The organism is Ruegeria sp. AD2(2025), assembly GCF_056542385.1.
In genome coordinates this window covers 673,258-785,958 of the sequence record NZ_JBQFZS010000001.1, presented here as the reverse complement: position 1 = coordinate 785,958, position 112,701 = coordinate 673,258, and the positions used below count along the sequence as shown (strand labels likewise).

Genomic DNA, 112,701 nt, shown 5'->3' with positions numbered 1-112,701 from the left:
ACCGGTCTGATTGCGCGCCGGGTCTTTCAGCGCCTCAAGCGCCATCCGATGCTGTTCATACTCGGCCACCAAAGGCGCAATGTCGAACCCCTCCATCCCCGGAGACAAAGCATAGGCGGGCCGGGTCAGCCCCCCCGCCCGCTCGAACGCCTCAAGCCGCGCGCGCTCGTCCTGCTCGATGGCCTTGTCGACCAGTTTGACGCCCAGTTCATCAAGGGCGGCATTGATCTGAGGGAATTTTCTGGGTTTCACGGGCGGGCTCCACATTCCGGTTTGCCCGTTCCTTACCTTCGCTTGTGCCGCCTCTGCAAGAACCGCAACGTCAAACCCTTGGCAAAAAGGAAATTTCCGTATTCACTGATATGAATTGAACGGCGAGGCGCATCATGCAGCAGGAATTCACACTGGGGATTGAAGAAGAGTACCTGTTGGTTGACCGAGACAGCCTTCAACCTGCGCACGCGCCCGACGCCCTGATCGCTGCCTGTCAGGCCGATTTCGAGGGTCAGGTCAGCCCGGAATTCCTGCAATGCCAGATCGAGGTCGGGACCCGCCCGCACACCAGTATCCAGTCCGCACGCGAAGACCTGAAACGCCTGCGGTCCGGCGTGTCGAAACGGGCGGCCGACTATAACCTGACGCCCATCGCGGTCTCGTGCCACCCGTTCGCCAACTGGAAGGATCAGCACCACACCCGGAAAGAACGGTATGACGCCCTGCACCACGCGTTGGGCGGCGTGGCCCGTCGGATGCTGATCTGTGGGATGCACGTGCATGTCGGGGTTGAGGAACCAGCCCTACGCTCTGATTTGATGCCGCAGCTGGCGTATTTCCTGCCGCATCTTCTGGCACTGTCGACCTCCTCCCCCTACTGGAATGGCGAGGATACGGGCTTGTCGTCCTATCGTCTGACGGTGTTTGATAACCTGCCCCGCACCGGGCTGCCTCCGGTCTTTAGCAGTTGGGGCGAATATGAACGTACGACCGGCGTGCTGGTCGAACTGGGCGTGATCGAGGATACCTCGAAAATCTGGTGGGACCTGCGCCCGTCGCACCGCTTTCCCACGCTTGAAACACGGATCATGGATGTGCAGCCCCGGCTGGAACATGCGCTGTCGCTGGCTGCACTGGTGCAGGCGCTGACGCGGATGTTGTGCCGCCTGAAAGACCGCAACCTGCGCTGGCGGCAATACGACAAGTTCCTGATCGGCGAGAACCGCTGGCGGGCGCTGCGATACGGCGTGGGCGAAGGGCTGATTGATTTCGGCGACCGCTCGATCAAACCGATGCCCGAACTGATCGGAGAGCTCATGGGGCTGTTGGCCGAGGATACCGAGGCGCTGGGAACCATGGCCGAACTTGCCCATCTGCGCCAGATTGCCGAAACCGGAACTTCAGCCACCCGTCAGCGCCGCGCCCATGCCGAGGCGACCGCGCGTGGCGAAAACCCGGGCATGGCGGTTGTCAAACACCTGATCGAAGAATTCCACGCCGATCTATAGCGGTCAGACTGCGGCGAGAATCTCTTTGATCTTGTCGGCGACCGGTTCGTACAGGTCGCGGTCTTTCCAATAGCCGTTGTGAGATAACGGGTTCCACGAGGTAAAGATCTTGCCCGCATTGATGGGCTTGTCCCGAAGTGCCCGGTCCTGCACCAGTTGCGCATAGCTTGGGGCGCTTTTGCCCAGCGGGAACCCCAGAACATCGTGGCGGTCATAATAATTGTACCACCACGTCCGAAAGCGCAGCGCAGGCGGCAGTTCCCGGTTCGGGGCCATGATGGGGAAAATCTCATTCTCGGGATAGGCGAACAGAAAAATCGGGATGTTGCAGCCAAAGGTGACGATGCCTGCGACGGTCTTCATGTTCTCGACATTGGTCTGATGCACCGGCGCGCCGCCCTGCCGCAGATGCCGTTGCATATCATAGATATAGTTCGACATGATGTGCCCGCCCAACGAATGCGCAAGGATCAGAACCGGGCCATCCGACCCGACTTGATGCCTGACGACGCCCATGACGTTTTCGATCTTTTGGTGAATGGCATCGTAAATCTTGTCATTGTCATCCGGCGTGGGCCGATAAGATGCGGCATCCGACAGGTTGCACACCACAAACTCGCGCAGCTTGTCATAGCCCAGACTGCGGTTGATCTTTTTCAGATAGTCCTTCTGCCGCCCCTGCAGCACCTGCGCCCAGACAACCTCGTGCCAGATGACGTCGCTCATATCCGCGCCAACGCGGCGCGCCACCCTTTGCTTCAGCCCCTTGGAAAATGTCGGCGTTGTCGAGGCGGGCTGGCCCTGCGGCCTGTATTGGCTGCCCATTCCGTGAATCGCAACTACGGCCAGTTTATGTGTCGCCATTGGGATGCTCCGTGAAATCTGCTGGTAAAATACCGTCATCATACCGCAGCCGCCAAAATCCCCCAAATGGTGGCACAGCGTTTGCCGTCGCTGAAAAATTTCTGTAAGGATTGGGGAATAAAGAAACGATCGTTCAATTCTACTGGAACAGGGGCCAGACACCATGGATTTCGCGCTGACCGAGGAACAGACAGCCATCTTCGACATGGCCTACGCTTTTGGCCAGGACCACATCGCCCCCTTTGCGCGCCAGTGGGAAGCCGACGGCACCATCCCCAAAGACCTTTGGCCCAAGATCGGAGAGCTTGGTTTTGGCGGCCTCTACGTCTCGGAAGACGGCGGCGGGTCAGGCCTGAGCCGTCTGGACGCAACACTTGTGTTCGAGGCCCTGTCGATGGCCTGCCCCTCGGTCGCGGCCTTCCTGTCGATCCACAATATGTGCGCCAAGATGCTGGACAGCTTCGCCAGCGATGATCTGAAATCGCGGATCATGCCGGATATCCTCAGCCTCCAGACCGTCCTCAGCTATTGCCTGACGGAACCCGGTTCAGGCTCGGACGCCGCCGCGCTGAAAACCCGGGCCGAGCGGACCAACGAAGGCTATACCCTGAACGGCTCCAAGGCCTTCATTTCGGGTGGCGGCTATTCGGATGCCTATGTCTGCATGGTCCGCACTGGCGAAGCTGGTCCCCGGGGGATTTCGACGGTCTATGTCGAGGATGGCACCCCCGGCCTCAGCTTTGGCGCGCTGGAACAGAAGATGGGCTGGAAAAGCCAGCCCACCGCACAGGTTCAGTTCGACGATTGCAAAATTCCCGCAGGCAATCTGGTCGGCACCGAGGGCGACGGCTTCAAATACGCGATGATGGGGCTGGACGGCGGGCGTCTGAACATCGCCTCATGCTCGCTGGGGGCGGCGCAGAACGGGCTGGATATGACCTTGCAATATATGTCCGAACGTAAGGCCTTTGGTCAGTCCATCGACCAGTTTCAGGCCTTGCAGTTCCGCCTCGCGGATATGGAGATCGAATTGCAAGCCGCCCGTACCTTCCTGCGGCAGGCGGCATGGAAACTGGATCAGGGCGCACCCGATGCCACCAAATTCTGCGCCATGGCCAAGAAATTCGTGACCGAGACGGGATCGAAAGTGGTCGATCAGTGCCTGCAACTGCACGGCGGCTATGGCTATCTGGCCGATTACGGCATCGAAAAGCTTGTGCGCGATCTGCGGGTGCACCAAATTCTCGAAGGCACCAACGAGATCATGCGCGTCATCGTCGCGCGCCAGATGCTCGCAAACCGCTGAGGGCTGAATGGCTGACATCGACATCCGAACCGCCGGGCGCGCCGGGCGCATCACCCTGACCCGTCCCAAAGCCCTGAATGCGCTGAGCTATGAGATGTGCATGGCCATCGATACCGCCCTGCGCAACTGGCGCGAGGATGATGCGGTTGATCTAATCATTTTTGACGCCCAAGGCGACAAGGCCTTCTGCGCCGGCGGTGACATCGCGGAGTTATACGCCACTGGCACCAGTGGCGATTTCGACTATGGCCGGACATTTTGGCGGGACGAATACCGCCTGAACGCTCTGATCTTCGAATACCCCAAACCTGTGATCAGCTTGCTGCAGGGTTTCACCATGGGCGGTGGTGTGGGCATAGGCTGCCATGGCAGTCACCGGGTCGTTGGCGAAAGCTCCAGAATCTCGATGCCCGAATGCTCGATCGGCCTCATCCCGGATGTGGGCGGATCGCTGATGCTCGCGCAGGCCCCCGGACGCCTGGGGGAATACCTGGGTACAACCGGCCATCGCATGGGCCCAGCAGACGCGATCTACGCGGGCTTTGCCGATCATTTCATTCCACAGGAACGTTGGCCCGAACTCGTTGAACTCCTCGAGGCCTCGGGGCGCGCGGATGTTATTACGGATCACACCGAAACGCCGCCGAAAGGCGATCTGTCCGATCTGCAACCGCAGATCGACGCGCTGTTTGCCGGTGCGACATTGACTGCCATCCTGAACAACCTACGCAACCGAGACCAAGAATTTTCGACGAAAATTCTCGACGGCCTGCAGCGGAATGCGCCGATCTCGATGGCTTGCACGATAAAAATGCTGCACCGCCTGCGCGGGCCAAACCTGACCCTGCGCACGGCGCTCGACATGGAGTATCGCTTTACCTATCGCGCGATGGAACACGGGGATTTTCTGGAAGGCATCCGTGCCCTGATCATCGACAAGGATCGCAATCCGAAGTGGCAATTTGCCGACATGGACGTGCCTGCGACCGCCGTTTCAAAAATGCTGCAACCGCTTGGGGTGGATGCGTTGAGTTTTGCAGAGGAGTAAGGGATGAAAATCGGATTCATTGGACTGGGCAACATGGGTGCCCCGATGGCTGCCAATCTGGTCAAGGCAGGGCATGATGTCATCGGCTTCGACCGTGCCGATATCGCGGTCGAAGATGTTGCAATGGCCTCTGCCGCCACCGAGGCCGCGGCCAACGCGGATGCCGTCATCACCATGCTGCCCAACGGCCAGATCCTGCGCGCGGTGGCGGACGAGGTCATCCCGGCCATGCAACCCGGCGCCGTGTTCATCGACTGTTCGACGGTTGACGTGGACAGCGCCCGCGCCGTGGCACAGCAAGCGCTCGACGCCGGGCTTCTGGCGGTCGATGCGCCGGTCTCGGGCGGGATCGGCGGGGCTGCTGCGGGAACGCTGACTTTCATGGCCGGGGGCTCTGACGCCGCTTTTGCAAAAGCCGCGCCTCTGTTCGACATCATGGGCCAGAAAGCCGTACATTGCGGCGAGGCAGGTGCCGGTCAGGCTGCCAAGATCTGCAATAACATGATCCTGGGCGTCACCATGATTGCCACCTGCGAGGCGTTTGCGCTGGCCGACAAGCTGGGCCTCGACCGGCAAAAGATGTTCGACGTGGTCAGCACGTCTTCGGGCTATAGCTGGACGATGAACGCCTACTGCCCTGCCCCCGGGGTCGGGCCGCAAAGCCCAGCCGATAACGGCTATCAGCCCGGTTTCGCGGCCGAACTAATGCTGAAAGACCTGCGCCTCAGCCAGCAGGCCGCAGAAAGCGCCGATGCGGACACGCCGATGGGACAGATTGCCACCGCGCTCTACGAGCAGTTCGTCGAAGGCGAGGACGGGATGGGCCGCGACTTTTCCGCGATGCTGCCCCGGTTTGAAAAGCGCGGGCGGGGTTAGCCGCGGCGAAAACTCGCACAGGGCTCGTAAACAGGGTGACGTGCCCCTATCTGATTGCCTAAGACTGCACCAGTTGATGCCGCCGGAGACCGCTGGAATGAAAACCCTGATCCATCTGACCGCAATTGCGCTGCTGGCGCTCAGCCCTGTTTCGGCTCTGGCCGGAAACGGCAAGGGCAAAGGTAAGGGCAAGAGCGATTTCAAGGTCCAGCGGGTTGCTCCTCAGACGGGTGTTGTGGTCGGCAATGCGGGTCATTGCCCGCCGGGGCTGGCCAAAAAGGCGATCCCGTGCGTGCCTCCGGGTCAGGCGAAAAAGCTCTATCGTATGGGCGACCGGATCGACCGGGACTATCTGTGGATCAACGATCCCTATCGCTATGGCCTGAGGCGCGGTGGCTACTATGTGCGTGCCGGGGACTATGTCTATTCGATTGACCCCGAGACGCACAAAGTTCTGAACCTGATCGGTGCTGTCGCTGACATTCTCTACTGACTTGGCTTACTCCGCGGCGACGCGCCCGGACTTCAGCATCGGCTTCAGGTATTGCCCGGTATGGCTGCGCTCGCACGTAGCCACATCCTCAGGCGTACCTGCCGCCACGATCTGACCACCGCCGTCACCGCCCTCGGGGCCGATATCGATAATCCAGTCCGCGGTCTTGACCACATCCAGATTGTGTTCGATCACCACGACCGTATTGCCCTGATCTACCAATTCATGCAGCACTTCCAGCAGCTTACGCACGTCTTCGAAATGCAGCCCTGTCGTAGGCTCATCAAGGATATAGAGCGTCCGCCCCGTAGATCGCTTGCTCAACTCCTTTGACAGCTTGACCCGTTGCGCCTCGCCGCCGGACAGCGTGGTCGCCTGCTGGCCGACCTTGATGTAACCCAGCCCAACACGGGCCAGCGCATCCATCTTGTCGCGGATCGAGGGGACGGCCTTAAAAAACTCCTGCGCATCTTCCACTGTCATATCAAGCACATCCGCGATAGACTTGCCCTTGAACTTGATCTCCAACGTCTCGCGGTTGTACCGCGCACCCTTGCAGGTTTCACAAGTCACGTAGACATCGGGCAGAAAGTGCATCTCGATCTTGATGACACCATCGCCCTGACAGGCCTCGCACCGCCCGCCCTTCACGTTGAAACTGAACCGCCCGGGCTTGTAGCCGCGCGCCTTGGCCTCGGGCAGACCAGCGAACCAGTCGCGGATCGGGGTGAAGGCCCCGGTGTAAGTCGCTGGATTCGAACGCGGAGTCCGCCCGATGGGGCGCTGGTCGATGTCGATCACCTTGTCCAGATGTTCGAGCCCCTTTATCGTCTCACAGGGCGCAGGCGTCTGTCGCGCACCGTTCAGGCGCATCGAGGCGGTCTTGAACAGCGTCTCAATCGTCAACGTGGATTTGCCACCACCCGACACGCCGGTGACGCAGACGAACTTGCCCAGCGGGAATTCAGCCGTCACGTTTCTGAGGTTATTGCCAGTCGCCTTGACCACCGTCACCTTTTGCTTTTTCCCCTTACGCCGCTCGGACGGCACTATAATCTCGCGCGTGCCCGACAGGTACTGACCCGTGATCGAGGCCGCATCCCCCGCGATCTGGTCCGGTGTGCCGTGACTGACCACCTGCCCGCCATGCACGCCCGCGCCCGGGCCGATATCGAACACATAATCCGCCTCTCGAATAGCCTCTTCGTCATGTTCGACAACGATGACGGTATTGCCCTGATCGCGCAGGTTCTTGAGCGTGCCCAGCAGCCGGTCATTATCACGCTGGTGCAAGCCGATCGACGGCTCATCCAAAACGTACAAAACCCCGGTCAGGCCCGAGCCGATCTGACTGGCCAGCCGGATACGCTGGCTTTCGCCGCCGGACAAAGTGCCACTTGAGCGTGACAGCGTAAGGTACTCCAAACCCACATTATTCAGGAATCCAAGTCGTTCACGGATTTCCTTGAGAATGGCCCGCGCGATCTCGTTCTTCTGCACGCTCAGATGGTTCGGCGCATCCTCGACCCAGGCCAGCGCCTCGCGGATCGACATTTGGACCACCTGCCCCACATGCAGTCCGGCGATCTTGACGGCCAAAGCTTCGGCGCGCAGCCGGTAGCCGGTGCAGGTGCCACAGGGGCGATTGTTCTGATAGCGCTCGAACTCTTCCCGAATCCAGGCGCTGTCGGTCTCGCGATAGCGGCGCTCCATATTTGGGATCACGCCCTCGAAACTGCGGGTGACTTGATAGACCCGGCCCCCTTCGTCATAGCGGAACTGGATTTCCTCGTCGCCCGAGCCGCGCAGAAACACCTGCTGCACCTTCTTGGGCAGGTCCTTCCACGGCGTGTTCTTGTCGAACTCATAATGGCGCGCGATGGCTTCGATGGTCTGCAGGAAATATGGCGACTTCCCTTTGCGCCAAGGGGCCAGCGCGCCGTCATACAGTTTCAGCGTTTGATCCGGCACCACCAGCCGTTCGTCAAAGAACAGCTCAACCCCCAACCCGTCGCAATCCGGGCAGGCCCCGAAGGGTGCGTTGAACGAGAACAGGCGCGGTTCGATCTCGGGGATGGTGAAACCACTGACTGGACAGGCAAAATTCTCGCTGAACGTGATGCGTTCGGGGTCGCCTTCCTTTGGTGCGGTTTCAAGAATAGCGATGCCATCGGCCAGATCCAGAGCGGTACGCAGACTGTCGGCCAGCCGCGTCTCCATACCTTCGCGGACGACCAGGCGGTCGACCACCACGTCGATGTCATGACGGAACTTCTTGTCCAGCGTCGGCGGCTCGTCCAGTTCGTAGAATTCGCCATCCACCTTGACGCGTTGGAAGCCCTGCTTGCGGAGTTCCAGAAACTCTTTCTTATATTCGCCCTTCCGGTCGCGCACGATGGGGGCCAGCAGATAGCCGCGCGTGCCCTCGTCCATCGTCATGATCCGGTCAACCATGTCCTGCACCTGCTGCGCCTCGATCGGCAGTCCGGTCGCGGGGCTATAGGGCGTTCCGGCGCGGGCGAAGAGCAGACGCAGATAGTCGTAAATCTCGGTCACGGTCCCCACGGTCGAGCGGGGATTCTTCGACGTGGTTTTCTGTTCGATAGAAATCGCCGGGCTCAGACCGCTGATGTGATCCACATCCGGCTTTTCCATCATATCCAGGAACTGCCGCGCATAGGCCGACAGGCTCTCGACATAGCGCCGCTGCCCCTCGGCATAGATCGTGTCAAACGCCAGCGAGGATTTGCCCGAACCGGACAGGCCGGTGATCACCACCAGTTGATCCCGCGGGATGTCGACATCGATACTCTTGAGGTTATGCTCGCGCGCGCCGCGCACCTCGATATTCTTCAGCTCAGCCATTCTGGCCCCCAACACACACGTCCCCTAGACATAGGCGAGCGGCGCTGAGTCTCCAACCAAAAAATGAGAACAAAGTATGAACGAGCTGAATTTCGACGGACCCCGCCCTAACCCGCCGATTTGCGCGCCAATGCCCACGCGCAAATCGGAAATGCCGGATCATTGTTCAGATCGTCGGTCCGGGGGTCATAGACCGGAGGCCAATCCGGTTCGAGGTTCCGCAGCGCGGCCTGCCGGTTGCCCCATTGTTCGGCCCGGATATGCGCCGGATCGAATCCGCATTCGGTCAGCAGGTTCTCGAGCCCACGGGCAGACCAGCGCGAACAATCATGCGGGGCCGCGTGGAACGGGATGAAGAACGGCACCGCCAGCCAGAAATAGCCACCCGGGCGCAGCATCTCTTGCACGTTCAGGGTCGCCTCGAACGGACGGTCGAGGTGTTCCCAGACCTGATTGGCAAGCACCAGATCGAATTGCCGGACCCTTCCCTGTTCGTCCAGCAAAGGCCCGCTGCAGATGTCATGCTGGTTGAGCCCGACCTGCTGATAGCTGCGAAACCCGAACTGATTGCCCCACGAGCCGGAAATCTCGACCACATCCAGCGCCGACGGACCGAGGTCACGGATCCACTGGCGGCTGCGTCGGGCCATGATTACTCGGTTCAGACTGGTCATGCGGAGCCCTCCGGCTGCGTTTCGGGCAATAGATCACGACGGCAACCGGCTGTCGTCAGAAAACGCGCCAGACCAATGTCTGCATATCCGATCTGAGCGGAAAAATGGCGCGGTTGACGGGGCTCGAACCCGCGACCCCCGGCGTGACAGGCCGGTACTCTAACCAACTGAGCTACAACCGCGCATTTAGGGTCTCTGTCCGATCCGTTTGCCCGGATCAAAGGCTGGCAGCGATGGCGCGGTTGACGGGGCTCGAACCCGCGACCCCCGGCGTGACAGGCCGGTACTCTAACCAACTGAGCTACAACCGCCCACTGCCCGTTCATTGCTGAACGTTGGGGTGTATTATGGCCCCGGTCGGGCAGCGTCAAGCGGCGTTTTCAAGTATTTTTGTCCGATACCGTTTTTTTCGCAAAGCACAGCGTTTCCGCCTGCCCCCTTGGATCAGGAAAACGCCGACGGCCACCTGCAAAACCTGCGGTTTCATCTTGCGAACAGGCCAAAGCCGATGTATCAGCCGCAGCTATGGGTGATTAGCTCAGTGGTAGAGCGTTTCGTTCACATCGAAAATGTCAGCGGTTCAAATCCGTTATCACCCACCATTCCTTCTTCAACATCAGCACCTTATGGAGCGTTCGCCGGGTATTTTTCTGGCAAGCCTCAGGCAGTCAACCGCCGACATAAACACCTGTTCTGGGTCGATAAAATATCTTCTGGTCATGAAGTCGGCCCAAAAGATCGTGCATCTTGTGCAGGAAATCTTCGCGTGCGGCTTTATCCTCGTTGGACTCCTGAGCCGGTTCACTCGATTTCGATGCGATTGCCTGGCGCATTGCCTTCTCAATCAGGTCCATATCTTCAACGGAAAGCTCAAACAGATCGTTATACTGGGGCACTCCGATTTCTCCTTCCGCGGTGCAGGAATTTAGCGTGCCTGAACTTCGTCTGCTTTTCCACTATTAACCTCCCCGATCAGCGTTCGGGCTTCGCGGCATAGAGCCAGCCTAGGGAAACCTGGGGATTTTCGTCTGTTTCTCAACGCTTGCCAGGAATCTGCTTGACTGACTATGCTGATATTGCGCATGGGGCGGGATGTGACATGGCGGATCTGAAACGGGAAATCGGTCTTGTCGGCCTGACCTTCATCTCGGTCGGCGGCATCATCGGGTCTGGATGGCTGTTTGGGCCGCTGCTGGCCGTGCAACACGCCGGGCCAGCGGCGATCTTGTCCTGGATCATCGGTGCCGTGGCCATGTTCATTCTGGCGATTACCTTTGCCGAGATCTCGGCCATGCTGCCCATCCCCGGTGGCATCGCGCGGGTGCCGCAGTTTTCGCACGGCAATATCGTGTCAATGGCAATGGGATGGACCGCCTGGATCGGCTATAACACCACCGCCCCGATTGAGGTCGAGGCGATGCTGAAATACCTCGCCCCCTATGCACCCTGGCTGCATTCGGCCGAAACCGGCGACCTGACCGGAGCCGGTATCTCGGTCGCGCTTCTGTTCATGCTGCTGTTTGTGGCCGTAAACGCGCTTGGCGTCAGGTTCTTTGCGCAGGTGAACGCAGTTCTGACGTGGGCCAAGATCGCCGTACCCGTCATCCTGTCCGTCCTGCTGATCGCCACGCGCTTTGATGCGCAGAATTTCACGGCCCCCGACGGGTTTGCCCCCTATGGTCTCAAGGGAATCATGGCTGCCGTTTCGACCGGAGGCGTCATCTTCTCGTTCATCGGCTTCCGGCATGTGGTCGACATGGCCGGTGAGGTGCGCAACCCCAAGTTCGCCATTCCCGCCGCCCTTGTTCTGTCCATCGCGCTGTGTGCTCTGATCTATCTTGGGCTACAGATCGCCTTTATCGGCGCGCTTGATCCTGCGATGATCCGCGACGGCTGGACCAGCCTGAGCTTTGGCGGTCAGGGGCCGCTGGACGGGATCATCATGTCGGTCGGAATACTGTGGTTTCTCAGCCTGCTGAATGTGGGTTCGGTCATCGGCCCCTTTGGCAACGGACTGGTCGCAACAGGCTCGAACGCGCGGATCGCGCTGGCCCTGTCACAGAACGGCTTTCTGCCCACGCGCCTGCAGCTTTTGTCCAGGTTCGGCGTGCCCCTGTGGGCGCTGGCGCTGAATTTTCTGATCGGCATCCTGTTCCTGCTGACCGTGCCATTTACCACCGTCATCGCCCTGAACGGCGCGGCAATCGTCTTGTCCTTCGCCGTCGGCCCCATCGCCGTGGTCTGCCTGCGCGAGCTGCTGCCCGATCACCCAAGATCAATCCGCCTGCCAGCTGTGAAACTTGTGGGCGCCACGGCCTTCGCCATCTCGACGCTCATTGTCTACTGGAGCGGCTGGGACACCGTCTGGCGGCTGGGTATCGCCCTGATCGTAGGCCTGGTCCTGCTGCTGATCCGGTTTCACAACCGGCTTGAAGACATGGACGCGACCGAGGCGTTGTGGCTGGTGCCCTATTTCGGAGGGCTCGGGCTGATCTCGTATATGGGGCAGTTCGGAGACGGCGCGCAGAAGCAGATCCCGTTTGGCTGGGACATTCTGATTTGCGCGGTGTTCTCGGTTGTAATCTTCGCGCTCGCGGTCCGGTCTTCGCTATCGGACGAGAAGTTTAGGGACTATATCGCCGAAGAAGAATTGCTTGGCCCTGCAGAGCCTGTGATCGGCCTCTGAACAAAAAAGGCGGGGTCAGTGCCCCGCCTTTTTAATTTATATTCCTGACCTTAATGCGCAGTCGCGGACGGACCCGAGCCTTCGGCCACCTTGGCCGCTGCCGCAGCGGCTTCCTCGGCGGCTTCGTCCCATTCGATCGGTTCGGGCTTGTCCGTCAGCGCGTGTTCCAGCACTTCCGAGACATGCTTGACCGCGATGATCTTCAACCCCTCTTTGACGTTGTCGGGGATGTCGGCCAGATCTTTTTCGTTCTCTTCCGGGATCAGAACGGTCTTGATCCCGCCCCGCAGCGCCGCCAGCAGTTTTTCCTTTAGACCACCAATCGGCATCGCGTTGCCGCGCAACGAAACCTCGCCCGTCATGGCGATGTCCTTGCGCACCGGAATGCCGGTCAGCACGGACACAATCGAAGTCACCATTGCCAGACCGGCCGACGGGCCATCCTTGGGCGTCGCGCCATCGGGCACGTGAACGTGGATGTCGATCTTGTCGAACTGCGGCGGTTTCACCCCGATCTGAGGCGAGATCGAGCGCACATAAGACGAGGCCGCATCGATGGATTCTTTCATCACATCGCCCAGCTTACCTGTGGTCTTCATCCGTCCCTTACCGGGCAGCTTCAGAGCCTCGATATGCAGCAGATCACCGCCGACAGAGGTCCAGGCCAGACCGGTCACCACGCCCACTTGATCGTCCTGTTCGGCCAGGCCATAGCGGAACTTGGGCACGCCGAGGAAATCATCCAGATTGTCGGGTGTCACCGTGATGGCTTCGGCCTCTTTCTTGATGATCTTGGTTAGCGATTTCCGCGCGACCTTGGCGATTTCACGCTCAAGGTTCCGCACACCAGCCTCGCGGGTATAGGTACGGATGATCGATTGCAGCGCCTCATCGGTCAGTTCGAACTCCTTGTCTTTCAGACCGTGGTTCTTGACCTGCTTGCTGATCAGGTGCTGTTTGGCGATCTCGGCTTTTTCCTCTTCGGTGTAACCGGCCAGCGGAATGATCTCCATCCGATCCAGCAGAGGCCCGGGCATGTTGTAGCTGTTCGACGTGGTCAGGAACATCACGTTGGACAGGTCATATTCGACCTCCAAGTAGTGGTCCATGAACGTGCTGTTCTGTTCCGGGTCCAGCACTTCCAGCATCGCCGAGGCCGGATCGCCACGGAAATCCTGCCCCATCTTGTCGATTTCATCCAACAAGATCAGCGGGTTCGTAGTTTTGGCCTTTTTCAACGCCTGAATGATCTTACCGGGCATCGAACCGATATAGGTCCGGCGGTGGCCGCGAATCTCGGATTCGTCGCGCACGCCGCCCAGCGAGATGCGAATGAACTCGCGTCCCGTGGCTTTGGCAACGGATTTACCCAGCGAGGTCTTACCCACGCCCGGAGGGCCAACAAGGCACAGGATCGGGCCTTTCAGCTTTTTCGAGCGTTGCTGAACGGCCAGATACTCGACGATCCGCTCCTTGACCTTCTCAAGCCCATAGTGATCGGCATCCAGAATGTCCTGCGCGCGGCCCAAGTCTTTTTTGACCCGGGATTTGGTGCCCCAAGGCAGAGCCAGAATCCAGTCCAGATAGTTGCGCACGACGGTGGCCTCGGCCGACATTGGGCTCATGTTGCGCAGCTTTTTCAGCTCGCCCTCGGCCTTTTCGCGCGCCTCTTTCGACAGCTTGGTCTCGGCGATCTTTTCTTCCAGTTCGGCAACTTCGTTGCTGCCGTCCTCGCCATCGCCGAGTTCCTTCTGAATGGCCTTCATCTGCTCATTCAGATAATACTCGCGCTGCGTCTTCTCCATCTGGGATTTGACGCGGGTCTTGATCTTTTTCTCGACCTGCAGAACCGACATTTCGCCCTGCATCAGGCCATAGACCTTCTCAAGCCGCTCACTGACTGAAAGCGTCTCAAGCAGTTCCTGCTTTTGCTCGACCTCGATGCCCAGATGGCCCGAGACCAGATCGGCCAGCTTCGCCGGTTCGGTCGTGTCGCCAACAGCGGTCAGCGCCTCTTCGGGGATGTTCTTGCGCACTTTGGCATAGCGCTCGAATTCATCCGCGACGGTGCGCAGCAGCGCCTCGGTCGTGGTCATGTCACCGGGAATTTCGGTCAGATATTCGGCGCGGGCTTCAAAAAAGTTGTCGTTATCCAGAAACTCGGTGATCTGCACGCGCGCCTGCCCTTCGACCAACACCTTGACGGTGCCATCGGGCAGTTTCAGCAGTTGCAGCACATTGGCCAGCACACCCGAGCGGTAGATGCCGTCAATATCCGGGTCATCGTCGCCGGGGTCCATCTGGCTGGACAACAGAATTTGCTTGTCATCCTGCATTACCTCTTCCAGCGCGCGGACCGATTTGTCACGGCCTACGAACAGCGGCACGATCATGTGCGGGAACACCACGATATCGCGCAGCGGAAGGACGGGGTATGAGGAATTCAGAGGCTCTTGCATGCTCTATCCTTATCGTTGGCAAGACGGCACCGGTCCCTTGTCAAGGCAACGCTTGGCCGTCTCCTGTCTTGGACGATAAACGTGGGGCTCCTGTCTGCCCGTTTCAAGCTTATCGCCATGTCTCGTGATGCAGCATGGCCCGAGGTTCTGGCGACTGCAAGACGTCGCGCAGACATATCCACCGAAATAAGACGACAAAGCCTGTCAGATAGGCTCAATATCCCCTTGCGCGCGCTGTGCGTGGAACTCGGCCTGCCATGCGCTGAACGTGCCTGCGGCAATCGCCGCGCGCATCCCCTGCATGATCTCCTGAAAATAATGCAGGTTGTGCCAGGTCAGCAGCATACCCGAGATCATCTCATTCGCGCGGAACACGTGATGCAGATAAGCGCGGGAATAGTGGGAACAGGCGGGGCAGCCGCACGCCTCGTCCAGCGGGCGCGGATCATCGGCGTGGCGGGCGTTCTTGATGTTGACCACACCATACCGGGTAAACACCTGCCCGGTGCGCCCCGACCGCGACGGCAGAACACAATCCATCATGTCCACCCCGCGCGCGACCGCGCCGACGATATCATCGGGCTTGCCAACGCCCATCAGGTAACGCGGCTTGTCCGTGGGCAGGAAATCCGGCGCATAATCGAGGCAGTCGAACATGGCCTCCTGCCCCTCACCCACGGCCAGACCGCCAATGGCATAACCCTCGAACCCGATCTGTTTGAGTGCCTCGGCGCTTTCTTCGCGCAAATCCCGCTCGAGCCCGCCCTGCATGATGCCGAACAGGGCGTGCCCCGGACGGTCACCAAAGGCCGTGCGGGACCGTTCGGCCCAACGCATCGACAGGCGCATCGACTGCGCGATCCGGTCGCGGTCGGCAGGCAAGGCCGGGCATTCGTCGAAACACATCACGATATCCGAGCCCAGCAGGCGTTGAATCTCCATCGAACGCTCGGGCGACAGTTCGTGTTTCGAGCCGTCGATATGAGATTTGAAGGTCACGCCCTTTTCGGTCAGCTTGCGCAGCCCGGCCAGCGACATCACCTGAAACCCGCCCGAATCCGTCAGGATCGGCCGATCCCAGTTCATGAACTTGTGCAGCCCGCCCAGCCGGTCGATCCGCTCGGCCGTGGGGCGCAGCATCAGGTGATAGGTGTTGCCCAGCAAAATATCGGCCCCCGTGGCGCGCACGCTTTCGGGCATCATCGCCTTGACCGTCGCCGCCGTGCCCACAGGCATGAAGGCGGGCGTCCGCACCTCTCCCCGAGGGGTGTGGATCACGCCGGTCCGGGCCTTGCCATCGGTGGCTTTCAAATCAAACGAGAAACGGTCGGTCATCCTGACACCCTACGATCACGGGAACCGGGCCGCGTTTGCCCGATCTACCCCGGTTTTGCAACCCGGACCGGTGGCGATGCAAAGCCGTCACAGATCATGGTACAGTTGCATTCGCAGATTTGCATTCCTGGCAGCTCAATCCATACCAGAGTTGAAATCGGGCGACTCAATCTCCAAATGTATACTATCGTACACAATAAAAGAGGACAGATATGATCGAAGACCAGATTATTGGATTGCTTTCATCGAATATCATTTACCTTGTGGCCGCCGCCCTTGTCATCGTCGTCATTCTGAAAGGCATCAAGATCGTCCCTCAATCCGAGAAATACGTGGTTGAACGGTTCGGTCGCCTGCATTCGGTCCTTGGGCCAGGCATCAACTTTATCGTTCCGTTTCTGGATGTTGCACGTCACAAGATATCCATTCTGGAACGCCAGTTGCCCAACGCGACGCAGGACGCGATCACCAAGGACAACGTTCTGGTGCAGATCGATACATCGGTGTTCTACCGTATTCTGGAGCCCGAGAAGACCGTCTACCGCATCCGCGACGTGGACGGGGCGATCACCACCACTGTCGCCGGGATCGTCCGCGCCGAGATCGGCAAGATGGACCTTGATGAGGTCCAATCGAACCGCGCGCAATTGATTGAACGCATTCAGGAAAGCGTTGAAACGGCCGTCGACGACTGGGGCATCGAAGTGACCCGGGCCGAGATTCTGGACGTGAACCTCGATCAGGCCACCCGCGACGCGATGCTGCAACAGCTGAACGCCGAACGTGCCCGCCGCGCGCAGGTGACCGAGGCCGAGGGCCAGAAACGCGCTGTCGAGCTGCACGCCGATGCCGAATTGTACGCGGCCGAGCAAACCGCCAAGGCCCGTCGCATTCAGGCCGAGGCCGAGGCCTATGCCACCGGCGTCGTCGCCAAGGCCATTCAGGACAACGGCATCGAGGCCGCGCAATATCAGGTCGCCCTGAAACAGGTTGAGGCGCTGAACGCTCTGGGCAACGGCACCGGTTCGCAAACCATCGTTGTGCCTGCCAACGCGCTTGAGGCATTCGGCAATGCCTTCAACATGCTGAAAGGAGGCAAATGATGGCCGACCCCTTCTGGCTGACATGGTGGATCTGGCTGGCCGGAGCGCTGACGCTGGGCATTCTCGAAATCCTTTTGCCCGGCTTCATCTTTCTGGGGTTTGCTATCGGCGCGGCCATCACCGGCCTGCTGTTGCTGATCCCCGGCGTGACCCCGACGCTGGCGGTTCTGGCGTTGATTTTTGCGGTCCTGTCTCTGGTCTCGTGGCTGGTGCTGCGGCGCATGTTTGCCCTGCCCCATGGTCAGGTCAAAACCTTCAACCACGACATCAACGACTGATCCGCTGTGGCGCCTTTCGCGGGCGCCACGGCCCCTCTGGACGCTGCCCAGCTCTTTCCCTATATAATTCGTCAGGTAACAGACCCGAGGCTTGAATGACCCACCCCAGCGAACAGTTCGAAGGCAGCCCGCTGATTGCGCCTTCGACCATTGATCACCCGCTTTATGAACCCGTGGTCGACGCCTGCCGGACCGTTTTCGACCCCGAGATTCCGGTCAACATCTACGACCTCGGCCTGATCTACACGATCGATATCAACAGCGAGAACGCGGTCAAAGTCATCATGACCCTGACCGCGCCCGGCTGCCCGGTCGCCGGCGAGATGCCGGGCTGGATCATGGAAGCCATCGAACCCGTGGCCGGTGTGAAAGAGGTCGATGTCGAACTGACATGGGAGCCCCCCTGGGGCATGGAGATGATGTCGGACGAAGCCCGGCTTGAACTGGGCTTTATGTAAACCACCGGGCGATCCACAGGTTTTTGCTGTTTGTCATAAAACGGTTATGAGCCTGTTACGATTCTGTTGATCGATTGACACAAAGGGTTGGCAGGTTTGCCGCGCGCCTGTCGCTGTGCAAGCATTCCGGGGCAAAAAACCTGATTGCCGTCCCCATAAGTATCTGGCCCGGATGTTGAGACCGCCCTTGCCCGAGGGCGGTCTTTTTTCACCCCCTACTCGATCCCGCAGGTCGATTTGATCTCGGTCGCGCGCGCATCCAACTCTTTGATGTAATCGCCCGACAACATCTTCAGATGCTTGTTCTCGGTCCCCGTGATCAGACCCAACAGGGCACCGGCGGGCAGGATCGAGACTACGCTTTCGACCTGCTGATCCTCGGCATGTTTCTTTTCGGCTGCGATCGCGCGCAGATCACCAGGCGCGGTGGCGCAGTTGACCGGATGCCGTTTGTCCGCGTCGGCCGCGATGGCCGTATTTGCCAGCAGAAGCCCAGTCAGAACGCCCGCACCGATCCGTTGCAGTAAGGGTTGTGCCATTATCCAGCCTCTCTCAGAAATCTAGTCTTGCCTGTCACGCTACGGTCATCCAACGCCGCAAAGCAATCGGTTTTGCGTCCGCAATCCCTTGAGCCCGGCGCGCCCTGGCCCTAAATAAGCTACAACGCGCGAAAACGGAGCCCCCCATGTTTGGCATTCCCGGCAAGCAGGCCGTGACCATGACACCCAAAGCCGCCGAGCAGATTGTTCGGTTGATGCAATCCGGCGGCCATGCAGGCCTGCGGATCGGCGTCAAGAAAGGCGGCTGCGCGGGGATGGAATACACCATGGACTATGTCGACCAGGCCGACCCCAATGACGAAGTGGTCGAACAGGACGGCGCGCGCGTGATGATCGCGCCGATGGCGCAGATGTTCCTGTTCGGGACCGAGATCGACTATGAGGTCTCGTTGCTGGAATCCGGCTTCAAGTTCCGCAACCCCAACGTCGTCGATGCCTGCGGCTGCGGCGAATCGATCAAGTTCGACGAAAGCCTTGCTCAGCGTTAAGGCACCGATTGCAGGTGTACGTAGGTTTCATTGAAACGCCGCGTCAGGTGATCGCCTGCCCGTATGACCTGCCCCGATCCCGGCGGCGCGACATTGGTATCGTATGAAGGGTTGAAAAACAGCGGCACCGAAATCCGTTCATTCGCACCACCCCGGACACGGTGCAGGGTCGCCTTGACCTCTCCGTCGGTCCAGAATTCAAGCATCTCGCCAAAATTGATCACGAACCGGCCGGGCTCGACCTGAACGCCCTGCCATGTGCCATCGGGCATCTGCACCTCAAGCCCCGGCGCACCATCAGTGGCCAGCAGGGTCAGACAGCCATAGTCCGTATGCGCGGCGATGCCGAAATCGTTTTCTCCGGCCCAATCGGGGCGTTGCGGATAGAAATTGCCACGCAGCAAGGCCATCGGCGTGTCAAACGCCGCGTCGAAACTGCGCACGTCCCGGCCAAGCGCGGCAGCAATCGCGCGCAGGACTCGCATCGCAACCGCGCAGGCATCGGTATAGTAATTCTGTATCGTGTCGCGGAACTCATCGGCGCCCTCGGGCCACAGGTTCGGCGCGTAAACGGGCAGTTCCCGCGCCGCATAAGGATTGCCCGGGGGCAGTTCGTAGCCGCAATCGAACACCTCTTTGTAGTCGGGGTTGGCGTTGGGATCGACCTGCTCGGATTTCGAGGCTCCCCAGCCCCGGTTCGCGCCGGTGGTCGCCATGTTCACGGTTTGCTTGACCGGCTCGGGCAACCCGAAGAAGGCGCGATATGCGGCCAGAACCTGACAGACACGGTCCCCGTCCAGACCTGTTTTGGAAACCGTCAGAAACCCGACCTGCCCGACGGCGCGCCGCAGCCGCGCCAATTCATCCGCATCGCGCCGGTCCAGCTTTTCAAGATTGAGATTGTCGATCATGAACGCCCCCTTGGTTCCCGCGCGCACTCTGTCGATTGTGCGATACCTCCGCAACCGGAATTGTCAGCCGCCCCCGCGGGTGTTATCCGATTCCCGACATATCCGGGACGGAGGAACGACGATGCGGCGCAAGCTTGCGGCAGGCAACTGGAAAATGAACGGCACCGGTGCCGACCTGACCGAGATCGAGGCGCTGGCCCGCGCGCACCCTGACCCCTCGGTCGACATCCTGATCTGCCCTCCGGCGACCTTGGTGCATCGGGCCGCGCAAGTCGGTGGCATTGCCATCGGGGGTCAGGATTGCCACGCCAACGCGTCCGGCGCGCATACCGGTGACCTGAGTGCAGGAATGCTGGTCGATGCGGGGGCGACGTCGGTCATTCTGGGCCATTCCGAGCGCCGCGAGGACCACGGTGAAAGCAACGAAGACGTCCGCGCCAAGGCAAATGCCGCAATGGAGGCCGGTCTGATGGCGATCATCTGCGTCGGCGAAAGCCTTGAACAGCGCGAGGCCGCCAATACGCTGGACATCATCGGCGGCCAGATGTCGGGTTCAATCCCCGATCAGTCGACCGGCGAGAATCTGGTTGTGGCCTATGAACCGATCTGGGCCATCGGCACCGGCAAGGTCCCCACGCTGGACGAAATCAGTGAGGTTCACGATTTCATCCGCGCCCGTCTGGAACGCCGTTTTGGCGAGGGTGTGGGGCGCTCGGTCCGGTTGCTGTATGGCGGATCGGTCAAACCGGGTAATGCGGCGGACATCTTCGGTGTGCCGAATGTCGATGGCGCTCTGGTCGGCGGGGCCAGCCTGAAGGCGCAGGATTTCTCGGGTATCATCAGCGCGCTTGAAGGCGCCTGAGCGCTATTCGGCGATATCCTCGGCCCATAGCTCGGGCTTTTCCGCGATAAACCGCTTCATCAGCGCGATACAGTCGGGGTCATCGGCGATGACGACCTCGACCCCGCGCTCGCGCAGAAAGGCTTCGTTGCCGCCGAAATTCAGGGTGTCGCCGATGACAACGCGCGGGATACCGAACTGAACGATGGTGCCCGCGCACATCATGCAGGGCGACAGCGAGGTATAGAGCACCGTATCGCGGTAGCTGCGCTGCCGTCCGGCCTTGCGCAGCGCATCCATCTCGCCATGGGCAATGGGATCGCCGCGCTGGACGCGCTGGTTGCGGCCCTGTGCGACCACTTCACCGCCACGGGCCAGAACCGATCCAATCGGGCAACCGCCCTCGTCAAAGCCCGCCCTTGCCTCGTCATAAGCAATACGCAGCAGTCGGATGTCAGTGTCGGTGAGCATTGTCATGGGCCCCAGTTGTCGTCGGCAAGCTTGGCGCGCGGCGACAGGCCCGTCAACCACGCTCAGGCCAGCTTCATGGCGATCATGCCCGAGATGATAAGCACTGCTGCCACCATCCGCATCGGCGTCAGCGCTTCGCCCAGCAACATCACACCGACCAGAAACGCGCCGACCGCGCCGATGCCGGTCCAGATCACATAAGCCGTGCCCAGCGGCAGCGTCCGCATTGCCAGTGCCAGCAGACCAAAGGACCCTACCATCGACACACCCATGATCGCCGTGGGCCAAAGCCGCGTGAAGCCCGCCGATTGCTTCATCGCAACCGCCCAGACGATTTCCAGAAGACCGGCAAAAAGAAGAAAAATCCAAGCCATGACAGACCCTCCGATACTTCGGGTCGTCCCGAAAAAAGTATCCATGACGGAGAGGTCGTCCTCAAGCCCCTATCTATGAACGCCAACGGACGTTTCAAGAGGGCAGAAACCGGGCGGAAAACTCCGCCCGGTTCGTGAACATCTAGTTCGTTATGATTTCCGGCCCCATGAACGTGTTGGGCAGGAAGGTCGATATCCAGGGGATATACGTGACCATGATCAGGAACACGAACAGCACGGCCAGGAAGGGCAGCGCGGCGCGCACAACCGCCATCATCGGCATCCCCGCCACGCCCGAGGTCACGAACAGGTTCAGACCGACCGGAGGCGTGATCATCCCGATCTCCATGTTCACCACCATGATAATGCCCAGATGGATCGGGTCGATGCCCAGCTCGATGGCAATCGGGAACACCAGCGGCGCGACGATCACCAGCAGGCCCGAGGGCTCCATGAACTGACCACCGATCAGCAGGATCACGTTCACCACGATCAGGAAGGTCACCGGTCCCAAACCTGCCGACAGCATGGCGCTGGCGATGGTCTGCGGCACCTGCTCGTCCGTCAGAACGTGCTTCAGGATCAGCGCGTTGGCGATCACGAACAGCAGCGTCACGGTCAGCTTGCCTGCCTCGAACAGCGTGTGCTTGGTGTCGGGATGCACGAACGCAGTCAGCAGCGCATAAGGTTTCTTGATCAGAGGCAGGTTCTGATCATCACCTTTGACATGCAGCGGCCCCATGTCCTTGTAGACAAAGCTGGCGATCAGGAAGGCATAGACAGCGGCCACAGCGGCGGCCTCGGTCGGGGTGAAGATGCCGCCATAGATACCGCCCAGAATGATGACGATCAGGAACAGGCCCCAAGCGGCCTCGCGCGCCGAGGTGAAGATCTCGCCCCAGCCCAACCATTCGCCCTTGGGCAGGTTCTTGACCTTGGCCATGACGTAGATGGTGATCATCAGCATCAGACCCGCCATCAAGCCCGGGATGACGCCCGCAAGGAACATACGGCCAACCGAGACCTCAACGGCGGCGGCATACACGACCATCACGATCGACGGCGGGATCAGGATGCCCAGCGTACCCGCGTTACAGATCACACCGGCGGCGAATTCCTTGGAATAGCCCACCTGACGCATCCCGGCGATGACGATTGAACCAATCGCCACAACGGTTGCCGGAGACGACCCGGAAAGCGCGGCAAACAGCATACAAGCGAAAACACCCGCAATCGCCAGACCGCCCGGCAGGTGCCCCACACAGGCAATCGAGAACCGGATGATCCGTCGCGCCACCCCACCTGTCGTCATGAAGGACGACGCAAGAATGAAGAACGGAATCGCGAGCAGGGTAAAGTGCCCCTCGAACGCCTCGAACAGCGTACCCGCGACCGAGGCCAGCGAACTGTCGGAATAAATCAGCAGGAACAGGGTCGAGCTGAGGCCAAGCGCCACCGCAATCGGAACACCGATCAGCAGCAGGCCGATGACCATCGAAAAAAGAAGTACGACGTCCATCAGTCATGTTCTCCTTGCAGGGCGCGGACTTCTTCGATCTCGTCCTCGACTTCGTGGCTGGCGACGATGCGGTCGGTCTGACCGCGCAGGATCTCGATACCGGCCTGCGTGAACCGGATCACCAGCAGCAGCATCGACACCGGCAGCACCAGATAGGGCACCACCTTGGGCAGTTTCTCGTACCCCTCGCCGTAGTTGATCAGGCCTTCAAGAAAGCGCAGCGGTGCGACCATGGGGATGTCGTCGACCTCATAAAAGCTCTGACTGCGGGCACTGGTGTCGAACCCCGTGGGGAACCAGCGACCCGAGGTCGGCGGCAGGTCCGCAAAGACCGCCCAATAATCATACGCGCCCTTCAGCAGCAGCAACGAGAACACAAGGCAGCATCCGACAGCGATCAGCGCCAGCACCCGGCGCGGCGCCGGTGCCAGCATGTTCAGGATCGCATCCACCCCCAGATGGGCGTGTTTCTTGACCGCATAGGATGCACCCAGCAGCACCAGCCAGCCGAAGGTGAACACCGTCAGCTCCAGCGCCCACAGGATATTAGAATTAAACACAAACCGCGCGATCACGTTGGCGAAGGTGACAACCGTCATCAGGCCCAGCAGGCACGCGATCAGGGTTTCTTCGATATGGTCGACCAGCCCGTGTTGGCCGGGTTTCGCACCAGACATCTCTTCTGTCCCCGCATTTTATGGTGAGAGTAAGGGTTGGCGGGCCCGATCCGGCCCGCCCGGCTTGCGCGTCGATAACTCCCCAGTCCCCCGACGCGCCGCCTGTGCTCGGGATCAGAACCCGGCGTTGATTGCCTGTGCGGCGTCGATCTTGTCCTGACCGACATCGCCTGCGAACTTGTCCCAGACGGGCTTCATCGCATCAACCCAGGCCTGACGCTGCTCGGGGTTCAGTTCGCGGATGGTGCCGCCTGCGTCGATCACCGACTGCTTGGCTGCTTCGTTCACCGCAAAGGCCTCTTTGTTCCGGGTCTCGGTCACTTCGGCCAGAATGGTCAGGAACTGATCGCGGACCTCCGGGTCAAGGCTGTCCAGCCAGTCCACCGAGGTTACGACCAGATAGTCGATGATGCCGTGGTTGGTCTCGGTGATGCCGTCCTGCACCTCAAAGAACTTCTTGCCGTAGATGTTCGACCAGGTGTTCTCCTGCCCGTCCACGACGCCCTGCTGCAGCGCACCGTAAACTTCCGAGAACGCCATTTTCTGCGGGCTGCCACCGATGGCTTCCATCTGCGCCACCAGCACGTCCGAGGACTGCACGCGGAACTTCAGACCATCCGCATCAGACGGATCGACCAGCGGCTTGTTGGCCGACATCTGCTTCATACCATTGTGCCAGAAGGCCAGCCCCTGCAGGCCGCGGCGCTGCATGCTGTCCTTCATCGCCTGACCTTCCGCCGAGGCTTGGAACGCGTCCACGGCGTCGATGTTCTTGAACATGAAGGGCAGGTCGAACAGGCGGAACTGCTTAGTGAACTTCTCGAATTTCGACAGCGAGGGCGCGGCCAGTTGCACGTCGCCCTGCAGCATCGCCTCAAGCACCTTGTCGTCATTGTAGAGGGTCGAGTTCGGGAACACCTCGACGCACATCACGCCGTTCATCTCATCGTTGACACGCTGCTCCAGCAGCGATGCCGCGATCCCCTTGGGGTGTTTGTCGGTGTTGGTCACATGCGCGAACTTGACGACGATCTCGCCATCGTCGCAGGCCGCCATGCCTGCGGTTGCGGTGACGGACAGGGCCAGAGCGGTTGCAGCCGTTGTCAGGAATTTCATCAGTCTTTTCCTCCCAGACTTCCATAAGACGTTCGTCCGACGCCATCCGGGCGCCGTATGGAGCGAAGTGAACCGAATCGCCGGGCCGCTCTCAACATATTGTTGAAAGGATGAGCATTTGATAATTTTCCGTTGAAATTCAGAGAGCTATTTGTCTCACCGCCGCATGTCCGGACTGACCCGAAATCGGAATGTGCGGGATTTCACACAGGCGCGCCGCAGCATGTGCGGATTTCCGCACAGATTCCGAATCAGCCCCCCGAATCGAACCATGTCCAACCGCAGCCCGCGTCAGCGGGCTGCCGGGCCCAACGGTTTTGATGGCATGATAATGCCGGCAAAACCGGCGGGAGCCCCTACCTGCGATAGTCCTCGGGCCGGATCTGATAGCGCGCCAGCTTGTCATAGAACGTCTTGCGCGGAAGCTTCAGCGCCTTGGCCGCCTCTGACGCGCGGCCATTGTGCCGCCCCAGCGCCGCGATCAAAAGGGATCGCTCGACCCGGGCCATCTGCTCGGTCAGGCCCTGATCCGTGGCCTGTGCCACGTCTTCCGGCATCCCCAGCACAAACCGCATGGCCGCCGACATCAGCGACCGCGCATTTCCCGGCCAATCCTGCGCCATCAACGCCGCCAGATGCTCGGGCGTGATCTGGGGCTCGGCAATCCCCGCCTGCTCGGCCGCTTGGGCCACGTAATGCCGGAAGATCACCGGAATATCCTCGGGTCGTTCGGCCAGCGACGGGATGCGCACGCGCATCACATCCAGACGATAGAACAGATCGGCGTTGAACCGTCCCTGCGCGCAAAGCTCGGACAGGTCTGCCGTCGTCCCAGCCACAATGCGCGCGTCCGAACCCTGCTCGATCAGTTCCAGTGCCGCGTACTGCGTGGCATCTGACATGGCAGAGACCTCATCCAGAAATAACGACCCGCCCGAGGCATCCTCGCATCCCCCGCGCAACTCTTCCGCCGTCAGCCCGGACGCAGGCCGTTTGACAAAAGGCCCTTGCCCGACCGGCGACATCAGATGCACAACCTCCGCCACTTTCGAGATTCCGCTGCCCGCAGGTCCGGTCACCAGCACTTCGGCCCGGGTCGGGGCCACGGCGCGCACCCGCTCGCGCAGGGTTTCGGCCTGTTCCGACAACCCAAACAGCATCCGGGCCGCAGGGTCACCGCGCTCAAGCTCGCTTTTCTGTCTACGCAGTTGCAGAACCTCGGCGCGGGCCGAGAAGGCGCGTTCCAGGACCGACAGAAGATCGGCAGCCGCGCAGGGCTTTTCCAGAAAATCAAACGCGCCCTGCCCCATCGCCTGCACGGCCATCGGGATATCGCCCTCGCCGGTCAACAGGATCACCGGCAAGTCCGGATCGATCTCGCGCGCGTAGCTTAGCAGATGAAACCCGTCCCGCCCCGGCATCCGGATGTCCGAGACAATCACTCCGTCAAAGTCATGCCGGATGTGATCCTTCGCCGCCACAAAAGACCCGGCGGGCACGGGGTCATACTCAGCCAGTTCCAGCGTCTGCGCCAGGGCTTCGCGCACCGCCGCATCATCATCCACCAAAAGAACCTTACGGATCATGTCGACCTGCCCTCGTCCCAGGGTTCAAGCTCCACGGTGAACTCGGCCCCGTCTTCGGTGTTCGCACCACGGATATCCCCTCCGAAACTCTGCACCAGCCCGTAGGAAATGGATAGGCCCAGCCCCATGCCCTCTGACGTGCCAACGGTCTTGGTGGTATAGAAGGGCTCGAACACCCGATCCGGGTCCTCGATACCGGGACCCGTATCCCGGACCGAGACCCGGATACGCGCGCCATCCTCCAACAAGATCGAAATCCGCCGCGTCGGCTGATCGGCCATGGCGTCCGCGGCGTTGTTGATTAGGTTGACAAAAACCTGCCCCAGACGCACCTCGCCGCCCCATGCATAGACCTCGACCTCGGGCGGCGACCAGTCGAGCGTGACACCCTCGTCCCGCAGCCGGGCTTCGGTCAGTTCCACCGCCGCGTTCAGCACCTGCACCAGATCGACCCGCCCCATCGGCTCGCTTTCGTTGCGGGCAAAGGCGCGCAGGTTCTTGATGATCCGGGCCATACGGGCTGCCATGTCCGAGATGCGACCCAGATTTTCACCCGCCTTCTCACCCTTGCCCCGCTGCAAGAAGGCCGAGCCGTTATCCGCAAATTGCCGGATCGCCATCAGCGGCTGGTTCAGTTCATGGCTGATCCCCGCAGACATCTTGCCCAACGCGCTCAGCTTTCCGGCCTGTACCAGATCGGCCTGCGCCTGCTTCAGCGCCGCCTCGGCCTCTTGCCGTTCCGTGACCTCACGCCGCAAAGCAGAGTTTGCCGCCGTCAACGCCCGCGTCCGCTGCGCAACACGGCTTTCCAGCACGGCATTGGCCTGCGCCAACGTTCGGCGACGTTCCGAGGCCAGAAACAACAGCGCACCAAAGGCAAAGCAAATCGCCGCCACCGCCGCCGCCTGCAGCCCGGCCAGACGCCGCGCCGGGGCGACGTCCACCAGAACCTCGGCGGTCATGTCGATCACCGGCAATGCCAGCGTCAGATGCAGCGCCCGGCGCGGAAAATAGCGACCCCACCCCAGCCGCCACAACTCGTGCTCACCCACCCGGGTCGAGGCGAAATCGACCACCTGCCCGTCCGGCGGCGTCAAACCCAACTGCCCGTCAGCGCGCTGCCAGAACAGCAGATCCGACCGGTTCGAGATAAAGACAATCCCATCTGGATCGACAAAGAAAACCGCTTCGGTGCTGCCGCGCCAGGTCTGTTCCACATCCTGCACATCGGCGACAACCATCAGTGCGCCCCTGATCTGACCGGCTGGCCCAAAGGCCGGGGCAACATAAGAATAAATCCGATCCCCACTGTCCGGCAGCACCCCGTGCGCGCTGCCCAACGCACCCTGCAAAGCCCTCTCGAACGCAGGGTGCCCGGCCATGTCGTGCTGCCCGGCGGGCTGCGCCGAAACCAGAACCTGCCCCTCGGTATCCAGATAGATCGCATTGACCGCCGCAGTCTTGTCAGCCACATCCAAAAGCACGGCCTGCGCCGCCTGACGCTGCGCCGGGGTCTCAAGCACCCGCAGGGTCGGATGATCCGCCAGCAGCACCGCGACCTCCTGATAGACCTGCATCTGCGTGCTCAACCGGTCGGCGGCCAGCTCAAGATCGGCCTCGGCCCGCTGACTCAGTTGCGTGAGGGCCTGACGATAGCCATAGGTCCAGACGGCGGCTGACAGCAGACCAACCGCGCACAGGAATCCGACAATGACCCAAACCCGTTGCATATGTTAGGGTCTTGCATTCAGAACGACCCGTGGCAAGTCTGCACCGCATGAAGACCCTGACCCAATCCCCCACCAACCCCGCCTTTGTGCAAAACCCCTATCCTTTCTACGACAGTGCCCGCCAGTTCGGAGACCTGATTTTCTGGCAGGACTACGACATGGTCGCCGCAGTCTCGCACCGCGCCGTACACGCCCTGCTGCGCGACCGCCGTTTCGGGCGCGAAGTTCCACCCGAACTTGCGCAATCCGGCCCCACTCACTTGGCTCCCTGGCTGGCGGTCGAGGCGCATTCGATGCTGGAGCTCGAACCGCCCCGGCACACTCGCCTGCGCGCGTTGGTGGTCCGCGCCTTCACGTCCGGCGCAATCGCCGCGCTTGCACCGTCTATCGAGACGTTGTGCCACGACCTGATTGACCGGTTTCCCAGCGACCCTTTCGACCTTCTGCAGGCCTATTGCACACAGGTTCCGGTGATCACCATCTGCCGACTTCTGGGCGTGCCAACAGACATGGCGCCGCAACTTCTGCACTGGTCTCACGCAATGGTCGCCATGTATCAGGCCAGCCGGACGCGTCAGACCGAAGACGCTGCCGCCATCGCCTCGACCGAGTTCACGCGCTTTCTCGAACGCTGCATCGAAACCCGCCGGAAAGACCCGCGTGACGATCTGATCACCCGCCTGATCGCCGCCGAGGAGGATGGCGACAGGCTGACATATGAGGAGCTTATCACAACCTGCATCCTGCTGCTGAACGCCGGCCATGAGGCGACCGTTCATGCCATCGGCAACGGCGTGAAGACCATCCTGACCACCGCAACGCAGGATCGGATCACATCTTCCGAAACAATCGACACCGCAATCGAAGAAATCCTGCGCTTTGACCCGCCCCTGCATATGTTCACGCGCTACGCCTACGACGATGTCGAACTGTTCGGGCACCGGTTCAAACGCGGCCAAGAGGTCGCCCTGCTTCTGGGTGCGGCCAATCGTGACCCGAAGATCTGGCCATCACCCGATACCTTCGACCCAGCCCGCCCGGTCAGCGCCAACACCAGCTTCGGCGGAGGGCTGCATTTCTGCGTAGGCGCCCCCCTTGCCCGCTTCGAAATGCGGATCGCGCTGCCCATTCTGTTCAGCAGATGCCCCGGCCTGCACCTCGCGGAAAGGCCGCGTTATTCAAACAGCTATCACTTTCACGGCCTGACCGAGCTGAGCGTCTGCACCTGAGCAACTAAAAACGCGCGTACCGCGCGATGCCTCCGGCGGGGATATTTATAGCCAGATGAAGAGTGAATCCCCTGCTTCATCTGGCTATAAATATCCCGGGGGAGTCGCCCAAAGGGCGGCGGGGGCAGAGCCCCCTTTTTCACCTCACGGCTCAGGCGGCTCCCGCCGAATTCAGAGGCAACATCGTTGTGGATTTGATTTCTTCCATCGACAGCAGCGCAGTTACATTGTGTACGCGGACCTCAGAAATCAAAGTCTGGTAGAACGCATCATAAGCCCGTGCGTTCCGGACGCGCACTTTGAGAATATAATCGATGTCCCCCGCCAGCCGGTGTGCCTCCTGCACCTCGGGACGATCCCGCAAGGCCTTCAGAAACTTCTTTTGCCATTCCGCCTCATGCTCAGACGTTCGGATCAGCACAAAGAAGGTCGCCTCAAACCCCAGTGCCTCGGCATCGAGAAGGACGGTCTGCTGACCAATCACCCCAGCCCCTTTCAGCTTGCGGATCCGATTCCAGACCGGTGTCTTGGAACTGCCGACCCGTGCAGCAATTTCGTCGAGTGATTGGCTTGCATCCCGCTGCAACTCGGCCAGAATTTTCCGATCTGTGTCGTCTATGCGCACCGGCATTCCATTTTTCCCCTTAATTCAGAACACAGGTTCCCGCCTCACCCCATGAAAGAACGAATGTTCTTATTTTTTGAGGCATATAGCGAATAATAGGGAATATTTCCTATATTGCAGATCGAGTCAAACGACATGAGCCCTGCCGGACCAACGTCTACAAACAACAAGGACCTTACCTGATGCCCCGCGCTTTCACTCCCAAAGTGGTTACGGCCAACGATCTGCTGGAAGGTGACGTCATTTATCTGACCGAAGATGATCGCTGGTCCCGCGACCTGTCCGAGGCCGAGTTGATCACGGACGAGGCGCATGCACAGGTTCGCCTGCTGGATGCCGAGCGTCAGGTGAGCAAAATTGTTGGCGCCTACCTCGCCGATGCCGTGGCTGGCACCAACGGCCCCGAGCCGACCCATTTTCGGGAAGACTTCCGCCGCACCGGTCCGTCCAACTATGCCCACGGCAAACAGGAAACTTCCCCGCAGCCCCGGGCCTGATCACAGGCTCTCTCTCCCCTCTTTAAGGCCCCAAGGTTCGGGGCTGCAACTAAGGACAGCTAATCATGTATCGCTACTCCGAGTTCGACACAGCATTTTTGGCAGAACGTAACGCCCAGTTCCGCGCGCAAGTCGAGCGCCGCATTGACGGTTCGCTGACCGAGGATGAATTCAAACCTCTGCGCCTGATGAACGGGCTGTATCTGCAACTGCACGCCTACATGCTGCGGGTCGCGATCCCCTATGGTACGCTGTCCAGCGCGCAGATGCGTCAGCTGGCACTGCTGGCCGAGAAGTGGGACAAGGGCTACGGCCATTTCACCACCCGTCAGAATATCCAGTACAACTGGCCCAAGCTGAAAGACGTACCGGATATGCTGGACGCGCTGGCCGAGGTTGGCATGCATGCCATCCAGACCTCGGGCAACACCATCCGCAACGTGACCGCCGACCACTTCGCCGGTGCCGCCGCGGATGAGATTGCCGATCCGCGCCCCTATGCCGAGCTGCTGCGCCAGTGGTCCACCGACCATCCGGAATTCCAGTTCATGCCGCGTAAGTTCAAGATCGCGATCACCGGCTCGGAGAACGACCGTGCTGTCATCAAAGCGCATGACATCGGTCTGCAACTGGTCGAGCGTGACGGCGTTCTGGGTGCCCGTGTCATCGTCGGTGGTGGCCTGGGTCGTACGCCGATGATCGGCAAGGAACTGTCCGAATTCGTCGCTTTCGACGACCTGCTGGCCTATCTAGAGGCGACCGTTTCCGTGTGGAACCAAATTGGTCGCCGTGACAACAAGTACAAGGCGCGGATCAAGATCACCGTGCACGAGCATGGCATCGACGCCATCCGCGCCAAGGTCAATGAGCGCTTCCTGCAGGTTCGCCCTCAGTTCAAAGGGGCCGACATGGCCCTCCTGGATGAGATCAAGACCCACTTTGCCGCGCCCGATTTCCGCGAAGCCTCGGTCGCGTCGTTTGAAAGCGCCTATTCCAACGACCCGGTGTTCCGCTCTTGGGTGGATACCAACATCGCGCCGCATAAGAATGCGGACCACGCGATCGTCACGATCTCGATCAAAAAGCACGGCGCAACACCCGGTGATGCGACCGCTGAGCAGATGCGCGTGATGGCCGATCTGGCCGAAGAGTTCGCCTATGACGAGCTGCGCATCAGCCACGAGCAGAACGTGATCCTGCCGCATGTCCATAAATCGGACCTGCCCGCGATCCACGCCAAGCTGAAAGAGCACGAACTGGCCACCGCCAACATTGGCCTGATCAGCGACATCATCGCCTGCCCCGGCATGGATTACTGCGCGCTGGCCACAGCACGCTCGATCCCGGTTGCGCAGGAAATCGCGACCCGCTTTGACGACCTGAAGTTGGAGCACGATATCGGCCACCTGAAGATCAAGATCTCGGGCTGCATCAATGCCTGTGGACACCACCACGTTGGACACATCGGCATCCTCGGGCTGGATCGCGCGGGTGTCGAGAACTACCAGATCACGCTGGGCGGCGACGGCACCGAGACTGCAGCCATCGGCGACCGCACCGGCCCGGGCTTTGCCTATGACGAGATCGTTCCCGCCGTGGAACGCATTGTCGACACCTATCTGGAGCAACGCGAAAGCGCCGAAGAGGAATTCCTGCAGACCTATCGCCGCGTTGGCATGGCTCCGTTCAAGGCTGCCCTTTACCCCGAGGCTCGGGCGAATGCCGCTTGATCTGATCCAGACGGAACTGGGTCGTGAGCGGCGCGAACTGACCGAGCGGGTCGAGGCGCTGAACGCCCGGTACCGGCACCACAGCGCGCATGACGTGATGCATGGTGCCATCGAGCAAATCGATGACCTTGCCCTAGTCTCGAGTTTCGGGGCCGAGTCGGTAGTGTTGCTGCACATGGCGGCGGTGGTCGACAAGATGACCCCGGTGCTGTTTGTGGACACCCAGATGCTGTTTACCGAAACGCTGGAGTACCAGCAGGAAGTCAGCGAGCGTCTGGGCTTGAAGAACGTGCACATCATCCGGGCCGATGATGAAAGTATTCAGCGCGACGATCCTTACGGAGCGCTGCACCTCCGCGACACCGATGCGTGCTGCAACCTGCGCAAGACCTTCCCTCTACAACAGGCATTGGCCGGTTATGACGGATGGATTACGGGCCGCAAGCGGTTTCAGTCGGGCACCCGCGCCGCGCTCGAGTTCTTTGAAGTCGAAGACGGCACGGGCCGCATCAAGGTGAACCCGCTGGCCCATTGGGCACCCGAAGACGTGCGCGCGTACATGGATGAAAACAACCTGCCCCGGCATCCGCTGGTGGCGAAAGGTTACCCCTCGATCGGTTGTGCGCCCTGCACCTCGCCGGTCAAGGAAGGCGAAGACCCCCGCGCCGGACGCTGGCGCGATCAGAGCAAGGAAGAATGCGGCATCCACTTTGTCGATGGCAAAATGGTGCGCGCCGGAGAGAGAACATGAACGTGATCGTAACAGATGAGGGTTTCGGCCCCGATGACTGGACCGACGGCTTTGTCACGCTGGAAGACGCCGCAAATGACGTGGTTGCGCTGGATGTCGCCTCGGACACCGACCCCGACGAGTTGGTGGAACGGCTGGGCAGCGCAAAGATGGTACGTGTGGATTTTCCGTCCTCCGCTGATGGCCGCGGCTTCACCATCGCACGCGTTTTGCGGCTGAAAGGTTACACCGGTCGTCTGCGCGCCAAGGGGCATGTGCTGGCCGACCAGTACGCCATGGCCCGGCGAAGTGGCTTTGACGAGGTCGAGATCGACGATAACCTCGCCAACCGTCAACCCGAGGATCAGTGGCTGGCCCGGGCCAATTGGCAGGACAACAATTATCAGGCGCGCCTGCGCGGCTGAAACGCCCCTCGCCGTTTGGGAAACGCTGGGGCAATCTGCCCCTTTTCCTGACTTGGATCAAAGATTAAACGGAGATGCCGGTTTACCCAACCGACAGATACAACGATGACAGAGATGAAGCCCGTGAGTGAAGCCACCGCCGTAAAGGCCCCCGTCGTGCCCGACGCCCAGACCGTCACAGACGTGAAACACTGGACCGACCGGCTGTTCTCGTTCAAGGTCACGCGCCCGCAAACGCTGCGGTTCCGCTCGGGTGAGTTCGTGATGATCGGCCTGCTGGGGGATAACGGCAAGCCGCTGCTGCGGGCTTATTCGATCGCGTCGCCTTCATGGGACGAGGAACTGGAGTTCTACTCGATCAAGGTGCAGGACGGCCCTCTGACCTCGAAGCTGCAGCACATCCAGCCCGGCGATCAGATCATCCTGCGGCCCAAGCCTGTTGGCACGTTGGTCCACGACGCCCTGCTGCCCGGCAAGCGCATTTGGTTCTTTGCCACCGGCACCGGTTTTGCGCCCTTCGCTTCGCTGCTGCGCGAGCCGCAGACGTACGAGGATTACGACGAGGTGATTATCACCCACACCTGCCGCGATGTGGCCGAGTTGGACTATGGCCGCGAGTTGATCGAAAACGTCCGCAACGACGAATTGCTGGCCGAGCTGATCGGTGAAGGATTTGCCGACAAGATCCGCTACTACCCCACCACCACACGGGAACAGAGCCCCAAGATGGGCCGTATTACCACCCTGTTGCAGGACGGTACCGTCTTTGCCGATCTGGGCATCGAAGGCGGCATATGCCCCCAAAACGACCGTGCCATGGTCTGCGGCAGCCTGGCCTTCAACCACGACATCAAGGCGATCCTTGAGGAGTTCGGTCTGCGCGAAGGCGCAAATTCCGAGCCCAAAGAGTTCGTGATCGAGAAAGCCTTTGTCGGCTAATCGGGTTTGCCGATCACCTCTTTCGACGGCTGACCGGCAAAAACACCCGGAATTCATGGAAATTTCATGCGGCCTGCGATTTATGCCGCTTGAAACACCTGCCAGCCCGGTCTAAATTCCGGGCTCGAATTTCTGCAATCATCAAAGGAATGAACCCATAGCCCGCAGACCTCACAACGCGCCGCCGCAGCGAGACACCGGACCGCGCGTCAATGACAAGATCCGTGCCCCCGAAATTCGCCTGATTGGCGCCGAAGGTGAAAATGTCGGGGTGGTTCATCCCGCCAAAGCCATGCAGATGGCCGCCGATGTCGGCCTCGATCTGGTCGAGATTTCGCCCAACGCGAACCCGCCTGTCTGCAAGATCATGGATTTCGGCAAGTTCAAGTACGAACAGCAGAAACGCGAAAGCGAAGCCCGCAAGAAACAAAAGATCATCGAGGTGAAAGAGGTCAAATTCCGGCCCAACACCGACACGCATGACTATGACGTCAAGATGCGCAACGTGTTCAAGTTTCTCGAAAACGGCGACAAGGTCAAAGTCACTCTGCGGTTCCGTGGCCGCGAGATGGCGCACCAGAATCTGGGCCGTGAACTGCTGGAACGCGTGGCCGAAGACGTCAAGGATCTGGGCAAGATCGAGAACATGCCCAAGATGGAAGGCCGTCAGATGATCATGATGATCGGCCCCCTGCCGCAGAAATAAGCGCCTATCTCAGCGTTTTCGAAGGCTCCGCCGCTCTGGCCGGGGCCTTTTTCATGCCCTGTCGTGTTTGAACCAAAGCACCGCATCGCGCAGGTCGAACGCCAGCGAGATCACGTCGACCACAATCAGCAGTATCAGGGCCGAGGTATAGGCCGGAGACAGATCACCCTCGGTCTGCAACACATAGGCCGCCAACGCCACCAATGGTATCCAGCACAGGATATGCGGCAAGGCCATCGCCCGAGACATGCCACGTGCAACCAGCATGATCGGAATGTTCAACGCCATGCCCGTCACCGCCAGCGCCGCAATCGACCAGCCATAAGGTTGACCGACAAAAGCCAGCGGCATCAGGTTCACCGGCACCAGAATGGCCGCGACCCAGACTTGAACCCAAAGCGGCAGGTCCCGGAAACTCGACCAGATATCTCGCACCATGCGCAGGGCCTTTCTACGTGTTCAATGCGCCGACCCTACAGAGACCTGCCCGCGCTGAAAGGCCTGTCACGACATTGTCAGATCACACTGGCGATCGCTCGACCCAGCTTGGAGACCAACTCTTCTATCTGCGCATCCTCGATAATGAACGGAGGCGCCAGAAGGATATGATCACCCTGCCGCCCGTCGCGGGTGCCGGACATTGGGTAACAGATCAGCCCTTCGGCAAAGGCCGCTTTCTTGATCTTGCCCGCGACGCCGAGCGCCGGATCGAAGGGGGCCTTCGTCCCCCGATCTGCGACCAGTTCCACCCCCCGGAACAGGCCGCGCCCGCGAATATCCCCGACATTTGGATGCTGGCCGAAGGTCGCGGTCAACGCCGATTGCAGTTTTTCACCCATTCGAGCCGCCCGCGCGGGCAGGTCTTTCCGGGTCAGTTCGGTCACAACGGCCAAGGCCGCCGCCGTTGCGACCGGATGACCGACATAGGTGTGACCATGCTGGAAAAACCCCGATCCGTCCCGGATCGCATCATAGATTCGCCCGGTACAGAGCATCGCGCCAATTGGCTGATACCCGGCCCCCAAGCCTTTGGCGATGCACAGAATATCGGGCACCACCCCGTCATGATCGCAGGCAAACAGGTGCCCGGTGCGCCCCATGCCACACATCACCTCATCCAGAATCAACAGCACTCCGTACTGGTCACAAATCTCGCGAATCCGCTTGAAATACCCCTCGACCGCAGGAACCGCGCCCAGCGTCGCGCCAACCACGGGTTCAGCCATGAACGCCATCACGGTCTCGGGACCGAGGCGCAAAATCTCGGCCTCCAACTCATTGGCGACGCGCTGGCCATAGTTAAAGCTGCTCTCGTGATCGGGCTTTTCGGCATATTCATAACAGGGCGCGATATGCGTCATCTCGATCAGCATCGGTGCAAATTGCGCCCGCCGCCACGCATTACCCCCGGCAGACAACGCCCCCAGCGTATTGCCATGATAGCTCTGCCGCCGCGCGATGACATGGCGGCGTTCGGGCTGTCCGGTCTCCAGAAAATACTGCCGCGCCAGCTTGATCGCTGCCTCGGTCGCCTCGGACCCGCCCGAGACGAAATAGACCCGATCCAGATCACCCGGAGCATGCCTGACCAGCAAATCAGCTAGCGCTTCGGCCGGTCCGGACGTCATGAAACCGGTATGGGCAAAGGCGATCTGCCCAACTTGATCCTGCACAGCCTTGGTCACCGCCGCATTCGAATGCCCCAGACAAGACACCGCCGCATCACCGCAATCGAGATAGCGCCGCCCCTCGGCATCGATCAGGTAACAGCCATCACCCCCAACGGCGACCGGCAGGTCCGATTTCGTGTGGCGTGGAAAAACGTGGCTCATGTTTCCGTCCCTTTCAGAAGACCAATCAAAGCCGAAACCGACGCCGCATTGTCCGCCCACGCAGCCCCATTTGCGCCCGTCAGGCTGTTCTCGAACCCAACCCGAACGTCGCCGCCGCGTAGCGCGGCGCGCTGAAGGCACAGATGTTCCTGCGTACCAAAGGCACAGACCATCCACGGGTCCTCGCAGCTCGGGAATGCGTCCAGATCGCCGGGCACCGATTCCTGAGCGGTTGCATAGCGGCCAAGCACCAGCAGGCGATCCACCTGCCCGGGCTCAACGATGCCGCTCTCCTGCCAGCGCGTCAGAAGGTCTGCATCCGCCGCATCATAGAGGATGTGTTGAACCCGCGTGCCCTGATCAGCGCACAGGGCATAGATCCGAGGAGCCAGTTCGGGCGACCGGGCAATCTCGCGCACCGATATGGAAGCCCATTCCGGATGCACTAGCCGCAGACAATCGAACTGCGCCAGCACGTCGAAAACGCCTACGGATTCGGTCGTGATCTGAATGTCCATCTGCGGCACGGCCTGACGCAGCTCTGCAATCGTCTCACGGTAGAGCCCTGCATCCAAGGTATGAGCCCCGGAGCGATTCCGCACATGCAGATGAATACCATCCGCACCTGCGGCATGGCAGGCCCGCGCGGTTTCGACGATTTCAACAATACTGACCGGCAGCGCCGGATGATCCTCGTGCCCGCGCCTCGCCCCGTTTGGCGCGACCAGCACATATGGCAGCGTGTCATCCTTGAAAGACGTATCGGGCATTTTCATTATCCGCTCTGGTTTCCTCCGATCTATCGCCCACGCAATCGTTTTCAATTTGCTTTTGTCAGAACATATGTTTTTTTTGATCCATGCAGATCAGCCCAAACCTTGTGACCCAGCGCCTGCGCCGGGACATCGACACCCTGCCCTCGCAAATGCAGGCCGCCGCCAAATACGTGATCGACCACCCCGGAGATTTCGGGCTCGACCCCATCCGCGTCACGGCAGACAAAATAGGGGTCAGTTCAAATGTTCTGGTCCGACTGGCCGAACGTCTGGGTTTCGACAGCTATGATGCCTTCCGCAAACCCTTCCGCCAGACCCTTGTGACCGACCGCGAGGACCGGCTAGGGCAGGATTGGCTCAACCGGCTGCAGACTCAGGGCCCCTTCAGCGCAGCCCAGGCCGGTTTCGCCCAGAATGAGCTGAACGTGGTCTCCCGCTCGCTGCGCCTGATGGAGTCCAGTCTGGTCGAACGCGCAATCGACTATATGCGATCAGCTAATCGCTGCTTTATCACTGCGACCCGTGCCAGCTATGCGCTGGCCTATTACTTCCACTATGCCGGACGAATGGCGCATCCCGGGTTTCAACTGATCCCACGGCACATGGGCACTGCCATCGACGACCTGCTGGACGCCGATCAGAACGACTGCCTATTCGCGCTGACGGTCCACCCCTATTCATCAGACACTATCCAATCGATTCGCTTCGCCCGCGGCCGGGGCACCCGGATCATCTTGCTGTCCGACAGCGAGGTCATCGCCCCCGGCGTCGATCCCGATATCATCCTGCCCATCAGCACACGAACCCAACATCACCTCTCAAGCTTTACCGGAGCGATGGCGGTGCTCGAATGCCTGCTGGGTCACCTCTTCGCCGCAGGCGGCCACGCAGCGCGCGACAGGGTCGACCGTTATCAGAAGGCCCGGGAAGATACCGGGGCCTACTGGCAGCCAGCCAAACCACCCAGAATCAGAAACACATGAAAAAGCCCCGGCGAACCGGGGCCTTTGATCGCTCAGGTCGGGGCGCCCTCACATACAGGCTTCAACAGCCCTCTTGGTCATGACACCAACCAGATGGGCACGATACGCCTTGCTGCCATGCAGATCGCCGATCATATTCATGGGATTAATCCGCAGATCCATCAAGGCATCCGCGCGGAATTCCTTGTCCAACGCTGCCTCGGCCTCGGACCAGCGGAACACACCATCCTCGCTGGCCCCGGTCACGGCCACGCGAACACCATCGGCAAACCGCGCCACATAAACGCCCACCAGCGCAAAGCGCGACGCGGGCTGCAGGAACTTCTGATAGCTCGCCGCCTGCGGCACCGGGAACCGGACCCAGGTGATGATCTCGCCTTCCTCCAATGCGGTCGCAAACATACCCTGGAAATAGTCATCCGCCGCAATCTCGCGCTTGTTGGTCACGATGGTCGCGCCCGAGCCCAGAACACCCGCCGGATAACAGGCCGCCGGATCATTGTTGGCCACCGACCCGCCAATAGTGCCACGATTGCGCACCGCCGGATCACCGATCTGACCCGCCAGCGCCGCCAGCGCCGGGTACGACCCTGCCGCCTCGCGCGCCACCGTGGCATGGGTCGTCGCCCCACCAACAGCGACCGAGCCGTCATCCTCGATACAGACCCCCTGCATCTCAGCAATCCCACTCAACGACACCAGCGCCGACGGCGATGCCAACCGCTGCTTCAGCGTTGGGATCAGCGTCTGACCACCCCCCAATGCCTGCGCATCCTCAGCCCCCAGCGCCGCAACCGCATCCGCAATACTCGAGGGCTTCTCAAACTCGAAACTGTACATTTCGCATTTCCTTTCCGAAGAACACGGATCCGTTCTTCATCTGGCTATAAATATCCCGGGGAGCGCGAGGGGCTGGCCCCTCGCACCCCAACCTCTCAACTGTTCATCGCCGCCCAGACGCGCGACGGGCTCACCGGCATGTCGATGTGATCCACCGCCTTGCCGCCCGAATTCAGCGCATCCAGCACCGCATTGACCACAGCAGGCGGCGAGCCAATGGCCCCGGCTTCGCCACAGCCCTTAACCCCCAGCGGGTTATGCGTGCAGGGCGTCTGACTGGAATGATCCACGCCGTAGAAGGGCACATCATCGGCGCGCGGCATGGCGTAATCCATGAAGGACGCGCTCAGCAACTGGCCATTCTCGTCATAGGCGCAGTTCTCCAGCAGCGCCTGACCGATGCCCTGACCGATACCGCCATGCACCTGACCATCCACGATCATCGGATTGACGATGTTGCCAAAGTCATCCGCCGCCGTGAAGGCCTCGATACTGACCTGACCGGTCTCGGGATCAACCTCGACCTCGCAGGCATAAGCGCCCGAGGGGAAGGTGAAGTTGGCCGGGTCGTAAAACGCGGTCTCCTCCAGCCCCGGCTCGACCTCCAGCGGGTAGTTATGCGGCACATAGGCCGTCAGGGTCACATCGCCCCAGGCCACCGACTTGTCAGTGCCCGCCACGCTGAACTGACCGTCTTTCAGCTCGATATCCGCCTCGGAGGCCTCCAGCAGGTGGGCCGCGATCTTCTTTGCCTTGTCGATCACCTTCTCGGTCGCCTTGACCATGGCCGAGCCACAGACCGCCAGCGAGCGCGAGCCATAGGTGCCCATGCCAAACGGGATCTTCGAGGTGTCGCCATGCACGATCTCGACCATCGACTCGTCGATGCCGATCATGTCGGCCACAACCTGCGGGAAGGCGGTCTCATGCCCCTGCCCGTGGCTGTGCGCCCCCACCATGACGCTGATCGAGCCGGTGGCGTTCACCCGCACGGTCGCCGCATCATAAAGACCCGCTCGGGCCCCCAGCATGCCAACGATGTTCGAGGGCGCAATGCCACAGGCCTCGATATAGCAGTTGATGCCCAGGCCCCGCAGTTTGCCCCTGGCCTCGCTCTGCGCCCGGCGGGCGGCAAAGCCTGCCAGATCGGCAGCGGCCTCCAGCTTGTCCATGGTCCCGTTGTAATCCCCGGTGTCATAGGTCAGCGCCACCGGCGTGTCATAGGGGAACTGGGTGACAAAGTTCTGACGGCGCAGCGCAATCGGATCGACCCCCAGCTCGCGCGCGGCCTTGTCCACCACGCGTTCCAACTGGAACGTCGCCTCGGGCCGGCCCGCGCCGCGATAGGCATCCACCGGCACTGTATTGGTGAACATCGCCTTGACGTTCACCTGAATGACCGGCGTCTTGTAATTGCCCGCCATCAACGTGCCGTGCAGCCATGTGGGCACGGAGCTTGAGAAGGTCGACAGATACGCCCCCAGATTGGCGAAGGTATTGGTGCGCAGACCGATGAAGTTGTTGTCCGCATCCAGCGCCAGTTCGATGGTGCTGACATGATCGCGGCCATGGGCATCCGACATGAACGCCTCGGACCGGCTCGAGGTCCACTTCACCGGCCGGTTGCAGGCCTTGGCGGCGAAGGTACAGAACGCCTCTTCCGCATAGTGGAAAATCTTGGTGCCAAAACCGCCCCCCACATCCGGGGCCACCACGCGGACCTTGTGCTCGGGCAGGCCCAGAACAAAGGCGCACATCAGCAGGCGGATCACATGCGGGTTCTGCGAGGTGGTATAGAGCGTGTACTCATCCGTGCCGCGCTTATATTCCCCCACCGCCACACGCGGTTCCATCGGGTTGGCGACCAGACGGTTGTTCACCAGATCCAGCGTGGTCACATGGGCCGCATTGGCAAAGACTTCGTTGACTTTGGCGTCATCCGCCTCGCCCAGCTGCCAGTCATAGCAGATGTTGTTCTTCAGATCGTCATGGACCAGCGTCGCGCCCTCTTGGGCGGCGGCCTTCATGTCGATCACCGCGGGCAGTTCTTCGATATCCACCTCGATCGCCTCGGCTGCATCACGCGCCTGTTCCAGGCTGTCGGCCACAACGGCGGCAATGGGATCGCCCACATGGCGCACTTTACCCTGCGCCAGAATGGGGTGCGGAGGCTCCTGCATTGGCGCGCCATGCTTGTCCGTCACCTCCCAGCCGCAGGGCATGCCGCCCACGCCTTCGAAATCCTTGCCGGTGAACACCTTGACCACACCGGGCATGGCCTCGGCCGCCGAGGTGTCGATGCTGGTGATCTTACCATGCGCGATATCCGAGCGCAGAAAATGCACATAGGCCTGTCCGGCCACGTTGATGTCGTCGGTATAATTGCCTGCTCCGGTCAGAAAGCGTACGTCCTCGCGCCGCTTGGAACTGGCTCCGATGCCACTGTCTTTGGGCATTGCTTGTTCTCCTCCCTGGAAAAGAATTTTCGTCGAAAATTCTCGCCCGCCGCCTTATTCGGCAGCGATGTTGGAAACGTCCTGACCGGATGCGGCCATGATCGACTTGACGATGTTATGATAGCCGGTGCAGCGGCACAGGTTGCCCTCAAGATACTTACGTATCTCGGCTTCGGTCGGGCGCGGGTTCTCTTTCAGCAGCGCCGCAGCACTCATCACCATGCCCGGCGTGCAAAAGCCGCACTGAAGACCGTGATGATCCTGAAACGCCTGCTGGATCACGTTCAATGATCCGTCTGCATTCGCCTGCCCCTCGATGGTGCCCACCTCGGCCCCGTCGGCCTCGAGCGCCAGCATATTGCACGATTTCACCGCTTCGCCATTCACATGCACCACGCAAGCGCCGCATTGCGCCGTATCGCAACCGACATGCGTTCCGGTCAGCGACAGGTGATCGCGCAGAAAGCTGGACAGCAGCGTCCGGCCCTCGACATCACCGCTCACGGATTTTCCGTTCACGGTCATTGAGACCTGTGTCATCAGTTCCTCCCATTTCGATTTTTTCTTACCCCGGAGTTAAACACGGGAAATTTTGTTTGAGAACAAAAATATTTACTGCGTTTCGCGGCCCACCCAGCGGTCAACATTCAGGACATAAGCCGGGACCCACAAAGGGCTAAAGTGCCGTTACGTCACTTCTTCCGGGCCGCCCGTGGCTGCGGTCTGGTGGGGATTTCCTTGAGCAAGCCACCCACCCCCATCGCGGCAATATCGGCCCCCGTGGTTTCGATCCCGCAGGCCACCCGGGACAACACCCAGTCCGCGCCGTTCAGCGCGGGTGAGCGCGCGCAGCCCGGCAGACCGATCACCGGGCGCGCGCCCAAAGCCCCCAGAAACAGCAGATTGCCCGGGTCAACCGGCATTCCAAAACGATCAACCACGCCGCCCGCCTGCCGCACCGCGCCGGGGGCCACGTCATCCGCATCGGATGTGGCCGAGCCGGTCAGGATCATCACCACATCTCCGCCGACCTCAGACACAGCCCCGGCCAGACCTGCGGTTTCGTGCGGAACCACGCGCACGTCCGTCAGATCCATTCCCAGCGCCTCGACCCGCCCGCGGATCGCGGCAATGCCCTTTTCGTTCGGAGGGCCGCCGGGAATGTCGGTCACGACCAGTCCGGCAGTCCGGTGGACCGGCGTGATCAGCCGCACCGCGTCCTGCGCCAGACCCGCCGCGCGGTCGACATCCGATCCGGGCACGGCATACGAGATCACCTTGATCGTCGCCACCATGCCGCCTTCGGTCATCTGCTGATATTGGGGTACGGTGGCCACCGTGATCATCGGGTTCACAAGGTTGAACCGCTCCAGAGCATCCACGTCCAGAACCGCAACCCCCGGCCCATTCGCCAGCAGGTTGACGCGGCCCGTGAATGCCTCGGTCACGCGCAGGTTGGCGCGGGCCGGATGGGGCGCGAGTGCCGCCGCCAGCATCCGGGCGGCCTCGTCCTCGTGACAGTCTCCGGGCTCCAGCCGGGCGACGGTGACCTCCGCATATCCGGCCTGATGCAGCTGAGACAGATGGTCCGACGTCAGAACCAAGCCCTTGCGCAGCTTGGTATCGCCCGCCTTTACCGAATGGGCAAGGATCGCACCGGTGGCGTCGGCCAGCGGAACGGGGCCGAACCTCATGCCTTGCCCCGCAGCACCGCGGTCATTTGCGCCAGTATCGCAACCGCGATCTCGGACGGTCCCGCTGCGCCGATATCCAGCCCGATGGGGCCATGTATCCGCGCGATCTCGTCTTCCGAAAAGCCTGATTGCTGCATCCGATCCACACGCTTGGCATGGGTCCGGGTCGACCCCAGCGCGCCGATATAGAAGGCATCAGCCCGCAGCGCTGCCTCGAGCGCGGGATCGTCCAGCTTGGGGTCGTGGGTCAGCAGCACCACCGCCGTGCGCGCGTCGAGCCCCAGCTTGGCGACGGCCTCGTCGGGCCAGTCGGTCAGGATGGTCTCACCCGGAAAGCGCGCGTCCGAGGCGAAGGCCTCGCGCGGGTCGATGATAACCGGATCGTATCCCGCAATCCGCGCCATTGGCACCAGCGCCTGCGCAATATGGACCGCGCCCACGACGATCAGCCGCAAGGGCGGGTTATGGACGGCGACAAATGTCTGGCCGTCCTCTTCGAACCCGGAGCGGTCCATCCGCAAACGGTCGGGGTAGGCATTGCGCCGCAACTCCCGATGGCCCGTTTCGATGTTCACCTCATAGGCCAGCGGCTCGCGGTGCGCACGGGCGGCGACCAGTTCGGCCAGCATCGCCTCGGGCAGGACCGCGCCGACCGGCTCGACCAGCACCCGGATCGTGCCGCCACAGGCGAGCCCCACGGCAAAGGCATCTTCGTCGCTGACACCGAATTCCAGCAGGCGGGCGTCACCTTCGTCAATGGCCTCCAGCGCCTCGACAATCACCGCGCCTTCGACGCAGCCGCCCGAGACCGAGCCCTCGATCCGCCCGTCCGCGCCGATCACCAACTGCGCCCCCACGCGTCGCGGGGCGCTGCCCCATGTCTCGACCACGGTGGCTAGCGCCGCCCCCTTGCCGTCGCGGTACCAGTCCAGCGCGGTTTCCGGGTTGTTATCGAATCGTTCCATTGAGACCTCCGCCCCTGACCGGGTCCAACATAAGCAGCTTTGCCGTGATGAAAAGACGCCAGCAAACTCACCTTTGGCGTCAACGCGCCGTTTTCACATTCAGAAAAGTGAAGCATTGATTGCCTGCGAAACTGCCCCTAGCCTGCAGGCGCGGTCTGCATCCCAACCGGTGCGACCCACAGGACATTTCATAACGGAGACAACGATTTGAAACGCATTCTTGCACTCGGCACAGCCCTGACCCTTGCTACCGCGACCTCTGGCTGGGCCGACACCTTCCTGCGCTACGGCGAGGTTGAAGGTTGGAAGGTCTTTATCGACCAGGACAAGAAATCCTGCCTGATCGAGGCCGTGGATGACGACGAAAACGTGGTTCAGATGGGCCTGACCGAAGATCGCGGCGTAGGCTATGTGGGCGTGTTCACAAAGGCCAAGACCGATATCAAAGCCGGTGAGACCGAAGGCGTGGCCATTCTGCTGGGTGACAACATCTATGTGGGCGAGGCCACCGGGATGAAAGGCAACATCACCAAGGGCTATTCCGGCGGCTATGTCCTATCGGACGATCCTCAGTTCGCCGAAGACATCGCCAAGAAGCATGTCATGGTGGTATTCCCCGAAAAGGAATTTGCGTTCACGGTCGATCTGACGGGCACGTACAAAGCCATGGAAATGGCGCGCAAGTGCAACGCGGAACAGGTGTCGTAGAAGTTATTCGGAAAGCGCGGCCATCAGCCGTGCTTTCTGCCCCTGATCGTCGGGCGCAGAAATCACCCTGGCCAGGTCTTCAAGCGAGGCAATCGAATGCCCCGCTCGGAAACTGTCAACATGGGGCAGCATGGTCCTGACCCCTTGCGCCTTGGGCGCAAACCCATCCCAGCGTAGCAGCGGGTTCAACCAGATCAGACGGCGCGCGGATAGGTGCAGACGCTCGGTTTCCTTGTTCAGCAGGTCGGGGTCGCCCCGTTCCAGACCGTCGGTGATCAGCAGCACCACCGCGCCCTGCCCCATCACCCGCCGCGACCAGTCGCGGTTGAACTGGTGCAGGCACTCTCCGATCCGCGTGCCGCCTTCCCAATCCTGTGCCTCGGCCCCGGCGGCGGCCAGCGCGGCGTCGACATCGCGCTGATGCAGGTGCCGGGTGATATTGGTCAGCCGTGTGCCGAAGGTGAAGGCATGAACCTTGGCCCAGCCCGCTCCCTTTGCGTTCGAGACCGTGTGAAGGAAGTGCAGGATGATCCGGCTGTATTGGCTCATCGACCCTGAGATATCGCAGAGCGCCACAAGGTTCGGCCAACGGGGTTTTGGCTTTAGATGGGTGATATGATGCAACTCGCCCCCCTGTCGCATCGCGGCGCGCAAGGTGCGGGCGCGGTCGATGCGGTGGGTCAGATGGCTGGGCTGACCCCGGCGCGAAGCGATGGGTTGGACCGGCAGCGTCAGCCGCGCCAGCAGGCGTTTGGCCTCAGCTATTTCGGCGGTGCTCATCTGTTCAAAGTCGAGGCTGCGCAGACGTTCCTCGGACGAGGCGGTCTGGGTGGCATCAATCTCGATCTCGGCTTCTTCCTCTTGCGGTGTGGGTTCGGGCAGGTCTCGGTCGACGCCGTCCAGCAGCGCCTCGGCGGCGCGCTTTTCGGCGGCATCGGGCTGACGTTCCTCCTGCACACCCCGTATGGCGGGCAGCATCATCGACATCATATGTTCCAGATAACGCGGGTCGCGCCAGTACAGGCGAAAGACCTGAGCGAACACGGTGCGGTGTTCGGGGCGGTTCACGAAACAGGCATGTAGCGTCCAATAGAAATCGCGCCGTTCGGTGAAGCCTGCGGCCTGAACGGCACGGATTGCATCGACCACGCGGCCTGTGCCGATGGGCAGGCCGGCCTTTCGCAGCGCGCGGGCGAAATGGGTGATGTTCTGCGCCAGTTTAGGGGTGTCGGGGATGTCCAGCGGGATGTGCTCGGCCATTACCCTTCATGGGGGCGCTGCCCCCATACCCCCGAAGTATTTTTGAACAGAAGAAGCATCAGGCCGGTTCGAGGTCGGCTTTGGCCTGATCGAGGATACGCTTGGCCTCGGATCCCTGTAGTTTCTGGATGTCGTCCTGGTATTTGAGGATGGCGCCCAGCGTGTCGCCGATCACCTCGGGGCTGAGGTTGATCACATCCAGCGCCAGCAGGCATTTGGCCCAGTCGATCGTTTCGGCAACGCCGGGTTTCTTGAACAGGTCCTCGGTGCGCAGGCGTTGGACGAAGGCGACCACTTCGCGGCTGAGCGTCTGGGCTGCCTCGGGTGCGCGGGCGTTGAGGATTTCGATCTCGCGGTCGAAATCGGGGTAGTCGACCCAGTGGTAAAGGCAGCGGCGTTTCAGCGCGTCATGCACCTCGCGCGTGCGGTTCGAGGTGACGATCACGATCGGCGGTTCCGGGGCGTTGACCGTGCCCAGTTCGGGGATCGTGACCTGAAAGTCGCTGAGCGCTTCCAGCAGGAAAGCCTCGAAGGGTTCGTCGGTGCGGTCAAGCTCGTCGATCAGCAGGACGGGCGCGCCGTTGGCGTCGGAGCGCATGGCTTGCAACAGCGGGCGTTCGATCAGGTAGTCGTCCGAGAAAAGCTCGGTCTGCAGCGCGTCGCGGCTGGCCCCGCCCGAGGCTTCCGCCGTGCGGATCGCCACCATCTGCGCCGGGAAATTCCATTCGTACACCGCCGACGAGGCATCGAGCCCTTCGTAGCATTGCAGCCGGATCAGGCGGCGGTTCAGCCCGGCCGCGAGCGCTTTGGCGATCTCGGTCTTGCCGACACCGGCTTCGCCTTCCAGAAACAGCGGCCTGCCCAGTTTCAGCGACAGGAACACCACCGTCGCCAGTGCCCGGCCACAGACATAGCCCTGCGCGCCCAGCATGGTCTGAACCGCGTCGATCGTGTCTGGCTGCGTCATGTGCATCAATCTCCCTTGCCGACAACAGGTCATGGCTGGGCGCGGGCGTCAAGACCGGGCCTGTCCTGTGATCTGCGGCAATCGGGGCGGCTGGCAAGGGTTTTCCCGCCGCAGCGGCTGTGCTAGCCGGGGCGCATGACCGATACCCTGAACCTCCGCCGCCCCGACGACTGGCATCTGCACCTGCGCGATGGCACCATGTTGCAGGCCGTCCTGCCCGAAACCGCGCGCCACTTTGCGCGCGCGATCATCATGCCGAACCTTGTGCCCCCCGTTGTGACCGGGGATCAGGCCGCCGCGTATCGCGCGCGCATTCTGGCCGCCCTGCCTGCGGGCATGACGTTCGAGCCGCTGATGACGCTGTATCTGACCGAAGATACCGACGCCGCCGATGTGGCCGCAGCCCATGCCAGCGGGTTGATCAAGGCGGTGAAGCTGTATCCGGCCGGGGCGACGACGAACTCGGCCTCGGGCGTGCGTGACTTTGACAAGGTGCGCCCGTTGCTTGAGAAGATGGCCGAGATCGGCCTGCCGCTCTGTGTGCATGGTGAAGTGACCGATGCCGAGATCGACATTTTCGACCGTGAGGCGGTGTTCATCGACCGTGTGCTTGACCCGATCCGCCGGGCCACGCCGGGGCTGCGCGTCGTGATGGAACATATCACCACCGCCAACGGGGTTGATTACGTCAAGGCCAACGACAGCGATCTGGGTGCGACGATCACTGCGCATCACCTGATCATCAATCGCAATCACATTCTGGTGGGCGGCATCAAGCCGCACTATTACTGCCTGCCCGTCGCCAAGCGCGAGGAACATCGGTTGGCCTTGCTAGGGGCTGCAACCTCGGGTGATTCCCGGTTCTTCCTGGGCACCGACAGCGCGCCCCACACGGATGCGAACAAAGAGATGGCCTGTGGCTGCGCGGGTTGTTTCACCGCGACCAACACCATGTCTCTGGTGGCCGAGATGTTCGACCGCGCAGGCGCACTGGACAAGCTGGAAGGCTTTGTGTCGCTGAACGGCCCGGCCTTCTACGGCCTGCCGGTGAACGAAGACATGATCACCCTGACCAAAGGCGCGCCGGTGGCGTATCCCGCCAAGATCGACACCGCCGACGGGCCCGTCACCGTGTTCGATCCGGGCTTTCCGCTGCACTGGCGCGTGGCTTAACCCGCCAGCCTGTCAGACAGGTCGGCTGCGCGCCCGCCGGTGCGCAGCATTGACCAGATCGCATCGGCCTCGTCTCCGCCGATCAGCTTCGCGGCTTTCTGGCGCACCCGGTCTTCGCGGTCGGGCAGAGACATCGGCGTCAGTAGATCGTGACTTGCCTCAAGCCGCGCGCCGTCGCGGCGCAGTAGCGCCACATGGGCCTGCGTCTCTGACAGACTTTCGTCCGCCTCGACCGTGATCCGCTGCCGCAGTGCCTGCAGGTGCGGGTCGGCGCAGGTCTGGTCGGAATAGCTGTCGGGTACCGCGGTGTCATAGCCAAGCGCCAGCATCGCCAGAACGGTGCGATAAGAGAACTTGGCCCCGAGCCCGGTCGATGGTTCGGTCTGGTTGCAGACACTCATCCAACGGGGATGGGTTTTGACCTTGATTTCAGCCACTTCGGGTTCGGCGATGTCCAGTTCGCGGGCAGCCTCAAGCGCGGCATGCAGGCCATGGCAGCAGGCGTGGAACTTGTGACTAACCGCCTCGAACAGCCATTCATCGCCCAAGCGATCGAGCGCCGCCAGGGTGTCATCCGCACCCTGATGTGTCGCGCCGAAACCATGCGGGCCCTGCAGGGCGTCTTCGTTGGGCTGGAAACCGCGATGGATCAGCAAGGCGGTCTCGACGCCTGTCGAGGCCGCAAGCCCAGCGTTGTAGGGCTTGCCCATGGTCCCGAACTGCGCCTTGAGTCCCGCCGCGCGGGTGGCGGTCAGGCCCAGGGCACGCCGCATCTGCGCCGGGTCGAACCCCATCAGATGGCCCACCGCAGCCGCCGCGCCAAACGCGCCTGCGGTGGCGGTCTGGTGGAAGCCGGCCTGATAATGCCCGCGCCCCAGCCAAAGCCCTACGCGGATGGACAGTTCCATCCCGACCAGCGCGGCCTCAAGCAGATCAACGACGGGCTTGTCCTCATGCGCCGCAATGGCCAGCGCCGCCGGGAACACGGCGACCGACGGATGGCCGATATGGGCGAAATGCGTGTCGTCATAATCCAGCGCATGGGAAATGGTACCGTTCGCCAGAGCCGCCCCTCGCAAGGGCGCACCGCCGCCGCCAAACATCTGAGCCTGAGGCGCTCCGCCCTCGGCCAGCACCATGTCGCGGATGATGTGCGAGACGGGCTCGTCCGCGCCCGCACGGCCAACGGCCATCCAGTCCAGCGCGGACAAAGAGGTCACGATCCGCGCCTGCGTCGTGGTCGAAACGGGGCCTGCGGCGAATTGCGCAAGCGATGAGGTCAGGTCAGTCATAGTGCGCAGTCTAGCGCGCGGCGGGTCCGGGTAAAGGCTCAGCCGTACAGGTCTGCGGCGCGCTGTTCGAAGGCGCGGACGATGCGGTGCATCGCTTCGTTAAAAACCACGCCGATGATGCCTTGCAGGACGGCGTTCTTGAACTCGAAATCCACATGGAACGAGACGTTGCAGCCGTCATCAGTATCCTCGAACTGCCAGTCCGAGCGCATGTATTTGAACGGACCGTCCAGATACTCGGTGTCGATCTTCTTTTGCGCCGGAAACAAGGTCACCCGGCTGCCGAAGCGTTCGCGGAACACCTTGAACGAGATCACCAGATCGGCCTCCATCACCTGCCCCGCGCCCGCCTCATAGGTCCGGCGGATACGGGAGGCAGCACACCACGGCAGGAATTCCGGGTATTTGGCCACGTCGCCGACCAGATCGTACATCTGTTGGGCAGTATAGGGCAGCGGACGGGTTTCCGAATGGATGGGCATGACGTTCCGGCATTTGCAGGTGACAATGGCGCGTCATGTCGTATGTTGCGCGCCAAAGATCAAGGGGGCAGCGATGAGCGACCGCGCATATGTGATAGATGAGATGATCTCAGCCAAGGCCATCGCCGCGCGGATTGAGGAATTGTGCCGCGAGATCACGGATGAATTCGGCGGCACCGACAAGCTGGTGGTCGTGGGCCTGCTGCGCGGCAGTTTCGTGTTCATCGCCGATCTGGTGCGCGAGCTGGACCTGCCGATCGAGGTGGATTTCCTTGAGGCATCTTCATACGGAGACTCGATGGAGAGCAGCCGGGAAGTGCGTATTCTCAAGGACTTGCGCGGCGCAATCGAAGGGCGCGACGTGCTGGTGGTCGAGGATATCGTCGACACCGGGCACACGCTGAACCATGTCACCAAGCTGTTGCTGAACCGCAAGCCCGCGCGGCTGAAATCCATTGCGCTGCTCGACAAGCCCATCCGGCGCGAGGTCGATTTCCGCGCCGACTGGATCGGCTTCGAAATTCCGGATGAATTTGTCGTGGGTTATGGCATCGACTACGCGCAGCGCAACCGCAACCTGCCGTTCATCGGCAAGGTGCGGTTCGTCGGGGATTAAACGGGGATGAACCTGCGCCACTTTCTGCGGATGTCGCGATGGGCGCGGAACCCGCCGTCTGAACGCCGGGTGCTGCTGGTCTTCGCCATCATCGCAGTTTGCCTGCTGATCGCAGGGATCGAGATGTTGGGATGGTGGCCGGACTGGGCCGGAAGCGAGCCCGGCAAGCTCAGGCCCTGAGGCCCAGAACTTCGTTGATCGCTGCCAGAAAGATGCCGGTGCCGGTGGGAATCAGCGCATCGGGAAAGTCGTAATCCGGGTTGTGCAACTGCGGATGATCGCGCCCGGCCCCCAGCCAGAACATCGCGGTTTTAGCGCCCTTGCCGAACTGTCCGAAATCTTCGGAAAACTTCTGCGGCTGCGGCGCCAGGCTAAAGGGCACGTTCTGTGCCTGACAAGCCGCCGACAGGATGGCGACGGCCTCGGGGTTGTTTGTGCAGGCCTCGAACACGTCATCATAGGTGATGTCGACCTCAAGCCCTTCGGCCCGACCGGTATCGCGGGCCAGCGCCTCGGCCTGTTCAATCAGCTTCGCCATGCGCGTGTCAGAGACCGTGCGCAACGTCACCCACACCTCGGCCGCGCCGGGGGCGATGCCAAAGGTCGGCTCGCCCAGACTCGCGTAGGTGACGGTCGTAAGCGCATAATCCGCATCCAGCGCACCGCCCGCGCCCATCGCGGCATAGGCCGGGATCAACGCGGTCAGCGCGCTGGCCGGAGACAGTCCGTCCTGCGGGGCCGCCGCATGCGAGGTCTTGCCCGTCAGCGCGACCCGCATCCCGCGCGAGGCGCAATTGGTCGGGCCCTCGCACAGATCAACCGCACCAAGCTCCAGCCCCGGCAAGTTGTGCAGCGCAAACACGTAGTCCGGCGTGATGTCGGCAAATTGCGGGTCAGCTCGAAAGGCCTGTGCGCCCTGCCCGGTTTCTTCGGCGGGCTGAAAGATCAGAACAACGCGGCCCGCGTCCGGGCGGGTCTGGCTCAGCACAAACGCCACGCCCAGCACCATCGCCATATGGCCATCATGCCCGCACAAGTGCCCCGATCCGGGGTTTTGCGAGGCATAGGCCGCGTCCGAGAGCTCCTGAATCGGCAACCCGTCCAGCTCGCACCGGATGCCAACGGTTGGGCCGGGCTGGCCGCTGTCATAGATGGCGGCGACGCCATGCCCTCCGATCCCGGTCAGAACCGTGTCGGGGTCGCAGGTCTGCAGCAGATTGGCGATGCTCGCGGCGGTTCCGCGTTCCTGGCCCGAGACCTCGGGCACCTGATGTAATTCGTGGCGCTTCTCGGTCAGCCAGTTCTGAAGCTCGGGCTTCACCCCTGCCCCAGTTTCTGCCGCCGGGCCTCGCGCAGGCGCGCGAAATCGTCGCCCGCGTGATACGAGGATCGGGTCAGCGGAGTGGCCGAGACCATCAGGAACCCTTTGCCAAAGGCCGCTTTTTCATACGACGCGAACTCCTCGGGCGTGACGAACCGGTCGATACCGTGATGTTTCGGGGTCGGCTGCAGGTACTGGCCGATGGTCAGAAAGTCGATATCGGCGGCGCGCATGTCATCCATGACCTGCCGGACCTGCTGTTCGTCCTCGCCCAGACCGACCATGATGCCCGATTTGGTGAAGATCGACGGGTCCATTTCTTTCACCCGCTGCAACAACCGCAGCGAATGGAAATAGCGCGCACCGGGGCGCACCTGCGGATAAAGACCGGGCACGGTTTCAAGGTTGTGGTTGAACACATCCGGCTTCGCCTCGACCACCACCTCAAGCACCGAGGGGTCGCATTTCAGGAAATCAGGCGTCAGAATCTCGATCGTCGTGGTCGGGGACCGGTGCCGCACGGCGCGGATGGTCTGGGCAAAATGCTCGGCCCCGCCATCCTGCAGGTCGTCGCGGTCGACCGAGGTGATCACCACATGCTTCAGCCCCAGTTTCTGCACCGCATGAGCCACCCGGCCCGGCTCGAACGCGTCCAGTTCGTCGGGGCGGCCTGTGGCGATGTTGCAGAAGGTGCAGCCACGGGTACAGATCTCGCCCATGATCATCATGGTGGCGTGGCCCTGGCTCCAGCATTCGCCGACATTGGGGCATCCGGCCTCTTCGCAGACGGTGACCAGATTGTTCTCGCGCATGATCTTATGCGTATCGGCATATCCTGCCCCGCCCGGGGCTTTCACGCGAATCCACTTGGGCTTGCGCGGGGCGGCGTTGTCGGGCCTGTGCGCCTTTTCCGGGTGTCTTTGTTCGGGAATTTTCAGATCGCGCACGGTTTGCTTTCCTGACTTCGGGTCAATTTGCATCGCGCATAACATAAACCGACTGCCCCCGTTACGCCAGCGACGCATAGCCGCTATGCGGCACGATCCTGCGTACGCAGCATCCGACAGAGCATCGAGAGGACTTTTTGCCATTATTTCAATGGCATCAACCGTCGTGAAGATATTTTGCACCTGCAGCACATCTATTGTTGAAGCGCTTGCGCAAACATCTTACCCCTCGGGCCAAACAGATGTGAATCACAGGAGTCCACCAATGAAAACCGGTGCAAAGCTGCCCGACGTGACCTTCCACACCCGTGTCCGCGACGACTCGGTCGAAGGTCCCAACCCGTTCCGCTGGCAGGACAAGACCACGGCTGACTATTTTGCAGGCAAACGCGTCATCCTGTTCTCGTTGCCGGGCGCATTCACGCCCACCTGCTCGACCTATCAATTGCCGGGGTTCGAGAACGGGTATGCGGATTTCACCGCCAAGGGAATCGACGCGATCTATTGCATGTCCGTGAATGACAGCTTCGTCATGAACAAATGGGCTGCGGATCAGGGGCTTGAGAAGGTTCAGGTTATCCCGGACGGTTCGGGCGAATTCACCCGCAAGATGGGGATGCTGGTCGACAAGGATAATCTGGGCTTTGGGATGCGCTCGTGGCGCTATGCGGCCATCGTCAATGACGGCGTGGTCGAGGCATGGTTCGAAGAACCCGGCCTGATGGACAATTGCCCCGAAGACCCTTACGGCGTCTCGTCGCCGGAAAACCTGATGAAACATCTGGATGAAGTCCGCGCGCCCGCGCTGGCGTAACCTCTGCGAAAACCGGAACAAGGGCCCGTCGTTTCCGGCGGGCCTTTCTTGTTAGGCGCGGGTCTGCGCCACGACCTCTTCACCGACCAGCCGGATCACCTGTGCCAGCCGTTCGAACCAGTCTTCGGCCCCGGTCGCCGCGCGGCGTACCAGCCCTATGGTGCGCGCCGGTTGCGGTGCGCCGAATCGCAGCAACCGCAGCCCCGGTACCGCATCAGTCTCGGCGCGCGCCGCAAGTTCGGGCATCAGGGTCAGGCCGAACCCTTCGGCGACCAGCCGCGACAAGGTCGCCAGCGAGGATGCGCCCATGTTGATCTGGCCGCTGGTCCGGTCCTGCCCGCAGACCTCAAGCGCCTGATCGGTCAGGCAATGCCCATCCTCCAGCAGCATCAGTTGCGCCGCCTTCAGGTCAACGGGGCGCAGCGCCTCGGGGCTGACCGTCAGCCGGTCCAGCCGGGCCTGACTACCCGCCAGCAGGAAGCAGTCGTCAAACAACGCCTCTTCGTACAGCCCCGCCCCGCCCGAGGGCAGCGCCAGAACCGCTGCATCAATCTCACCCGCCCGTAGCATCGACAGCAGGCGTTCGGTTCTGGCCTCGCGGATCTGAACCCGCAGCGAGACATCCCCGGCCCGTAGCCCGGCCAGAACGCCCGGCAGCAGGTACGGCGCAACGGTGGGAATGATGCCGATCGACAAAGAGCGATGTCCGCCGGAATGATCCCGGGCAAACCGATCCAACTGATCCGCTGCCTTCAGGACCTGTTGGGCATGATCCAGAACATCCCGGCCCAGCGGCGTCAGCAGGATATCGCGGGCCTGCCGTTCGAACAGAGGCCCGCCCATCAGATCCTCCAACGCTTTGATCTGAACCGACAGCGCAGGTTGCGACACGTGGCAGACCTGCGCCGCGCGACCAAAGTTGCGCTGTTCGGCAACCGCGCGGAAATACTGCAACTGGCGGAGTGTGAAATTCATAACCTCTGATTATCACTTACCGCCAGATCCACAAGATCAGCCGATCATCCGGTCCCGCTCGGTCTGCTCTTCGTAATGCCGTTTCAGCCGCTGCAGCGCGATCCGCAGGACGATCTTGCCGGACCGGGCCGACCAGCCCATGCGCTTTTCTGCTTGCTCCAGCCCTTCAAGATAGCAGCAGCAACGCAGGGCAACATCGCTGAGCCCCGGCCCGAGGTCCGCCAGCGCCCGCGCCACGCGGTCCCGCGCCCCCGACGAGCCGTGCCCGACATGCGCATCCGCAGCGAAATCAGCACGACCGCCCCCGGTCAGGAACCGATCCCAGTTCTGCGTGACCTGCGGCCCGATCTGTGCCAACTCGAAGTCCTCGCGCAGACGTTCGCCGGCACCCACCAGCGTTTCGTCAAGAAAGGGCTTGCCGTCCCGGTCGCGCCGACGGGACAGCGCGATCAGCGGGCTTTCGGTCGTGCTGTAGCGAATGCGGACCGGACCTTTTGCGCGACCGGGCTGACCTGCAGAGGGCTGAAACGGTGCCTGCGCCTCGGCCATCCCGAACTCGTTCTGCGCCCGGGCGCGGTTCTCGGCTTCGGCCAGCAGATGGCTCAGCGCCGACCGGCCCGCCGTCGACAGACGATAGCGCGAGATCCGCCCCGGATTGTCGCAAGATATCCAGTCTTTGAGCGCCAGCGCCTGCGCCGTTTTGCAATCGACAACGGCCGTTCGGGTGGTCCCGCCCTCGCCATTGTCGCGAACCACGACGGCCTTATCCATATCCTCGGCCACCGCCAGCACCGCACCGGATTCGCACAGGCGGCGCAGGACGCGCAGGGCTTCGCGCTCGAACCGATCGTCCTCGGTCTCGCCTGACGGGTGATCGGGCACGTGATACATAGTTGAACCGCTCATCCCCGGTGCAAAATGGGTCTGTGCAAGCGATTGCAGCGCGGCATCAACCAGCGGATCATCGCGGCGCATCTCGACCCGGCGGATTTGTCGCAGAATGGTCGAGGCATGGCATCCAGCCGCCCGGGCGATGTCCCGGATCGACCGGCCTGACTCGGTATGGTCAAGATATCGCTGCGCCCCCTCGGGAACCCAGGCCGGTACGGTGAAAGCCACGCTATTTTCCATATTTCAATGCCCTCATCGACAAACAAACTGACAGTTCTCGTCGTCGGATTCTTAGTTAACCAAATCTAACTAGGGTCGGTTTCGTTACCGGTTCGTTAACCCCGGACGACACAGAGCAGAATTGATTCAAATTGATAAACAGTCGTGAAGCCAGCGTTCGGGGAGAGCCCGCACAGGGCAACACCCGCATAAGTTGTGTCACATCATGAGCATCGGAATTGAAAGAGAAGGAAAGCCATCGTGCAGGACCTGATGACCATGATCACCACACTCCGCCGCCCGCGGCTGCTGACCCGCGCCGCGAAGATCGGCGCGAAGGAGTATAACCGGGACCGGCACCTGCAGCGCGTTCTAGGCTATGGGTCGATACCGGGAACAGGATCGGCCCTGATACGGCTGATGGAGATTGAGCGCGAGTTTGACCTGCAAAGACAGGAAGATGACGCCGCCTATTCCCTGGTGCGTCATCTGGACGTTTTGATTGCCCTGATCGGCGAGGCGCAACTGTATCAGGCCAGCCGCGCCGCGCGCTATACGTGATCAGGTGAAGGCATCCGGCATGGATGCCTTTTTCTCGGCAACATAGGCGTCAAGCGCGGCCTTTACATCCGGGTCGATCTGCGGCTGCTGGTAATTGGCCAGCAGATGCTCGACCCGCGCGGTGGCCAGCGTCCGTGTATCGCGGGCGCCTTCCTCTTCCCAGGTCTCGAACGGCTTGTAGTCCAGCAGATCGGTCTTCCAGAACGCATCCTTGAAGTTCGCCTGCGTGTGGGCGCAACCCAGGTAGTGGCCACCCGGACCGACCTCGCGGATTGCGTCCATCGCCTGTGCGTTCTCGTCATAGGCGATGCCCTTGGCCAGACCGTGCAGAACGCCCAACTGATCGGCGTCCATGACGAATTTCTCGAAATCTGCCACCAGACCACCTTCGAGCCAACCGCAGGAGTGTAGCATGAAGTTCACGCCTGCCATCAGACCCATGTTCAGCGAGTTCGCGGTCTCGTAAGCCGCCTGCGCGTCGGGCAGTTTCGAACCGCAGAACGAGCCCGCAGACCGGAACGGCAGCCCCAGACGACGCGCCAGCTGGCCCGCGCCATAGGTGACATGCGAGGCTTCGGGTGTACCAAAGGTCGGCGCGCCCGAGTTCATGTCAATCGAGGACACAAACGCACCGAAGATCGCCGGAGCACCCGGACGGATGATCTGGCTATAGGCGACACCCGCCATGACCTCGGCCAGAACCTGTGTCAGCGTCCCCGCGACCGAAACCGGCGCCATCGCGCCGCCCACAATGAAGGGCGAGATGATACAGGCCTGATTGTTCGCCGCATAAACCTCGAGCGAGCCCATCATCACGTCGTCGAATGTCATCGGCGAGTTGATGTTGGTCAGCGAGGTCATAACGGTGTTGTTCTGCACGAACTCTTTGCCGAACAGAATCTCACACATCTCGATCGAATCCTGCGCGCGGCTGGGATCGGTGACCGAACCCATGAACGGCTTGTCCGACAGGGTCATGTGCGCCATCAGCATGTCCAGGTGACGCTTGTTCACCGGGATGTCCGTCGGCTCGCACACCGTACCGCCCGAGTGGTGCAGCCACTTGGACATATAGGCCAGCTTCACGAACTTATTGAAATCATCCATCGTCGCATAGCGGCGACCACCATGCGCGTCCCGCACGAACGGAGGGCCATAGACCGGCGCAAGAACCAGATTACGGCCGCCGATGACCACCGATTTCTCAGGGTTGCGGGCGTGTTGGGTGAATTCGCTGGGTGCGGTCTTGATCAGCTCACGCGCCAGACCGCGCGGCAGGCGAACGCGCTCGCCCTCGATATCCGCACCGGCGTCTTTCCAACGCTCCAGCGCGGCGGGGTTGTCGACGAAATTGACGCCAATCTCCTCGAGCACGGTTTCCGCGTTGTTCTCGATGATCTCCAGCGCTTCTTCGTTGAGCACTTCGAAATTGGGAATATTGCGTTCGATATACTTCGCGGTTTCGATCTTGACCGCCGTGCGCTCGGCCCGACGGGCGGCGCCGCCGCCACCCCGTGCCCTGCGCCGGGTGTTTGCCTCTGCCATTGAGAAAATCCCGTTGGTTGGTTGGTTTGATAAGTGTGTTACATGAACGGCCAACAGCGCCACAGGTAGTTTACGGCGCAATAGGGGGAAAAGCGACATGAACCGCAACCAGACGGATCGGAGCGTTAGGCCACCCGCTTTTGCATCATGACCGAGTTCCCGGTCGTCTCGACCTCGTTCCAACCCAGATGCGCGTACATCGCCCGGGTTGCGTGCATCAGGCGGTGGGTCCGCAGCTGCAGATATGCCACTTCCGCTTTGACCGCCGCCGTTTCGGCAGCCGCAAGCAATTGCCGCGCAATCCCCTGCCCCTGAGCCTCGGGCGAGACAGCAAGGTTGAAGACCATCATCGTATCGGTCTGCAGATCAAAGACGATGACCCCCAGCAAATGCCCGTCGCTTTCCGCCAGAACCACATCACGGTCCCGAATATCCTCGGCGAGTCCAGCCGTTACATCCGGCAGATCGGCGATCTCGCGCATTGCCTGCCCATAAGCGCTGGTAATACAGTCCCGGATCGCGTCTGCATCGCTTTGGCCGGCAGCCCTAAGCCTTATTGTCATCATCTATCAGCCTCCGCCCCCAATTGACGTCATAGCGCTTGCACAAGCAACGCTTGCGACCTAATAGCCCTGCATGACCCAAGCATCCCACGACCGCCTTCTGATCATCGACTTCGGCAGCCAGGTGACCCAGCTGATCGCCCGCCGCCTGCGCGAGCTGAACGTCTATTGCGAAATCCACCCCTATCAGAACGTCACGATGGAGTTCGTCCGAGAGATGGCCCCCAAGGCCGTGATTTTCTCGGGCGGTCCCGACAGTGTGACACGCGACGGCTCACCCCGGGCCCCGCAGGAGATCTTTGACTACGGCGTGCCGATTCTGGGCATCTGCTACGGTCAGCAGGTCATGATGCACCAGTTGGGCGGCAAGGTCGAAAGCGGCCATGGCACTGCCGAGTTCGGCCGCGCCTTCGTCACATCCAAAAGCCAGCTCGATATCCTCAATGGTTGGTTCGCCGAGGGCGACGAACAGGTCTGGATGAGCCACGGCGACCATGTCAGCGAAATCGCCCCGGGCTTTGAGGTGTTCGGCACCTCTCCCAACGCGCCTTACGCGATCACCGCCGATCCCAGCCGCCATTTCTACGCCGTGCAGTTCCACCCCGAGGTGCACCACACCCCCAAGGGTGCAAAGCTGTATGAGAATTTCGTCAAACTGGCCGGGTTCTCGGGCGACTGGACTATGGGGGCCTATCGCGATGAAATGATCCGCAAAATCCGCGAACAGGTCGGCGACAAAAAGGTCATCTGCGGCCTGTCCGGCGGTGTCGACAGCTCGGTCGCGGCGATTCTGATCCACGAAGCCATCGGCGATCAGTTGACCTGTGTCTTTGTCGACCACGGATTGCTGCGCAAGAACGAGGCCACCGAGGTCGTCGGCATGTTCCGCGACAACTACAACATTCAGCTGATCCATGCGGACGAAAGCGATCTGTTCCTTGGTGAATTAGATGGACAGAGCGACCCCGAGACCAAGCGCAAGATCATCGGCAAACTGTTCATCGACGTTTTCCAGAAACATGCAGACACCATCGACGGGGCCGAGTTCCTGGCGCAGGGCACCCTCTACCCCGACGTGATCGAATCCGTCTCGTTCTCGGGTGGCCCGTCGGTCACGATCAAATCGCACCACAATGTCGGTGGCCTGCCCGAGAAGATGGGCCTGAAGCTGGTCGAACCCCTGCGTGAGCTGTTCAAGGACGAAGTCCGTGCCTTGGGCCGCGAACTGGGCCTGCCGTCCAGCTTCATCGGTCGCCACCCCTTCCCCGGCCCCGGCCTTGCCATCCGTTGCCCCGGCGAAATCACCCGCGAAAAGCTGGAAATCCTGCGCGAAGCGGACGCTGTCTATATCGACCAGATTCGCAAACACGGCCTCTATGACGAGATCTGGCAGGCCTTCGTGGCCATCCTGCCTGTCCGTACCGTGGGCGTGATGGGTGATGGTCGTACCTATGACTATGCCTGTGCCCTGCGTGCGGTGACCTCGGTCGACGGCATGACAGCGGACTACTACCCGTTCAGCCACGAATTCCTCGGCGAAACCGCGACTCGCATCATCAATGAGGTCAAAGGCATCAACCGATGCACCTATGACATCACCTCAAAACCCCCCGGAACAATCGAGTGGGAATGAGCGCAAAAGCCGGGTCTCAGCCCGGCTTTTTATTTTGCAATCCCCAACAAAACGCCCTTTAGTCAGCGCGTTGCACCCGAACACGGCTTTTTGACCCATGGATGAGAGCAAAACGCAGATCGGCAAAGCCGCGCTCTGGATGACCGGCGCGATTGCCTCGTTCTCCTCAATGGCCGTAGCGGGGCGCGAGCTGAGCGTGACCCATGACACGTTCGAGATCATGTTCTACCGCAGCCTCGTCGGCATCTGCGTCGTGGCCATGGTCCTGACCGCCACACGTGGCTGGCATCAGGTCACGACAAAACGGCTGGGTCTGCACGGTATCCGCAACGTGCTGCATTTCACCGGCCAGAATCTGTGGTTCTACGCCGTCACGGTGATCCCGCTGGCACAGGTCTTTGCGCTTGAGTTCACCAACCCCATCTGGGTCATCCTGCTTTCACCGCTGCTGCTGGGCGAACGTCTGACCGCAATCCGCCTGACCTCGGCCCTGATCGGGTTTGCGGGCATCCTGATCGTGGCACGCCCCGGCGCGGCGGCAATCAGCCCCGGCGTAATCGCCGCAGCCCTGTCGGCGATTTTCTTCGCCCTGACAACGATTTCGACCAAATCCCTGACGCGCATCGCCAGTATCGGCTGCATCATGTTCTGGCTCACCGTCATGCAAGCCGTCCTCGGCCTTGCCGCCTCGGGCCTGGACGGAGACATCACCCTGCCCTCAACCGCCACCGCCCCGTTCCTTTTGCTGATTGGATTGGCCGGGCTGCTGGCGCATTACTGCATCACCAACGCACTGGCCATCGCCCCGGCCACGGTTGTTGTCCCGTTCGATTTCGCGCGTCTGCCGACCATCGCCATTGTCGGCATGATCCTCTATCACGAGCCGCTGGATCATTGGACGCTGCTGGGCGCTGCGGTGATCTTCACCGGCATCTTCCTCAATGTCTGGTCCGAGAATCGTAACAATTTGGCAACACAGGCTCGCCACGCTGACTCAGACTAACGCTCCGTCACGGGTTGACCTTATTTTAGGGATTAAGAGAGTAACAACCGGTAACGAAGCCGGGTGTGTACGTGAGGGTGCACATTGCAGGCAATTGGACAGTGTAGGGAGGACGAAATGAAAAAAGCGCTGCTTCAGGCGTGTGCGGTGTGTGTCGGGGCGACTACCGCGCAGGCTGGCGGACTTGACCGAAGTGGTCAGGGGATCAACATTCTGTTTGAGGAAGGTTCGGCGGTACAGTTCCGACTTGGATATACCGATCCAAGCGTCAGCGGCACCTTGGTGAATCCGCTCCCCGGTCCGACCTTTGGCCAAGAGATCGACTCCGGTGATGTCGCGCAAAGCTTCTTCACTCCTCACCTCGCATTCAAAACGGCCCTGACCGACAGGCTCGATTTTGCGATCATGTATGATCAGCCCTTCGGTGCCGACGTCGAGTATTCGTCTGAATACCCCTTGTCGCAAAACGTACTGTCGAGTTCACCTCCGTTCCCGCCGGGCGCCCGGACTGATGTGCTCCGCGCGCGCGCGGATACGGATGCGATTACGGCCCTGCTGCGCTATAAATTCGACAACGGTTTCAGCGCAATCGGGGGCGTTCGTGGTCAACGTGTGCGCGCCAGCGTATCGGTTCCCCTTGCAGGCGTGAACTCCACACCGTTCCCGCAGGGCGGCTATCGAGTTGAGACAGATGCTGAAATCGACTTTGGATACGTTATCGGTGTGGCGTGGGAACGACCTGATATCGCGGCACGCGTCGCGCTGACCTATAACTCCAGAATCACGCACGATCTGTCGCAGACCGAGTCAAACGACGCTCTGGCTTTTACACCATTTCCCGAGATCGCGCGCATCAGCGCCGACACCGAGGCAGAGGTCGTCACTCCCCAGTCGGTGAACCTTGACTTCCAGACCGGCGTAGCACCCAAGACCCTGCTGTTCGGCTCGGTTCGCTGGGTCGACTGGCCGCAAACGGTCTACGCGCCGCCGGTCTATGTGGGACTCACCGACTCTAACCTTGTCGACTACGATGACGACACGTTCACGTATTCTCTGGGCCTCGGCTATCAGTTCTCGGAAGAATTCTCAGGCGCGGTAACGGTTGGGTACGAAACATCAACCGGTTCGACCGTCTCGGACCTTGGCCCAACGGACGGCTTCTGGAGCATCGGCCTCGGTGGTACCTACACCTATCAGCAGGCCCAGATCTCTGGCGGTGTCCGCTATACCGATATCGGCGACGCGACCACCAACCAAGGTGCCGAGTTCACCGGCAACAGCGCGTGGAGCGTTGGCATTCAGGTCACCTATTCGTTTAACTGATGTCACCTGACCAGTAACTGCAAAGCCCCGCCGATCAGGCGGGGCTTTTTCGCATGTTCCGGGTCGATTGACGTCTGCGGGAATGCGACAACACGCCATGGCTGATCAGAAAACCCTCTCCGCCCGCGCATGGGCCGAACTGATCCTGCTCGGAGTGATCTGGGGCGCGTCCTTTCTGTCGATCCGCATCGCATTGGACACAATCCCGTTCGTAACCTCGGTCTTCCACCGAGTCTTTTGGGCCTCGCTGGCCCTGTGGATCCTTATCGCATTACAACGGCAGCCGCTGCCCCGCGCCCCCCGTATCTGGGGTGCGTTCCTTGTCATGGGGTTGCTGAACAATGTCCTCCCGTTCTCATTTATGGCTTGGGGACAGTTGCATGTCGAAACCGGGCTGACCTCAATCCTGAACGCCAGCACCGCGGTCTTTGGCGTCCTGCTGGCCGCCGTTTTCTTCCACGATGAACGCTTGACCAAGCCGCGCACGCTGGGCGTTGCATTGGGGTTCACCGGCGTGTCGATCACCATCGGTCTCAATCAGTTCGACAGCTTCAGCCCAGCGAATCTGGGACAACTGGCCATTCTCGCTGGTGCATTGTCTTATGCCTTCGCGGCAGTCTGGGCTCGGGCGCATCTCGGTGATCTCACCCCACCGGTTGCGGCTGCAGGAATGCTAACGGCCTCGACCGTGATCATGATCCCGATCACGCTGGCGGTAGACGGGGTGCCGTCGCTCAACCTCCCGGTCGAGACGCTGATGTCGATGGCCTATTATGCGCTGGTGGCGACTGCTGGCGCTTATCTGCTGTATTACCGCGTCCTGCAACAAGGCGGCAGCGGCAATGTCCTGCTGGTGACACTGATCATCCCGCCGGTCGCCATTCTGTTGGGCGCGCTGGTCCGGGATGAGGCGCTGCCCGCACGCGCCTTCGTCGGCTTTGCCATTCTGGCGCTGGGGCTGCTAATCCTCAGCCGATCCCGCAGACGCGATTGACGCCGCCAACCGCCCGTTTTAGCTAGGACAAAACAAGGGACGGCGGATGATGATCTACAACTCGGCAAAGGACTGGCGCGAGGCGGGGCGCAAAAAGGTGCTGTTCTTCGGCATGTCCGGGTTGGGAAAATCCTATGTCTCGAACACGCTGCGCGACGCGGGTGACTGGTTTCACTATTCGATCGATTACCGCATTGGCACCCGTTACATGGGTGAATACATCACCGACAACGCCAAGGCCGAGGCGATGAAGGTCCCGTTTCTGCGTGATTTGCTGCTGTCGGACTCGATCTATATCGGATCGAACATCACTTTCCAGAACCTCACCCCTGTTTCGGCCTATCTGGGTAAGCCCGGCAACCCCCAGCTTGGCGGGCTTGAGATCGAAGAATACCAGTTGCGGCAGGAACAATTCCGGCTGGCCGAAATCCACGCCCTGCTGGACACCAAATATTTCATCGACCGCGCCCAACGTCTGTATCGTTACCCGCATTTTATCTGCGACACGGGCGGCTCGATCTGCGAATGGGTCGCGCCCGAGGACCCGCACGATCAGATTTTGACCGAACTGTCCCGCCAGACCCTGATGATCTGGATCAGGGGCGACGAGGCGCATACCGAAGAACTGATCCGCCGCTTTGATCAGGCCCCCAAGCCGATGTCCTATCAGGCCGAGTTTCTGGCGCAGGTCTGGGCCGAATATCTTGCGCTGAACGATTGTGCGGGGGATGCGGTTGATCCCGACGCCTTCATCCGCTGGACCTATGCCAAGGCGCTGGCGCACCGACAGCCCCGGTATGAGGCCATGGCGCGTAACTGGGGCGTTACGATCAACGCTGATGACATCGCGAAGGTGCGCGACAGCAGCGATTTCGACGAGTTGATCGAACGCACCCTTGAGACCCGCCCCAACCCGGCCTAAGTTCCAGACTTCATTCGCAGTTTCAACAGCGTGACGTGATGCCGATCAAGATACCCTCAGACCTGCCCGCCTTTGATGTCCTGACCAACGAGGGCGTCATGGTCATGGCCGAGGATCAGGCCGCCCGGCAGGACATCCGCCCCCTGCGGATCGGGTTGTTGAACCTGATGCCCAAGAAGATCCAGACGGAAAACCAGTTCGCCCGCCTGATCGGGGCCACCCCCCTGCAGATCGAGCTGTCGCTGATCCGCATGACCGAGCATCAGACCAAGAACACCGCCGCCGAGCATATGGCCGAGTTCTACCACCCCTTTCAGGAGGTGAAGGATCAGAAATTCGACGGCCTGATCATCACCGGCGCTCCGATCGAGCATCTGGACTTTGCCGACGTCACCTATTGGGACGAGATGCGCGAAGTGTTCGAGTGGACGCAGACCAACGTGCATTCCACCTTTGGCGTATGCTGGGGCGGCATGGCGATGATCAACCATTTCCACGACGTGGAAAAACACATGCTGGACGCCAAGGCGTTTGGCTGTTTCCGGCATCGTAACCTGGCTCCGGCCTCGCCGTTTTTGCGCGGGTTTTCCGATGATTGCGTCATTCCTGTCAGCCGTTGGACCGAGATGCGGCAATATGAAATCGACGCGGTCCCCGATCTGATCACCCTGCTGGGCAGCGACGATGTCGGCCCCTGTCTGGTTGAGGATCCGGCGCATCGGGCGCTCTATATCTTCAACCATTTCGAATATGACAGCGACACGCTCAAACAGGAGTATGATCGTGACGTCGCCAGCGGCGCGCCGATCAACGTGCCGATCAACTATTATCCCGATGATGATCCCGGCCAGCATCCGCAGAACCGCTGGCGCAGCCATGCGCATCTGCTTTACGGCAACTGGATCAACTCGATCTATCAGACCACCCCTTTCGATTTGAACAAGATTGGCCAGTAAGCTTCTGATATCCCTTTGTCTTGTCGCGGCAGGCATCGCCGCCGCGACGGCATGGCGCAGCGCCCAGCGGGAAGCCCGGGCCGAGGCCGCATTCCCGCCCGAGGGGCAGATTTTGGATGTCGACGGCATCGCGGTCCATGCGGTCGTGATGGGCGAAGGCCCCGATGTGGTGCTGATCCACGGCTCTAGCGGCAATACCCGCGACATGACCTTTGCACTGGCACCGATTTTGGCCGAAAACTACCGTGTCATCGTGTTCGACCGACCCGGGCTTGGCTATTCCGAAAGCTTTAACGCCGACGGCGAAACCATTGTTGAACAAGCAGACATTCTGCAACGCGCCGCCGCGCAACTGGGTGCCGAGAAGCCCATCGTCGCGGGCCAAAGCTATGGCGGGTCGGTATCGCTGGCCTGGGCTGCGACGCGGCCCGACAACATCTCGGCCCTTGTGCTGATCGCCGCAGCGGCAATCCCGTGGGAGACGCCATTGGATGCGTTCAACACGATCGGCGCAACCCCGGCTGGGAATGCGCTGGCCCTGCCCCTGATTTCCGCCTTTGTGCCCGACTGGTACGTGACGAAGGCGCTGGATAACGTATTCGCGCCGCAGAAAGCGCCCGCAGGGTATGCAGAGCATTTCGGCCCCGGCCTGACCATGCGCCGCGCGTCAATGCATGCCAACGCAAAACAGCGCGCCAACCTGCTGGACGAGGTGACGGAACTGCAGCCGCGATATGGCGAAATCTCGGTACCGACCGAGATCGTCCATGGCACCGCCGATGATACCGTCGGGCTCAGCTGGCATTCCGAACGCCTGATCGAACAAATTCCGGGGGCGGAACTGGTCGAACTGGATGGCATCGGGCACATGCCACAGGTGGTTGCCGCACCCGAGGTTGCCGCCGCCATCGACCGCGCCGCCGAACGGGCGGGTTTGCGTTAAGACGATCCGTAATCCATAGTACGAACTGGATTTTATGGCGAGGCCGCAGATGACCGGATCACAACAGGGCGCAATCGAAAGTTATTTCCGCAACGACGCCCCGAAGGCCGTTCGATCCGCCATCGAAGACGCCAAGAAAGGCGACATTCTGAACGCGTCCTACCCATATTCCGAAAAGATGAAGGGCAAGGATTACGACGCGCAGATGGAGGCGCTGCAGATCGAACTGGTCAAGATGCAATCCTGGGTGAAGGCAACAGACCAACGTATCGCGATCATCTTCGAAGGTCGGGACGCTGCTGGAAAAGGGGGAACGATCAAGAGGTTCCGGGAAAATCTTAATCCACGCGGCGCGCGAAACGTGGCGCTTAGCAAGCCGTCAGATGCCGAACGTAGCCAGTGGTATTTTCAACGCTATATCTCGCATCTGCCATCCGCCGGTGAGATCGTGTTCTTCGACCGCAGTTGGTACAACCGGGGCGTGGTCGAGAACGTCTTCGGTTTTTGCACCACGGACGAGCGCGAAAGGTTCTTCCGGCAGGTCCTGCCATTGGAGATGGGGTTTCGAAACGACGGCATCCACCTGTTCAAGTTCTGGCTGAATGTCGGACGCGCCGAGCAGTTGAACCGTTTCCTCGCCCGCGAGACGGACCCGTTGAAACAATGGAAGCTCAGCCCCATCGACGTCGCAGGCTTGGGCAAATGGGACGAATACAGCCGGTCCATCGCGGAAACCCTCACCCGCAGCCATTCCGACAACTGTCCTTGGACCATCATCCGCTCGGATGACAAGAAACGCGCGCGCCTTGCGGCCATTCGCACCGTTCTCAGCGGGTTGGACTATGACGGCAAAGACACCGACATCGTCGGCACGCCCGACGCAAAGATCAGCGGCGGGCCGGATATCTGGGATGCGTGAACGCGCTGGTCTCGGGCACAGACCCTGCATATATAAGAACAAATGTGCCTGAGGCCGGGATGACGAAACGCGGATACCACCACGGAAACCTGAAACAAGCGCTGATCGAGGCTGCGCTTGTGCTGATCGAACAGAAGGGTCCAACGGGCTTTACTCTGTCCGAGGCGGCCAAGACCGCAGGGGTCACACCGGCCGCGGTCTATCGCCATTATGAGGGGCGCGAGGACCTGATCGCCGAGGCTGCGCGGCAGGGTTATGAAATGTTCGCCGACCTGATGCAGTTTGCCTATGACAAGGGTCAGCCTTCGGCGCTGGCCGCGTTCGAGGCCACGGGCCGCGCCTATCTGGCCTTTGCCCGCAAGCACCCCGGGCATTACATCGCCATGTTCGAAAGCGGTATTTCGATCAACCGCACGCCTGAACTCGCGCTGGCTGCCAACCGCGCCAAGGGGGTTCTGGAAAAGGCCGCCAGCGACCTGTCACAGCATATCCCGCCTGAAAAACGCCCGCCCGCCTCGATGTTCAGCGCCCATATCTGGGCCATGAGCCACGGGGTCGTCGAACTCTTTGCGCGCAATACCGGGGCCAGTTCCCCCTTCCCGCCCGAAGACCTGCTGGAATCGGGGATCGGCATCTATCTGCGTGGTCTGGGTCTGGTCGCACAGGACGACTGAGCGATCAGAACGCCCGGCTGGGTTTGGCCGTGGTCAGCCGCGAGGTCACGTTGATCAGGTCCATATGACCCATGCCCTTGATATCCACCGGGCCAATATCGGTGATCTGAAACTCGTCGATCAGCGCATATTTCATCTCTTCCGGCGCGACGATCCGCATCGGGTTTGCAAAGACTTGCAGGCGCGAGGCGATGTTCACCGCAGGGCCAAACACGTCATAAACGTATTTCTGTATCCCAACGACCGAGCCAACTGCAGGGCCCATCCCCAACCCGATCCGCGCCTGCCATTTATGCGGATGACTTTCATTGCGCCGTTCGAGATACCGCAGGAACCGCACCGCGCAATGGGCCACCGCCGTGGCATGATCGGGCGTCTCGTCGGGCATCCCTGAGACCGCCAGATAAGCATCGCCGATGGTCTTGATCCTTTCGCAGCCGAACTGCTCGACGATGCGATCAAAGGCGGTGAAGATGTCGTTCAACTCGCTCAGCGTCACCGTCGGATCGGTCTTGGCGGCAAAATCGGTGAAGCCCACGAAATCCAGCATGACAACCGACACCTGATCGAACAGCTGCGGCGTGACCACGCCGAATGTCTTGAACTCTTCGTAGACCGCCTTGGGCATCAGGTTCAGCAGCAGGCGTTCGACGCGCTCCTTCTCGCGCTCAAGCTCGCGCGTATTGCGTTCAACCATGGTCGAGTAGCTGTCGATCATGCTTTCAAGCTCGCGGATGCGGGTGATGTTCTGGCATTCGACCACCAGAACCTGCTCCTCAAGTCCGTTAGCCAGCGAAACCGCCGTGGCAAAGATCAGCGTCCGGCGCTTGGGTTTGATCTGCAATTCCACGGAATACCGCAGGCCCGACTGCTTGACGTCTTCAAGTTCCTTCGGGTCCAGATCGGGCAGCAGATCCAGAAGGGTCTGACCCTCGGCCGGGGTCCCGAACCATTCGGCGAAGGGCCCGTTGTGGAACACAAAGGTCAGATCCGATGCGCGCAGCACCGCCACACCCACACCAATCGCGCGCAGCAAATGCTCGTTGATGGCCAGAATGCTCATGCAGCGTTCCGGGCCACAATGATCGAGCGTTTGCCTTCGATCGCGGCCAAGGCCAGGTTTATGTCGCTGTCGGACATCCCATGCATCGCCAGCGCCTCGCCAAACAGCGTCGCCATCTCATCAAAATCAGAATGCGAGATGTTCAGATGGCGATGCACCGCCTCAATCCGATCATCGCTGAACGAGGCCGGCCCCCCAACCAGAGACGATACGAACTTGGTCTGATGGTCGATCAGACGCGGCAGGTCGATCTCATCAAAATAATCTCCGATTTCGTCGGATTCCAACGCCATCTCGTAGAATGACATCACGATACGGCTGATGGTTTTAAACCCGCCGTATTTTTCATAGATCGTCTGACTCACAACACAAAACCGAATGATAATTAGAAACAACACGACAACGTTATATCAAATTGAAAGTGTTGTTAACTTTTTTGAGCATAATCGGGCAACTTGCACGTCAAGCTCAGACAACTGGGCGGACCACATGACAGTGCAACGCTCTGTCGATCAGCGCACGACTTGCTACGACGGATGAAACCCCGCCGACGAGATCACAGAACGTGACCGCCGAGCTGATTTGAACAAGGGTAGACCTCGGGCAGAAAGAGGCCCTCATAGGTAAACGTATCGCCCCGTTCGACCGCTAATATGACGTTGGAGGACCTCAGGAATACGCCGATCATGTGCCGCCGAATATCCGCCTCGGATCCCGCCATAAGGACCAGTGATTGCGGTTTGAGCCGAAAGTAGACGGACGCAAGAACATAGTCCCTGAACCGCATCTGCTTAAGCGAGGCGACATAGTCATCGCCGAACCCCTCGGCCATTGCCTGAGCCGCGATTTCATCGCCAAACTCATCGGCCAGCTGCCCACGCAGCCAGCTTCTGAGACCGCTCGACAAAGGGACGGCGGCGATAGCAGCCAGAACAGCGCCCGAAATCAGCAGTTTGCGACGCGTGATCATCAGATTGCCCTCGCTGCAAAGATGGACAGAGCCGACAAGGTCAATGTCGGATTGGCCGGCGAGCAGGATGGAAAAACGCCCGCCCCAAGGCTCAGGACATTCGGTATCTCATGTGTTTTTAGCTCGCGATCTACTACGCCAGTCTCTTGCGATGTCCCCATTCTGGTCGTGCCAAGTATATGGGATTCGGTGGCGACCAGCCCAAGCGACTCGATGCTCTCGACCTCAGTGGGGAATATTTTGTCGATATTATCCAAAGCGTTGGACAAGCCATCGGCTGCATATTGTGAATGGCCCTGCCAATCAACCATCACCTCGTCATCGACAATTGTCACCCGGTTTTCGGGCTGGGGCAGGTCTTCGGCAATGAACTTTAGCGTCAGACGCTCAGTCCAGCGGTTCTTTTGCGGGCGCGTTGCGGCGGGCACGTTGAAGTTCTCGATCAATACGGCAGCAAAATCCGAGCGATCCATATCGTGATAGAAATGATATCCATGCCCGGTGATTGAACTTCCGCCAAAAAAGTTCTTGATCGGCACGTCGACCTGCAGGTGATGCGCAAGCTGTTCATTCAGATAGCGCCCAAGCGCCGGTGCCGAAAACCCACTTCGCAACAAGATGGCAGCGTTGAATATTGCGTTCGTTCCCAGCGCGATCAGATCTGCGCCGATCTCGGCCTCTCCGGTCGCGCCTTTGATCAGCAGAGATTTAGCAATCCCCGCTTCGGTCCGAATCTCTCGCGCTTCTTGACCGGTCAGCAGAAAGACACCATCGCGCTCAAAATGCGGCAACCCGTTCAAAATGGTGAATTTTGCATCGACGGGGCAGCTGTGACAGATGCCATTTGAGCAGCAGAGCCCGCGGCTTCCCCCGTTGCTGCGTGCTGTGGGAACGGGAACCCAGAGATCGCTTGCCTCCTGCAACACCTTGTCAGACCGCGACGGAAGGTGCGGCGGAAAGGGAAAAGGTTGGCTGCGGGGCAGTATGTGGTCGCTGCCACCGCCCGCAATCTCCATCACGGCTTCAACCTGGTTGTAGTAGGGCTCAATCTCGTCATAGCCGACCAGCCAGTCCTCAGCCCGACCGAACAGTTCCTTGGTTCGAAAATCAGTGGGATGAAACCTGGGGGTCTGCCCCCACCAGCAATTTGAGTTTCCTCCGAATGCAGTCCGCGCGATCCAGGGCTTTTCGCTGTTGGACCTGAAAGGCTCATATGGCAGCGGCGAAGCGATCAGTTCCTGGTGGCTGACCACATCGCCCTTTTCGACGATCAGCACCGACAGATGTTCGGGTAGTCCGTACAGGAAGAACATTGATGCAAAACTGCTTCCGGCAATGATGACATCCCAGCGCCTGTTCTGCGCATCTTCCAAAGATATTCTGTCCATCGCACCGCCGCTTACAAATAACTGGTCAGATAGTCCTGGTTCGGAACATCACAAATAAATACGGCAATTACCGGGCAGTTATTTCGGAACTCCCGATCTTTCGTAGTTTCTGGCGACGTCCATAGCCGTGGCCTTGAAATACTCGGCCAGTTCGAATGGCACCTCAACCACATCCCCATTCCCGATATCATAGCGGTTCGGCAGAGACGCCGGATCCCGTTGATAGATAACGGCAAAAATCAGACAGGTAACAGCGTATGCACCTGCCTGATTCAGGTGAATCGTATCCAGAAAGAGATCACCTATATTATCTACGCCGGGCACCTTACCCGCTTCGATATCGTCGTAAATCCGCATCATCAGGCGATGTCCGGGGATCATGTAGATCCGCGGCATCCCCGAGGGGCGCACTGCGTTGGCGTGGTCCTGAATCTGCTCCCAACGCTTCTCTTCGATCTCCAGTCGTTCGCGGAAAGGAATGTGCCCCTCGCCGCTCGGTCGCAGATCGTCTGGGTTCTCCCACCAAACCCAAGTGCTGTAGAGCATGAGTTCGGCGCCTTGCCCGCGATTGCCGTTCTTCCAACTATTATCCACCCACTTTTCGATGAAATCGAGCGTGTTCTCTTTGAAATAATCGGCATCCGGGCTCAGTGGTACGGCTTCGGTCGTCACCAGAAGCTCATAGTGCTGGATGTCATTGCGTGCATCCGGAGCACCGTACTTCGCCTCGTTGTTCCAACGCCACCTGAGGTTCGAGCCGGGTATCGAAGAGTGGCCAATTGTCTGAAAGTTAGTGCCCCGGATCGAGTTAAGAGGCCCCGCGCCACGAATTGTATCTGTCGCCAGGATCAACTGCCCAGGCCAGGGGCCCGACATATAGGCATCGGTCAGGCTGTGGCCGCTATGAATCTGGCGGACGTTGACCGGGCTTGGCGTTCGCGGCGGATAGTCTGAAGCCAATGCCAACTGCACCGAATTCAGTACAAAAATTGAAGAAATAAACGACAGAAAAACACGCTTCATAGCCAATACCATCCCCAGTAATATCTCTATTCTGATGCCCAGGTTCACTCGCAAACAAGCCGATCCTAGAGGAACGGTTTTTCCGAGTCTACCCGCCTGTTAAGTAGGTCATCAGATGCCGGAAGCCAGCTCTCTATCGATACTTGGGGTATGGCGGAGAGACAGGGATTCGAACCCTGGAGACGGTTTCCCGCCTACACACTTTCCAGGCGTGCGCCTTCGACCACTCGGCCACCTCTCCGTGCCGGCGATATGTGGACCATCGAAACCGGATTTGCAAGGCCCGATTACAGCTCATCTCCGTCGCCGGAATCCAAATCCGTCTCGGTCATTTCGACAGCGCCCGTGGTGCGCTTTGCGTCGGCTTCAGGGGACGTCTCGGCGGGGTTGGGCTGCTCTTGGGCATCGGTGTGCAGAACCTCGGCATTACGCAGCCAGACATCGCGCTGAGCAAAGGGGATCTCAATACCTTCCTCGACGAAGCGGCGGTTAATTTCGTGGTTCATGTCCGATTTCACCGACAGAACCCAGTTCACATCCCGCAGAATCGCACGGATTTCGAAGTCGAGCGAATCCGCGCCGAACCCCTGGAACACGACGCTTGGAGCCGGGTTGGCCAGCACCATGGGATGGGCGTTGGCGATTTCGTCCAGAATGGTTTCGACCCGGCGGGTATCGGTGCCGTATGCCACGCCGACGGGCACTATGACGCGGCCAATCGTGTTGCCACGTGTATAGTTCGTCACCACGCCGCTGATCAGGTCCGAATTCGGCACGATCACATCGGTGCGGTCAAACGTCTCGATCCGCGTGGACCGCACCGAGATATCGCGGACATAGCCCATCATCCCGTTCACATCGATCCAGTCGCCCTTTGAAATGGGGCGTTCAACCAGCAGGATGATGCCCGAGACAAAGTTCGACACGATGGTCTGCAGACCAAAGCCGATCCCGACCGAGAGCGCGCCGGCCACAATCGCCAGCGACGACAGGTCGAACCCGGCCACCATGATCGCAATCAGCGCGGCCAGGAAAATCCCGACATAACCGGTGCCCGAAACGATCGCATTCTGTCCGCCCGGATCAATGCTGGTCTTGGGCAGCAGCGAGTTGCGCAACCCGCTCTGCAGCAGGCGGGTCAGGGTGTATCCGATGGCAAAAACAGCCACAAAGGTCAGGAAATTGCTGGGCGAGATCGTGACCCCGCCGATATCGAATCCCAGCAGCAGCCGGGACCATGCCTCGAGCAGATCCGTCTGCCGTGCGCCCCAGTAGATCGCCAGAATGGGTAGCGCCACAATCGCCAGCACAAACCCCACCAGAACCGAGAACAGCGAATCCCGCGCCGCCTCGCCCTGCCCCGACAACCAGCCGTAGACCATGGCGAAGAAACGTTGAACGATCACCAGTGCAGCGATCAGGATCAGCGTCTTGACCGCTGGGAAAACAATCGCTTCGGCCGCGTTGATATAGCCAACTGCCGCCAGAACCGGCGTTGCAATCCCAAGCAGGAACAGGGCTCGGCGGATGAACTCGACCAGCTGACCGAGCCCTGCCGCGCGCGAGGAGGCCTCTTGCGCTGATGCCGCCGGCGAAGACTGCCGGATCTGCCGCACCCGCAACAGCAAGAGCGCCGTAGCCAGAATGATCGGGAACCCGACAACCGCGCGGGTGGCGTCCGAGATATTCTCAATATCCTCGAACAGCATCGCAAGATCATGCAAGATCAGCATGATGGCAAGAAGATCAATGTAGACCCGTAACTCTTTGATCTTTTGCGCAGACAAACGCTTGAAGCCGTTTGCCTCACCCATCAGGTAAATCTGACGCCCGATCCAGTCGAAATAGAAGATGATGGCGGCCCAATAGGGAAGATTCTCGATCAGAAGGCTACCGCGAAGGCCGAGAACACCGGTCAGCACGATGGCCATGGTCAGAGCCAGTACCCCCAGCCAAGGCAACAGGATACGCAGCAGCGAGACGACGAAGGTCCAGACACCGCTGCCGTGACCGCCCAACAGCCGCAGGTAAGTGCCGCCTCTTTCCGACCAGCGCCGACCGTACAGCAACAGGACAGAGGCAATGAACACCAAAATGACGATCTCGAGTGCCCGCTCGCGTATCTGTTCACGCACGATGTCCGACCGCAGGTTCTGGGCCGTTTCGTTCACCAGCCCGCGCACAGCTTCGTCTATATCCGCCCAGGCCGGTGCCCAATAAACCGGATTGAACGGTGACGGTCCGCGTTCCAGCAGTTCTTTCTTCTGACGATCCCGGATAATCTTGTCGATCTCGCTGATCAGGCCATTGGCGCGGGTATAGGCCTCTTGCGAGATGATGCGCGGCACCCGAAGGCTGTTGAGCTGCGTTTCCAGATGCTCGCGCAGGGTGGCGATGTCTTCCGGCTCGGTCGCGTCGCCTTCGGGCTTGGGACCAAGCGCCTTGATTTGATCTTCCAGCGTCTGAATCCGCTCGGTACTGGCTCCGCGTGCGCGGTTAAAATCTTCTCGATAACTGTTTATTTCGGAGCGTAAATTCTCCAGCGAGGCGTTCGAGGCCCGATTGGCCTCGATCACGGCCTCGGCCCGGTTCGCGGTGCTGAGCCAGCCCTGATAATACTCGCTCTGACGGTCGGTCAGCTGCGCCGAGGCGGTCGCGCCCAGAACGATCAGAATGACCGTCAGAAACAGGCGGACCCGCCAGATCATCATACGTCCTCGAACACGCCGGGTATGCTACGCGGTGCTTCGGTCATCCAGTCGGGCACCGGCAGTTCCTTTTCGCGCAGGAATTCCGGATTGAACAGTTTGGACTGATAGCGGGTGCCATAGTCGCACAGGATGGTGACAATGGTGTGACCCGGCCCCAGATCTTTTGCCAGCCGGACTGCGCCTGCCATGTTGATGGCGGTTGAACCACCCATGACCAGCCCCTCATCCCGCAGCAGATCGAAGATATAAGGCAGCGCCTCGTTATCGGTCATCTGATAGCAATAATCCGGCGTAAACCCTTCCAAGTTCTTGGTAATCCGAACCTGACCAATGCCTTCCGCGATCGAGCCGCCCTCCATCGCGATCTCGCCGGTGGTATAATAGGAATACAGCCCTGCGCCCATCGGATCGACAAGGCCGATCTTCACGCCCTTGGGCTGCAGGGCGTCGGCCACACCGGCCAGTGTGCCGCCAGACCCCACCGCGCAGACAAAGCCATCGACCTTGCCGCCGGTCTGCTCCCAGATCTCAGGGCCGGTGGTTTCCACATGCGCCTGACGGTTGGCCACGTTGTCGAACTGGTTGGCCCAGATCGCGCCATTGGGTTCGGTCTGCGCCAGTTCCTCGGCCAGACGGCGCGAGTAATGCACAAAGTTGTTTGGATTGCGATAAGGGGCCGCAGGCACCTGCACCAGTTGCGCACCGGCCAGACGCAGCATGTCCTTTTTCTCTTCCGACTGAGTTTCGGGGATCACGATCACCGTTTTGAAACCCATCGACGCCCCGACCAGCGCAAGACCGATCCCGGTATTGCCGGCGGTGCCTTCCACAATCGTACCCCCGGGCTTCAGATCACCCCGCGCGATCGCGTCGCGGATGATGTAAAGCGCCGCGCGATCCTTGACCGATTGCCCCGGGTTCATGAATTCGGCTTTGCCGAGAATCTCGCAACCGGTCTGCTCGCTGATGCTGCGCAGCCGGATCAGGGGGGTGTGTCCGACCGCGTCGGCAAGGTCTCGTGCAATGCGCATGGCGCCCTCTTGTCATATGGTTTCGCAGAAGATTTACAGGTGCCCCGCCGCAACCACAAGCCGCGATAGTCAGGCCCGCAGCCGTTCACGGTGCCGCGCAAGCCAATGCGCCAGCATCAACAGCGGCAGATCCTTGAAAACACGGCTGTCCACACGCGTGATGAACGTCTCGAAAGGCAGGATTTCGCTTCGAATATCTTCGCCCTCTGACGCCAGCCCACCGCCACCCACAGTCTCGGCCAGATCCGCCAGCCCGACATAGAGGTGCAGATATTCAGTCGAAGACCCGCTGGAAGAATAAGCCCCGCCTGCATATTCCAGCACAGTCAGAGAGACCTGAGCCTCTTCCATCGCCTCGCGACGGGCGGCCTGTTCGGGGGTTTCGCCCGGGTCGATCATGCCGGCAACGGGTTCCCACATCCAGGGCTAGGGGTCGTCGGCCAGAAAGACGGGCGGACGGAACTGCTCTATCAACAGCACCGCATCCCGCATCGGGTCATAAGGCAACACAACCACGGCTGCCCCTTGCATCAACCCGTTGCGATGCAGCACCGGCCCCATGGACCCGTCATGCTGACGGTGCTGCAGTTCGACCTCTTCCATCCCCAAATAGTTGATATAGGCGCGGGTGCGGCGGTGAACGATCACGTCGTGCCCGACGTCACGCTGATCGCCGGTGCCGCGCGCCCGTGCGGCCAGCCTAGCCCAGGCGCGGGTTCGTATGGCCTGAAAGTTGCGGGCAATTGTGCTGGGGTTCGCCGTGCCGAAATGCGCCATGACCTCGTCAGCGGCCAGCAGACTGAGATCCCCCCAGCGCTCGGCCCACGCCCGAAGAGACCACGGTTGGTCGGGTGTCCAGAGATCGGCTTCGGGGTAAAACACCTGCGCTTTGACCGTCGAGCCATCCCCAAGCTGCACGGTCTGAAGGCGAAGATCATAGTCAAAACCGCCTTCGTAATAGGCCAGCCTATCCAAGTCCTGGCGTTCCAGCCCCCGCACCAGCAGCCCGTCGGCGCTGCTGCCTGCCTCTGCCACGATCATCGGAAACGGCTGGTCCTTGACGCCATAGACGGCGTGATCCGGCAATACGGCGGGGGTCGCGGACAGGTCCGAGGCCGGGCGACCCAGCACCGCTTCAAGCAGGGGTTCATGCCGCAGGGTGCCGTAGAAAAACAGATCAGACAAAGCGCCGACCTTCTGGTTTCAGCGCCAGCGCCGGAATGCGATCTCGGTCAACAAGCCGGTGACAACTGCGCCGATGGCCAATGTCCACAGAATCTCTGGCGCCAGCAGTTCTTCGCCATAGCCAACACCGAGTTGGAAGATGGCCAGCAGCGCCTCGAACGGGCCGCCGAACCGGTGGCGCATGGCCTGGCTGAACATCTCGTAGGTGCCTTGAACAAACAGACCCCAGAATACCAGCGCCACAACCCCAGTCAGCCCATTGTTCACGCCCGCGGTCCAGCCCCGGCCAGCGCGCTTGCCCATGATCACCCAGCCGCAGACCACACCCAACAGCATGTTCACATATGTGAAATAGCCGTAATCCTTCCCCTCTTCGCCGTTTTCTATGATCATGCTCGATACAAGAAATGCCACCACCAGAAGACACAGGGCAGCAACAAGGCGTGAAGCTGTAGGCATTCGGTTTTTCCGTCCGTTAACTGGGTTTAGCTACTGTGATCTGTGTCACATCACAATTGCCGGTGTCAAAGGCTGCGCCGCAAGCGGTCAAATAATAATTCCACATGCGGCGGAAACGCTCATCAAAACCCAGTTCGGATATCTGATCCCATTTCGCATTGAATGTCTCATACCAGCGGCGCAGGGTCAGATCGTAGCTCTGGCCGAACTCTTTCGAGCGCACCACATCCAGTCCCGCGAGCCCGATCTGTTCCCGCAAGACCGATGGCGCGGGTAGCATTCCACCCGGAAAGATATATTTCTGAATGAAATCAACGCCATTCTTGTAAACGTCCCAGCGATGATCCGCGACGGTGATGATCTGTAACGTCGCGTGCGCGCCGGGTTTCAGACGGTCCCGCACGGTGTTGAAATAGGCCGGCCAGTATTTCTGCCCAACCGCCTCGAACATCTCGATCGAGGCGATGCCGTCATATTGCCCCTGTTCATCGCGGTAATCCTGAAGCTTGAACTTAACGAGGTCAGAAAGACCTACCTTTTCAATGCGCTCTCGCGCGAACTTCAACTGCTCTTGACTGATGGTCAGGCCCGTTACACGCAACCCGCGTTCTTTAGCGGCGTATTCGGCAAACCCGCCCCAGCCGCAGCCGATTTCAAGGATATGATCACCGGGCTTGGCCCCCATTTCATCGACCAGACTGGCATATTTCGCGGTTTGCGCCTTTTCCAGACTTTCCTGCCCGGTCTCAAAGATAGCGCTGGAATAGGTCATGGTGTCGTCCAGCCACAGCCCGTAGAACTCATTGCCCAGATCATAGTGGTACGAGATGTTCTTTTTGGCCTGTGACTTGTGGTTCCGGTTCAACCAGAACCTCAGGCGCTCATAGGCGCGAACCAGAAACTGTCCGGTGAAATCATCATAGACTGTTTCCGTGCCTAGATGCACCAGATCCATGAAACTGCGCAAATCGGGGGTGCTCCAGTCGCCTTCCAGATAGGCGTCGGAGAAGCCAAGCTCGCCTTCCCGCACCAGACGCGCGAACACATCCGGGTCGTGGATGTCCACATGAGCCACAGGACCGGGATTAGGCGCGTCGGAACGGAAAACGCGACCGTCGGGCAGCGCGATGTCCAGCCGCCCGGACTCCATCCGGTTCAGCATCTTGAAGACCTGAGAAAAATACCTCGGCAGGTTTTCCTGCCCTTCCGTGGATGTCAGGACCATCCGCTCTCCCCTCTGCGGTTGTGGTTTAAGGCTAGGGCGGGATTCGGTTTCTGGCAAGTTTTCAGTTCCTTACTGGATTTTTTGTGTTCTCGTAGAGGCGCAGTGCCCGGCGGCGGCCCCCGGGCAGGTCGATGATCGGCGCCGGGTATGTACCCGTCGCCGAAAGACCCCATGATCGCGGCACCGCGTCGAAATAGGCCAATGCGGTGGTCGAAGGCTGGCTTTGACCCTCGGCGATCCATCGGCGCAGATAGTTGTTCTGCGGGTCAAATCGCTCGCGCTGTGTTTCGGGGTTGAAAATGCGGAAAAAGGGGGCGGCGTCAGGCCCCGAGCCCGCCACCCATTGCCATCCCATCGCATTGGCCGCTGGGTCCCAGTCGACAAGGCAATCGGCGAACCAGTCCATTCCGATTTTCCAATGGGTTGTCAGATGCTTGGCCAGGTAACTTGCCACGATCATCCGGGCGCGGTTGTGCATCCGACCCGTTACATACATCTGCCGCAGCCCCGCATCCACGAGCGGTATTCCGGTCTGCGCCCGCCGCCACGCCTGCACCTGGGCGGTGCCCGGGTCGGTGTTCCAAGGAAACCCGTTCCATTCGGGTTTCCAGTTTTCAGTCAGCAGATGCGGCCAGTGATACATCAGATGATAGGCAAACTCGCGCCAGACCAACTGCCGCAGATAGGCTTCGCCCCCCGTCGCGCCCACCTGTCCTGCGGCCTGAACCCGGTGCCAGACGGTCCGTGGGCCGATCTCACCCAGCGACAGATACTCTGACAGGCCCGAGGTTCCCTCGGCATCCAGCCGGTCTCTTTGATCCGGGTAGCGATCCACATGCTGCAGAAACGCATCCAACCGATCCATCGCCGCCGCCTCGCCGGGCTGAACGTAAGGTCGGACGATTGCAGCCCCGCGCTGCATGTCCCGATGCAGGTGCCAAGCCCCAAGAGCTTCCGACCCGGGCCACTTGTCAGGCCCAGTCAGCCGGGCGGGTGCTGGCGCAGGTGCGGGTACATCGCGCATCTGCACCGCGCGCCACATCGGGGTGAAGACGCGAAACGGCTGCCCCGCCTTCGTGGCCACAGCCCACGGCTCGAACAGAAGATGCCCCGCGAACGATTGGGCGTCGATCCCCTGTGCCGTCAGCGCCGCCTTGATCCGGGTATCGCGGTCAATTGATGCCGGATCATAGGCGCGTGACCAGTAAACCGCCGTGGCACCGGTCTCGCGGATCAGCTTGCGCAGCACATCGCCCACATCGCCGCTGCGCAGGATCAGGCGACTGCCTTTGTCCTCTAACGCGCGCGCAAAGGTTTCGAGCCCCAGCCCCAGCCGCCATTTGGGCGCGCTGCCCAGCGTATCGACCTGATTATCCCTAATGAACACGGGCACGACTGGCCGACCCGATCGAACAGCCGCATCAAGCGCGGGGTGGTCGCTCAGCCGCAGATCGCGCCGAAACCATATTATGACCGCTGACCGCTCGTCCGTCATTCACGCCCCCCTGTTTTTCGGGTTTACGCGGTGGCCCGGAAATCGGATCACAAAACGTCGTCAAGCGCCTGCAAAAGCTGATCTATTTCCTGCTGAGAGGTATAATGCGTGAAGCTCAGCCGCAGCACGCCCTGATCGGGGTCGATTCCCATCGCCTGCAGCGGGCGGCCTGCATAGAAATCTCCACCACCTGCCATGATGCCGTGCCGGGCCAGTTCCGCGGCAACCGGGCCAGCCGGGCGGTTCAAAGCCAGCGCCACCGTCGGGGCCCGGCGGGCCGCATCCGAGGGCCCCAGCAGGCGCACCGCGTTCCGCGTGCTGACGGCATCGAGCACCGGCTGCAGCAACGCGACCTCATGCGCACGCATCAAATCGTGGACAAAAGCGCCACGTTCGCTGGCACCGGCTGCTGGGCCGCCGTGGTGGTCACACAACTGATCGACATAATCCGCCATCCCGGCGCTGGCCGCGATCTGCGCATGATCGGGACCAGCCGGGGTGAACCGTTTGGTCAAATCCCCACCATTGAAATGGTGCGCCTGATTGGGCAGCAACGCGCCCAGACTGCGGCGGATGACCATGCAGCCCTGATGTGGGCCATAGGTCTTGTAGGCCGAGAACAGGTAGATATCGGGCCCCAGATTGCCCACATCCGGGAAACCATGCGGCGCATATGACACCCCATCGACACAGACAAACGCCCCCGCCGCGTGGGCTATCGCGGTGATCTCGGTCACGGGATTGATCTCTCCCACCACGTTCGAGCAATGGGGGAAGCAGACCAGCCGAACGGTATCGTCCAGCAGGTTCTCAAGATCGGCCGGGTTCAGCAAGCCGGTCGCGGGGTCGATCTGCCATTCCCGGATCTCGATCCCCTCCTCCGCCAGCCGCCGCCAGGGGCCGGAATTGGCCTCGTGATCCTGATCGGTCACCACGATTGCGTCGCCGGGTTGCATCCACTGACGGAAGGCCTGCGCTAGAACATAGGTGTTCTGCGTGGTCGAAGGGCCAAAGCTCAACTCATCCGTTTCGACACCAAGAAGGGCGGCAAGCCGGGTTCGGGCCTCGTCCATCTCGGCTCCGCCAAGGCGGCTGGCCTCGTAGGGGCCATAGGGCTGAACCTTGCGCTGGGTATAGAACCGGTACAGCCGGTCAATCACCGGCTGGCAGGTATAGGACCCGCCCGCGTTTTCAAAGAAAGCCTGCCCCTGCAGGCCAGGCTCGGCAAAGGCCGGGAATTGCGCGCGCACAAATTCGATATCCAGCTTGCTCATGCGCATTCCTCCCCGATCGTCCGCCCGTCTGCGCTGACGGTGCCGCCAGTAAGCAGAGGCGGGGCTGGCCCGTCAAGCAGCCCCCCGTCAAAATGCAAAAGGCCCCGGTCATCGACCGGGGCCTTTCGGAGTTTCCGATTTAGAACCGGTCGGTCAGCGCCGGCGCCGCTCGTTCACCAGACCGATGAACAGCGAGACGCACATCAGCACCAGAACGATGGCGAATGGGAAGCCGGTGGCGATAGCAGCCGCCTGCAGCGCCCCCAGACCGCCGCCCAACAGCAGCACGATGGCAATCGCACCTTCCAGTACGCACCAGAACACGCGCTGCGCAGTCGGCGCATCCGTCTTGCCGCCTGCAGTAATCGTGTCGATCACCAGCGACCCCGAGTCAGAGCTGGTGACAAAGAACACGACCACCAGGATGATGCCGACGAACGACAGCAGCGAGGTCATCGGGAACTGCTCGAACATGGTGAACATCTTCAGTTCCAGCGCCGCGTCAGACAGGGCCTGCCCCGAACCGGACAGAACCTGATCCAGTGCGGCACCGCCAAAGACGGCCATCCACAGGGCACCGACGATGGTCGGGATCAGGATGACGCAGGTCACGAATTCGCGGATGGTGCGGCCACGCGAGATACGCGCGATGAACATGCCAACGAACGGCGACCAGGAAATCCACCACGCCCAGTAGAAGGTGGTCCAGCCCTGCATGAAGTTGACGTCTTCGCGGCCAACCCAGTTAGACAGCGCCGGCAGCGCCACGACGTACTCGACCAAGCTGTCGAAGAAACCGGTCAGGATGGCGATGGTCGGTCCGACCAGCAGAACCAGCAGCAGCAGCAGTCCCGCCAGGATCATGTTGGCTTCGGACAGGCGCTTAACACCCTTGTCCAGACCGGCCACAACCGAGACCAGCGCGAAGGCGGTGATCAGCGCAATCAGCAGAACCTTCATGCCATCGCTGACAGGCACGCCGAACAGATAGTTCAGACCGGCCAGAGCCTGCGTCGCACCCAGACCTAGCGAGGTCGCCAGACCGAAGATGGTGGCAAACACCGCCAGAACGTCGATGATGTGACCCAGCGGACCCCATGTCGCCTCACCAAAGATCGGGTAGAACACCGACCGCATGGTCAGCGGCAGACCGCGGTTAAAGCTGAAGAAGGCCAGCGCCAGTGCAACAACCGCATAAACCGCCCAAGGATGCATCCCCCAGTGGAAGATGGTTGCAGCCATGGCCAGCTTTTTCGAAGCCTCAGGGTCTTCCAGACCTGCACCAAGCGGAGCCCAGTCCGTACGCACTCCGTCTTCGCCAACGGCAATGCCGCCAACCGAGGACCCGTAATGCGAAATCGGTTCAGCCACGCCCCAGAAAACGAGCCCGATACCCATGCCTGCGGCAAACAGCATCGCGAACCAGCCCGCGTAGGAGTAATCCGGTTTGGCATCATCCCCACCCAGCCGGATCGAACCAAAAGGCGTCACGATCAGCATAAGCGAGAATACTACGAAGATGTTACACGCAAGCATGAACACCCAGTCAAAGTTGCTGGTCAGTGCCGGACGAAGCCAACCAAAGAATTCGGACGCCTGCTCGCGGAAGACGAGCGAGAAGAACACGAAAGCAATGACGGTCAGACCCGAAACAGCAAAAACCGGATTGTGGACGTCCAGACCGAAGATCTGAACATTGTCCTGACCGACTTCATAGTCGGAATCCGTATTATCGGACATTTTTCTTCCTCTCTGTTTTAGTGCCCCAAGTCTTCGGGGAACGACAGTATTTTAGGCAAGACTATTAAGACTGTCCGAGGACCGAAAACGACATTTTCAGATTTTTTTGGCCAAAAACGACATTGTGTAGAAAGCGTGACACAAGGCCCAGCGCTCCGAACTGCAACGCGTCGATCCTGATCAGTGGCGGTTCTTTGACCCTGCCAGCCGCAGGCCTAGCCCTGCACTTTGGTATAAGTGCCCTCTCCGGCCAGAATGCCGCGGAATCCTCCGGGTTCATCCAGCCCGAAGACGATCAGCGGAAGGTTGTTGTCGCGCGCCAGCGCAATGGCCGAGGCATCCATGACCCGCAACCGCTTGGCCAGTACGTCGTCATAGCTGACCGTGTCATACCGGACCGCATCGGCGTTGGTCTTGGGGTCCTTGTCATACACACCATCAACCCCGTTCTTGCCCATAAAGATGGCCTGACAGGCCATTTCATTGGCGCGCAGCGTGGCCGCGGTATCGGTGGTGAAATAGGGGTTCCCCGTTCCGGCGGCAAAGATGCAGACCCGTTTCTTCTCAAGATGGCGTACAGCGCGGCGTCGGATATAGGGCTCGCACACCTCATCCATGCGGATGGCCGAGATCACGCGGGTAAAGACCCCGACCCCTTCCAGTGCCGATTGCATCGCCAGCGCGTTCATCACGGTGGCCAGCATTCCCATGTAATCCGCCGTCGTACGCTCCATCCCCTGCGCCGAGCCGCTGAGGCCCCGGAAGATATTGCCGCCGCCGATGACCATGCAGATCTCGACGCCCAGATCGTGTACTGATTTGACCTCTTGCGCGATGCGCTGGACGGTTGGCGGGTGCAGACCGAATCCCTGGTCACCCATCAAAGCCTCGCCGGAAATTTTCAGCATGACGCGGTCATACTTGGTTTTTCGGGTCTCTGCGTTCGGGGAAAGGGTCATGTTGCGCTCCGGGCTGGCACGGGGTTATTTTCCGGCGCAAAATGAAGCAAAACCTCCGCGGGTTCAATGCGGATAGTCAGGAATGAGGCAACCGCTGATGGCCGATACCACCGCCGACCGGCTCTGGAACCGCCTGCCCCCGATCCCCGACGACAAACCGGTGCTGATCGCCGGGCCCACGGCCTCGGGCAAATCGGCGCTGGCGTTGCTGATTGCCGAGCGCTGCGGCGGCGTGATCGTGAACGCCGATGCCAGTCAGGTTTATAACTGCTGGCGCGTCATCTCGGCCCGCCCCTCGGCTGACGAGGAAGCCCGCGCGCCGCATCGCCTGTATGGGCATGTCAGATACGACCAGACCTATTCGACCGGCCACTGGCTGCGGGATATAACACCGCTGCTAAAGCAGGGGTCGCGCCCGATTATCGTGGGGGGCACGGGGCTGTATTTCTCGGCACTGACCGAAGGGATGGCGGATATACCTGCCACGCCGCCCGAAATTCGCGCGCAAGCCGATGCCTTGTCGTTGGAGGAACTGACCGAGGGCGTCGACGCGCAAACCCGCGCCGGTCTCGATCACCGCAACCGCGCCCGCGTGCAGCGCGCGTGGGAAGTGCAGCGCGCCACCGGTCGGTCGCTGGCCCAATGGCAGGCCGACACCCGGCCGCCGATCCTTGACCTCGACCAAACGGTTCCGATCGTTTTCGACGCCGAAAAAGCGTGGCTGTTGGAGCGCATCAACCGCCGGTTTGATCAGATGCTGGATCAGGGCGCGATGGACGAGGTCGCCCGGATGCGCGACCGCTATGATCCTGCCCTGCCCGCCTGCAAGGCCATCGGCGTGCCGGAACTGATGGCCCACCTAAACGGCGAGATGACGCTGGACGCCGCGCGCGAGCGGGCCACTATCGCGACCCGGCAATACGCCAAACGACAGCGCACCTGGTTTCGCGCCCGGATGGGGGCCTGGCACCGCATCGACGCGGCGCTTTAGGACCAGCGCACCCGCAACCCGAAAAGAGCGAAACGACGACCACCCGACATGCGAATTTCGGGGCCGGAACGCAGCATTTTTTGCGGCGGATGCCGGGTTTCAGTTTGAAACAACCGGCATCTGACTTTCTACAGATATGTCGTTTTTGGACATTCCATGACGATTTCGAACATTGACGCCGATCCAAAACTGGTGCGGAATGCAGAGATGGGGATGTTTGAAACTCAGAAAATCAAGCCCACGGCCCTGCGGCCCGACATGGATCGGCCCCGGCAGCGCCAAGCCTAATCAATAAGAATTACAAAATTCAGTGTCACAGGGAGACATCTATGGAAAACCAGACAATCAACGGAAAGCCGATGCATTGGGCAGCGGAAATGCACGCGCAGGAATACCGCGATGGCAATCTGAGCCGTCGGGAATTTATGGCGCGGGTGACCGCGCTGGGCGTTGCCGTGCCTACCGCCTATGGCATGATCGGTCTGCAATCACCCGCTGCCGCAGCCGAACCGCAGCAAGGCGGCACCATTCGCTATCAGATGGAAGTGCGCGCGCTCAAAGATCCGCGCACCTTTGACTGGACACAGATCGCGACCTTCACGGCGGGCTGGCTGGAATATCTTGTCGAATACAACAATGACGGTTCGTTCAAGCCCATGCTGCTGGAAAGCTGGGAAGCCAATGAAGACGCCACCGAATATACGCTGAACGTCCGCAAAGGCGTGAAGTGGAACAATGGTGACGACTTCACCGCCGAGGACGTAGCGCGCAACATTGAAGGGTGGTGTGATGCGTCTCTGGAAGGCAACTCCATGGCCTCGCGCATGGCGTCTCTGGTCGATGAAGGCACTCAGAAAGCCGCAGATGGTGCCATCACCGTTGTCGACTCGCACACCGTCAAACTGAAGTGCAACGCGCCGGACATCACGATCATTCCCGGCATGGCCGACTATCCGGGTGCCATCGTGCATTCCAGCTTTGACGCCAACGACATCCTGTCGAACCCGGTCGGCACCGGCTTTATGCTGCCCGAAAGCCACGAAGTGGGCGTCAAGGGCGTTCTGGTGCGCAACGAAGGATTTGACTGGTGGGGCTATGAGGCCGGAAAAGGTGGCTATATCGACCGGATCGAATTCATCGACTACGGCACCGACCCCGCCGCCTTCCTGGCCGCCTATGAGGCCGAAGAAATCGACATGAACTGGGAATCGGTGGGCGAATTTGTCGATATCTTCGACAGCATCGGCCTTGTCCGGTCCGAGATTCCGTCGGGCTTTACCATCGTCATCCGCCCCAACCAACTGGCCGAGGACGCCGACGGCAACAAGATCTACGCCGACAAGCGGGTGCGTCAGGCCCTCGCCATGGCGGTCGACAACGCCGTCTGCTTGGAACTTGGAATGTCTGGCTATGGTATCGTGGCCGAAAACAGCCATGTTGGCCCGATGCACCCCGAGTACGACTCGTCGATTACCCGCATCCCCTATGATCCGGCGGGCGCCAAGGCGCTAATGGACGAAGCCGGCATGGGCGATTTCGAACACGAAGTGCAGTCGATCGATGATGACTGGCGCCGCAATACGACTGCCGCGGTGGTCGCGCAGTTGAACGACGCCGGTATCAAGGCCAAGCATACGGTTCTGCCGGGCTCGACCTTCTGGAACGACTGGACCAAGTACCCCTATTCGTCGACCAACTGGAACCACCGCCCGCTGGGTACGCAGATTCTGGCCCTGGCCTACAAGTCGGGCGTGGCTTGGAACGAATCCGGCTTCTCGAACGAAGAGTTCGACACGCTGCTGGCCGAGGCGAACTCCATTGCGGATGTGGACCAGCGCCGCGAAGTGATGGCCAAGTTGCAGGCGATCATGATCGACGAAGGTGTGGTCATCCAGCCCTATTGGCGGACGGCGATGCGGCACCACCGCGACAATATGGTCGGTGTCGAAAAGCACATCGCGGACTTGCCGCAACTTTACAAGTTCGGCCTGACCTCCTGAGCCACAACAAAAAAGGGCCGCGCCACACAGGCGCGGCCCTTCGTCCTAATTACGGCGACCAAAATAATAGCAATGCGTGGGGCGACATGCCTGCTACGCCAGCCGACCAACAGGGGCTATCATGGGACTTTTCATTCTAAGGCGTGTGGGGATTATGCTGCTGACAGCATTGTGCCTGACATTCCTGGTCTTCTTCCTCACCAATCTCTACCCGAACCTGGAAAAACTTGCGAAAACGCAGGGCAATTTCCGGATGTCGGATGAGCAGGTCGAGAGTTTTCTGGAAAAAGGCGGCTATCTTCAGTCGACGCCTATAAAATATGGCGAATGGCTGGGTGTTCTGCCCTCGTACCGGCACACCAACGAAGACGGGACCGTTCAGGGTCGATGCATTCTGCCGGGTAAAACCGCCGAAGAGTCGCCCAATTTCTGCGGCATCCTGCAGGGTTATTGGGGCTATTCAACCGTCTTCAAAGAAGAAGTCTCGACCGTTGTCGGCACACGTTTGGCATTGACCGGACGCTTGATGTTCTGGGTGATGCTGCTGATGGTCCCTTCGGCACTTATCCTTGGCATTCTGGCAGGGATGAAAGAGGGCTCGGCCACGGACCGGACGCTGTCGACCTTTGCCATCACAACCACCGCGACGCCGGAATATGTATCGGGTGTGATCTTCATCGCGATCTTCACGTCATCCGCTGTGGGCCTGAAATGGTTCAAGGGCACCGCGACGCAGGCGATGGAGAACCCGACATTTGAAAACTTCTTCCTGCCGGTGCTGACCATTGCGCTCTATGGCATGGGCTATATCGCCCGCATGACCCGCGCCTCGATGACCGAGGTGATGACAGCACAATACATCCGAACCGCGCGCCTCAAAGGTGTGTCCTTCCCGAACATCGTCATGAAACACGCGCTGCGCAATGCGCTGATCGCGCCATTCACCGTCATTATGCTGCAGTTCCCATGGCTGCTGAATGGTGTGGTGATCGTCGAGACCCTGTTCAACTACAAAGGGTTCGGCTGGGCGCTGGTGCAGGCGGCGGGCAACAATGATATCCAGCTGTTGCTGGCGATCTCGGTCGTGTCGGTCTTTGTGGTGCTGGTGACGCAGCTGATCTCGGATATCGGCTACGTCTACCTTAACCCGCGCATTCGCATTTCATAAGGGAGGGTCAGATCATGGAACCACTTACCTGGACCGGCTCTATCGCCTTCCTCAACCCGCTATTCGCTTTGGCTCTGGGGGTCATGGCCCTGTCCATCGTCGTCTGGATGTTGGCCAGCATCGTGCTGCCCGAGGATCAGATGACGGTGAACCCGGACGGCACGCTGACCTCAAGTTCTGGCCTGCGGAACATGATCCAAGCCGCGTTGCGCTATAGCTTTCTGGCCAGCGTCGGCGTTGCGGTCGCCTATATCGTCCTCGGCATCCTGATGGGAACAAGCGCCGGGATCATCGGCGCGATGTCGCAGCAATTCCTGCCCGTCTGGTTGTCGCTGATTATCGTTTATGCGATGTCGATCGCCTTTAAGCGCAAGCTGGGCTTGTATGGCAAACTGTTCGACAGTCCCGTCGGCATGATCGGGTTCGGTCTCGTGATGTTCTGGGTATTTACCGGAGTTTTCGGGGCCTCGGGTCTTATCATTACACAGGATCCCCTGGGTGTTGTATCTGGTATGAAAAACAAGGTGCCGGGAACACCTTTGCCGTCATTGGAAGACGGCCAGTATGCCTGGTACCTGCTGGGCGGAGACAACCTTGCACGTGACGTCTTCAGCCGAATGGTCAGCGGCGCATGGGAAGTAGTAAAGATCGCTCCGTTGGCGACTATCTTTGCCTTTATGGTCGGGATCACACTGGGCCTGCCGGCCGGGTACTATGGTGGTCGCCTGGATACGCTGTTGTCATTCCTCGCAAACTTGATCCTGGCCTTCCCTGTGATCTTGCTGTTCTACCTGTTGGTGACACCCGAGATCGTAGCGACCGGCGTGCCGAACTATATGGCGGCGATCCTGTTCGTATTCCCGATCATCTTCCTCGGCGTCCTGCTGAACTCGCGCTTCTATACGCGCCCGAGTTTCCGCACGCCGCTGCTGATCGGCGTACTGGGCGTGGCGCTTTGGTTCTATCTGTCGCTGATCTCGACCGGCGGCTACATCATCAACACGGATAGCTACCGCATCTGGGGTCTGCCGACCTATCTGGATCTGTTCGACATTCCGGGCGGTATTCTGGTGGTGTTCGTCTCGGTGGTTTTTGTGAACTCGCCCACGGTGTTCCGCATCGTGCGCGGGCTGGCGCTGGACATCAAAACCCGCGACTACGTGGCCGCAGCCCAGACACGCGGTGAGGGTCCATGGTACATCATGCTGTGGGAAATCCTGCCCAACGCGCGGGGTCCGCTGATCGTCGATTTCTGTCTGCGCATCGGCTACACCACCATCCTTCTGGGAACCTTGGGTTTCTTCGGCCTCGGGCTGCCACCGGAAAGCCCGGACTGGGGGTCCACGATCAATGAGGGGCGCAAGCTTTTGTCGATATATCTGCACCCTGCCCTTCCGCCTGCTTTGGCCCTGTTGTCGCTGGTTCTTGGTTTGAACCTGCTGGCGGACGGTCTGCGCGAGGAAAGTCTGAAGGACTGATTGAGATCGAAGGCCGGGGGCTCTGCCCCCGGACCCCCGGGATATTTTTAGCCAGATGAAGGGGAACCCCCGGACTCTCGCGAGGAGTAATAAGATGAACAAACTGGCGGATTATGACGGGCCTATTCTGGAGATCGATAAGCTTTCGATTTCGTTTTTCACCCGGCTGAGAGAAATTCCCGCCGTTATGGATTTCTCGGTCAGCGTGCAGCCCGGTGAGGCTGTGGGTTTGGTGGGCGAGTCCGGGTGCGGTAAATCCACGGTGGCGCTTGGTGTCATGCAGGATCTTGGCAAGAACGGGCGGATCGTTGGCGGTTCGATCAAGTTCAAGGGGCGTGATCTGGGTGAGATGACGACCGAGGAGTTGCGCGACATTCGCGGCAATGAGATCGCGATGATCTATCAGGAGCCTATGGCATCGCTGAACCCGGCGATGAAGATTGGCAAACAGCTGATGGAAGTGCCGATGATCCACGAAGGCGTCGGCGCGGAAGAGGCTTATGCCCGTGCGTTGGAGGTCGTTACAGATGTGCGCTTGCCCGACCCCGAGCGGATGCTGAATTCCTTCCCGCATCAGCTCTCTGGTGGTCAGCAGCAGCGTATCGTGATCGCGATGGCATTGATGTCTAAACCGGCGCTGTTGATTCTGGATGAGCCGACCACAGCGCTGGACGTGACGGTTGAGGCGGCGGTGGTCGGGCTGGTCAAGGATCTGGGCAAGAAATACGGCACCTCGATGCTGTTCATCTCGCACAACCTGGGGCTGGTTTTGGAAACCTGCGACCGGCTGTGCGTGATGTATTCCGGCGAAGCGGTCGAACGTGGCTCGATCAAGGATGTGTTCGACGAGATGCAGCACCCGTATACGCAGGCGTTGTTCCGGTCGATCCCTCTGCCGGGGGCTGACAAGAACTCGCGCCCGCTGGTGGCTATTCCGGGGAACTTCCCTTTACCGCATGAGCGCCCGCCGGGTTGTAACTTTGGCCCGCGCTGCGACTATTTCGAAGAAGGCCGTTGCGACGCCAAGGATATCCTGATGGAGGCGGTGCCCGGCAATGATCGACACCATACGCGGTGTCTGAAGTTCCGGGAAATTGACTGGAACGCACCGATCACTGTGGGTGAGCAGAAGGAAAAAGGCGAAATCGGCCGAACTGTCCTGAAGATGGACAACCTCAAGAAATACTATGAGGTGGCGGCAAATGCCTTGTTCGGTGGTGGCGAAACGAAGGTCGTGAAAGCCAATGAAACGCTGAGTTTCGAGGCGCACGAGTCCGAGACGCTTGCCATCGTGGGCGAGTCCGGCTGCGGCAAATCCACGTTCGCCAAAGTGTTGATGGGGCTGGAAACGGCGACCGATGGGCAAATCCTGCTGGATAATCGCAATATCGAAGATGTGCCGATCGAAGAACGCGATGCCAAGACCGTTGGCGAGGTTCAGATGGTATTCCAGAACCCGTTCGATACGCTCAACCCTTCGATGACGGTTGGTCGCCAGATCATCCGCGCGTTGGAAATTTTCGGCGTCGGCAACTCGGAAGCCGAGCGCAAGAAGCGGATGCTAGAGCTGCTGGACCTTGTCAAACTGCCTCGCGCGTTTGCAGACCGAATGCCGCGCCAGCTTTCCGGTGGGCAGAAGCAGCGTGTTGGTATCGCCCGTGCCTTTGCCGGTGACGCGCGGATCGTGGTGGCGGATGAGCCGGTTTCGGCGTTGGATGTGTCCGTGCAAGCTGCCGTAACCGATCTTCTGATGGAAATTCAGCGCGAACACAAAACCACGCTGCTGTTTATCAGCCACGACCTGTCCATCGTCCGTTACCTCAGTGACCGTGTCATGGTGATGTATCTGGGCCATGTGGTCGAACTGGGCACCACTGATCAGGTCTTTGCCCCGCCCTATCACCCCTATACCGAAGCCCTGTTGAGCGCTGTGCCCATCGCAGACACGTCGATTGAAAAGCAGCATATCGTACTGGAGGGCGACATCCCGTCGGCCATGAACCCGCCGCCGGGCTGCCCGTTCCAGACCCGATGCCGCTGGAAGTCCGAAGTGCCGGACGGGCGTTGCGAGTCCCATGTCCCACCTGTTCAGACCCTTGCGGACGGCCATCAGGTCAAATGCCACCTGGCCGAGGACATCCTCGCGCGCATGGAACCTGTGATCAAGGTCGCTGCGGAGTAAGCCGACCGGAACAATATAGATGCCGGTTCAGCACGGGCCTTTGCAGCGGGGGTCAGTGCCCTGGCTTATCGTTCGACGTCGGCGCAATTCTCGGTTTTGATCGGCCTTTACTTCCCAAGAGATTTTGGGATTGCTCATGCCTAAGGCCGATCATAAACTCCCGTTCTCGGGGCAAAGAAAAGCTTTCACCAAAAACACATGAAGGCCCATTTCGACGCAGGTCGCCCTGTATTAGCGTTGGACCAAGATGATCACTGTGCACTCATCTCTCTTGCCAAAAACGGCTCGGGGCTGTCCGCTTCTTCCAGACCTTTATCTGTGATCAGCCAAAACCGATTACCAACATTTCGTAAAAAGCTGCGGTCGTGACTAACAAGCAAACACGATGCATTGTGCTTGATCAATTCATCCTCAAGAGCCTCTTGCCCTTCAATGTCGAGATGGTTCGTCGGCTCATCAAGCAAATAGAAATTCGGATTTTTGAGCCGCAATATCAGCATCGCCAAGCGCGCCTTTTGCCCCCCGGACAGCGCGCCGATTTTGATGTCTTGTATCTCTATGTTCACACCTGCGCCTGCCAGAACGCCGCGCGCGCGTTGATCACCAATGTCAAACTGCGCCGTAACCGCGCCCATCGGTGTGTCGCTGTCCGAAAGCTGGCTCAGATGTTGATCTGAATAGGCTGGCACTACCGAAGGGGCACATTTGACCGCCCCATTACTCCCTGATAGTGCGCTTTGCACCATCTTTACCAATCGGGTTTTGCCGGCGCCGTTGGCGCCTAAAAGGACGATGCGATCTCCGGGCAAAACCCACTTCCGCCCGGTCTTATACAACAAGCGACCGTCCGGTGTTTCGACCTTTGCGTTATCCAAAGTGACCAGAGCTTTGGCATGAGTTCCACTGTTCACCAGCCTGATATCACCGGCGCTGCGTTCGTGGTGGGCAGGTTTGGCACTCGCTTCAATCTGCGCTGCGCGATCATTTAGCTGTTTGGTCTTGGTCACCAAAAGGTCAGACCCCGAGTTGATGCCTATGTTCTTTAGCTTCGCTGCCTGTTTGCGCAGCTGCTGTGCTTTGTTCAAATCATTGGCAAACCGCCGTTGGTCAGCAGCATCTGCTTCATCAAGCGCGGCACGTGCTGCAGAAAATGGAAGCGAAAAAACACGTGACCTATTCGCACGCAAAAACAGCGTTCTATTGGTGGTCGCATCAAGAAATGCTCGATCATGAGACGTCACCACGACGGGCACTTCACGTGGCAAGGCAGACAACCAGTTCTGAAGCAAACCTATGCGATGCAAATCCAAATGATTGGTTGGTTCATCCAGCAACAGGATATCTGGCTCCTGAATCCAGGCGGCTGCTAACAATGCGGTCCTTTGCCACCCGCCGCTCAAGTCGCCGAGTAGGCGATGCTGCAGATCATATGGAACACTCAGATCACCAAGCACGACATCCACCCGCCAGCTTTCATATTCTGCCTGCTCGGCAGGAAGGGCGCCCAGCACCCACTCATAAAGCGTTTTGGCATAAGCGCGTTCTGGCACGTATTGGGTCACATATCCCGCTCGCAAACCACGCGCCCGGACGATACTCCCGTTGGTCGGTTCGGATTGACCGACCATGCATTCCAAGAGTGTTGTCTTACCGCGCCCATTTGCGGCAACCAATCCAATCCGGTCGCCCCTGGAAATTGTCAGGTTCAGTTCATCGAAAAGAAGGTCGCCACGGATTACGCTCAAAGCGTTGATGTTCATCACAGTCATCGGAGTCTCTGCTCATAGAAAGAGGTGCCGCGGTGCGGCTTTGGGCAGACCGATAGAAAGTTTTTTTCTCGGGCCCGCCCTGTAAACGCATTTACAGGGCGAAACGGGGACCATGCTGAAGTCGGCGGATGATACGCATGTTCAGCTTGTGCCCTCCCGTTGTAGATTATGACTGTGTATTCGGACCTTAAGAAACAATTCCCGTCTCAGCAAGCAGCCTGATAAGCAAAGCAGACGTCTGTCGCATTGCGAAAAATTGCAGAACCGACGCGTGGGCGAGTGCACCAAGCTTCTTCGAGGTTCGCCTGGGCTCAGGCCTTTGACGCCTGGCTATCCGCCCCAGATTACCTTCACGTAGTTCTGCGTCTCTTTGTAGGGCGGGATACCGCCATGTTTCTCAACCGCTTTGGGGCCTGCATTGTAGGCGGCCAGTGCAAGAGGCCAGGATTTGAACTTGCGATATTGCCAGGACAGATAGCGCGCGCCGCCTTCAAGGTTCTGGATCGGATCATAGGGATCAACCCCCAACAGCCGCGCCGTCTGCGGCATCAATTGGGCCAGCCCCAACGCCCCCTTGTGCGATTTCGCACCCGGATTCCATCCGCTTTCCTGCTGGACCAACCTCAGAAACAGGTCTTCGGGCACATTGTGCTGCCGTGCCACGCGGCGCGCGTGCTCAAGGTATTGGCCCTTATAGCTTCCAGTGTAGCGTTTTTGAAATTTGCCCCGGTCGGTTTTCGGCTTCAGCCGCTCTGACCCGCGATATTGCGAGGCCGCGCGGTTATCCAGCACCTTCGATTGCTTCAGAAAAATATCCTTGCGGTTCTTCGAGGACAACGTCTGCGCCTGCGCCGCAAAGGACACAAGGCAAAGGCATAAAACCGAAATACCGCCAACCAGAAAACGCATCAAAGGCAATCCTGCACGCTCAACAACCAGATGGAGTATAGTTAAAACGGCCAGAAATGAAAGCTTGGTAAAGGCGGCCCTAATTTTTACCCCACGAGATGTGTCATCAATGATGTTTTAACCAAGACCCAGCCCGTATAGGGTCAGCAGCAGAGCAAAGCGCCAGATTCGGGCGCGATCCAGTCAGAAAAGAACGAGGGAATATATGGCAGGTTCAGTCAACAAGGTCATTCTGATCGGCAATCTCGGTGCCGACCCCGAAGTGCGGTCGTTCCAGAACGGTGGGAAGGTATGTAACCTGCGCATCGCCACCTCGGAATCCTGGAAAGACCGCAACACCGGAGAGCGTCGGGACCGGACCCAGTGGCATACGGTCGCCATCTTCTCGGAGCCGCTGGTCCGCGTGGCCGAACAATATCTGCGCAAGGGCAGCAAGGTCTATGTCGAGGGTCAGTTGGAAACCCGCAAGTGGCAGGACCAGTCTGGACAGGACAGATATTCGACCGAGGTGGTGCTGCGCCCCTATCGCAGCGAACTGACAATGCTGGACAGCCGCGGTGAAGGCGGCGGCGGTGGCGGATATGGCGGCGGTCAGGGCGGCGGCAGCTATGGCGATCCTTATGGCGGCCAATCCAGCGCCCCGGCCCCGGCATCAGGCGGAATCGACGACGACGAGATTCCGTTCTAACCCAAACGGAGACACGACATGGCATGGTCCTTCTCTCTCGGCCGGTTGCTCGGCTCGGAACTGAGGGTCCATGTCACCTTCTTCCTTTTGCTGGCATGGGTCGGCTTTGCCGCCTACTCGAACGGGGGCTGGCCCGCTGCCATCAACAACATCCTGTTTGTTCTGGCCTTGTTTGCCTGTGTCGTGGCGCACGAGTTCGGCCACGCCCTGATGGCGCGGCGCTATGGCATCCGCACCCCAGACATCACCCTGTTGCCTATCGGCGGTCTGGCGCGGCTGGAGCGTATGCCCGAAAAGCCCATGCAGGAAATCTGGGTTGCGCTAGCCGGACCTGCCGTCAATGTGGCAATCTGGGGCCTTCTGGTCGTGCTTGGCGCCGGTTTGCGGCTTGGATCCCTCGCGCAGCTTGAATCTCCACAGGCAGATCTGCTCAGCCGACTGGCCTATGTGAACCTTCTGCTGGCCGTGTTTAACCTGATACCGGCTTTTCCGATGGATGGCGGGCGCGTGTTCCGCGCCCTGCTGTGCCTCAGGATGGACCGGGTCAAGGCGACCCGCATCGCTGCAGTCGGAGGACAAATCGTGGCGTTCGGGCTTGGGTTTTTCGGGCTGACCTCGGGCAATCCCATTCTGGTCCTGATCGCCATCTTTGTCTTCGTCGCGGCCAATGCCGAAAGTCAGGACGTCGCCATGCGCTCGGTCGCGCGACGGGTTCAGGCACGGGATGCAATGATCACCGAATTCCGCGCGCTGTCGCCCGATGATACGCTGGCCACAGCCGCACAGGCCGTCATCCACACCACGCAGCACGAGTTTCCGGTGCTGGATCATAACGGCGATCTGCTGGGTTTCGTCACTCGTGACCGCCTGTTTGCCGCGCTTGCCGGGGATCATCCGCGCTCGGAACCTGCCGTCTCGATCATGGAGGCCAACATTCCGCAAGTTCCGCTGACGAGCGGGTTGAACAAGGTTTTGACGGGCCTTCACCAAGGCGCTCCAGCCATTGCGGTCTGCACCAAATCGGGCAAGATGGTGGGTTACATCACCCGTGAAAACATCGGCGAGCTGATGGTGATACAGGGGCGATAGGCCCCGATATCAGCAAGTTGCCAGAGCATCCTCAAGCACCGAGATCACGGCCTCCTTCGGCACATCCGATGTGACAAAGGCCTGCCCGATTCCGCGTGCCAGAATAAAGCGCAGTTGGCCGTCCACGACCTTCTTATCCTGCGCCATCAGATCGACCAACGCCTGAGCATCCGGCAACTCTCCGGGGATATCGGCCAGATCTGTTTTCATCCCCATGGCGCGCAAATGCGCCCGCACACGGCTGGGGTCTTCCTGCGCGCACAGGCCAAGACGCGAGGACAGCTCGAACGCCAGCGCACATCCGATGGCGACGCCTTCGCCATGCAGAAGGCGGTCGGAGTAGCCGGTCGCGGCCTCAAGCGCGTGGCAGAAGGTGTGGCCGAGATTCAGTAGCGCGCGGTCGCCCTGCTCAGTCTCGTCACGGGCAACGATATCGGCCTTCATCTGAACCGACCGGGTGACCGCCTGAACCCGCGCAGCCATATCGCCCGAAGACAGGCGCGGGCCGTTCTGCTCAAGCCATTCGAAGAACTCTGCATCCCCCAGCAGGCCGTATTTCACCACCTCGCCATATCCGGCCAGAAAATCGCGCGCGGTCAACGTGCCCAGAACCGTCGTATCGGCCAGCACCAGCGAGGGCTGATGGAACGCACCGATCAGGTTCTTTCCCTGCGGCGCGTTGATCCCGGTCTTGCCGCCCACCGAACTGTCCACCTGTGCCAGCAGCGAGGTCGGAATCTGCACGAACCGCACCCCGCGCCGCATGACAGCCGCTGCGAACCCGGCCAAGTCGCCAATCACGCCGCCGCCGAACGCGACGACCACATCGCGGCGTTCAACCTTTTCGGCCAGCAGCCATTCGACCGCGCGTTCGAAATGTGGCCAGCTTTTGGTGGCCTCACCTGCGGGCAACGCCAGCGCGCTCATCTCGACACCCGATGCAGCCAGCCCGTCGCGCAGCCTGTCCAGATGCAGGCCCGCGACCGTCTCATCCGTCAGAACGGCAACGCGTGGGCGCGGCAGCAAGGGGGCGATGCGTGCCCCGGCCTGCGCCAGAAGGTTTGGCCCGATCTCGACATCATAAGAACGCTCGGCCAAGTCTACATGTACGGTTTGATGCATTAAATCCGTTCCAAAACATCCGGGCGCGTCTCAAGCGCGGCAACAACCCGGCTCACCATATCCTCAATCGCCGTTTCGCCGTCTGACTCGGCCACGAGATCGGCCTGTTCATAGACGGGTACCCGCGCCAGATACAAATCGCGCAATGTCGCATATGGGTCAGCGGTGCGCAGCAAGGGCCGCGTGTCCTTGTGCCTGACCCGGTTCCACAAAACACTCAGATCGGCCCGTAGCCACACCGAAACGCCCCGGTCCGAGATCATCTGGCGGTTCCCCGCCGCCAAAAACGCGCCGCCGCCGGTCGAAAGGATGCCTTTCTGTTCATCCAGCAACCGCCCGATGACCTGACTTTCCTTGCCGCGAAAAAAGGTCTCGCCATCGCGGGCGAAGATTTCCGGGATGGTCATGTTTGCCGCCGATTCGATCTCGGCATCGCTGTCCAGAAACGGCACACCCAGCCGCGCGGCCAGCGCCCGCCCCACGGCGGTCTTACCTGCACCCATCATCCCAACCAAAACAACGGTTTTGTGCAAACGAAACCGCTCAGCGGTGCCGGGGCGTGACGCATTATGCTTAATTTCGCTCATTTCATCGTGAATGACGTGATCTTGGAAAAAATGCCAGTTATAACTTGGGCAAAAGCAAAATTTGAGGCAGCGTTCACCCATGGGCCGTTTGATCAAGTTCCTGATTTACCTCATCTGCCTGAGCTTCATCGGGCTGATCGGGTATGCCTATATCGGGCCATTCTTTGGCGCAGACTTTTCTGCTCCGCAAAGCGAAGTCCGCGAACCGGTCACCCTGAATGCGGACTAAAGCCACTCTGCTGGCGCTTTTTCTGGCCGGAACCGCGCAGGCACAAACCTCCGAGCCATTGTCGGCCATCGATTGGCTGACCGACCCGCCCGAGAACCTGCCGGGAACCGTGTTGCTGGAACCGCCGGTGACCGAGACCGGGTTGCAGCCCGATGTGCAGGTCACCCCGCTTGAGGCGCTGTCGCCGCCGTTGGGCTTGGTGGCCTCGTCGGTCACAGGCCTACCGGTGGACCTGTGGCAAGGCAGCGAACCGGACCGGCTGGCAGAGCTGATCGCGCGGGTGCCGGTCAGGGCCAACCCGGCCATGCAGCGGCTGCTGTTTACCCTGCTTTTGACCGAGGCGCGCCCGCCCTCGGGCACACAAACGACGGACGCCCTGCTGATGGCGCGGCTGGATCGTCTGATGCAGCTGGGCGCGTCGGATCCGGTGCAGTCGCTGGTGCAGCTTGCCGGGCCGACCGATACCCAAGCGCGGTTTCAACGCTGGTTCGACGCCACATTGCTGACCGGGGACGAAGATCGCAGCTGCACCGCGCTGATCGCGCAGCCACATCTGTCGCGAGACTATGCGGCACAGATCTTCTGCAAGGCCCGGCGCGGCGACTGGGCTTCGGCGGCGCTGACATTGGAAGCTGCCCACGCGCTGCAGGTTCTGCCCGAGGATCAGCTTGCCCTGCTTGACCGTTTCCTCAGCCCCGAATTGTTTGAAGGCGCTGAATACCTGCCCCAACCTGACGACCCCGACCCGCTGACCTTCCGTCTGTTCGAGGCCATCGGTGAACGCCTGCCCACCGCGTCCCTGCCCCGCGCCTTTGCCAATGCGGACCTGCGCGATGTGGCCGGGTGGAAAGCACAGGTCGAAGCCGCCGAGCGTCTGACCCGCATCGGGGCACTGACGCCGAACCAACTGCTTGGCCTCTATACCGAACGTTCCCCAGCCGCATCCGGCGCGGTCTGGGACCGGGTCGCCGCGATTCAACGGTTTGAAGCCGCGCTGGACAGCGGCAAGCCCGAGGCGATCGCAAAAACCCTGACCGCCGCGTGGGCGCAGATGCAGACCGTGGGTCTTGAGGTCGCCTTTGCCGAGCTGTTCGCCCCGCGCCTCGGCCCCCTGACCCTGCCCGATGCCGCTGCCGAAAACCTGCGCTGGCGGATATTGCTGCTGTCCGAGCTTTACGAAGATGCCGCCCGGACCGCGCCGGACGGGTCCAATGCAAACGCCTTTCTGGCCGCGCTCGCGATGGGTGATCCGGCGCGCGCCGATGCGCCCACGCCGTTGGCCGATGCCATTTCCGAGGGCTTTGCGTGGTCCGCCCCGATCCCGTCTGACATCAACGCCCTGCTCAGCAACGATCAACTGGGTGAGGCCATTCTGGAAACCATGCAACTGTTCGCCCATGGCGCACGGGGCAATCTGGTGGACCTGACCGCCGCGATTGCCACATTGCGGCGCGTGGGCCTTGAGGACACAGCTCGCCGGGCTGCGCTGCAGTTGATGATCCTCAACGGCGCCTGAGCATGGTTGCCCCCGCCTCACCGGAATTGTGGATTTCCACCTTCCTTGAAGCACAAGCCGCCGAGCTTGGGGCGGCCACCAATACGCTGCTGGCCTATGGTCGCGACCTCAAGGATTTCTCGGGCTGGCTGGTGCGTCGCAAGACAGATTTCACAAATGCCGACCGCGATCAGATCGAGGCCTATCTGATCGATTGCGACGCCCAGGGCCTGTCCCGCTCAACCCGCGCCCGCCGGCTGTCTGCGATCAAGCAGCTCTATCGCTTCGCGTTCGAGGAAGGCTGGCGCGACACCAACCCCGCCATCCAGATCAAAGGCCCCGGACGCGCCAAACGCCTGCCCAAAACGCTGGACGTGGCTGAGGTTGACCGGCTGCTGGCCGCCGCCCGCCGCACCGGGCGCACGCAAGCCGACAAGGTGCGCAACACCTGCCTGATGGAACTGCTCTATGCCACGGGGATGCGGGTGAGCGAGCTTATGTCGCTGCCGGTCGCCTCGGCGCGTGGCAATCCGCAGATGCTGCTGGTGCATGGCAAAGGCGGGAAAGAGCGGATGGTCCCCCTGTCCCCCGACGCCCGCGATGCGCTGAAGGCGTGGCTTGATCAACGTGATCAGGCCGAAGAGCAGGTGGTTGCCAAGGGCGGACAGGCCTCGCGCTTTCTGTTTCCCTCACGCGGGAAATCCGGTCATTTGACGCGGCATATGTTCTTTCTGCTGATCAAGGACCTAGCGGTCGAGGGCGGCGTTTCACCCGAAAAGGTCACGCCCCACACCCTGCGCCACGCCTTTGCCACCCATTTGCTGGCCAACGGGGCTGATCTGCGGTCAATCCAGACGCTGCTGGGCCACGCCGATGTGGCCACGACCGAGATTTACACCCATGTGCTGGATGAACGCCTGTCCGAACTGGTGCTGGAACACCACCCGCTGGCAAAAGACGACACCTCCGATCAGGGCTAACCCCTTGATCGGACGGGACCGCACCCCCATAACGGATGCAGCAACAGACATATTCAAGGACCGATGGAACCCACCTCTTCTCTGCTTGATAGTGCCTTCTGGATCACCTCGGGCTCTATTCTTCTTCTGCTCGTGCTGTCGGGCTTTTTCTCTGGCTCGGAAACGGCGCTGACCGCATCCTCGCGCGGCAAACTGAGGGCGCAGGCCGACAAAGGGTCGAAGGGGGCCCAGAAGGCGCTTGATATCACCGACGACAACGAACGTCTGATCGGCTCGGTCCTGCTGGGCAACAACCTCGTGAACATTCTGGCCGCCTCGCTGGCGACCGCCCTGTTCACCCGTCTGTTTGGCGAAAGCGGCGTTGCGCTGGCGACGCTGGTCATGACGCTGCTGGTTCTGATCTTTGCCGAGGTACTGCCCAAGACCTATGCCATCACCAATGCCGAAAAGGCCGCCGCCTTGGTGGCCCCGGTCATAAGCGTCGTGGTCACGGTGTTTTCGCCGGTGGTGGCAGCGGTGCGCCTGCTGGTGCGCGGCGTACTGCGCCTGTTCGGCGTACAGATCGACCCCGACAGCAACATTCTGGCCGTCCGCGAGGAAATCGCAGGCGCGTTGCAGCTTGGCCATTCGGAAGGTGTTGTCGAAAAGGAAGACCGCGACCGCATTCTGGGTGCGCTCGACCTCGGCGACCGCGCGGTGGAAGAGATCATGCTGCACCGGTCAAATATCGAGATGATCGACGCCGATGACGAGCCCGAGGCGATCCTCAAGCAATGTCTGGAAAGCCCACATACCCGCCTGCCCGTCTTTCGGGGCGAGCATGAAAACATCGTGGGCGTCGTCCATGCCAAGGACCTGTTCCGCGCCATGTACGCGCAGGTGGGCGGCACGCACGGCGATACCGAACGGCTCAAAAGCTTCGATATCGCGAAGGTGGCCAACGATCCCTATTTCGTGCCCGAAACCACCACTCTGGACGACCAGATGCGCGAGTTTCTTCGGATGCACAGCCATTTCGCTTTGGTCGTCGACGAGTACGGCTCGCTGCGCGGGCTGATCACGCTTGAAGATATTCTCGAGGAAATCGTGGGCGAGATCGCCGACGAATTCGACATCGATGAAGAGGTCCCGGTGACCCGCACCGACGATGGCCAGTTCCTTGTCGAAGGCGCGATGACCATCCGCGATGCCAACCGCGCGCTCGACTGGTCACTTCCGGATGAAGAGGCCAACACGCTGGCCGGTCTGGTCATACACGAGGCGCAGATGATCCCGATCGTGGGTCAGGTGTTTTCGTTCCACGGCTTCCGATTCGAGGTCACCGCGCGTGAAGGCAACCGGATCACCGGGCTTAAAGTGCGCCCCCTGTAAGTCCTGCAGATTATTTCCTGAATTGGCGCGGGCCCTGTTAGGGTGCCGCTTATCGATAGTGCCAACCATTTACAGGACAGCCATCTTATGCCCAGCCTCAAAAGGAAATTACAGGACACCCAGGATCGGGTCAGCTCGGTCGTGTGCACGATCCCATCCGCAACCGTTACGCAGGCCTTCGCGGCATGCGGCGTGGATTCGCTGATCATCGATCTGGAACACGGAGCCGTCGATTATGCCTCGGCTCATGCGATGATCGCGGCGACGGCGGGGACAGACTGCGCCCCTTTGGTGCGCGTGGCACAGAACCAGCCTGCCGAGGTCAAACGCGCGCTGGATCTGGGGGCCGAGGGCATTGTGTTCCCGCTGATCCGAACCGCAGAGGATACCCGTAGCGCCGTCGCAAGCCTGCGCTACCCGCCCGAGGGCACCCGCGGGTTCGGGCCGTTTCTGGCGCAATCACGCTGGGGCGAGACGCTGTTTTCCTACCCCGGCGCGGTCGAACCGGAACTGATATGCTGTATTCTGATCGAGACGGCTGAGGCGATTGAAAACATCGACGCGATCTGCGCGGTTCCCGGTGTTGATTTGTTGATCATCGCGCAGTTCGACCTGAGTACCGAGCTGGGTGTGATGGGCCAGTTTGACCATCCCGATTTTGTCGCCGCCGTTCAGAAGGTCGAGACCGCCGCGTTCGACTCTGAAATACCTTTGGGCAATGTCGCGCTAAGCGAGGCGCAGGCCAAAGACCTGTTTGCGCGCGGCTACCGCCTGATTGGCGGTTTCGACGCGCTTTGGCTGCGCGAGAAGGCGCAGCAAATCCAAAGCTGGTGCAACGCCTGACAAGCGACCAGCCATGTCGCGAACGGAACAGTATTGCCCCGGCGGCCCTTGCAGGCTTTGCCCAAAACACAAGGGAGATCAGCCGTGAAAACTACCACTCGCGTCGCAGTTATCGGAGGCGGCGTTGTCGGCTGTTCGGTCCTCTATCACCTGACCAAGCTGGGTTGGTCGGATGTGATGCTGCTGGAACGCTCTGAACTGACCAGCGGGTCCACGTGGCACGCGGCAGGCGGGTTTCACACGCTCAACGGCGACACCAACATGGCCGCTCTGCAGGGTTATACCATCCGGCTGTATAAAGAGCTGGAAGAGATCACCGGCATGTCTTGCGGCTTGCATCATGTGGGCGGTGTCACGCTGGCCGACAATCAGGACCGTTTTGACATGCTGCTGGCCGAACGGGCCAAGCATCGGTTTATGGGGCTTGAGACCGAGATCGTTGGCCCGGACGAGATCAAAAAGATCGCTCCGATCACCAACACCGACGGCATTCTCGGCGCGCTTTACGACCCGCTCGACGGGCATCTTGATCCGTCGGGCACCACCCATGCGTATGCCAAGGCCGCGCGGATGGGCGGTGCGACGATTGAAACCCAGTGCATGGTGCGTGAAACCAACCAGCGACCCGACGGCACATGGGATGTGGTGACCGACAAGGGCACCATCCATGCCGAGCATATCGTCAACGCAGGCGGCCTCTGGGCGCGCGAGGTCGGGGCGATGGCAGGCATCTACTTTCCGCTGCACCCGATGGAGCATCAATATCTTGTCACCGATGCCATCCCCCAAATCGAGGCGATCATTGATGCCGGCGGAGAGCACCCGCATGTGATGGACCCCGCTGGCGAAAGCTACCTTCGGCAGGAAGGGCGCGGGTTATGCATCGGATTCTACGAACAGCCCTGCAAGCCTTGGGCCGTCGATGGCACGCCGTGGGAGTTTGGCCATGAGCTGCTGCCGGACGACTATGACAAGATCACCGACAGCATCGAGTTTGCCTATCGCCGCTTCCCGGTTCTGGCCGAGGCCGGGGTGAAATCGGTCATCCACGGGCCGTTTACCTTTGCGCCCGACGGCAACCCGCTGGTCGGTCCGGTGCCGGGTGTGCGCAACTATTGGTCCGCCTGCGGAGTAATGGCGGGGTTCAGTCAGGGCGGTGGCGTTGGCCTGACGCTGGCGCAATGGATGATCGAAGGTGAACCGGAACGCGACGTGTTTGCAATGGACGTCGCCCGGTTCGGCGACTGGATCAGCCCCGGCTACACACGTCCCAAGGTGATCGAGAACTATCAGAAACGATTCAGCGTCGCCTACCCGAACGAAGAACTGCCGGCCGCTCGCCCCAACCGCACCACTCCGATGTATGACATCTTCAGCGACCTCGGCGCGGTCTGGGGGCAGCAATACGGATTGGAAGTACCGAACTACTTCGCCCAAGGTGAGGAGCCCGGATATGAAACGCCATCATTCCGCCGCTCGGACGCGTTCGACGCCACCGGACGCGAGGTCCGGGCCGTACGTGAAAGCGTCGGCATCAACGAGGTGCATAATTTCGGCAAGTACCGCATCACCGGGTCCGGTGCACGAGACTGGCTGGACCGGATCATGGCAGGCCGCATCCCATCGCCGGGACGGTTATCGCTGACACCTATGCTGTCGCCCAAGGGCAAACTGATCGGCGATTTCACTATCTCGTGCCTGAGTGAGACCGAATTTCAGCTAACAGCTTCCTACGGCAGTCAGGCCTTTCACATGCGCTGGTTCCAGCAGAACGCACAGGACGGCGTGGCGGTCGACAATATCAGCGACCGCTTGAACGGGTTCCAAATCGCCGGACCAAAGGCGGCAGAGGTGCTGGCCAGTTGCACGCGCGATGACATCAGCACGCTGCGTTTCCTTGATGTGCGCCGCATGACGGTCGGCATGACCGACTGCATCGTGCAACGCGTCAGCTATACCGGCGATCTTGGCTATGAGATCTACTGCGAGCCGATGGCGCAGCGGCAGCTTTGGTGGACGCTCTGGCAGGCCGGACAACCGCACGGCATTGTCCCCTTCGGCATGCGCGCAATGATGAGCCTCCGGCTGGATAAGTTCTTTGGTTCTTGGATGCGTGAGTTCTCGCCCGATTACACCGCCGCCGAGACCGGGCTGGACCGGTTCATCTCGTTCACCAAGCCTACCGATTTCATCGGGCGTGCAGCCGCCGAGGCGGACCGCCCCAACCGCAAGCTGGTCGCCTTTGAGGTCGACGCCGATGATGCCGACGTCAATGCCTATGAGCCTATCTGGCTTGGCGGTGCAGTCGTCGGTTTCTGTACCTCTGGCGGCTATTCCCACTATGCCAGGAAATCCATCGCTATGGGGTTCCTACCGGTCCAGCAGGCCACGGAAGGTCAGGAGGTCGAGATCGAAATCCTCGGCCAGATGCGCCGCGCGCGGGTGATCACCGAACCGCTGTTTGACGCGGATGGGGCGCGAATGCGGGGATGACTTGGGCCGTTGTAAACGGCATGGTCACGGGATGAATGACATACCCATCATCCTTCTAGCCGCGGGGCAATCCAGCCGCATGGGCGGTGCGGACAAGCTGATGCAGCCGGTTGACGGTATCCCGTTGCTGCGGCTCTCGGCCCGCAAGGCGATGGCCGTCGGGCCAGTGATCGTTGCCCTGCCCCCCAGACCTCACCCGCGATACGCGGCCCTAGAAGGTCTTGATCCTATCACGGTCGGGATCGCCGATGCCGCGGAAGGCATGAATGCCAGCCTGCGCGGCGCAATGAAACGGGTTCCCGCAGACGCAGCTGCCGTCATGGTCCTGCTGGCGGATCTGCCCGATCTGACCTCGGACGATCTGCGCGCCGTGCTTCAGTCTATGACCGACCAGCCCAATGCGCGCGTCTGGCGCGGGGCAACCGAGGATGGCGCGCCAGGGCATCCGGTGATTTTCGACCGAACACTGTTCGACGCGCTTACGCAGCTGACCGGAGACACCGGCGCGCAAGAGGTGGTAAAACGATGCAAGGGCAAGGTGCATCTGCATCCCCTGCCCGCCCGAAACGCGTTGCTGGATCTGGACACGCCCGAAGACTGGCAGCGCTGGCACAAAAACCGAAGCCCAAAATAAACGCGGCCCGGTCGACTAACGACCGGGCCGGTTGCCCAAAAACAGGACTACCACTTTCACCAATCCCTCTAGCGCGGTCAGATCACCAAACCGGCTGTCTGACTATCCGCTGCCGAACCTAAACAAGACCCCCTCGTTAACATGCCGCTCAGCGCTATGGAGACTGAGATGTGCCTTTGACACCCCCTAGTGTCTCAGGCCCCCTCACTTGGGCAATTACATCGTCGCCTATCAGATGCCTTCAAACAACGTAAAATTGGAAGAAATGGTAAATTTCCGTAAATTCGGACTGGTTTTTGCGCAACAACGCATTGTGCATAAATCATCTTTAGGTTGCACATCGAAACAACCACATCGCCGCGCGAAAGCCACCATCCCCCTACCCGGCCCAAGTTCCCGTTAGTTTCAAGTTGTCTTCGTTGAAGAATGAATTCTACCCGTTATGCAAAATACAACTATAACGCGAAATCCACTATCTCGAACCAAGTTCTCGTTCGTTTGTTAACGAAATTGAATCAATGCAGCGCTTTTGCCCGACTGTTGACTGCATCGGCAACAATCCACCGATTCGCGTAACGTAAGGCAGGCCGATTCCCGCCGATGTGGCCCTTGATGAGCGGACGCATAAAAAAGGCAAAAAATGGCAAAATTAAGGTTTCTTAACCTTTCTCTCAGGAACACCCCAGATTGATGCGGCATCTGCTGTCTCAAAGTGCGGACTCAACCGCCAAACACAGACAGGAGTCAAAATGAGCATCCGTAAATCCTCGCTGCTTTTGCCGCGCACGTCGAACTGGATGGGGGTCAGCGCATTGGGCGCAGCCATGCTGGCCACCACCGCCCTGCCCGCGATGGCGGACGAGGCGCTGGCCGATCTGGTCGAAAACGTGTCGCCGTCGGTCGTCACCATCATCGCCCGGCAAGACGCAGTGCCGACCCCGGCACAGGGGCAGGACTTTGATCTCGAAGGCCACCCGTTTGGCGAATTCTTCAAGCGTTTCGGCGGCCCCGAAGGGTTCCAGATGCCGCAGCGCGGACCGGCTCAGGGTCTTGGCTCGGGCTTTGTGCTGGATGAGGCCGGGTATATCGTCACCAACCACCATGTCGTTGATAACGCAAGCGAAGTCACCGTTCGCCTGAGCGACGACCGCACCTTCGAGGCCGAGGTGATCGGCACCGACCCGCTGACCGACATTGCGGTTCTGAAGATCGACGCGGGCGAGGACCTGCAGGCGGTTCAGATGGGCGACAGCGATGCCATCCGCGTGGGTGAGGATGTGGTGGCCATCGGCAACCCGTTCGGGCTCAGCTCGACTGTGACCACGGGCATCGTCTCGGCTAAGGGGCGCAATATTTCGGAAGGGCCCTATGCCGAATTCATCCAGACCGACGCTGCCATCAACAAGGGCAACTCGGGCGGTCCACTGTTCAACATGGAGGGCGAAGTGATCGGCGTGAACTCGGCCATCTATTCGCCCAGCGGCGGTTCGGTTGGCTTGGGCTTCGCGGTCACGTCGAACATCGTCGACCACATCTCGGCCGATCTGCGCGATGACGGTCAGGTCAGCCGCGGCTGGCTGGGCGTATCGATCCAGAACATCAGCCCGGAACTGGCCGCTGCGATGGGTGTCGATGCAACCGCAGGCGCCTTGGTCTCGGACGTTGTCGCTAACAGCCCTGCCGAGGGCATCCTGCAGCAAGGTGACGTGATCCTCAGCTTCAACGGAGAACCCGTTGATTCCAGTAGTGATCTGCCGATCCTGGTCGGAACCACAAAGGTCGGCACCGACAGCGTCCTGACCGTTCTGCGCAACGGCAAGGAACAGCAGATCGAACTGACCATCGGCCAGCATCAATCGGCCTCCGCCACGACCGACAGCGTGGTTGAAGACAAGTTCGAAGGCACCTCTCTGGGCGTGACGGTCGCTCCGCTGACCGAGGCTGCGCGCGCAGAGATGGGTGTGGCCGAGGCCGTGGACGGCGTGGTTGTCACTGACCTGAAGCCCGAAAGCCCCGCCGCCAAGGCCGGTCTGCAGCGCGGCGATGTGATCGTGCGCCTGGGCAACCAGGACACCGCCACCCCCGATGCGCTGAAAACGGCGCTGGAAAGCGAGAAGACCGATCCGGCGCTGGTGCTGATCAATCGTGGCGGCAACCAGATCTTCGTCGCGGTCGAGATCGCCTGACCCAAGACCCCAAAGCGCACCGCATGATGGGGAAATCTGGTGCGCTTATTCCCGGCGGCGCGGATTGTCCACGCGCCCCGGGGCAGCCGGGTGCGGCCCCCGCACCCGGCCTGTTTTTTTCAAAGAGTATCTGTGTTTATATCCTGATGGAAAGGAGCCCCGGCCATGAGCAGACGCCTGTTGATTGTTGAAGACGACCAAGAGACGCGGGATTTCGTCGCCAAAGGCTTCGGCGAAGAAGGTTACGTGGTCGAGGTCGCCTCGGATGGCCGCGAGGGCCTGTATCATGCCACCGATGGCGGGTTCGATGCTGTGGTTCTGGACCGGATGCTGCCTGGTCTGGATGGTTTATCGTTGATCAAATCCATGCGGGCCGCCGGGCTGAAAACACCTGTGCTGATGCTGACCGCCATGAGCGCGGTTGACGAACGGGTCAAGGGCCTGCGCGCCGGGGCGGATGATTATCTGGTCAAGCCCTTCTCGTTTCAGGAACTGCACGCCCGGATCGAGGCCCTGTTGCGCCGCCCGCAGGAATCGGAAGAAACCGCGACCCTCGCCTGCCGCGACCTTGAGATGGATTTGCTGACCCGCAAGGTCAGCCGCAACGGGCGCGAAATCACCCTGACCCCGCGCGAATTCCAGATCCTTGAATTCTTCCTGCGGCGGAAGAACCGCGTCATCTCGCGCACCATGTTGTTGGAAGGCGTGTGGGATTATCACTTTGATCCCAATACCAATGTGGTCGACGTCCATATCTCGAAACTGCGCCGCCAACTGGACGAAGACGGGGCCGATCCAATGATCGAGACCGTCCGTGGTGCCGGATACATGGTCTCGGATGCCTGACCTGCCGCTGTCGCTGAACAACGCCCGCACCCGTCTGGTGGTGGCCAGCATGGTGCTGAGCACCCTGCTGACGGCGGCGGTTCTGGCGACGGTCTATGTCACCGCGAACCGGACCATCTCGGGCGAGACACGCTCGGTCGTGTCGGCTGAACTCACGGGGCTGGCGGATGAATATGAACGGGGCGGGATGCTGGGGCTGATCACCGCAATCGAACGCCGCCTGCCATCGGCAGCCGAGCGTGACGCGCTGTATCTGCTGACGGGGCCGCGAGGCACCAAGCTGGCTGGCAATCTGACCCGCTGGCCCGACGGCATCGCCGCGGGCAGCGGCTGGGTCGAGCTGCAACTGCGCCGCGAAGGCAGCGAGCAACTGGTTCCGATTTCCGCCGCCTCCATCCGGTTGACCGGCGGGGAACGGCTTTTGGTCGGGCGCGACGCGCTGGCCCGCCAACAGTTCGACCGCGCCTTGTTCCGGTCCGTTGCGCTGGCGCTTGCGACCGCATTGGCGCTTAGCCTGCTGACCGGCTGGCTGTTGACACGTCTGGTGTTTTCCCGGCTCAAGGACATTGCCGATACTGCAGATAATATCGTGTCCGGCGATCTGGCCCTGCGGATGCCCCTACGCGGCACGGGGGACGAGTTCGATCAGGTCTCGGGCACGCTCAATAACATGCTGGACAAGATCGAAGAGTTGATCAGCAACCTGCGCACGACCTCGAACTCGATCGCGCATGATCTGCGCTCGCCCTTGTCCCGCTTGCGCCAGCGGGTCGAGGCGCTGGCCGAGCCCGGCAAGACCGAGCAGGACCGCGAGGTCGACCTGGCCCGTGCCACGGCCGAGATCGACCACCTGCTGCGTGTTCTCAGCCAGTTGACCGAGATCTCGCGGGCCGAGGCCGGGTTGGGCCGGGAACAGTTTGAACCGATCAAGCTGCTGCAACTGGTCGGCGATGTGGTCGAACTCTATGAACCTGTAGCCGCCGACCAGAATGTCCGGCTTGAGGTCAAGGGCAGCGCGGCGCCCATTCAGGGCCACAGGCCCCTGCTGTCACAAGCGCTGTCGAACCTGCTGGAAAACGCGATGCGCTATGCCCCGTCGGGCACCGCGATCACAATTGAAATCCGAGAAGAGGGTGATCACACCCTGCTCAGCGTCCGCGACCGGGGGCCGGGTGTGCCCGATGCCGATCTGCCGCGTTTGCAGATGCCTTTCGTGACGCTTGATCCGGCCCGGACCGGGCGCAATGCGGGGCTGGGGCTGGCTCTGGTGGCCGCCATTTCACATATGCACGACGGCAAGTTTCTGGCGCAGAACCGGAATCCGGGGTTGGAAACCACCCTGCGGCTGGCCCGAGGGGGCCATCCGGCAACGGTTCAGAGTGTTGCGGGCAGCGCCGCATAGCCCCTAAACCGAATCCGCCCGCCTTTGACCCGCGGCCCGCTCAGGCGATAGTCAGGGTATCGGTTCAGAAAACGACCCAGCGCAACCCGACCCTCCAGCCGCGCCAACGTCAGCCCGACGCAGACATGCGGCCCTCCGGCAAAAGCCAGATGGCGGTTGGGTTTGCGGGTGATGTCAAAGCGCGCGGGTTCCGCGAATACCGCCGGGTCGCGGTTGGCCGCACCGATGCACAGATGCAGGTTGGTGCCCTTGGGAAGACGCAAACCATCCAACTTCACATCCGCCGTGGTTTCCCGGTTACCGAACTGGTTGGGCGAACGAAACCGCAGCACTTCCTCGACCGTTGACGCGATCAGCCCCGGATCCTCTGACAGCCGCTGACGCCGCGCCGGGTGGTCATGCAACAGCGCCAGCCCATTGCCGATTAGGTTGGTGGTGGTCTCATGTCCGGCATTCAGGATGAAGATGCAGTTCTGCAGCAGCTCGATCTCGCTAAGCTGCGCATCCGCCCCCTCGCCCCGGATCAGACGGGTCAGAACGTCCGTCTCAGGGTCGCCCGGACTGGACCGGCGGCGCGCGACCAAGTCTTCCAGATAGGCCTTGAAGTCGGTCACCGCCTGCTGGCCGGTTGCCAGCTGCGCGTCGGTCAACGCCGGTTCCAGCGCGCCCAGAATGGCCAGCGACCAGTCGCGCAGCGGCCCGCGCTCGGACATCGGCACATCCAGCAGGTTGCCGATGATCTGAATTGGAATGGTCGAGGCGAAATCCTCGATCAGATCGACCTCGTCCCGTCCCGCCATCGCGTCCAGCAGCGTATCGACGGTGTCGATCAGACCCGGCTCCATCCGGGCGATGGCGCGCGGGGTCAGCGCCGACGTCATGATCTTGCGCACCCGCGTGTGCAGCGGCGGGTCCGAGAACACCAGCGAGGTTGTATGATGCTCAAAAAGCGGCGAGCCCACCCCGAACTTGGGACCGAACGCCGCCTTCTTGTCCGACGAATAAAGCGTGGTATCGCGGTAGATACGGTCCAGATCGGCATGGCGCGACAGCAGGATCGAGCCATCAGGTTGCGGCAGAACTGGTGCATGTTTCAGCAAGGCATCGTAGAATGGAAACGGGTCGTCGATGAAGCCATCCGGCGGATTCATCAGATCCAGATTTTGCACCAGATCTTCATGGCTTACGTTACTCATCGCATCCTCCCTGCCCCTGTCCCTTGCCTAGCGCATGCGGCAAAGCCAGACAACTCGGCGCAGGTGACAGCAGGCGTTGGTCGGGCTATGTCAGGGGTATGTCTGACCCGGTCTCTTCCATCCGAAACCTTGGCCCCGCCTTCGAACAAGCCTGCGCCCGCGCGGGCATCCA

Annotated in this window: 108 protein-coding genes and 4 tRNA genes (2 of these 112 cut by a window edge); 54 read left to right on the top strand and 58 right to left on the bottom strand. The window is 60.6% G+C overall.

What is annotated here, in order from left to right; all coding sequences use genetic code 11:
* A protein-coding gene (locus ACR1XV_RS03855) for a class I SAM-dependent methyltransferase (RefSeq protein WP_480528987.1) crosses the window boundary here: on the bottom strand, nt 1-252 show its start. It extends 600 nt beyond the left edge of the window; only the first 252 of its 852 coding nucleotides appear in the window; its start codon is at nt 250-252; its stop codon lies off the left edge, out of view.
* A 134-nt stretch (nt 253-386) separates the two neighbouring features.
* Between ACR1XV_RS03855 and ACR1XV_RS03850 the strand changes: the two genes are divergently transcribed.
* The gene (locus ACR1XV_RS03850) at nt 387-1,502 is read left to right on the top strand and encodes a carboxylate-amine ligase (protein ID WP_480528986.1); all 1,116 of its coding nucleotides are present in this window, start codon (nt 387-389) and stop codon (nt 1,500-1,502) included.
* Nucleotides 1,503-1,505: 3 nt separating this feature from the next.
* Here the strand turns inward: ACR1XV_RS03850 and ACR1XV_RS03845 are convergent, their stop codons facing one another.
* Entirely contained in the window at nt 1,506-2,366 is an 861-nt protein-coding gene (locus tag ACR1XV_RS03845) for a hypothetical protein (RefSeq protein WP_480528985.1), read from the bottom strand.
* 163 nt (nt 2,367-2,529) lie between these two features.
* On the opposite strand from ACR1XV_RS03845, the gene ACR1XV_RS03840 reads away from it, so the two are divergent.
* The 4 genes from ACR1XV_RS03840 (at nt 2,530) to ACR1XV_RS03825 (ending at nt 6,089) form a co-directional block, all read left to right on the top strand.
* Nucleotides 2,530-3,672 carry an acyl-CoA dehydrogenase family protein gene (locus tag ACR1XV_RS03840; protein WP_480528983.1) on the top strand — a complete coding sequence of 381 codons (1,143 nt, stop codon included), beginning with the start codon at nt 2,530-2,532 and terminating at the stop codon, nt 3,670-3,672.
* A gap of 7 nt (nt 3,673-3,679) precedes the next feature.
* On the top strand, nt 3,680-4,720 hold the full coding sequence (locus tag ACR1XV_RS03835) for an enoyl-CoA hydratase/isomerase family protein (protein ID WP_480528982.1): 1,041 nt from the start codon (nt 3,680-3,682) through the stop codon (nt 4,718-4,720).
* Between the two features lie 3 nt (nt 4,721-4,723).
* Nucleotides 4,724-5,596: a 3-hydroxyisobutyrate dehydrogenase gene (mmsB, locus tag ACR1XV_RS03830; protein WP_480528981.1), complete on the top strand. Its 873-nt coding sequence runs from the start codon at nt 4,724-4,726 to the stop codon at nt 5,594-5,596.
* A 97-nt stretch (nt 5,597-5,693) separates the two neighbouring features.
* On the top strand, nt 5,694-6,089 hold the full coding sequence (locus ACR1XV_RS03825; protein ID WP_480528980.1) for a hypothetical protein: 396 nt from the start codon (nt 5,694-5,696) through the stop codon (nt 6,087-6,089).
* 6 nt (nt 6,090-6,095) lie between these two features.
* Here ACR1XV_RS03825 and uvrA read toward each other — a convergent pair whose 3' ends face one another.
* From uvrA to ACR1XV_RS03805, 4 genes are all read right to left on the bottom strand, one after another.
* Nucleotides 6,096-8,954 carry an excinuclease ABC subunit UvrA gene (gene uvrA / locus ACR1XV_RS03820; RefSeq protein WP_480528979.1) on the bottom strand — a complete coding sequence of 953 codons (2,859 nt, stop codon included), beginning with the start codon at nt 8,952-8,954 and terminating at the stop codon, nt 6,096-6,098.
* A 107-nt stretch (nt 8,955-9,061) separates the two neighbouring features.
* Nucleotides 9,062-9,628: a methyltransferase domain-containing protein gene (locus ACR1XV_RS03815; RefSeq protein WP_480528978.1), complete on the bottom strand. Its 567-nt coding sequence runs from the start codon at nt 9,626-9,628 to the stop codon at nt 9,062-9,064.
* A 105-nt stretch (nt 9,629-9,733) separates the two neighbouring features.
* Nucleotides 9,734-9,810 (bottom strand) — tRNA-Asp (locus tag ACR1XV_RS03810).
* A 52-nt stretch (nt 9,811-9,862) separates the two neighbouring features.
* A tRNA-Asp gene (locus tag ACR1XV_RS03805) sits at nt 9,863-9,939 on the bottom strand.
* Between the two features lie 216 nt (nt 9,940-10,155).
* Between ACR1XV_RS03805 and ACR1XV_RS03800 the strand changes: the two genes are divergently transcribed.
* A tRNA-Val gene (locus tag ACR1XV_RS03800) sits at nt 10,156-10,230 on the top strand.
* A gap of 66 nt (nt 10,231-10,296) precedes the next feature.
* Here ACR1XV_RS03800 and ACR1XV_RS03795 read toward each other — a convergent pair.
* Nucleotides 10,297-10,524, bottom strand: a complete 228-nt coding sequence (locus ACR1XV_RS03795; protein WP_480528977.1) for a hypothetical protein — start codon at nt 10,522-10,524, stop codon at nt 10,297-10,299.
* A gap of 203 nt (nt 10,525-10,727) precedes the next feature.
* Here ACR1XV_RS03795 and ACR1XV_RS03790 point away from each other — a divergent pair, with 203 nt between their 5' ends.
* Nucleotides 10,728-12,314, top strand: a complete 1,587-nt coding sequence (locus ACR1XV_RS03790; protein ID WP_480528976.1) for an APC family permease — start codon at nt 10,728-10,730, stop codon at nt 12,312-12,314.
* Nucleotides 12,315-12,364: 50 nt separating this feature from the next.
* Here the strand turns inward: ACR1XV_RS03790 and lon are convergent, their stop codons facing one another.
* The gene (gene lon / locus ACR1XV_RS03785) at nt 12,365-14,773 is read right to left on the bottom strand and encodes an endopeptidase La (protein ID WP_480528975.1); all 2,409 of its coding nucleotides are present in this window, start codon (nt 14,771-14,773) and stop codon (nt 12,365-12,367) included.
* A 204-nt stretch (nt 14,774-14,977) separates the two neighbouring features.
* Nucleotides 14,978-16,108 (bottom strand): tRNA guanosine(34) transglycosylase Tgt, encoded by a 1,131-nt coding sequence (tgt, locus tag ACR1XV_RS03780; protein ID WP_480528974.1) that lies wholly within the window; start codon nt 16,106-16,108, stop codon nt 14,978-14,980.
* 212 nt (nt 16,109-16,320) lie between these two features.
* On the opposite strand from tgt, the gene ACR1XV_RS03775 reads away from it, so the two are divergent.
* The 3 genes from ACR1XV_RS03775 to ACR1XV_RS03765 all read left to right on the top strand — a co-directional run bounded on the left by ACR1XV_RS03775 (nt 16,321) and on the right by ACR1XV_RS03765 (nt 17,947).
* A complete protein-coding gene (locus ACR1XV_RS03775) occupies nt 16,321-17,211 on the top strand; it encodes an SPFH domain-containing protein (RefSeq protein WP_480528973.1) in 891 nt (296 codons plus the stop codon).
* The gene (locus tag ACR1XV_RS03770) at nt 17,211-17,489 is read left to right on the top strand and encodes an NfeD family protein (protein WP_480528972.1); all 279 of its coding nucleotides are present in this window, start codon (nt 17,211-17,213) and stop codon (nt 17,487-17,489) included. The genes ACR1XV_RS03775 and ACR1XV_RS03770 overlap by 1 nt, the downstream gene beginning before the upstream one ends.
* Before the next feature lie 95 nt (nt 17,490-17,584).
* Nucleotides 17,585-17,947: an SUF system Fe-S cluster assembly protein gene (locus ACR1XV_RS03765; RefSeq protein ID WP_480528971.1), complete on the top strand. Its 363-nt coding sequence runs from the start codon at nt 17,585-17,587 to the stop codon at nt 17,945-17,947.
* Between the two features lie 215 nt (nt 17,948-18,162).
* Here ACR1XV_RS03765 and ACR1XV_RS03760 read toward each other — a convergent pair whose 3' ends face one another.
* Nucleotides 18,163-18,486, bottom strand: coding sequence for a hypothetical protein (locus tag ACR1XV_RS03760; RefSeq protein WP_480528970.1), 324 nt, complete (start codon nt 18,484-18,486; stop codon nt 18,163-18,165).
* Nucleotides 18,487-18,632: 146 nt separating this feature from the next.
* On the opposite strand from ACR1XV_RS03760, the gene ACR1XV_RS03755 reads away from it, so the two are divergent.
* Nucleotides 18,633-18,995, top strand: coding sequence for a HesB/IscA family protein (locus ACR1XV_RS03755; protein WP_480528969.1), 363 nt, complete (start codon nt 18,633-18,635; stop codon nt 18,993-18,995).
* Here the strand turns inward: ACR1XV_RS03755 and ACR1XV_RS03750 are convergent.
* On the bottom strand, nt 18,992-19,906 hold the full coding sequence (locus ACR1XV_RS03750) for an isopenicillin N synthase family dioxygenase (protein WP_480528968.1): 915 nt from the start codon (nt 19,904-19,906) through the stop codon (nt 18,992-18,994). The two genes, ACR1XV_RS03755 and ACR1XV_RS03750, sit on opposite strands and share 4 nt — an antisense overlap.
* 121 nt (nt 19,907-20,027) lie before the next feature.
* On the opposite strand from ACR1XV_RS03750, the gene tpiA reads away from it, so the two are divergent.
* Nucleotides 20,028-20,768, top strand: coding sequence for a triose-phosphate isomerase (tpiA, locus tag ACR1XV_RS03745; protein WP_480528967.1), 741 nt, complete (start codon nt 20,028-20,030; stop codon nt 20,766-20,768).
* A 3-nt stretch (nt 20,769-20,771) separates the two neighbouring features.
* Here tpiA and ACR1XV_RS03740 read toward each other — a convergent pair whose 3' ends face one another.
* From ACR1XV_RS03740 to ACR1XV_RS03710, 7 genes are all read right to left on the bottom strand, one after another.
* Nucleotides 20,772-21,218: a nucleoside deaminase gene (locus tag ACR1XV_RS03740; RefSeq protein WP_480528966.1), complete on the bottom strand. Its 447-nt coding sequence runs from the start codon at nt 21,216-21,218 to the stop codon at nt 20,772-20,774.
* 62 nt (nt 21,219-21,280) lie between these two features.
* Nucleotides 21,281-21,592 carry a DMT family transporter gene (locus tag ACR1XV_RS03735; protein WP_480528965.1) on the bottom strand — a complete coding sequence of 104 codons (312 nt, stop codon included), beginning with the start codon at nt 21,590-21,592 and terminating at the stop codon, nt 21,281-21,283.
* A 142-nt stretch (nt 21,593-21,734) separates the two neighbouring features.
* Nucleotides 21,735-23,111 carry a TRAP transporter large permease gene (locus tag ACR1XV_RS03730; RefSeq protein WP_480528964.1) on the bottom strand — a complete coding sequence of 459 codons (1,377 nt, stop codon included), beginning with the start codon at nt 23,109-23,111 and terminating at the stop codon, nt 21,735-21,737.
* Nucleotides 23,111-23,788, bottom strand: coding sequence for a TRAP transporter small permease (locus ACR1XV_RS03725; RefSeq protein WP_480528963.1), 678 nt, complete (start codon nt 23,786-23,788; stop codon nt 23,111-23,113). Before ACR1XV_RS03725 ends, ACR1XV_RS03730 begins: the two co-directional genes overlap by 1 nt.
* A gap of 114 nt (nt 23,789-23,902) precedes the next feature.
* The gene (locus ACR1XV_RS03720) at nt 23,903-24,904 is read right to left on the bottom strand and encodes a DctP family TRAP transporter solute-binding subunit (RefSeq protein ID WP_480528962.1); all 1,002 of its coding nucleotides are present in this window, start codon (nt 24,902-24,904) and stop codon (nt 23,903-23,905) included.
* A 356-nt stretch (nt 24,905-25,260) separates the two neighbouring features.
* On the bottom strand, nt 25,261-26,490 hold the full coding sequence (locus tag ACR1XV_RS03715) for a sigma-54-dependent transcriptional regulator (protein ID WP_480528961.1): 1,230 nt from the start codon (nt 26,488-26,490) through the stop codon (nt 25,261-25,263).
* On the bottom strand, nt 26,487-28,220 hold the full coding sequence (locus ACR1XV_RS03710) for a sensor histidine kinase (protein ID WP_480528960.1): 1,734 nt from the start codon (nt 28,218-28,220) through the stop codon (nt 26,487-26,489). The genes ACR1XV_RS03715 and ACR1XV_RS03710 overlap by 4 nt, the downstream gene beginning before the upstream one ends.
* A gap of 47 nt (nt 28,221-28,267) precedes the next feature.
* Between ACR1XV_RS03710 and ACR1XV_RS03705 the strand changes: the two genes are divergently transcribed.
* A complete protein-coding gene (locus ACR1XV_RS03705; RefSeq protein WP_480528959.1) occupies nt 28,268-29,449 on the top strand; it encodes a cytochrome P450 in 1,182 nt (393 codons plus the stop codon).
* A 151-nt stretch (nt 29,450-29,600) separates the two neighbouring features.
* On the opposite strand, the gene ACR1XV_RS03700 is transcribed toward ACR1XV_RS03705, so the two are convergent.
* Entirely contained in the window at nt 29,601-30,080 is a 480-nt protein-coding gene (locus ACR1XV_RS03700) for an Lrp/AsnC family transcriptional regulator (protein ID WP_480528958.1), read from the bottom strand.
* A 176-nt stretch (nt 30,081-30,256) separates the two neighbouring features.
* Here ACR1XV_RS03700 and ACR1XV_RS03695 point away from each other — a divergent pair, with 176 nt between their 5' ends.
* From ACR1XV_RS03695 to infC, 6 genes are all read left to right on the top strand, one after another.
* A complete protein-coding gene (locus ACR1XV_RS03695) occupies nt 30,257-30,571 on the top strand; it encodes a DUF2849 domain-containing protein (RefSeq protein ID WP_480528957.1) in 315 nt (104 codons plus the stop codon).
* 65 nt (nt 30,572-30,636) lie between these two features.
* Nucleotides 30,637-32,301, top strand: coding sequence for a nitrite/sulfite reductase (locus ACR1XV_RS03690; RefSeq protein ID WP_480528956.1), 1,665 nt, complete (start codon nt 30,637-30,639; stop codon nt 32,299-32,301).
* Entirely contained in the window at nt 32,291-33,052 is a 762-nt protein-coding gene (locus ACR1XV_RS03685; protein ID WP_480528955.1) for a phosphoadenylyl-sulfate reductase, read from the top strand. The genes ACR1XV_RS03690 and ACR1XV_RS03685 overlap by 11 nt, the downstream gene beginning before the upstream one ends.
* On the top strand, nt 33,049-33,456 hold the full coding sequence (locus ACR1XV_RS03680; protein WP_480528953.1) for a DUF934 domain-containing protein: 408 nt from the start codon (nt 33,049-33,051) through the stop codon (nt 33,454-33,456). The genes ACR1XV_RS03685 and ACR1XV_RS03680 overlap by 4 nt, the downstream gene beginning before the upstream one ends.
* A gap of 105 nt (nt 33,457-33,561) precedes the next feature.
* Nucleotides 33,562-34,395, top strand: a complete 834-nt coding sequence (locus tag ACR1XV_RS03675) for a ferredoxin--NADP reductase (RefSeq protein WP_480528952.1) — start codon at nt 33,562-33,564, stop codon at nt 34,393-34,395.
* A gap of 115 nt (nt 34,396-34,510) precedes the next feature.
* Nucleotides 34,511-35,101 (top strand): translation initiation factor IF-3, encoded by a 591-nt coding sequence (gene infC / locus ACR1XV_RS03670; protein ID WP_480529291.1) that lies wholly within the window; start codon nt 34,511-34,513, stop codon nt 35,099-35,101.
* A gap of 51 nt (nt 35,102-35,152) precedes the next feature.
* On the opposite strand, the gene ACR1XV_RS03665 is transcribed toward infC, so the two are convergent.
* The 3 genes from ACR1XV_RS03665 to ACR1XV_RS03655 all read right to left on the bottom strand — a co-directional run bounded on the left by ACR1XV_RS03665 (nt 35,153) and on the right by ACR1XV_RS03655 (nt 37,703).
* Nucleotides 35,153-35,539 (bottom strand): hypothetical protein, encoded by a 387-nt coding sequence (locus tag ACR1XV_RS03665; RefSeq protein WP_480528951.1) that lies wholly within the window; start codon nt 35,537-35,539, stop codon nt 35,153-35,155.
* A 77-nt stretch (nt 35,540-35,616) separates the two neighbouring features.
* Nucleotides 35,617-36,933, bottom strand: coding sequence for an aspartate aminotransferase family protein (locus ACR1XV_RS03660; protein WP_480528950.1), 1,317 nt, complete (start codon nt 36,931-36,933; stop codon nt 35,617-35,619).
* Complete coding sequence (locus ACR1XV_RS03655; protein WP_480528949.1) at nt 36,930-37,703, bottom strand: beta-keto acid cleavage family enzyme; 774 nt, start codon at nt 37,701-37,703, stop codon at nt 36,930-36,932. Before ACR1XV_RS03655 ends, ACR1XV_RS03660 begins: the two co-directional genes overlap by 4 nt.
* Before the next feature lie 89 nt (nt 37,704-37,792).
* Here ACR1XV_RS03655 and ACR1XV_RS03650 point away from each other — a divergent pair, with 89 nt between their 5' ends.
* Entirely contained in the window at nt 37,793-38,692 is a 900-nt protein-coding gene (locus tag ACR1XV_RS03650) for a MurR/RpiR family transcriptional regulator (RefSeq protein ID WP_480528948.1), read from the top strand.
* A gap of 48 nt (nt 38,693-38,740) precedes the next feature.
* Here the strand turns inward: ACR1XV_RS03650 and ACR1XV_RS03645 are convergent, their stop codons facing one another.
* From ACR1XV_RS03645 to ACR1XV_RS03625, 5 genes are all read right to left on the bottom strand, one after another.
* Nucleotides 38,741-39,532, bottom strand: a complete 792-nt coding sequence (locus tag ACR1XV_RS03645) for an FAD binding domain-containing protein (RefSeq protein WP_480528947.1) — start codon at nt 39,530-39,532, stop codon at nt 38,741-38,743.
* 95 nt (nt 39,533-39,627) lie between these two features.
* The gene (locus ACR1XV_RS03640; protein WP_480528946.1) at nt 39,628-41,988 is read right to left on the bottom strand and encodes a xanthine dehydrogenase family protein molybdopterin-binding subunit; all 2,361 of its coding nucleotides are present in this window, start codon (nt 41,986-41,988) and stop codon (nt 39,628-39,630) included.
* A 54-nt stretch (nt 41,989-42,042) separates the two neighbouring features.
* A complete protein-coding gene (locus ACR1XV_RS03635) occupies nt 42,043-42,528 on the bottom strand; it encodes a (2Fe-2S)-binding protein (RefSeq protein ID WP_480528945.1) in 486 nt (161 codons plus the stop codon).
* Between the two features lie 152 nt (nt 42,529-42,680).
* Nucleotides 42,681-43,682, bottom strand: a complete 1,002-nt coding sequence (locus tag ACR1XV_RS03630) for a molybdopterin-binding protein (protein WP_480528944.1) — start codon at nt 43,680-43,682, stop codon at nt 42,681-42,683.
* A complete protein-coding gene (locus ACR1XV_RS03625; RefSeq protein ID WP_480528943.1) occupies nt 43,679-44,647 on the bottom strand; it encodes an XdhC family protein in 969 nt (322 codons plus the stop codon). The genes ACR1XV_RS03630 and ACR1XV_RS03625 overlap by 4 nt, the downstream gene beginning before the upstream one ends.
* A gap of 207 nt (nt 44,648-44,854) precedes the next feature.
* On the opposite strand from ACR1XV_RS03625, the gene ACR1XV_RS03620 reads away from it, so the two are divergent.
* The gene (locus ACR1XV_RS03620) at nt 44,855-45,355 is read left to right on the top strand and encodes a hypothetical protein (protein ID WP_480528942.1); all 501 of its coding nucleotides are present in this window, start codon (nt 44,855-44,857) and stop codon (nt 45,353-45,355) included.
* Nucleotides 45,356-45,358: 3 nt separating this feature from the next.
* Here the strand turns inward: ACR1XV_RS03620 and ACR1XV_RS03615 are convergent, their stop codons facing one another.
* Nucleotides 45,359-46,615, bottom strand: coding sequence for a vWA domain-containing protein (locus ACR1XV_RS03615; protein WP_480528941.1), 1,257 nt, complete (start codon nt 46,613-46,615; stop codon nt 45,359-45,361).
* A gap of 58 nt (nt 46,616-46,673) precedes the next feature.
* The gene (locus ACR1XV_RS03610) at nt 46,674-47,582 is read right to left on the bottom strand and encodes an AAA family ATPase (protein ID WP_480528939.1); all 909 of its coding nucleotides are present in this window, start codon (nt 47,580-47,582) and stop codon (nt 46,674-46,676) included.
* A gap of 135 nt (nt 47,583-47,717) precedes the next feature.
* Between ACR1XV_RS03610 and pyrC the strand changes: the two genes are divergently transcribed.
* Nucleotides 47,718-48,755 carry a dihydroorotase gene (gene pyrC / locus ACR1XV_RS03605; protein WP_480528938.1) on the top strand — a complete coding sequence of 346 codons (1,038 nt, stop codon included), beginning with the start codon at nt 47,718-47,720 and terminating at the stop codon, nt 48,753-48,755.
* Here the strand turns inward: pyrC and ACR1XV_RS03600 are convergent.
* Together ACR1XV_RS03600 and ACR1XV_RS03595 are read right to left on the bottom strand one after the other, a co-directional pair.
* Nucleotides 48,752-50,047 (bottom strand): MmgE/PrpD family protein, encoded by a 1,296-nt coding sequence (locus ACR1XV_RS03600; protein WP_480528937.1) that lies wholly within the window; start codon nt 50,045-50,047, stop codon nt 48,752-48,754. The genes pyrC and ACR1XV_RS03600 overlap by 4 nt on opposite strands.
* Before the next feature lie 38 nt (nt 50,048-50,085).
* Entirely contained in the window at nt 50,086-50,529 is a 444-nt protein-coding gene (locus tag ACR1XV_RS03595; protein ID WP_480528936.1) for a type II toxin-antitoxin system RatA family toxin, read from the bottom strand.
* Nucleotides 50,530-50,602: 73 nt separating this feature from the next.
* Between ACR1XV_RS03595 and hpt the strand changes: the two genes are divergently transcribed.
* The gene (gene hpt, locus ACR1XV_RS03590) at nt 50,603-51,145 is read left to right on the top strand and encodes a hypoxanthine phosphoribosyltransferase (protein WP_480528935.1); all 543 of its coding nucleotides are present in this window, start codon (nt 50,603-50,605) and stop codon (nt 51,143-51,145) included.
* Between the two features lie 6 nt (nt 51,146-51,151).
* Nucleotides 51,152-51,325: a hypothetical protein gene (locus ACR1XV_RS03585; protein WP_480528934.1), complete on the top strand. Its 174-nt coding sequence runs from the start codon at nt 51,152-51,154 to the stop codon at nt 51,323-51,325.
* Here the strand turns inward: ACR1XV_RS03585 and ACR1XV_RS03580 are convergent.
* Nucleotides 51,315-52,466 (bottom strand): amidohydrolase, encoded by a 1,152-nt coding sequence (locus ACR1XV_RS03580; protein ID WP_480528933.1) that lies wholly within the window; start codon nt 52,464-52,466, stop codon nt 51,315-51,317. The two genes, ACR1XV_RS03585 and ACR1XV_RS03580, sit on opposite strands and share 11 nt — an antisense overlap.
* A complete protein-coding gene (lipA, locus tag ACR1XV_RS03575) occupies nt 52,463-53,413 on the bottom strand; it encodes a lipoyl synthase (protein WP_480528932.1) in 951 nt (316 codons plus the stop codon). The genes ACR1XV_RS03580 and lipA overlap by 4 nt, the downstream gene beginning before the upstream one ends.
* Nucleotides 53,414-53,678: 265 nt before the next feature.
* Here lipA and ACR1XV_RS03570 point away from each other — a divergent pair, with 265 nt between their 5' ends.
* The gene (locus ACR1XV_RS03570) at nt 53,679-54,227 is read left to right on the top strand and encodes a redoxin family protein (RefSeq protein ID WP_480528931.1); all 549 of its coding nucleotides are present in this window, start codon (nt 53,679-53,681) and stop codon (nt 54,225-54,227) included.
* Nucleotides 54,228-54,278: 51 nt separating this feature from the next.
* Here the strand turns inward: ACR1XV_RS03570 and ACR1XV_RS03565 are convergent, their stop codons facing one another.
* Complete coding sequence (locus tag ACR1XV_RS03565) at nt 54,279-55,202, bottom strand: hydrogen peroxide-inducible genes activator (RefSeq protein ID WP_480528930.1); 924 nt, start codon at nt 55,200-55,202, stop codon at nt 54,279-54,281.
* Nucleotides 55,203-55,238: 36 nt separating this feature from the next.
* Nucleotides 55,239-56,333: a DUF6456 domain-containing protein gene (locus ACR1XV_RS03560; RefSeq protein ID WP_480528929.1), complete on the bottom strand. Its 1,095-nt coding sequence runs from the start codon at nt 56,331-56,333 to the stop codon at nt 55,239-55,241.
* Between the two features lie 240 nt (nt 56,334-56,573).
* Between ACR1XV_RS03560 and ACR1XV_RS03555 the strand changes: the two genes are divergently transcribed.
* Entirely contained in the window at nt 56,574-56,873 is a 300-nt protein-coding gene (locus ACR1XV_RS03555; RefSeq protein ID WP_480528928.1) for a DUF6477 family protein, read from the top strand.
* Here ACR1XV_RS03555 and ACR1XV_RS03550 read toward each other — a convergent pair whose 3' ends face one another.
* Both ACR1XV_RS03550 and ACR1XV_RS03545 read right to left on the bottom strand, forming a co-directional pair.
* On the bottom strand, nt 56,874-58,418 hold the full coding sequence (locus tag ACR1XV_RS03550; RefSeq protein ID WP_480528927.1) for a trimethylamine methyltransferase family protein: 1,545 nt from the start codon (nt 58,416-58,418) through the stop codon (nt 56,874-56,876). It abuts the gene before it with no gap.
* Nucleotides 58,419-58,543: 125 nt separating this feature from the next.
* Nucleotides 58,544-58,984 (bottom strand): GNAT family N-acetyltransferase, encoded by a 441-nt coding sequence (locus ACR1XV_RS03545; RefSeq protein ID WP_480528926.1) that lies wholly within the window; start codon nt 58,982-58,984, stop codon nt 58,544-58,546.
* 70 nt (nt 58,985-59,054) lie between these two features.
* On the opposite strand from ACR1XV_RS03545, the gene guaA reads away from it, so the two are divergent.
* The 9 genes from guaA (at nt 59,055) to ACR1XV_RS03500 (ending at nt 68,348) form a co-directional block, all read left to right on the top strand.
* On the top strand, nt 59,055-60,614 hold the full coding sequence (gene guaA, locus ACR1XV_RS03540) for a glutamine-hydrolyzing GMP synthase (RefSeq protein ID WP_480528925.1): 1,560 nt from the start codon (nt 59,055-59,057) through the stop codon (nt 60,612-60,614).
* Between the two features lie 97 nt (nt 60,615-60,711).
* Nucleotides 60,712-61,617 (top strand): DMT family transporter, encoded by a 906-nt coding sequence (locus tag ACR1XV_RS03535; protein ID WP_480528923.1) that lies wholly within the window; start codon nt 60,712-60,714, stop codon nt 61,615-61,617.
* Between the two features lie 117 nt (nt 61,618-61,734).
* On the top strand, nt 61,735-62,940 hold the full coding sequence (locus ACR1XV_RS03530; RefSeq protein WP_480528921.1) for an OmpP1/FadL family transporter: 1,206 nt from the start codon (nt 61,735-61,737) through the stop codon (nt 62,938-62,940).
* 97 nt (nt 62,941-63,037) lie between these two features.
* Complete coding sequence (locus ACR1XV_RS03525) at nt 63,038-63,934, top strand: DMT family transporter (protein ID WP_480528920.1); 897 nt, start codon at nt 63,038-63,040, stop codon at nt 63,932-63,934.
* Between the two features lie 49 nt (nt 63,935-63,983).
* On the top strand, nt 63,984-64,856 hold the full coding sequence (locus ACR1XV_RS03520) for an ATPase (protein WP_480529289.1): 873 nt from the start codon (nt 63,984-63,986) through the stop codon (nt 64,854-64,856).
* A 38-nt stretch (nt 64,857-64,894) separates the two neighbouring features.
* Nucleotides 64,895-65,812 (top strand): homoserine O-acetyltransferase MetA, encoded by a 918-nt coding sequence (gene metA, locus ACR1XV_RS03515; RefSeq protein WP_480528919.1) that lies wholly within the window; start codon nt 64,895-64,897, stop codon nt 65,810-65,812.
* A complete protein-coding gene (locus tag ACR1XV_RS03510) occupies nt 65,802-66,755 on the top strand; it encodes an alpha/beta fold hydrolase (protein WP_480528918.1) in 954 nt (317 codons plus the stop codon). Before metA ends, ACR1XV_RS03510 begins: the two co-directional genes overlap by 11 nt.
* 49 nt (nt 66,756-66,804) lie before the next feature.
* Nucleotides 66,805-67,674, top strand: a complete 870-nt coding sequence (gene ppk2, locus ACR1XV_RS03505; protein ID WP_480528917.1) for a polyphosphate kinase 2 — start codon at nt 66,805-66,807, stop codon at nt 67,672-67,674.
* A gap of 59 nt (nt 67,675-67,733) precedes the next feature.
* Complete coding sequence (locus tag ACR1XV_RS03500) at nt 67,734-68,348, top strand: TetR/AcrR family transcriptional regulator (protein WP_480528916.1); 615 nt, start codon at nt 67,734-67,736, stop codon at nt 68,346-68,348.
* Nucleotides 68,349-68,352: 4 nt separating this feature from the next.
* Here ACR1XV_RS03500 and ACR1XV_RS03495 read toward each other — a convergent pair whose 3' ends face one another.
* The 16 genes from ACR1XV_RS03495 to pyrH form a co-directional block, all read right to left on the bottom strand.
* On the bottom strand, nt 68,353-69,411 hold the full coding sequence (locus ACR1XV_RS03495) for an adenylate/guanylate cyclase domain-containing protein (protein ID WP_480528915.1): 1,059 nt from the start codon (nt 69,409-69,411) through the stop codon (nt 68,353-68,355).
* Nucleotides 69,408-69,776, bottom strand: coding sequence for a group I truncated hemoglobin (locus ACR1XV_RS03490; protein ID WP_480528914.1), 369 nt, complete (start codon nt 69,774-69,776; stop codon nt 69,408-69,410). Before ACR1XV_RS03490 ends, ACR1XV_RS03495 begins: the two co-directional genes overlap by 4 nt.
* Before the next feature lie 191 nt (nt 69,777-69,967).
* Nucleotides 69,968-70,381 carry a hypothetical protein gene (locus tag ACR1XV_RS03485; RefSeq protein WP_480528913.1) on the bottom strand — a complete coding sequence of 138 codons (414 nt, stop codon included), beginning with the start codon at nt 70,379-70,381 and terminating at the stop codon, nt 69,968-69,970.
* Nucleotides 70,381-71,769, bottom strand: coding sequence for a GMC oxidoreductase (locus ACR1XV_RS03480; protein ID WP_480528912.1), 1,389 nt, complete (start codon nt 71,767-71,769; stop codon nt 70,381-70,383). The genes ACR1XV_RS03485 and ACR1XV_RS03480 overlap by 1 nt, the downstream gene beginning before the upstream one ends.
* 78 nt (nt 71,770-71,847) lie before the next feature.
* A complete protein-coding gene (locus tag ACR1XV_RS03475; RefSeq protein WP_480528911.1) occupies nt 71,848-72,840 on the bottom strand; it encodes a hypothetical protein in 993 nt (330 codons plus the stop codon).
* A 103-nt stretch (nt 72,841-72,943) separates the two neighbouring features.
* Nucleotides 72,944-73,033 (bottom strand) — tRNA-Ser (locus ACR1XV_RS03470).
* Between the two features lie 46 nt (nt 73,034-73,079).
* Nucleotides 73,080-75,500: a DUF3772 domain-containing protein gene (locus ACR1XV_RS03465; protein ID WP_480528910.1), complete on the bottom strand. Its 2,421-nt coding sequence runs from the start codon at nt 75,498-75,500 to the stop codon at nt 73,080-73,082.
* The gene (locus ACR1XV_RS03460; RefSeq protein ID WP_480528909.1) at nt 75,500-76,534 is read right to left on the bottom strand and encodes a cysteine synthase A; all 1,035 of its coding nucleotides are present in this window, start codon (nt 76,532-76,534) and stop codon (nt 75,500-75,502) included. The genes ACR1XV_RS03465 and ACR1XV_RS03460 overlap by 1 nt, the downstream gene beginning before the upstream one ends.
* Nucleotides 76,535-76,603: 69 nt before the next feature.
* Nucleotides 76,604-76,954, bottom strand: coding sequence for an NUDIX domain-containing protein (locus tag ACR1XV_RS03455; RefSeq protein ID WP_480528908.1), 351 nt, complete (start codon nt 76,952-76,954; stop codon nt 76,604-76,606).
* Nucleotides 76,955-76,960: 6 nt separating this feature from the next.
* Complete coding sequence (locus ACR1XV_RS03450) at nt 76,961-77,719, bottom strand: gamma-glutamylcyclotransferase (RefSeq protein WP_480528907.1); 759 nt, start codon at nt 77,717-77,719, stop codon at nt 76,961-76,963.
* Between the two features lie 18 nt (nt 77,720-77,737).
* On the bottom strand, nt 77,738-78,178 hold the full coding sequence (locus tag ACR1XV_RS03445) for a TrgA family protein (protein WP_480528906.1): 441 nt from the start codon (nt 78,176-78,178) through the stop codon (nt 77,738-77,740).
* Nucleotides 78,179-78,194: 16 nt separating this feature from the next.
* Nucleotides 78,195-79,403 carry a class I SAM-dependent methyltransferase gene (locus ACR1XV_RS03440; protein ID WP_480528905.1) on the bottom strand — a complete coding sequence of 403 codons (1,209 nt, stop codon included), beginning with the start codon at nt 79,401-79,403 and terminating at the stop codon, nt 78,195-78,197.
* A 61-nt stretch (nt 79,404-79,464) separates the two neighbouring features.
* Nucleotides 79,465-80,898 (bottom strand): cryptochrome/photolyase family protein, encoded by a 1,434-nt coding sequence (locus tag ACR1XV_RS03435; RefSeq protein WP_480528904.1) that lies wholly within the window; start codon nt 80,896-80,898, stop codon nt 79,465-79,467.
* 47 nt (nt 80,899-80,945) lie between these two features.
* On the bottom strand, nt 80,946-82,172 hold the full coding sequence (locus ACR1XV_RS03430; protein WP_480528903.1) for an aminotransferase class V-fold PLP-dependent enzyme: 1,227 nt from the start codon (nt 82,170-82,172) through the stop codon (nt 80,946-80,948).
* A 153-nt stretch (nt 82,173-82,325) separates the two neighbouring features.
* Nucleotides 82,326-83,912 (bottom strand): BCCT family transporter, encoded by a 1,587-nt coding sequence (locus ACR1XV_RS03425; RefSeq protein ID WP_480528902.1) that lies wholly within the window; start codon nt 83,910-83,912, stop codon nt 82,326-82,328.
* Between the two features lie 215 nt (nt 83,913-84,127).
* On the bottom strand, nt 84,128-84,871 hold the full coding sequence (gene pyrH / locus ACR1XV_RS03420) for a UMP kinase (protein ID WP_480528901.1): 744 nt from the start codon (nt 84,869-84,871) through the stop codon (nt 84,128-84,130).
* A gap of 97 nt (nt 84,872-84,968) precedes the next feature.
* Between pyrH and miaA the strand changes: the two genes are divergently transcribed.
* From miaA to ACR1XV_RS03390, 6 genes are all read left to right on the top strand, one after another.
* Nucleotides 84,969-85,862, top strand: a complete 894-nt coding sequence (miaA, locus tag ACR1XV_RS03415; protein WP_480529288.1) for a tRNA (adenosine(37)-N6)-dimethylallyltransferase MiaA — start codon at nt 84,969-84,971, stop codon at nt 85,860-85,862.
* 156 nt (nt 85,863-86,018) lie between these two features.
* The gene (locus tag ACR1XV_RS03410; RefSeq protein WP_480528900.1) at nt 86,019-86,150 is read left to right on the top strand and encodes a hypothetical protein; all 132 of its coding nucleotides are present in this window, start codon (nt 86,019-86,021) and stop codon (nt 86,148-86,150) included.
* Between the two features lie 41 nt (nt 86,151-86,191).
* Entirely contained in the window at nt 86,192-87,862 is a 1,671-nt protein-coding gene (locus ACR1XV_RS03405; protein ID WP_480528899.1) for an ABC transporter substrate-binding protein, read from the top strand.
* Between the two features lie 121 nt (nt 87,863-87,983).
* Nucleotides 87,984-89,030, top strand: a complete 1,047-nt coding sequence (locus ACR1XV_RS03400; protein WP_480528898.1) for an ABC transporter permease — start codon at nt 87,984-87,986, stop codon at nt 89,028-89,030.
* A 14-nt stretch (nt 89,031-89,044) separates the two neighbouring features.
* On the top strand, nt 89,045-90,508 hold the full coding sequence (locus ACR1XV_RS03395; protein WP_480528897.1) for an ABC transporter permease: 1,464 nt from the start codon (nt 89,045-89,047) through the stop codon (nt 90,506-90,508).
* Between the two features lie 94 nt (nt 90,509-90,602).
* Nucleotides 90,603-92,690 carry a dipeptide ABC transporter ATP-binding protein gene (locus tag ACR1XV_RS03390; protein WP_480528896.1) on the top strand — a complete coding sequence of 696 codons (2,088 nt, stop codon included), beginning with the start codon at nt 90,603-90,605 and terminating at the stop codon, nt 92,688-92,690.
* A 251-nt stretch (nt 92,691-92,941) separates the two neighbouring features.
* On the opposite strand, the gene ACR1XV_RS03385 is transcribed toward ACR1XV_RS03390, so the two are convergent.
* Nucleotides 92,942-94,459 carry an ABC-F family ATP-binding cassette domain-containing protein gene (locus ACR1XV_RS03385; RefSeq protein WP_480528894.1) on the bottom strand — a complete coding sequence of 506 codons (1,518 nt, stop codon included), beginning with the start codon at nt 94,457-94,459 and terminating at the stop codon, nt 92,942-92,944.
* A 330-nt stretch (nt 94,460-94,789) separates the two neighbouring features.
* The gene (locus ACR1XV_RS03380) at nt 94,790-95,368 is read right to left on the bottom strand and encodes a lytic transglycosylase domain-containing protein (RefSeq protein ID WP_480528893.1); all 579 of its coding nucleotides are present in this window, start codon (nt 95,366-95,368) and stop codon (nt 94,790-94,792) included.
* Between the two features lie 205 nt (nt 95,369-95,573).
* On the opposite strand from ACR1XV_RS03380, the gene ssb reads away from it, so the two are divergent.
* Together ssb and ACR1XV_RS03370 are read left to right on the top strand one after the other, a co-directional pair.
* Nucleotides 95,574-96,056 carry a single-stranded DNA-binding protein gene (gene ssb, locus ACR1XV_RS03375; RefSeq protein WP_480528892.1) on the top strand — a complete coding sequence of 161 codons (483 nt, stop codon included), beginning with the start codon at nt 95,574-95,576 and terminating at the stop codon, nt 96,054-96,056.
* Nucleotides 96,057-96,074: 18 nt separating this feature from the next.
* Nucleotides 96,075-97,145, top strand: coding sequence for a site-2 protease family protein (locus ACR1XV_RS03370; protein WP_480528891.1), 1,071 nt, complete (start codon nt 96,075-96,077; stop codon nt 97,143-97,145).
* Between the two features lie 9 nt (nt 97,146-97,154).
* Here ACR1XV_RS03370 and aroB read toward each other — a convergent pair whose 3' ends face one another.
* Both aroB and ACR1XV_RS03360 read right to left on the bottom strand, forming a co-directional pair.
* On the bottom strand, nt 97,155-98,267 hold the full coding sequence (aroB, locus tag ACR1XV_RS03365; protein WP_480528890.1) for a 3-dehydroquinate synthase: 1,113 nt from the start codon (nt 98,265-98,267) through the stop codon (nt 97,155-97,157).
* On the bottom strand, nt 98,267-98,854 hold the full coding sequence (locus ACR1XV_RS03360) for a shikimate kinase (RefSeq protein WP_480528889.1): 588 nt from the start codon (nt 98,852-98,854) through the stop codon (nt 98,267-98,269). Before ACR1XV_RS03360 ends, aroB begins: the two co-directional genes overlap by 1 nt.
* Nucleotides 98,855-98,933: 79 nt before the next feature.
* On the opposite strand from ACR1XV_RS03360, the gene ACR1XV_RS03355 reads away from it, so the two are divergent.
* The 10 genes from ACR1XV_RS03355 (at nt 98,934) to ACR1XV_RS03310 (ending at nt 111,333) form a co-directional block, all read left to right on the top strand.
* Nucleotides 98,934-99,083: a hypothetical protein gene (locus ACR1XV_RS03355; protein WP_480528887.1), complete on the top strand. Its 150-nt coding sequence runs from the start codon at nt 98,934-98,936 to the stop codon at nt 99,081-99,083.
* Nucleotides 99,073-100,599, top strand: a complete 1,527-nt coding sequence (locus ACR1XV_RS03350; RefSeq protein ID WP_480528886.1) for a hypothetical protein — start codon at nt 99,073-99,075, stop codon at nt 100,597-100,599. Before ACR1XV_RS03355 ends, ACR1XV_RS03350 begins: the two co-directional genes overlap by 11 nt.
* A 2-nt stretch (nt 100,600-100,601) precedes the next feature.
* Nucleotides 100,602-101,558, top strand: a complete 957-nt coding sequence (locus ACR1XV_RS03345; protein ID WP_480528885.1) for a site-specific tyrosine recombinase XerD — start codon at nt 100,602-100,604, stop codon at nt 101,556-101,558.
* A gap of 63 nt (nt 101,559-101,621) precedes the next feature.
* Nucleotides 101,622-102,929, top strand: a complete 1,308-nt coding sequence (locus ACR1XV_RS03340; protein ID WP_480528884.1) for an HlyC/CorC family transporter — start codon at nt 101,622-101,624, stop codon at nt 102,927-102,929.
* An 87-nt stretch (nt 102,930-103,016) separates the two neighbouring features.
* Entirely contained in the window at nt 103,017-103,772 is a 756-nt protein-coding gene (locus ACR1XV_RS03335) for an HpcH/HpaI aldolase family protein (protein ID WP_480528883.1), read from the top strand.
* Between the two features lie 84 nt (nt 103,773-103,856).
* Nucleotides 103,857-106,265 carry a GcvT family protein gene (locus ACR1XV_RS03330; RefSeq protein ID WP_480528882.1) on the top strand — a complete coding sequence of 803 codons (2,409 nt, stop codon included), beginning with the start codon at nt 103,857-103,859 and terminating at the stop codon, nt 106,263-106,265.
* A gap of 31 nt (nt 106,266-106,296) precedes the next feature.
* A complete protein-coding gene (locus tag ACR1XV_RS03325) occupies nt 106,297-106,899 on the top strand; it encodes a nucleotidyltransferase family protein (RefSeq protein WP_480528881.1) in 603 nt (200 codons plus the stop codon).
* A 749-nt stretch (nt 106,900-107,648) separates the two neighbouring features.
* Nucleotides 107,649-109,085, top strand: coding sequence for a DegQ family serine endoprotease (locus ACR1XV_RS03320; RefSeq protein WP_480528880.1), 1,437 nt, complete (start codon nt 107,649-107,651; stop codon nt 109,083-109,085).
* A 165-nt stretch (nt 109,086-109,250) separates the two neighbouring features.
* On the top strand, nt 109,251-109,931 hold the full coding sequence (locus tag ACR1XV_RS03315) for a response regulator transcription factor (protein ID WP_480528879.1): 681 nt from the start codon (nt 109,251-109,253) through the stop codon (nt 109,929-109,931).
* Entirely contained in the window at nt 109,924-111,333 is a 1,410-nt protein-coding gene (locus ACR1XV_RS03310) for a sensor histidine kinase (RefSeq protein ID WP_480528878.1), read from the top strand. Before ACR1XV_RS03315 ends, ACR1XV_RS03310 begins: the two co-directional genes overlap by 8 nt.
* Here the strand turns inward: ACR1XV_RS03310 and ACR1XV_RS03305 are convergent.
* The gene (locus ACR1XV_RS03305; protein ID WP_480528877.1) at nt 111,306-112,529 is read right to left on the bottom strand and encodes a cytochrome P450; all 1,224 of its coding nucleotides are present in this window, start codon (nt 112,527-112,529) and stop codon (nt 111,306-111,308) included. The two genes, ACR1XV_RS03310 and ACR1XV_RS03305, sit on opposite strands and share 28 nt — an antisense overlap.
* A 98-nt stretch (nt 112,530-112,627) precedes the next feature.
* On the opposite strand from ACR1XV_RS03305, the gene ACR1XV_RS03300 reads away from it, so the two are divergent.
* Nucleotides 112,628-112,701, top strand: partial view of a TfoX/Sxy family protein gene (locus ACR1XV_RS03300; protein ID WP_480528876.1) — the start only. 274 nt of this gene lie beyond the right edge of the window; only the first 74 of its 348 coding nucleotides appear in the window; the start codon lies at nt 112,628-112,630; its stop codon lies beyond the right edge, outside the window.

What these genes read in the sequence shown, in the direction of transcription:
- ACR1XV_RS03850 (WP_480528986.1), top strand. Translation starts at nt 387, where the DNA reads ATGCAGCAGGAATTCACACTGGGGATTGAAGAAGAGTACCTGTTGGTT.
- ACR1XV_RS03845 (WP_480528985.1), bottom strand. Translation starts at nt 2,366, where the DNA reads ATGGCGACACATAAACTGGCCGTAGTTGCGATTCACGGAATGGGCAGC.
- ACR1XV_RS03840 (WP_480528983.1), top strand. Translation starts at nt 2,530, where the DNA reads ATGGATTTCGCGCTGACCGAGGAACAGACAGCCATCTTCGACATGGCC.
- ACR1XV_RS03835 (WP_480528982.1), top strand. Translation starts at nt 3,680, where the DNA reads ATGGCTGACATCGACATCCGAACCGCCGGGCGCGCCGGGCGCATCACC.
- mmsB (WP_480528981.1), top strand. Translation starts at nt 4,724, where the DNA reads ATGAAAATCGGATTCATTGGACTGGGCAACATGGGTGCCCCGATGGCT.
- ACR1XV_RS03825 (WP_480528980.1), top strand. Translation starts at nt 5,694, where the DNA reads ATGAAAACCCTGATCCATCTGACCGCAATTGCGCTGCTGGCGCTCAGC.
- uvrA (WP_480528979.1), bottom strand. Translation starts at nt 8,954, where the DNA reads ATGGCTGAGCTGAAGAATATCGAGGTGCGCGGCGCGCGCGAGCATAAC.
- ACR1XV_RS03815 (WP_480528978.1), bottom strand. Translation starts at nt 9,628, where the DNA reads ATGACCAGTCTGAACCGAGTAATCATGGCCCGACGCAGCCGCCAGTGG.
- ACR1XV_RS03790 (WP_480528976.1), top strand. Translation starts at nt 10,728, where the DNA reads ATGGCGGATCTGAAACGGGAAATCGGTCTTGTCGGCCTGACCTTCATC.
- lon (WP_480528975.1), bottom strand. Translation starts at nt 14,773, where the DNA reads ATGCAAGAGCCTCTGAATTCCTCATACCCCGTCCTTCCGCTGCGCGAT.
- tgt (WP_480528974.1), bottom strand. Translation starts at nt 16,108, where the DNA reads ATGACCGACCGTTTCTCGTTTGATTTGAAAGCCACCGATGGCAAGGCC.
- ACR1XV_RS03775 (WP_480528973.1), top strand. Translation starts at nt 16,321, where the DNA reads ATGATCGAAGACCAGATTATTGGATTGCTTTCATCGAATATCATTTAC.
- ACR1XV_RS03770 (WP_480528972.1), top strand. Translation starts at nt 17,211, where the DNA reads ATGGCCGACCCCTTCTGGCTGACATGGTGGATCTGGCTGGCCGGAGCG.
- ACR1XV_RS03765 (WP_480528971.1), top strand. Translation starts at nt 17,585, where the DNA reads ATGACCCACCCCAGCGAACAGTTCGAAGGCAGCCCGCTGATTGCGCCT.
- ACR1XV_RS03760 (WP_480528970.1), bottom strand. Translation starts at nt 18,486, where the DNA reads ATGGCACAACCCTTACTGCAACGGATCGGTGCGGGCGTTCTGACTGGG.
- ACR1XV_RS03755 (WP_480528969.1), top strand. Translation starts at nt 18,633, where the DNA reads ATGTTTGGCATTCCCGGCAAGCAGGCCGTGACCATGACACCCAAAGCC.
- ACR1XV_RS03750 (WP_480528968.1), bottom strand. Translation starts at nt 19,906, where the DNA reads ATGATCGACAATCTCAATCTTGAAAAGCTGGACCGGCGCGATGCGGAT.
- tpiA (WP_480528967.1), top strand. Translation starts at nt 20,028, where the DNA reads ATGCGGCGCAAGCTTGCGGCAGGCAACTGGAAAATGAACGGCACCGGT.
- ACR1XV_RS03740 (WP_480528966.1), bottom strand. Translation starts at nt 21,218, where the DNA reads ATGCTCACCGACACTGACATCCGACTGCTGCGTATTGCTTATGACGAG.
- ACR1XV_RS03735 (WP_480528965.1), bottom strand. Translation starts at nt 21,592, where the DNA reads ATGGCTTGGATTTTTCTTCTTTTTGCCGGTCTTCTGGAAATCGTCTGG.
- ACR1XV_RS03730 (WP_480528964.1), bottom strand. Translation starts at nt 23,111, where the DNA reads ATGGACGTCGTACTTCTTTTTTCGATGGTCATCGGCCTGCTGCTGATC.
- ACR1XV_RS03725 (WP_480528963.1), bottom strand. Translation starts at nt 23,788, where the DNA reads ATGTCTGGTGCGAAACCCGGCCAACACGGGCTGGTCGACCATATCGAA.
- ACR1XV_RS03720 (WP_480528962.1), bottom strand. Translation starts at nt 24,904, where the DNA reads ATGAAATTCCTGACAACGGCTGCAACCGCTCTGGCCCTGTCCGTCACC.
- ACR1XV_RS03715 (WP_480528961.1), bottom strand. Translation starts at nt 26,490, where the DNA reads ATGATCCGTAAGGTTCTTTTGGTGGATGATGATGCGGCGGTGCGCGAA.
- ACR1XV_RS03710 (WP_480528960.1), bottom strand. Translation starts at nt 28,220, where the DNA reads ATGCAACGGGTTTGGGTCATTGTCGGATTCCTGTGCGCGGTTGGTCTG.
- ACR1XV_RS03705 (WP_480528959.1), top strand. Translation starts at nt 28,268, where the DNA reads ATGAAGACCCTGACCCAATCCCCCACCAACCCCGCCTTTGTGCAAAAC.
- ACR1XV_RS03700 (WP_480528958.1), bottom strand. Translation starts at nt 30,080, where the DNA reads ATGCCGGTGCGCATAGACGACACAGATCGGAAAATTCTGGCCGAGTTG.
- ACR1XV_RS03695 (WP_480528957.1), top strand. Translation starts at nt 30,257, where the DNA reads ATGCCCCGCGCTTTCACTCCCAAAGTGGTTACGGCCAACGATCTGCTG.
- ACR1XV_RS03690 (WP_480528956.1), top strand. Translation starts at nt 30,637, where the DNA reads ATGTATCGCTACTCCGAGTTCGACACAGCATTTTTGGCAGAACGTAAC.
- ACR1XV_RS03685 (WP_480528955.1), top strand. Translation starts at nt 32,291, where the DNA reads ATGCCGCTTGATCTGATCCAGACGGAACTGGGTCGTGAGCGGCGCGAA.
- ACR1XV_RS03680 (WP_480528953.1), top strand. Translation starts at nt 33,049, where the DNA reads ATGAACGTGATCGTAACAGATGAGGGTTTCGGCCCCGATGACTGGACC.
- ACR1XV_RS03675 (WP_480528952.1), top strand. Translation starts at nt 33,562, where the DNA reads ATGACAGAGATGAAGCCCGTGAGTGAAGCCACCGCCGTAAAGGCCCCC.
- ACR1XV_RS03665 (WP_480528951.1), bottom strand. Translation starts at nt 35,539, where the DNA reads ATGGTGCGAGATATCTGGTCGAGTTTCCGGGACCTGCCGCTTTGGGTT.
- ACR1XV_RS03660 (WP_480528950.1), bottom strand. Translation starts at nt 36,933, where the DNA reads ATGAGCCACGTTTTTCCACGCCACACGAAATCGGACCTGCCGGTCGCC.
- ACR1XV_RS03655 (WP_480528949.1), bottom strand. Translation starts at nt 37,703, where the DNA reads ATGCCCGATACGTCTTTCAAGGATGACACGCTGCCATATGTGCTGGTC.
- ACR1XV_RS03650 (WP_480528948.1), top strand. Translation starts at nt 37,793, where the DNA reads ATGCAGATCAGCCCAAACCTTGTGACCCAGCGCCTGCGCCGGGACATC.
- ACR1XV_RS03645 (WP_480528947.1), bottom strand. Translation starts at nt 39,532, where the DNA reads ATGTACAGTTTCGAGTTTGAGAAGCCCTCGAGTATTGCGGATGCGGTT.
- ACR1XV_RS03640 (WP_480528946.1), bottom strand. Translation starts at nt 41,988, where the DNA reads ATGCCCAAAGACAGTGGCATCGGAGCCAGTTCCAAGCGGCGCGAGGAC.
- ACR1XV_RS03635 (WP_480528945.1), bottom strand. Translation starts at nt 42,528, where the DNA reads ATGACACAGGTCTCAATGACCGTGAACGGAAAATCCGTGAGCGGTGAT.
- ACR1XV_RS03630 (WP_480528944.1), bottom strand. Translation starts at nt 43,682, where the DNA reads ATGAGGTTCGGCCCCGTTCCGCTGGCCGACGCCACCGGTGCGATCCTT.
- ACR1XV_RS03625 (WP_480528943.1), bottom strand. Translation starts at nt 44,647, where the DNA reads ATGGAACGATTCGATAACAACCCGGAAACCGCGCTGGACTGGTACCGC.
- ACR1XV_RS03615 (WP_480528941.1), bottom strand. Translation starts at nt 46,615, where the DNA reads ATGGCCGAGCACATCCCGCTGGACATCCCCGACACCCCTAAACTGGCG.
- ACR1XV_RS03610 (WP_480528939.1), bottom strand. Translation starts at nt 47,582, where the DNA reads ATGACGCAGCCAGACACGATCGACGCGGTTCAGACCATGCTGGGCGCG.
- pyrC (WP_480528938.1), top strand. Translation starts at nt 47,718, where the DNA reads ATGACCGATACCCTGAACCTCCGCCGCCCCGACGACTGGCATCTGCAC.
- ACR1XV_RS03600 (WP_480528937.1), bottom strand. Translation starts at nt 50,047, where the DNA reads ATGACTGACCTGACCTCATCGCTTGCGCAATTCGCCGCAGGCCCCGTT.
- ACR1XV_RS03595 (WP_480528936.1), bottom strand. Translation starts at nt 50,529, where the DNA reads ATGCCCATCCATTCGGAAACCCGTCCGCTGCCCTATACTGCCCAACAG.
- hpt (WP_480528935.1), top strand. Translation starts at nt 50,603, where the DNA reads ATGAGCGACCGCGCATATGTGATAGATGAGATGATCTCAGCCAAGGCC.
- ACR1XV_RS03585 (WP_480528934.1), top strand. Translation starts at nt 51,152, where the DNA reads ATGAACCTGCGCCACTTTCTGCGGATGTCGCGATGGGCGCGGAACCCG.
- ACR1XV_RS03570 (WP_480528931.1), top strand. Translation starts at nt 53,679, where the DNA reads ATGAAAACCGGTGCAAAGCTGCCCGACGTGACCTTCCACACCCGTGTC.
- ACR1XV_RS03565 (WP_480528930.1), bottom strand. Translation starts at nt 55,202, where the DNA reads ATGAATTTCACACTCCGCCAGTTGCAGTATTTCCGCGCGGTTGCCGAA.
- ACR1XV_RS03560 (WP_480528929.1), bottom strand. Translation starts at nt 56,333, where the DNA reads ATGGAAAATAGCGTGGCTTTCACCGTACCGGCCTGGGTTCCCGAGGGG.
- ACR1XV_RS03550 (WP_480528927.1), bottom strand. Translation starts at nt 58,418, where the DNA reads ATGGCAGAGGCAAACACCCGGCGCAGGGCACGGGGTGGCGGCGGCGCC.
- ACR1XV_RS03545 (WP_480528926.1), bottom strand. Translation starts at nt 58,984, where the DNA reads ATGATGACAATAAGGCTTAGGGCTGCCGGCCAAAGCGATGCAGACGCG.
- guaA (WP_480528925.1), top strand. Translation starts at nt 59,055, where the DNA reads ATGACCCAAGCATCCCACGACCGCCTTCTGATCATCGACTTCGGCAGC.
- ACR1XV_RS03535 (WP_480528923.1), top strand. Translation starts at nt 60,712, where the DNA reads ATGGATGAGAGCAAAACGCAGATCGGCAAAGCCGCGCTCTGGATGACC.
- ACR1XV_RS03530 (WP_480528921.1), top strand. Translation starts at nt 61,735, where the DNA reads ATGAAAAAAGCGCTGCTTCAGGCGTGTGCGGTGTGTGTCGGGGCGACT.
- ACR1XV_RS03525 (WP_480528920.1), top strand. Translation starts at nt 63,038, where the DNA reads ATGGCTGATCAGAAAACCCTCTCCGCCCGCGCATGGGCCGAACTGATC.
- ACR1XV_RS03520 (WP_480529289.1), top strand. Translation starts at nt 63,984, where the DNA reads ATGATCTACAACTCGGCAAAGGACTGGCGCGAGGCGGGGCGCAAAAAG.
- metA (WP_480528919.1), top strand. Translation starts at nt 64,895, where the DNA reads ATGCCGATCAAGATACCCTCAGACCTGCCCGCCTTTGATGTCCTGACC.
- ppk2 (WP_480528917.1), top strand. Translation starts at nt 66,805, where the DNA reads ATGACCGGATCACAACAGGGCGCAATCGAAAGTTATTTCCGCAACGAC.
- ACR1XV_RS03500 (WP_480528916.1), top strand. Translation starts at nt 67,734, where the DNA reads ATGACGAAACGCGGATACCACCACGGAAACCTGAAACAAGCGCTGATC.
- ACR1XV_RS03495 (WP_480528915.1), bottom strand. Translation starts at nt 69,411, where the DNA reads ATGAGCATTCTGGCCATCAACGAGCATTTGCTGCGCGCGATTGGTGTG.
- ACR1XV_RS03485 (WP_480528913.1), bottom strand. Translation starts at nt 70,381, where the DNA reads ATGATCACGCGTCGCAAACTGCTGATTTCGGGCGCTGTTCTGGCTGCT.
- ACR1XV_RS03480 (WP_480528912.1), bottom strand. Translation starts at nt 71,769, where the DNA reads ATGGACAGAATATCTTTGGAAGATGCGCAGAACAGGCGCTGGGATGTC.
- ACR1XV_RS03465 (WP_480528910.1), bottom strand. Translation starts at nt 75,500, where the DNA reads ATGATCTGGCGGGTCCGCCTGTTTCTGACGGTCATTCTGATCGTTCTG.
- ACR1XV_RS03460 (WP_480528909.1), bottom strand. Translation starts at nt 76,534, where the DNA reads ATGCGCATTGCACGAGACCTTGCCGACGCGGTCGGACACACCCCCCTG.
- ACR1XV_RS03455 (WP_480528908.1), bottom strand. Translation starts at nt 76,954, where the DNA reads ATGTGGGAACCCGTTGCCGGCATGATCGACCCGGGCGAAACCCCCGAA.
- ACR1XV_RS03445 (WP_480528906.1), bottom strand. Translation starts at nt 78,178, where the DNA reads ATGCCTACAGCTTCACGCCTTGTTGCTGCCCTGTGTCTTCTGGTGGTG.
- ACR1XV_RS03440 (WP_480528905.1), bottom strand. Translation starts at nt 79,403, where the DNA reads ATGGTCCTGACATCCACGGAAGGGCAGGAAAACCTGCCGAGGTATTTT.
- ACR1XV_RS03435 (WP_480528904.1), bottom strand. Translation starts at nt 80,898, where the DNA reads ATGACGGACGAGCGGTCAGCGGTCATAATATGGTTTCGGCGCGATCTG.
- ACR1XV_RS03430 (WP_480528903.1), bottom strand. Translation starts at nt 82,172, where the DNA reads ATGAGCAAGCTGGATATCGAATTTGTGCGCGCGCAATTCCCGGCCTTT.
- ACR1XV_RS03425 (WP_480528902.1), bottom strand. Translation starts at nt 83,912, where the DNA reads ATGTCCGATAATACGGATTCCGACTATGAAGTCGGTCAGGACAATGTT.
- pyrH (WP_480528901.1), bottom strand. Translation starts at nt 84,871, where the DNA reads ATGACCCTTTCCCCGAACGCAGAGACCCGAAAAACCAAGTATGACCGC.
- miaA (WP_480529288.1), top strand. Translation starts at nt 84,969, where the DNA reads ATGGCCGATACCACCGCCGACCGGCTCTGGAACCGCCTGCCCCCGATC.
- ACR1XV_RS03410 (WP_480528900.1), top strand. Translation starts at nt 86,019, where the DNA reads ATGACGATTTCGAACATTGACGCCGATCCAAAACTGGTGCGGAATGCA.
- ACR1XV_RS03405 (WP_480528899.1), top strand. Translation starts at nt 86,192, where the DNA reads ATGGAAAACCAGACAATCAACGGAAAGCCGATGCATTGGGCAGCGGAA.
- ACR1XV_RS03400 (WP_480528898.1), top strand. Translation starts at nt 87,984, where the DNA reads ATGGGACTTTTCATTCTAAGGCGTGTGGGGATTATGCTGCTGACAGCA.
- ACR1XV_RS03395 (WP_480528897.1), top strand. Translation starts at nt 89,045, where the DNA reads ATGGAACCACTTACCTGGACCGGCTCTATCGCCTTCCTCAACCCGCTA.
- ACR1XV_RS03390 (WP_480528896.1), top strand. Translation starts at nt 90,603, where the DNA reads ATGAACAAACTGGCGGATTATGACGGGCCTATTCTGGAGATCGATAAG.
- ACR1XV_RS03385 (WP_480528894.1), bottom strand. Translation starts at nt 94,459, where the DNA reads ATGACTGTGATGAACATCAACGCTTTGAGCGTAATCCGTGGCGACCTT.
- ACR1XV_RS03380 (WP_480528893.1), bottom strand. Translation starts at nt 95,368, where the DNA reads ATGCGTTTTCTGGTTGGCGGTATTTCGGTTTTATGCCTTTGCCTTGTG.
- ssb (WP_480528892.1), top strand. Translation starts at nt 95,574, where the DNA reads ATGGCAGGTTCAGTCAACAAGGTCATTCTGATCGGCAATCTCGGTGCC.
- ACR1XV_RS03370 (WP_480528891.1), top strand. Translation starts at nt 96,075, where the DNA reads ATGGCATGGTCCTTCTCTCTCGGCCGGTTGCTCGGCTCGGAACTGAGG.
- aroB (WP_480528890.1), bottom strand. Translation starts at nt 98,267, where the DNA reads ATGCATCAAACCGTACATGTAGACTTGGCCGAGCGTTCTTATGATGTC.
- ACR1XV_RS03360 (WP_480528889.1), bottom strand. Translation starts at nt 98,854, where the DNA reads ATGAGCGAAATTAAGCATAATGCGTCACGCCCCGGCACCGCTGAGCGG.
- ACR1XV_RS03355 (WP_480528887.1), top strand. Translation starts at nt 98,934, where the DNA reads ATGGGCCGTTTGATCAAGTTCCTGATTTACCTCATCTGCCTGAGCTTC.
- ACR1XV_RS03350 (WP_480528886.1), top strand. Translation starts at nt 99,073, where the DNA reads ATGCGGACTAAAGCCACTCTGCTGGCGCTTTTTCTGGCCGGAACCGCG.
- ACR1XV_RS03345 (WP_480528885.1), top strand. Translation starts at nt 100,602, where the DNA reads ATGGTTGCCCCCGCCTCACCGGAATTGTGGATTTCCACCTTCCTTGAA.
- ACR1XV_RS03340 (WP_480528884.1), top strand. Translation starts at nt 101,622, where the DNA reads ATGGAACCCACCTCTTCTCTGCTTGATAGTGCCTTCTGGATCACCTCG.
- ACR1XV_RS03335 (WP_480528883.1), top strand. Translation starts at nt 103,017, where the DNA reads ATGCCCAGCCTCAAAAGGAAATTACAGGACACCCAGGATCGGGTCAGC.
- ACR1XV_RS03325 (WP_480528881.1), top strand. Translation starts at nt 106,297, where the DNA reads ATGAATGACATACCCATCATCCTTCTAGCCGCGGGGCAATCCAGCCGC.
- ACR1XV_RS03320 (WP_480528880.1), top strand. Translation starts at nt 107,649, where the DNA reads ATGAGCATCCGTAAATCCTCGCTGCTTTTGCCGCGCACGTCGAACTGG.
- ACR1XV_RS03315 (WP_480528879.1), top strand. Translation starts at nt 109,251, where the DNA reads ATGAGCAGACGCCTGTTGATTGTTGAAGACGACCAAGAGACGCGGGAT.
- ACR1XV_RS03310 (WP_480528878.1), top strand. Translation starts at nt 109,924, where the DNA reads ATGCCTGACCTGCCGCTGTCGCTGAACAACGCCCGCACCCGTCTGGTG.
- ACR1XV_RS03305 (WP_480528877.1), bottom strand. Translation starts at nt 112,529, where the DNA reads ATGAGTAACGTAAGCCATGAAGATCTGGTGCAAAATCTGGATCTGATG.